This window comes from Pseudoalteromonas sp. MMG010 (assembly GCF_018100905.1).
Taxonomy (GTDB): Bacteria; Pseudomonadota; Gammaproteobacteria; order Enterobacterales; family Alteromonadaceae; genus Pseudoalteromonas.
Genome location: NZ_JAGJEG010000009.1, coordinates 57,672 through 173,014 on the forward strand (window position 1 = coordinate 57,672; position 115,343 = coordinate 173,014).

Annotated in this window: 95 protein-coding genes and 3 pseudogenes (2 of these 98 cut by a window edge); 53 read left to right on the forward strand and 45 right to left on the reverse strand. The window is 38.1% G+C overall.

Features of this window, described 5'->3' with window-relative positions; all coding sequences use genetic code 11:
• Window positions 1-528 carry the start of an arginase family protein gene (locus J8L70_RS10760; protein WP_211055586.1) on the reverse strand. Its footprint begins 582 nt before the window's first position, so only the first 528 of its 1,110 coding nucleotides appear in the window; its start codon is at window positions 526-528; the stop codon falls past the left edge of the window.
• A 412-nt stretch (window positions 529-940) separates the two neighbouring features.
• On the opposite strand from J8L70_RS10760, the gene udp reads away from it, so the two are divergent.
• The 3 genes from udp to J8L70_RS10775 all read left to right on the forward strand — a co-directional run bounded on the left by udp (window position 941) and on the right by J8L70_RS10775 (window position 8,231).
• Window positions 941-1,696, forward strand: coding sequence for a uridine phosphorylase (gene udp, locus J8L70_RS10765; RefSeq protein WP_211055587.1), 756 nt, complete (start codon window positions 941-943; stop codon window positions 1,694-1,696).
• A 432-nt stretch (window positions 1,697-2,128) separates the two neighbouring features.
• Window positions 2,129-4,867, forward strand: coding sequence for a chondroitinase-B domain-containing protein (locus tag J8L70_RS10770; protein WP_211055588.1), 2,739 nt, complete (start codon window positions 2,129-2,131; stop codon window positions 4,865-4,867).
• Window positions 4,868-5,198: 331 nt separating this feature from the next.
• Complete coding sequence (locus tag J8L70_RS10775) at window positions 5,199-8,231, forward strand: TonB-dependent receptor (RefSeq protein WP_211055589.1); 3,033 nt, start codon at window positions 5,199-5,201, stop codon at window positions 8,229-8,231.
• A 107-nt stretch (window positions 8,232-8,338) separates the two neighbouring features.
• On the opposite strand, the gene cdd is transcribed toward J8L70_RS10775, so the two are convergent.
• Window positions 8,339-9,277, reverse strand: a complete 939-nt coding sequence (gene cdd, locus J8L70_RS10780; RefSeq protein WP_211055590.1) for a cytidine deaminase — start codon at window positions 9,275-9,277, stop codon at window positions 8,339-8,341.
• A 285-nt stretch (window positions 9,278-9,562) separates the two neighbouring features.
• Between cdd and J8L70_RS10785 the strand changes: the two genes are divergently transcribed.
• Window positions 9,563-10,576 carry a purine nucleoside permease gene (locus J8L70_RS10785; protein ID WP_211055591.1) on the forward strand — a complete coding sequence of 338 codons (1,014 nt, stop codon included), beginning with the start codon at window positions 9,563-9,565 and terminating at the stop codon, window positions 10,574-10,576.
• Window positions 10,577-10,640: 64 nt separating this feature from the next.
• Here J8L70_RS10785 and ppc read toward each other — a convergent pair whose 3' ends face one another.
• A complete protein-coding gene (gene ppc / locus J8L70_RS10790) occupies window positions 10,641-13,286 on the reverse strand; it encodes a phosphoenolpyruvate carboxylase (RefSeq protein WP_211055592.1) in 2,646 nt (881 codons plus the stop codon).
• Window positions 13,287-13,770: 484 nt separating this feature from the next.
• Here ppc and J8L70_RS10795 point away from each other — a divergent pair, with 484 nt between their 5' ends.
• From J8L70_RS10795 to J8L70_RS16065, 3 genes are all read left to right on the forward strand, one after another.
• Window positions 13,771-14,991 (forward strand): Xaa-Pro peptidase family protein, encoded by a 1,221-nt coding sequence (locus J8L70_RS10795; protein WP_211055593.1) that lies wholly within the window; start codon window positions 13,771-13,773, stop codon window positions 14,989-14,991.
• Window positions 14,992-15,097: 106 nt separating this feature from the next.
• Window positions 15,098-15,757 carry a DsbA family oxidoreductase gene (locus J8L70_RS10800; RefSeq protein ID WP_211055594.1) on the forward strand — a complete coding sequence of 220 codons (660 nt, stop codon included), beginning with the start codon at window positions 15,098-15,100 and terminating at the stop codon, window positions 15,755-15,757.
• Between the two features lie 330 nt (window positions 15,758-16,087).
• Window positions 16,088-16,846, forward strand: coding sequence for a GGDEF domain-containing protein (locus J8L70_RS16065; RefSeq protein ID WP_211055595.1), 759 nt, complete (start codon window positions 16,088-16,090; stop codon window positions 16,844-16,846).
• Window positions 16,847-16,902: 56 nt separating this feature from the next.
• Here J8L70_RS16065 and J8L70_RS10810 read toward each other — a convergent pair whose 3' ends face one another.
• From J8L70_RS10810 to J8L70_RS10825, 4 genes are all read right to left on the reverse strand, one after another.
• Entirely contained in the window at window positions 16,903-17,181 is a 279-nt protein-coding gene (locus J8L70_RS10810; protein ID WP_211055596.1) for a peptidylprolyl isomerase, read from the reverse strand.
• A gap of 68 nt (window positions 17,182-17,249) precedes the next feature.
• The gene (locus tag J8L70_RS10815; protein ID WP_211055597.1) at window positions 17,250-17,774 is read right to left on the reverse strand and encodes a response regulator; all 525 of its coding nucleotides are present in this window, start codon (window positions 17,772-17,774) and stop codon (window positions 17,250-17,252) included.
• Window positions 17,771-19,006 (reverse strand): ATP-binding protein, encoded by a 1,236-nt coding sequence (locus tag J8L70_RS10820; RefSeq protein WP_211055598.1) that lies wholly within the window; start codon window positions 19,004-19,006, stop codon window positions 17,771-17,773. Before J8L70_RS10820 ends, J8L70_RS10815 begins: the two co-directional genes overlap by 4 nt.
• A gap of 32 nt (window positions 19,007-19,038) precedes the next feature.
• Window positions 19,039-19,443, reverse strand: a complete 405-nt coding sequence (locus tag J8L70_RS10825) for a nuclear transport factor 2 family protein (protein WP_211055599.1) — start codon at window positions 19,441-19,443, stop codon at window positions 19,039-19,041.
• Between the two features lie 182 nt (window positions 19,444-19,625).
• Between J8L70_RS10825 and J8L70_RS10830 the strand changes: the two genes are divergently transcribed.
• Together J8L70_RS10830 and J8L70_RS10835 are read left to right on the forward strand one after the other, a co-directional pair.
• On the forward strand, window positions 19,626-20,699 hold the full coding sequence (locus J8L70_RS10830) for a ketoacyl-ACP synthase III (protein ID WP_211055600.1): 1,074 nt from the start codon (window positions 19,626-19,628) through the stop codon (window positions 20,697-20,699).
• 59 nt (window positions 20,700-20,758) lie between these two features.
• On the forward strand, window positions 20,759-21,145 hold the full coding sequence (locus J8L70_RS10835) for a VOC family protein (RefSeq protein WP_211055601.1): 387 nt from the start codon (window positions 20,759-20,761) through the stop codon (window positions 21,143-21,145).
• A gap of 27 nt (window positions 21,146-21,172) precedes the next feature.
• On the opposite strand, the gene J8L70_RS10840 is transcribed toward J8L70_RS10835, so the two are convergent.
• Window positions 21,173-22,534 (reverse strand): leucyl aminopeptidase family protein, encoded by a 1,362-nt coding sequence (locus J8L70_RS10840; protein WP_211055602.1) that lies wholly within the window; start codon window positions 22,532-22,534, stop codon window positions 21,173-21,175.
• A gap of 69 nt (window positions 22,535-22,603) precedes the next feature.
• Window positions 22,604-23,008, reverse strand: a complete 405-nt coding sequence (locus tag J8L70_RS10845) for a hypothetical protein (RefSeq protein ID WP_211055603.1) — start codon at window positions 23,006-23,008, stop codon at window positions 22,604-22,606.
• A gap of 542 nt (window positions 23,009-23,550) precedes the next feature.
• On the opposite strand from J8L70_RS10845, the gene J8L70_RS10850 reads away from it, so the two are divergent.
• The gene (locus J8L70_RS10850) at window positions 23,551-26,169 is read left to right on the forward strand and encodes a TonB-dependent receptor (protein ID WP_211055604.1); all 2,619 of its coding nucleotides are present in this window, start codon (window positions 23,551-23,553) and stop codon (window positions 26,167-26,169) included.
• Window positions 26,170-26,244: 75 nt separating this feature from the next.
• Here J8L70_RS10850 and J8L70_RS10855 read toward each other — a convergent pair whose 3' ends face one another.
• Window positions 26,245-27,174 (reverse strand): alpha/beta fold hydrolase, encoded by a 930-nt coding sequence (locus J8L70_RS10855; protein ID WP_211055605.1) that lies wholly within the window; start codon window positions 27,172-27,174, stop codon window positions 26,245-26,247.
• A 122-nt stretch (window positions 27,175-27,296) separates the two neighbouring features.
• Between J8L70_RS10855 and rlmF the strand changes: the two genes are divergently transcribed.
• Entirely contained in the window at window positions 27,297-28,229 is a 933-nt protein-coding gene (rlmF, locus tag J8L70_RS10860; protein ID WP_211055606.1) for a 23S rRNA (adenine(1618)-N(6))-methyltransferase RlmF, read from the forward strand.
• A gap of 19 nt (window positions 28,230-28,248) precedes the next feature.
• Here the strand turns inward: rlmF and J8L70_RS10865 are convergent, their stop codons facing one another.
• From J8L70_RS10865 to J8L70_RS10895, 7 genes are all read right to left on the reverse strand, one after another.
• The gene (locus tag J8L70_RS10865; RefSeq protein ID WP_211055607.1) at window positions 28,249-28,836 is read right to left on the reverse strand and encodes a thymidine kinase; all 588 of its coding nucleotides are present in this window, start codon (window positions 28,834-28,836) and stop codon (window positions 28,249-28,251) included.
• A 75-nt stretch (window positions 28,837-28,911) separates the two neighbouring features.
• Complete coding sequence (locus tag J8L70_RS10870; protein WP_211055608.1) at window positions 28,912-29,706, reverse strand: amino acid ABC transporter substrate-binding protein; 795 nt, start codon at window positions 29,704-29,706, stop codon at window positions 28,912-28,914.
• Window positions 29,707-29,798: 92 nt separating this feature from the next.
• Entirely contained in the window at window positions 29,799-30,272 is a 474-nt protein-coding gene (locus J8L70_RS10875; protein ID WP_211055609.1) for a methylated-DNA--[protein]-cysteine S-methyltransferase, read from the reverse strand.
• Window positions 30,269-31,621 carry an AlkA N-terminal domain-containing protein gene (locus J8L70_RS10880; RefSeq protein WP_211055610.1) on the reverse strand — a complete coding sequence of 451 codons (1,353 nt, stop codon included), beginning with the start codon at window positions 31,619-31,621 and terminating at the stop codon, window positions 30,269-30,271. The genes J8L70_RS10875 and J8L70_RS10880 overlap by 4 nt, the downstream gene beginning before the upstream one ends.
• Before the next feature lie 73 nt (window positions 31,622-31,694).
• Window positions 31,695-32,306 carry a superoxide dismutase gene (locus J8L70_RS10885; protein WP_211055611.1) on the reverse strand — a complete coding sequence of 204 codons (612 nt, stop codon included), beginning with the start codon at window positions 32,304-32,306 and terminating at the stop codon, window positions 31,695-31,697.
• A gap of 14 nt (window positions 32,307-32,320) precedes the next feature.
• Window positions 32,321-32,830 (reverse strand): hypothetical protein, encoded by a 510-nt coding sequence (locus J8L70_RS10890; RefSeq protein WP_247664783.1) that lies wholly within the window; start codon window positions 32,828-32,830, stop codon window positions 32,321-32,323.
• 87 nt (window positions 32,831-32,917) lie between these two features.
• Window positions 32,918-37,687 carry a PAS domain-containing protein gene (locus J8L70_RS10895; RefSeq protein ID WP_211055612.1) on the reverse strand — a complete coding sequence of 1,590 codons (4,770 nt, stop codon included), beginning with the start codon at window positions 37,685-37,687 and terminating at the stop codon, window positions 32,918-32,920.
• Between the two features lie 208 nt (window positions 37,688-37,895).
• Between J8L70_RS10895 and J8L70_RS10900 the strand changes: the two genes are divergently transcribed.
• The 3 genes from J8L70_RS10900 to bfr (J8L70_RS10910) all read left to right on the forward strand — a co-directional run bounded on the left by J8L70_RS10900 (window position 37,896) and on the right by bfr (J8L70_RS10910) (window position 40,086).
• Window positions 37,896-38,969 carry a PepSY-associated TM helix domain-containing protein gene (locus tag J8L70_RS10900; protein ID WP_211055613.1) on the forward strand — a complete coding sequence of 358 codons (1,074 nt, stop codon included), beginning with the start codon at window positions 37,896-37,898 and terminating at the stop codon, window positions 38,967-38,969.
• Window positions 38,970-39,138: 169 nt separating this feature from the next.
• Window positions 39,139-39,609 (forward strand): bacterioferritin, encoded by a 471-nt coding sequence (bfr, locus tag J8L70_RS10905; RefSeq protein WP_211055614.1) that lies wholly within the window; start codon window positions 39,139-39,141, stop codon window positions 39,607-39,609.
• Window positions 39,610-39,621: 12 nt separating this feature from the next.
• Window positions 39,622-40,086, forward strand: coding sequence for a bacterioferritin (gene bfr / locus J8L70_RS10910; RefSeq protein WP_211055615.1), 465 nt, complete (start codon window positions 39,622-39,624; stop codon window positions 40,084-40,086).
• Between the two features lie 85 nt (window positions 40,087-40,171).
• Here bfr (J8L70_RS10910) and J8L70_RS10915 read toward each other — a convergent pair whose 3' ends face one another.
• Complete coding sequence (locus J8L70_RS10915) at window positions 40,172-40,366, reverse strand: (2Fe-2S)-binding protein (RefSeq protein ID WP_058404608.1); 195 nt, start codon at window positions 40,364-40,366, stop codon at window positions 40,172-40,174.
• Between the two features lie 649 nt (window positions 40,367-41,015).
• Here J8L70_RS10915 and J8L70_RS10920 point away from each other — a divergent pair.
• The 6 genes from J8L70_RS10920 (at window position 41,016) to J8L70_RS10945 (ending at window position 45,678) form a co-directional block, all read left to right on the forward strand.
• Complete coding sequence (locus J8L70_RS10920) at window positions 41,016-41,777, forward strand: hypothetical protein (protein ID WP_211055616.1); 762 nt, start codon at window positions 41,016-41,018, stop codon at window positions 41,775-41,777.
• A gap of 60 nt (window positions 41,778-41,837) precedes the next feature.
• Window positions 41,838-42,866 carry an IS110 family transposase gene (locus tag J8L70_RS10925; RefSeq protein WP_211055617.1) on the forward strand — a complete coding sequence of 343 codons (1,029 nt, stop codon included), beginning with the start codon at window positions 41,838-41,840 and terminating at the stop codon, window positions 42,864-42,866.
• A 648-nt stretch (window positions 42,867-43,514) separates the two neighbouring features.
• Window positions 43,515-43,973 carry a LysR substrate-binding domain-containing protein gene (locus tag J8L70_RS10930; RefSeq protein ID WP_247664784.1) on the forward strand — a complete coding sequence of 153 codons (459 nt, stop codon included), beginning with the start codon at window positions 43,515-43,517 and terminating at the stop codon, window positions 43,971-43,973.
• Between the two features lie 305 nt (window positions 43,974-44,278).
• The gene (locus J8L70_RS10935; RefSeq protein ID WP_211055618.1) at window positions 44,279-44,716 is read left to right on the forward strand and encodes a hypothetical protein; all 438 of its coding nucleotides are present in this window, start codon (window positions 44,279-44,281) and stop codon (window positions 44,714-44,716) included.
• 202 nt (window positions 44,717-44,918) lie between these two features.
• Complete coding sequence (locus J8L70_RS10940) at window positions 44,919-45,146, forward strand: helix-turn-helix transcriptional regulator (protein WP_211055619.1); 228 nt, start codon at window positions 44,919-44,921, stop codon at window positions 45,144-45,146.
• The gene (locus J8L70_RS10945; RefSeq protein WP_211055620.1) at window positions 45,136-45,678 is read left to right on the forward strand and encodes a hypothetical protein; all 543 of its coding nucleotides are present in this window, start codon (window positions 45,136-45,138) and stop codon (window positions 45,676-45,678) included. Before J8L70_RS10940 ends, J8L70_RS10945 begins: the two co-directional genes overlap by 11 nt.
• Here J8L70_RS10945 and J8L70_RS10950 read toward each other — a convergent pair.
• Entirely contained in the window at window positions 45,653-46,573 is a 921-nt protein-coding gene (locus J8L70_RS10950) for a site-specific DNA-methyltransferase (RefSeq protein ID WP_211055621.1), read from the reverse strand. The genes J8L70_RS10945 and J8L70_RS10950 overlap by 26 nt on opposite strands.
• 282 nt (window positions 46,574-46,855) lie before the next feature.
• Here J8L70_RS10950 and J8L70_RS10955 point away from each other — a divergent pair, with 282 nt between their 5' ends.
• A complete protein-coding gene (locus tag J8L70_RS10955; protein ID WP_211055622.1) occupies window positions 46,856-47,281 on the forward strand; it encodes a hypothetical protein in 426 nt (141 codons plus the stop codon).
• Window positions 47,281-47,493, forward strand: a complete 213-nt coding sequence (locus tag J8L70_RS10960) for a helix-turn-helix transcriptional regulator (RefSeq protein WP_211055623.1) — start codon at window positions 47,281-47,283, stop codon at window positions 47,491-47,493. The genes J8L70_RS10955 and J8L70_RS10960 overlap by 1 nt, the downstream gene beginning before the upstream one ends.
• Before the next feature lie 125 nt (window positions 47,494-47,618).
• Here the strand turns inward: J8L70_RS10960 and J8L70_RS10965 are convergent, their stop codons facing one another.
• Together J8L70_RS10965 and J8L70_RS10970 are read right to left on the reverse strand one after the other, a co-directional pair.
• Window positions 47,619-48,476, reverse strand: coding sequence for a copper resistance protein B (locus J8L70_RS10965; RefSeq protein WP_211055624.1), 858 nt, complete (start codon window positions 48,474-48,476; stop codon window positions 47,619-47,621).
• A pseudogene (locus tag J8L70_RS10970) lies at window positions 48,473-48,606 on the reverse strand (multicopper oxidase domain-containing protein); the annotation flags it as partial. The gene J8L70_RS10965 and the pseudogene J8L70_RS10970, both read right to left, overlap by 4 nt.
• On the opposite strand from J8L70_RS10970, the pseudogene J8L70_RS10975 reads away from it, so the two are divergent.
• Window positions 48,602-48,841: pseudogene (locus J8L70_RS10975) on the forward strand (ATP-binding protein); the annotation flags it as partial. The pseudogenes J8L70_RS10970 and J8L70_RS10975 sit on opposite strands and share 5 nt — an antisense overlap.
• Before the next feature lie 166 nt (window positions 48,842-49,007).
• Here J8L70_RS10975 and J8L70_RS10980 read toward each other — a convergent pair.
• Window positions 49,008-49,898, reverse strand: coding sequence for a cation diffusion facilitator family transporter (locus J8L70_RS10980; protein WP_211055625.1), 891 nt, complete (start codon window positions 49,896-49,898; stop codon window positions 49,008-49,010).
• A gap of 300 nt (window positions 49,899-50,198) precedes the next feature.
• Between J8L70_RS10980 and J8L70_RS10985 the strand changes: the two genes are divergently transcribed.
• From J8L70_RS10985 to J8L70_RS11010, 6 genes are all read left to right on the forward strand, one after another.
• Window positions 50,199-51,647, forward strand: a complete 1,449-nt coding sequence (locus J8L70_RS10985) for a sensor domain-containing diguanylate cyclase (RefSeq protein ID WP_211055626.1) — start codon at window positions 50,199-50,201, stop codon at window positions 51,645-51,647.
• Between the two features lie 61 nt (window positions 51,648-51,708).
• Window positions 51,709-52,662, forward strand: coding sequence for an SPFH domain-containing protein (locus tag J8L70_RS10990; protein WP_211055627.1), 954 nt, complete (start codon window positions 51,709-51,711; stop codon window positions 52,660-52,662).
• A 16-nt stretch (window positions 52,663-52,678) separates the two neighbouring features.
• Window positions 52,679-53,140 (forward strand): NfeD family protein, encoded by a 462-nt coding sequence (locus tag J8L70_RS10995; RefSeq protein WP_211055628.1) that lies wholly within the window; start codon window positions 52,679-52,681, stop codon window positions 53,138-53,140.
• A 140-nt stretch (window positions 53,141-53,280) separates the two neighbouring features.
• Entirely contained in the window at window positions 53,281-54,111 is an 831-nt protein-coding gene (locus J8L70_RS11000) for a patatin family protein (protein ID WP_211055629.1), read from the forward strand.
• A gap of 25 nt (window positions 54,112-54,136) precedes the next feature.
• On the forward strand, window positions 54,137-54,355 hold the full coding sequence (locus tag J8L70_RS11005; RefSeq protein ID WP_211055630.1) for a penicillin-binding protein: 219 nt from the start codon (window positions 54,137-54,139) through the stop codon (window positions 54,353-54,355).
• Between the two features lie 135 nt (window positions 54,356-54,490).
• Window positions 54,491-56,512, forward strand: a complete 2,022-nt coding sequence (locus J8L70_RS11010; protein WP_211055631.1) for an ATP-binding protein — start codon at window positions 54,491-54,493, stop codon at window positions 56,510-56,512.
• 113 nt (window positions 56,513-56,625) lie between these two features.
• On the opposite strand, the gene ahpF is transcribed toward J8L70_RS11010, so the two are convergent.
• The gene (gene ahpF / locus J8L70_RS11015; protein ID WP_211055632.1) at window positions 56,626-58,209 is read right to left on the reverse strand and encodes an alkyl hydroperoxide reductase subunit F; all 1,584 of its coding nucleotides are present in this window, start codon (window positions 58,207-58,209) and stop codon (window positions 56,626-56,628) included.
• A gap of 157 nt (window positions 58,210-58,366) precedes the next feature.
• A complete protein-coding gene (ahpC, locus tag J8L70_RS11020) occupies window positions 58,367-58,936 on the reverse strand; it encodes an alkyl hydroperoxide reductase subunit C (RefSeq protein ID WP_211055633.1) in 570 nt (189 codons plus the stop codon).
• 222 nt (window positions 58,937-59,158) lie between these two features.
• Between ahpC and J8L70_RS11025 the strand changes: the two genes are divergently transcribed.
• From J8L70_RS11025 to J8L70_RS11035, 3 genes are all read left to right on the forward strand, one after another.
• Window positions 59,159-59,578 (forward strand): DUF3429 domain-containing protein, encoded by a 420-nt coding sequence (locus J8L70_RS11025; protein WP_211055634.1) that lies wholly within the window; start codon window positions 59,159-59,161, stop codon window positions 59,576-59,578.
• Window positions 59,579-59,645: 67 nt separating this feature from the next.
• Window positions 59,646-60,017: a hypothetical protein gene (locus J8L70_RS11030; RefSeq protein ID WP_211055635.1), complete on the forward strand. Its 372-nt coding sequence runs from the start codon at window positions 59,646-59,648 to the stop codon at window positions 60,015-60,017.
• 13 nt (window positions 60,018-60,030) lie between these two features.
• Window positions 60,031-60,840, forward strand: coding sequence for a class I SAM-dependent methyltransferase (locus tag J8L70_RS11035; RefSeq protein WP_211055636.1), 810 nt, complete (start codon window positions 60,031-60,033; stop codon window positions 60,838-60,840).
• Window positions 60,841-60,853: 13 nt separating this feature from the next.
• On the opposite strand, the gene J8L70_RS11040 is transcribed toward J8L70_RS11035, so the two are convergent.
• From J8L70_RS11040 to J8L70_RS11060, 5 genes are all read right to left on the reverse strand, one after another.
• Window positions 60,854-62,449 carry a GMC family oxidoreductase N-terminal domain-containing protein gene (locus J8L70_RS11040; RefSeq protein ID WP_211055637.1) on the reverse strand — a complete coding sequence of 532 codons (1,596 nt, stop codon included), beginning with the start codon at window positions 62,447-62,449 and terminating at the stop codon, window positions 60,854-60,856.
• Between the two features lie 276 nt (window positions 62,450-62,725).
• Window positions 62,726-63,340 carry a bifunctional 4-hydroxy-2-oxoglutarate aldolase/2-dehydro-3-deoxy-phosphogluconate aldolase gene (gene eda, locus J8L70_RS11045; RefSeq protein ID WP_211055638.1) on the reverse strand — a complete coding sequence of 205 codons (615 nt, stop codon included), beginning with the start codon at window positions 63,338-63,340 and terminating at the stop codon, window positions 62,726-62,728.
• Between the two features lie 72 nt (window positions 63,341-63,412).
• Window positions 63,413-64,339 carry a sugar kinase gene (locus tag J8L70_RS11050; RefSeq protein WP_211055639.1) on the reverse strand — a complete coding sequence of 309 codons (927 nt, stop codon included), beginning with the start codon at window positions 64,337-64,339 and terminating at the stop codon, window positions 63,413-63,415.
• Window positions 64,340-64,403: 64 nt separating this feature from the next.
• Window positions 64,404-65,702 (reverse strand): MFS transporter, encoded by a 1,299-nt coding sequence (locus J8L70_RS11055; RefSeq protein WP_211055640.1) that lies wholly within the window; start codon window positions 65,700-65,702, stop codon window positions 64,404-64,406.
• 178 nt (window positions 65,703-65,880) lie between these two features.
• The gene (locus J8L70_RS11060) at window positions 65,881-68,154 is read right to left on the reverse strand and encodes a chondroitinase-B domain-containing protein (protein WP_211055641.1); all 2,274 of its coding nucleotides are present in this window, start codon (window positions 68,152-68,154) and stop codon (window positions 65,881-65,883) included.
• Window positions 68,155-68,568: 414 nt separating this feature from the next.
• Between J8L70_RS11060 and J8L70_RS11065 the strand changes: the two genes are divergently transcribed.
• Both J8L70_RS11065 and J8L70_RS11070 read left to right on the forward strand, forming a co-directional pair.
• Window positions 68,569-69,312: a FadR/GntR family transcriptional regulator gene (locus J8L70_RS11065; protein ID WP_211055642.1), complete on the forward strand. Its 744-nt coding sequence runs from the start codon at window positions 68,569-68,571 to the stop codon at window positions 69,310-69,312.
• Window positions 69,313-70,045: 733 nt separating this feature from the next.
• Window positions 70,046-70,897 (forward strand): DMT family transporter, encoded by an 852-nt coding sequence (locus tag J8L70_RS11070; protein ID WP_211055643.1) that lies wholly within the window; start codon window positions 70,046-70,048, stop codon window positions 70,895-70,897.
• Window positions 70,898-70,903: 6 nt separating this feature from the next.
• Here the strand turns inward: J8L70_RS11070 and J8L70_RS11075 are convergent, their stop codons facing one another.
• Both J8L70_RS11075 and J8L70_RS11080 read right to left on the reverse strand, forming a co-directional pair.
• Window positions 70,904-71,749: a methyl-accepting chemotaxis protein gene (locus J8L70_RS11075; protein WP_211055644.1), complete on the reverse strand. Its 846-nt coding sequence runs from the start codon at window positions 71,747-71,749 to the stop codon at window positions 70,904-70,906.
• Between the two features lie 69 nt (window positions 71,750-71,818).
• Window positions 71,819-72,697, reverse strand: coding sequence for a cache domain-containing protein (locus tag J8L70_RS11080; RefSeq protein ID WP_211055698.1), 879 nt, complete (start codon window positions 72,695-72,697; stop codon window positions 71,819-71,821).
• A gap of 634 nt (window positions 72,698-73,331) precedes the next feature.
• Here J8L70_RS11080 and J8L70_RS11085 point away from each other — a divergent pair.
• From J8L70_RS11085 to J8L70_RS11095, 3 genes are all read left to right on the forward strand, one after another.
• Window positions 73,332-74,087, forward strand: a complete 756-nt coding sequence (locus J8L70_RS11085; RefSeq protein WP_211055645.1) for an SDR family NAD(P)-dependent oxidoreductase — start codon at window positions 73,332-73,334, stop codon at window positions 74,085-74,087.
• A gap of 468 nt (window positions 74,088-74,555) precedes the next feature.
• Complete coding sequence (locus J8L70_RS11090) at window positions 74,556-76,970, forward strand: TonB-dependent receptor (RefSeq protein ID WP_211055646.1); 2,415 nt, start codon at window positions 74,556-74,558, stop codon at window positions 76,968-76,970.
• A 93-nt stretch (window positions 76,971-77,063) separates the two neighbouring features.
• Window positions 77,064-78,644, forward strand: a complete 1,581-nt coding sequence (locus tag J8L70_RS11095) for a sulfotransferase (RefSeq protein ID WP_211055647.1) — start codon at window positions 77,064-77,066, stop codon at window positions 78,642-78,644.
• A 64-nt stretch (window positions 78,645-78,708) separates the two neighbouring features.
• Here J8L70_RS11095 and J8L70_RS11100 read toward each other — a convergent pair whose 3' ends face one another.
• On the reverse strand, window positions 78,709-78,957 hold the full coding sequence (locus J8L70_RS11100; RefSeq protein ID WP_211055648.1) for a Rho-binding antiterminator: 249 nt from the start codon (window positions 78,955-78,957) through the stop codon (window positions 78,709-78,711).
• Between the two features lie 185 nt (window positions 78,958-79,142).
• Here J8L70_RS11100 and J8L70_RS11105 point away from each other — a divergent pair, with 185 nt between their 5' ends.
• Complete coding sequence (locus J8L70_RS11105; protein WP_211055649.1) at window positions 79,143-79,319, forward strand: DUF6435 family protein; 177 nt, start codon at window positions 79,143-79,145, stop codon at window positions 79,317-79,319.
• Window positions 79,320-79,459: 140 nt separating this feature from the next.
• Here the strand turns inward: J8L70_RS11105 and J8L70_RS11110 are convergent, their stop codons facing one another.
• The 3 genes from J8L70_RS11110 to J8L70_RS11115 form a co-directional block, all read right to left on the reverse strand.
• Window positions 79,460-80,077 (reverse strand): LysE family translocator, encoded by a 618-nt coding sequence (locus J8L70_RS11110; protein ID WP_211055650.1) that lies wholly within the window; start codon window positions 80,075-80,077, stop codon window positions 79,460-79,462.
• A 196-nt stretch (window positions 80,078-80,273) separates the two neighbouring features.
• Window positions 80,274-80,405, reverse strand: a complete 132-nt coding sequence (locus tag J8L70_RS16125; protein WP_282098176.1) for a hypothetical protein — start codon at window positions 80,403-80,405, stop codon at window positions 80,274-80,276.
• A gap of 52 nt (window positions 80,406-80,457) precedes the next feature.
• Window positions 80,458-82,917, reverse strand: coding sequence for a prolyl oligopeptidase family serine peptidase (locus J8L70_RS11115; protein WP_211055651.1), 2,460 nt, complete (start codon window positions 82,915-82,917; stop codon window positions 80,458-80,460).
• Window positions 82,918-83,223: 306 nt separating this feature from the next.
• Here J8L70_RS11115 and J8L70_RS11120 point away from each other — a divergent pair, with 306 nt between their 5' ends.
• The gene (locus tag J8L70_RS11120; RefSeq protein WP_211055652.1) at window positions 83,224-84,447 is read left to right on the forward strand and encodes a glycosyltransferase; all 1,224 of its coding nucleotides are present in this window, start codon (window positions 83,224-83,226) and stop codon (window positions 84,445-84,447) included.
• 120 nt (window positions 84,448-84,567) lie between these two features.
• Window positions 84,568-85,794: a threonine/serine exporter family protein gene (locus J8L70_RS11125; protein WP_211055653.1), complete on the forward strand. Its 1,227-nt coding sequence runs from the start codon at window positions 84,568-84,570 to the stop codon at window positions 85,792-85,794.
• 9 nt (window positions 85,795-85,803) lie between these two features.
• Here J8L70_RS11125 and J8L70_RS11130 read toward each other — a convergent pair whose 3' ends face one another.
• Both J8L70_RS11130 and J8L70_RS11135 read right to left on the reverse strand, forming a co-directional pair.
• On the reverse strand, window positions 85,804-87,888 hold the full coding sequence (locus J8L70_RS11130) for a HAMP domain-containing sensor histidine kinase (protein ID WP_211055654.1): 2,085 nt from the start codon (window positions 87,886-87,888) through the stop codon (window positions 85,804-85,806).
• A gap of 206 nt (window positions 87,889-88,094) precedes the next feature.
• Window positions 88,095-88,505, reverse strand: a complete 411-nt coding sequence (locus tag J8L70_RS11135) for a hypothetical protein (RefSeq protein ID WP_211055655.1) — start codon at window positions 88,503-88,505, stop codon at window positions 88,095-88,097.
• Between the two features lie 262 nt (window positions 88,506-88,767).
• On the opposite strand from J8L70_RS11135, the gene J8L70_RS11140 reads away from it, so the two are divergent.
• The 10 genes from J8L70_RS11140 (at window position 88,768) to J8L70_RS11185 (ending at window position 105,172) form a co-directional block, all read left to right on the forward strand.
• Window positions 88,768-91,128: a TonB-dependent receptor gene (locus J8L70_RS11140; RefSeq protein WP_211055656.1), complete on the forward strand. Its 2,361-nt coding sequence runs from the start codon at window positions 88,768-88,770 to the stop codon at window positions 91,126-91,128.
• A 24-nt stretch (window positions 91,129-91,152) separates the two neighbouring features.
• A complete protein-coding gene (locus J8L70_RS11145) occupies window positions 91,153-93,306 on the forward strand; it encodes a bifunctional TVP38/TMEM64 family protein/FAD-dependent oxidoreductase (RefSeq protein WP_211055657.1) in 2,154 nt (717 codons plus the stop codon).
• 1 nt (window position 93,307) lies between these two features.
• On the forward strand, window positions 93,308-94,120 hold the full coding sequence (locus J8L70_RS11150; RefSeq protein ID WP_247664785.1) for a DUF547 domain-containing protein: 813 nt from the start codon (window positions 93,308-93,310) through the stop codon (window positions 94,118-94,120).
• Window positions 94,121-94,133: 13 nt separating this feature from the next.
• Entirely contained in the window at window positions 94,134-95,372 is a 1,239-nt protein-coding gene (locus J8L70_RS11155) for an ABC transporter substrate-binding protein (protein ID WP_282098178.1), read from the forward strand.
• Window positions 95,369-97,123 carry an ABC transporter permease subunit gene (locus tag J8L70_RS11160; protein WP_211055660.1) on the forward strand — a complete coding sequence of 585 codons (1,755 nt, stop codon included), beginning with the start codon at window positions 95,369-95,371 and terminating at the stop codon, window positions 97,121-97,123. The genes J8L70_RS11155 and J8L70_RS11160 overlap by 4 nt, the downstream gene beginning before the upstream one ends.
• A gap of 18 nt (window positions 97,124-97,141) precedes the next feature.
• On the forward strand, window positions 97,142-97,780 hold the full coding sequence (locus tag J8L70_RS11165; RefSeq protein ID WP_211055661.1) for an ATP-binding cassette domain-containing protein: 639 nt from the start codon (window positions 97,142-97,144) through the stop codon (window positions 97,778-97,780).
• A gap of 15 nt (window positions 97,781-97,795) precedes the next feature.
• Window positions 97,796-98,437 carry a CDP-alcohol phosphatidyltransferase family protein gene (locus J8L70_RS11170; protein WP_211055662.1) on the forward strand — a complete coding sequence of 214 codons (642 nt, stop codon included), beginning with the start codon at window positions 97,796-97,798 and terminating at the stop codon, window positions 98,435-98,437.
• The gene (locus J8L70_RS11175; protein ID WP_211055663.1) at window positions 98,430-99,218 is read left to right on the forward strand and encodes a sterol desaturase family protein; all 789 of its coding nucleotides are present in this window, start codon (window positions 98,430-98,432) and stop codon (window positions 99,216-99,218) included. The genes J8L70_RS11170 and J8L70_RS11175 overlap by 8 nt, the downstream gene beginning before the upstream one ends.
• Before the next feature lie 272 nt (window positions 99,219-99,490).
• The gene (locus J8L70_RS11180; RefSeq protein WP_211055664.1) at window positions 99,491-102,151 is read left to right on the forward strand and encodes a glycoside hydrolase family 16 protein; all 2,661 of its coding nucleotides are present in this window, start codon (window positions 99,491-99,493) and stop codon (window positions 102,149-102,151) included.
• Window positions 102,152-102,226: 75 nt separating this feature from the next.
• Complete coding sequence (locus J8L70_RS11185; protein ID WP_211055665.1) at window positions 102,227-105,172, forward strand: TonB-dependent receptor; 2,946 nt, start codon at window positions 102,227-102,229, stop codon at window positions 105,170-105,172.
• A 481-nt stretch (window positions 105,173-105,653) separates the two neighbouring features.
• Here the strand turns inward: J8L70_RS11185 and J8L70_RS11190 are convergent, their stop codons facing one another.
• From J8L70_RS11190 to J8L70_RS11200, 3 genes are all read right to left on the reverse strand, one after another.
• The gene (locus J8L70_RS11190; protein ID WP_211055666.1) at window positions 105,654-106,505 is read right to left on the reverse strand and encodes a PA4780 family RIO1-like protein kinase; all 852 of its coding nucleotides are present in this window, start codon (window positions 106,503-106,505) and stop codon (window positions 105,654-105,656) included.
• Window positions 106,506-106,714: 209 nt separating this feature from the next.
• Window positions 106,715-107,410 carry a cupin domain-containing protein gene (locus J8L70_RS11195; RefSeq protein ID WP_211055667.1) on the reverse strand — a complete coding sequence of 232 codons (696 nt, stop codon included), beginning with the start codon at window positions 107,408-107,410 and terminating at the stop codon, window positions 106,715-106,717.
• 20 nt (window positions 107,411-107,430) lie between these two features.
• Entirely contained in the window at window positions 107,431-108,051 is a 621-nt protein-coding gene (locus tag J8L70_RS11200; RefSeq protein WP_211055668.1) for a glutathione S-transferase, read from the reverse strand.
• Between the two features lie 224 nt (window positions 108,052-108,275).
• Between J8L70_RS11200 and J8L70_RS11205 the strand changes: the two genes are divergently transcribed.
• On the forward strand, window positions 108,276-108,803 hold the full coding sequence (locus J8L70_RS11205; protein ID WP_211055669.1) for a TetR/AcrR family transcriptional regulator: 528 nt from the start codon (window positions 108,276-108,278) through the stop codon (window positions 108,801-108,803).
• A 230-nt stretch (window positions 108,804-109,033) separates the two neighbouring features.
• On the opposite strand, the gene J8L70_RS16070 is transcribed toward J8L70_RS11205, so the two are convergent.
• Window positions 109,034-109,321, reverse strand: a complete 288-nt coding sequence (locus J8L70_RS16070) for an IS30 family transposase (RefSeq protein WP_348772157.1) — start codon at window positions 109,319-109,321, stop codon at window positions 109,034-109,036.
• A gap of 584 nt (window positions 109,322-109,905) precedes the next feature.
• Window positions 109,906-111,219 (reverse strand): PAS domain-containing methyl-accepting chemotaxis protein, encoded by a 1,314-nt coding sequence (locus J8L70_RS11215; RefSeq protein WP_211055670.1) that lies wholly within the window; start codon window positions 111,217-111,219, stop codon window positions 109,906-109,908.
• A gap of 725 nt (window positions 111,220-111,944) precedes the next feature.
• On the opposite strand from J8L70_RS11215, the pseudogene J8L70_RS16075 reads away from it, so the two are divergent.
• A pseudogene (locus tag J8L70_RS16075) lies at window positions 111,945-112,177 on the forward strand (PAS domain S-box protein); the annotation flags it as partial.
• Window positions 112,178-112,219: 42 nt separating this feature from the next.
• Window positions 112,220-112,468: a PAS domain S-box protein gene (locus J8L70_RS16080; RefSeq protein WP_247664793.1), complete on the forward strand. Its 249-nt coding sequence runs from the start codon at window positions 112,220-112,222 to the stop codon at window positions 112,466-112,468.
• A gap of 136 nt (window positions 112,469-112,604) precedes the next feature.
• On the opposite strand, the gene J8L70_RS11230 is transcribed toward J8L70_RS16080, so the two are convergent.
• The 3 genes from J8L70_RS11230 to J8L70_RS11240 form a co-directional block, all read right to left on the reverse strand.
• Entirely contained in the window at window positions 112,605-114,071 is a 1,467-nt protein-coding gene (locus J8L70_RS11230; RefSeq protein ID WP_211055672.1) for a carbon starvation protein A, read from the reverse strand.
• A 245-nt stretch (window positions 114,072-114,316) separates the two neighbouring features.
• Window positions 114,317-115,234, reverse strand: coding sequence for a carbohydrate kinase (locus J8L70_RS11235; protein ID WP_211055673.1), 918 nt, complete (start codon window positions 115,232-115,234; stop codon window positions 114,317-114,319).
• Window positions 115,235-115,236: 2 nt separating this feature from the next.
• Window positions 115,237-115,343, reverse strand: the 3' end of a protein-coding gene (locus J8L70_RS11240; RefSeq protein WP_211055674.1) for a mannitol dehydrogenase family protein. The gene runs 1,417 nt beyond the window's last position; the window shows 107 of its 1,524 coding nt (coding positions 1,418-1,524); its start codon lies beyond the right edge, outside the window — the gene reads right to left on this strand; its stop codon occupies window positions 115,237-115,239.

Sequence of the window (115,343 nt, forward strand, 5' to 3'; positions counted from 1 at the left end):
GGGATAACTAATAGAATGATCGCCACCGATCCCAAAAATCCCTTTATCAGTAAACGTATCGTAAAAGCTATCGCACACTTCTTCGGTTATAGATAAAGGGCTAACATAATAGTCATTTTTATCATCGTTATATAAGGCTGTTTGGCATCGGCTGATCGTTGCCTCGTTTAAATACTTATCGTGTAATAAGTGCGGTATCACCCGTACATCACCTAAATCAAACGCCATGCAATTTGGGTGTTGATCTATCAGCGTAGAACGTAAAAATAAGGGCCCCCAATTAGCGCCACGTAAAATACCACCGCCGCAGTCAGAGCTTATACCTAAAATAACGGCCTTATGTTCGCTGTTTGCTAAACTGTTCAGCGATTCTCGCCATAAGGCATCTACATTATCAGTTTGACCATATAGTTTATTACGTAATGCGTCTTTTCTTTCTTTTGCTGTATTTACAGTAAATACACCATCACCGGGGACACATAAATAGTGCTCAACTTTATCTTTAAATGCGTTAAATTGTGTGCTCATAAATTGCCTATTAAGATTGATATGATTTCTTCGCTTTTTGATTAGTTATGCAAAATCGCTGTTGTATAAATTTATTCTCTATGTGCTTAAAATTATTTTATCTCGATATAAAAACAATATTTAACGCTGTAAAATAAGGAATAAACCCTGCAAATAAAAACAATAAACCATTGATTGTTAAAAATATTAATTTTCAATGGGGACAATAAACTAACCAAGAACGTGACTTATAATACTGAATATAGAGATATGAAAGACAAGTCAATCTAGTTGTTATTTACGTAAAAATTTAATCTGATTTGTTATTCATAGAGTGTGAATAAAATAATGCGGACAATGGTCCTGTACTTACAAAAGCAATAAAGTAAACATGCTAGATTGATAGTAAATTTTTATAATAAAGGGCTCAGTTATGGAAAAGGTATTTCACTTAGGACTATGTTTAGATGATGTTAAAGGCGCAAAGCTTGCTATTGTACCAGGAGACCCTGATCGTGCCGCGCGTATTTCTGAGTATTTAGATAACCCAACCTGCCTAGCTAAAACCCGCGAATACCATGTTTATTTAGGCCAACTTAATGGTCAATCAGTTGTTATATGTTCTACCGGTATTGGTGGTCCATCAACGTCTATTGCCGTTGAAGAATTAGCACAACTTGGAGTACGCACATTCTTACGAATTGGTACCACGGGCGCAATTCAACCTCATATAAATGAAGGCGATATATTAATAAGCCAAGCATCAGTTCGTTTAGATGGCGCAAGTCAACATTTTGCTCCACTGAGCTTTCCGGCTGTTTCAGATTTTTACACTACACAAGCAATGGTGCAAGCGTGTAAAAACTTAAACACTGAATTTCATATTGGTATTACAGCATCTAGCGATACATTTTATCCAGGCCAAGAACGATATGATACATTTTCGGGCTACGTACCTAAATCGCTTCAAGGAAGCTGTGAAGAATGGCAAAACCTAGGTGTGATGAATTACGAAATGGAATCTGCGACTTTATTTACCATGTGTGCCGCCCTAGGCTTAAAAGCCGCGTGTGTTGCCGGTGTATTAGTCAATCGTACTCGTCAAGAAATTCCAAATGTTGACCACGGTGAGATAGAGAAAAAATCAGTCGCTGTTGTTATTGAAGCTGCTAAAGTACTTTTAGATTAAATATAAATGGGTTGGCATGCTTATTTACTTGCTAACCCTAATTACACCGGCTAAATACCAGTCGTGTGTGTTTAGATATTACCAATTCATTAAAACCCACATTATTTATTATAAGTCGAACCAACGACGACCACTTTGTTCCTAAAACCCACTATATCGTGCGCTAATCATGAAAAACACATCAGCGTAATGATGACCCTTATTTAAAATGTGAATTAAATGTAACTTTTTTGAAGAATAGTGCTAGAAATCGTATTGTTAATATGCTTATATACAAATGGGTTAACAATCAGGTATTAACACACACCTAAAAATCAATACAAATTGGTAATAGACCCATAACTTACAATTTTACACACTGACCATTAAGTAAAATATCAGGCTATACACCTGTAATTTTATTATGCTTTGCTTTTAGGAGAGTTCATCACCATGAAGATTAAAACATTCGCACTATGCGCTATAGCCGCGGCCCTTGCAGGTTGTAATAACAGTTCAGATAATAATTCAAATACTTTAGGCACTATTAGCCTTTCGGGTACCCCTTTATCTGGTGAAACATTAACCGTTGCTGTAAGCGATGAAAATGGCATTACAAATGATATTACTTATATTTGGTATGCCGATGGCACTACAATTGCTGATGCGACCTCTCCTTCTTTTACATTAACTGATGATCAAATCGGAACAGCTATCACAGCACAAGCACTTTACACTGATGATGCAGGCTTTAATGAATCTCACATAACCGATGCCACTTCAGATGTCAGTGCAATTGCATTTGAATCGAGTGTAAGCATAACCGGTGATGCTTTAATAGGCGCAACTTTAACCGCCGCGGTTTCTGATGAAAATGGTATCGAAAACGCCTCTATTACATATACATGGTTTGCTGATGATGTCGCTATAGCTGATGAAGTAACCAGTACATTAACGCTAACAGAAGCACAGTTTGGCGCAGTGATCACTGTCGGTGTTGCTTTCACCGATGACCGAGGCTTTGCAGAATCGGCAACCTCTTTAGGGACTGACCCTGTACAAAGAACAAACTCACAAGGCAGCGTAGCGATTACTGGCACTCCGACTGTAGGCAATACCCTAACAGCAGAAATAGCCGACGAAGATGGGGCCACTGGCGATATTAGCTATCAATGGCTTGCAGATGACGTTGCTATCTCAGGTGCGACTAACAATACTTACCTTGTTGAAGCAGCACTTATTGGTATGGCAATTAGTGTACAAGTAACTTATACCGACGATAACGGCTTTGCTGAAAGTAATACCTCTGAGGCGACTGCACCGGTCACAGCTGAACTTGTTCCTGCTCAAGGCTCGATTGAAATTACAGGCTCTTTCCCATATTTAACATCTGGTGAATTAACGGCTGACATTTCAGATAACAACGGTTTTTCTCAAGAGAACGTGACATTTACATGGTATGCCGATGATGTTGCTATTGCAGATACCAATAACGCCACTTTTACTCCTGCTGACTATGCGGGTGCGATTATCTCTGTAAGTGCTACATATACTGATAATGATGGATTCGATGAATCTCTATCAACAGCATTAGAAAGTGTCATATATACTGAGGTTGTCAATAGCTCTGCTACATTAGCTGACGCTATTGCTGCAGCTGCAAGTGGTGATGTAATCGGTTTAAATACCGCCACTTACGCTGATGTAAGTGAAATATCTCTCGCTGCGGCAGTAACCTTACGTGCAGTAGAAGGTGAAACACCTGAACTAACCGGCGAATTATGTTTACATGTCGCCGATGGTGTAGACGGTGCGACTATCTCTGGTTTAACACTTAAAAGCATTAACACATTACCTGATTCGACGTGTGATGGTGAAGATTCGGTTATTTACTCAGAAGGTGATAATTTTACTTTCTCAAACAACACTATCGACGGGGAAGCAGAAACATTAAACAATACTGAATATCAGTGGGTAATGCTTAAAGGCCAAGGGGCATTAATTGAACGAAATACCTTTACAGGCAGAACACAAGCTGAAGAAGGTTCATTTATTAAAATGTCATCGTCTAGCTCTGATCATGTTATTCAATATAACTTATTCTCAGACAGTGCTAATGCAAACTACAACAATTCAAGCCTATATTTAATGCAAGTAGGTAGCACTACAGGTGTTGATGCCGCGACCAGCTCTAACATTACTATTCAATATAATCGTGTTGAAAATGTAGTCACCGGCCGTCGATTAATGCGTGTACAAACATCAGGTGCAACGATTAAAGGTAATACAATCTTTAATCCAAATGGGGGGATTTCACTCGAAGATGGGGGTTATAACACCGTTTCAGATAACGTTATTATTCGTACTACTGATTTAACTGATGGCGATTCTGATGATAGACCTTCAGGTGTATTAATTACGCCGCTAGGCCATACTATCAGCAACAACTACATCGCAGGTATTCGTTCAGGTAACAAAGAAGCCGGCGGTATCGTATTTACACCCAACCCATTCTCTCAAGGTAGCGGTGATGATAACTATGGCTTACCCAATGCTGGTAACCAAGCAATATTAGATAATGGGACAGCAAGCTTTAAGTTAAATGTGACTAACAACACGGTACTTAACTCACTACAGCCAATTGTTTTTAGTACTGAAATTGGTTCACGTGCAGAGGGGGGAGTGGGAGATTGTGATGAGCTGGCAACTACTTCAACTTTATATTCATTAGTGGTAAATAACTTCAATATAAACTTTGATGGAAACTTAATGGCTAACGGTTTAGGTGCTGATGATACTGCCGCAGCGACCACTGTTGGTTTATACTTCGACTCAGAAGCGATTAGTAGTGACCACTCATTTGAATACGATTGTGACCTTATCGACCAAACTAACTCTAGCTTAACAAATAACTTTGGTTTCATGGACAGCCGTGTTTCTGGAGATAGCGATGAGAACTGGGTTGAGATCAGAAAGTTAAATGGCAATGGTAATTTTGACACGGATGGTGCAATTGACCAAAATCCAGCAGACAACGGTAAAGAAGCACCGGATTTTGTTACTGCCGAAAGTACATTAATAGAAACAAATCCAGATGGTGCGCAATCATTAGCTGGAGCACGTGATTTACATTATATTCAAACAGCTGAAGTTGGTGCCGGTTCAACTTGGACTATGACAAATGAAGACTAATATTTAACATATTTAAAAACCCCGAAAGGGGTTTTTTTATGCCTATAATAATACATAATTTATTTTTAGATATACTCAGACTCCCTTGTACCCCTTATAAACCCTACTCTCTTGCTCGACTGCCCTAGCTAAAAATCCAACTCAAAATTGGTTATACAGATTTGGACTATAGGCCTCACAAATTGGTCTACCTATTTGGTAACATTTATGATTGATAATTGGTTGATATATTGGTTACATTTCAGTATATTGAACTAGAAGCTTTACATACATAACATTAACATAACAAGCGGCACACAATTAGTCACACTACAACTAACGGAGATCACACATGTCGTTGCAATCACAAATAGAGAATACTGCATCACACAATGCCTTTATGCTACGTCCTTTAGCAAAATGGGTAAGAACCGCTGCACTTGCAGGTTTAGCAGGTACCAGTGCCTTTTCAGTCCATGCTCAAGAAGCACAAGAAACAACCGCTGAAGTAGACCCTGATGTAGAAATAATAAGCATTGTCGGAACGCGTAAGACTATCCAAGATCAAATTTCATTAAAGCGTGAAGCAACAACCGTTGTTGACGGTTTATCTGCTGAAGATATTGGTGATCTTCCGGCTTTATCAATTGGTGAAGCGTTAGAATCAATTACGGGTGCAGCCTCACACCGTGAAAATGGCGGTGCGACAGAAATTACCATTCGTGGTTTAGGTCCATTTTTAAGTGCAACACATATCAACGGCCGTGAAGCAACCAATGGTAGTGGTGACCGCTCAGTTAACTTTTCACAATTTCCTTCTGAACTTGTAAAAAAAGTAGCGATTTATAAAACACAAGATGCGTCGATGATTGAAGGTGGTGTTGCAGGTGTTATCGCACTTGAAACAATTACTCCTCTTGATTTTGGCAAGCAACGTGTATCAGGCGAAGTTAAATTAAACTACAACCCTGATGAATCAAACGTTGATAATTCACTGCAAAGTGATTTAGGTTACCGTGGTACCTTTAGTTATGTAGACCAATATGAATTTGCTAATGGTCAAGCTGTTGGTGTTTCATTTGGTGTACAACGTCAAGATATTAGCCAACCAGAAGCTGAATACAGAAGCTCAAGTCCTACAGGTTCATCTTTATGGGCATGTTTAAACGATCCGACTAATACAAATGAAGGTTTTTACCGCAGCAGTGCAGGTGATTGTGAAGATCAAGTCAGTGGAAGCAGCAACCAAGGTTATCAAACTGACATTGACCCAGATACTGGGGTAGCAGAAAGTGATGGCACACCTTACGCTTGGACAGGTAGTAGCCGAAGCTTCCGTCAAAATGAAACCTCTGATGAACGTGATGCTCTTTTCTTTGCATTACAATATCAACCTAATGATGAATGGGATATCAATTTTGATACTCAAATATCAGATCGTACTCAACAAGAAGCACGTCATGATTTAATCTTCTTACAAAAACGTGCAACGCCTGGTGTAACAGGACCAACACTTGTAACAAATAGCGTAGGCGGAATCTTACACTGGGAAGGCGAAGAGCGTATAGAAACATCAGGTGAGCAGTTCTCACGTGAAGAAAACTATCGCGGCTTTGGATTGAATATTGAACATACCGTAACAGATCGTTTAACGGTAGAAGTTGATTTTGGTTACTCGCAAACTAAACGTGAAGAGTTACAAATTTCTAACCGTGCAAGAACATCAGATCGTAACTTCTTCTCTTGGGATATGGGTAGCGAAATCCCACATTTCACTCTTACCGATTTTGACGTAACTGATATTTCAAACTTTACTGATAGCTTAAGAACGCGTATCGATAGAGAAAATGTACGTGAAAATGAAGTTGTATCTGCTCGTATTGACTTCGATTATGAGCTAGACAGTGAAATATTTACTAAATTAGAAGGTGGTATCAGAACGTCTGAATTAACCTTTATTCAATTTGGTGGTAACCAAGGTAATGGTTCACGTACAGAATATAACTTAGACTCTTCGTCAGTTGCTGCATTAGATGTACTTGAAGGATGTCAAATTGATTTCCCTGAATCAGGTTTCTTATCAGGTGTATCTGATGGCAACATCATCACTCAAATAGATAGTGATGGTAATGTAATCGATAGTGGAACAGGTAATTCATGGGCAACATACGATAATGTTTGTTTCTCTAACGCTGTTGCAGCATCAAATGTCGATGGTGAGTTTGCTTATCCTGAAGTTGAATACGAAAATGCCGGGACTATTGATGTTACTGAAAAAACCACCTCTGCATATTTAATGGCAAGCTACGATACTGAAATGTTTGGTAAATTCATTCGTGGTAACTTTGGTCTACGTATTGTTGATACTGAAGTAACGTCTATCGGTTTTAGAAATAATTTTGATGTTATTACCGACCCAGATACAGGTATTGTTTCATTAGTTGAAGGCGATTCTCTAGAGAAAATCCAAGGTGGTGGTGATTACACTAAATACCTACCTAGCTTCAACTTAGTTGTTGATTACAGCGAAGATATTTTAATGCGTGCAGGTATATACCGTGGTATGTCACGCGCAGATCCTTCTGACTTAGGGTACAGCCGTACGTTCTCAACAGATGATGAAGTAGGCGCAACCTCAGTGTCTGATTTATTAGTAGGTGTTAATGGTTCTGGTAACCCAGATACACAACCGTTAATGTCATGGAACTATGATGCAGCGATTGAGTGGTACCCTAATGAAGACTCGATTTTTGCATTTAGCTTATACTACAAACAATTCCAAGGCGGTTTCCAACAGCAAACTGTACTAGAAGAATTTGTTGTTGATGGTGTGTCGGTATCACTACCTATCACAAATTCAGTAACCACTGATGAATCAAGTGAAATATTAGGTTTAGAAACGTCTTTCTCTTACCGTTGGGATAATGGTATTGGTATGAAGATAGGCTACAACTATGCTGATACTAATTTTGAGTTTGAAGATAGTAATTATGGTGATACTTACATTACTGATGTTAATGGCAATACAACGCAATTAACAGCTGGTATTGTTGACCCAGCATCAGTGCCTGGCTTCTCTAAGCATGTACTAAGCAGCCAACTTTATTACCAATTAGGTGACTTTGATACTGCCTTAATTTACAAATACCGTAGCGAATACTTCCAACCTTATACAAGTAACGGAACACGTTTACGCTTTGTTGATGGCGTGGGTGTGTGGGAAATGCGCGCATCATACAAAATCAACAGTAACTTTAAAGTTAAAGCAGAAGCAATTAACTTATTTAGCGCACCTAAATCACAAGATTACTACGTTGAAGGTAACTTAGGTGAAGTGAACGATTACGGTCCTCGTTTATTCTTAGGCTTAAGCTTTAAACTTTAACGTTTAAAGTCACTAAAAACTAAAAAAGCGGTTACTTTAAAAGTAACCGCTTTTTTGTGTTCACAATTTAACATGATTAAATTTATCTAATACCAGGTAACCATTATTTAGCTATTAATAGCAACTATCGGCGCGCTGATCACCTGTAATTTAGCAATAGAGCCAAAGCTTGCTAAGGCCGCGGTAGTAACAGTACGTTGATTTTCAAACCCCTTTGTTTCTAATAAAGTAATTTGTGTCACTGTTTCGCCATCAAAATTTAACCCTGCTAAAAAAAACTGACTAATGGCACTTTGCAGTGGTGACAAACTAGGACTATAAGCGGCATTTTCAGCATAACTCCCATAAAAATCCCCCTGCTCTGCAGTGCTAATTTTTACTGCACTATAATTATTGGTATAAGGGACATAAGCTTTAAGTGCGTACTCCACCAGCTTTTTATCAAGTGTTTCATCAACAAACTGATACTGCTGTGGCGCACTATTAAATAAACTATATTTGTTACCTAAATCGCTAGGACCAAATGAATGAGGCAATAACTCATTAAGTTTAAAAGCTTGTTTAGGAAGTAAAATATCAAATTCGTTAGCATCAGCCAGCTCATTCATAAACTGTCGACAGTAACCACATGGCGCATCACTTATTGCGATTTGGGTTATTTTTTTAGCGCCGTTTAGCCACGCATTATTAATTGCTGATTGCTCTGCATGTACCACTAAGCTCAATGCTTGATGATCAAACTCAACATTAGCGCCAAAATAAAAATGCGTAAGCTCATTTTCATCAAGACCGCTGACAATAGCGCCAACGTAAAATTTAGAGATAGGTGCGACAGCAAATTCCGAAGCGAAAGGGACTAACCCTTGTAATAAGGTTTCTTTACTCACTGATAGTGTGTTACACCATTGATCAATATCCTCAGCACGTAAAATGCCTCTCGCATTTTTAATTTGACTACGGATAGCGTGTGTTTGCTCAAGACTTAAAGAAATGTGCTTATTTTGCAGTGCAGTACTTTGCTGCGAAGAAAAAGTTGTTGATGCCATAACATATTATAATTATTTAATGGCTATGTAGTGTAAAAGGTTAAGTAATAAATTGCCAGAGTATGTTTACTTTAACATTAAATAGCCGCCCTTCTCTTAGCGCTAAACATATCGATTACGCCTTTATTATTTTCGTAACAAACGCCTTTTACATAAAAAACAAAGTAACAGCGTTAAATCATCGATATTGGTATATTGGCTGTAATATAAATGTTAATTTAATATCAATAAAAAACGAAATCCTAAATTTAACCAATTAAATAAGCCGCTTAATAAGGATATATTTTGAGAACACTTCATCTTAGTTTACTGCTACTACTGCTTTTTAGTTTTAATGCTTTTGCCAGTGAAGATAAAATTAAAGTTAAAGTATTCATTGCTGGCATGTTTGAGATAGGCGAAAACCAAGGCGACAAACCGGGTGAGTTTCAGTTTTGGTATTTAAACTATTTTCGCCATGCATCTCCCATTAAAGTGAAAGGCGCAGCAGGTTCTGTATTTTGTAATAACGCTGGGGTTTGTGGTTCTGTATTAGGGATGGGCAAGGTTGCCTCATCGTCTTCTATGCAAGCTATATTACTCAACGATGCATTTGATTTTTCTAACACTTACTTTATTTTAAGTGGTGTTGGCGGTACTCCTCCCGCTAAAGGCACAATTGCTGATGTAAGCTGGGGAAGTTGGTTAATTGATTACGATTTAGGCCATCGTTGGAAGCCTGAAGAGGCACCCATGGGTAAACCAACTTTTATGCCCCGTAGTGGTTATGAAAAAATACGCCGCTATCAATTAAACCCAACGCTTTTAAGCTGGGCTTTATCGTTAAGCCAAAATATACAACTTAAAGATTCAGTGAGTGCACAAAAGTATAGGCAACGTTACACGGAGAAAAATGCAAGACGCTCTCCAGCAGTCACCTATGGTACACATATGACAGGAGATACTTTTTTTCATGGTCCGGGGTTATCTGCAGAAGCTCAATATATTGCTGAACTATATGGTGCAGACGATTATGTAATGACAGAAATGGAAGCTGCGGCCATTACCCAAGTGATCAATAGACTCCACGGGACAGATAAAATACTTAGTTTACGTGGGGCTGTAAATTTTGATCAAGGAAACCCAAACGAAACAACGCTCGAGCATTTAGACCCCGCTCCGGGTCAAACTGCAGGCGGGTTTGCTGAAACAGTCCAGAACATTGTTTTAGTGGGATCTGCTGTGGTTGATCACATTGTTGTAAATTGGTTTACGTGGCAACATGGGGTGCCAAACTTTCCTGATTCTAAAACACGTTAACGCTTTATTTTTGAAAGACAAAAAAAAGGGATCGCATTGCGATCCCTTTTAACTTCTATTTATATTAACCGGTGTTACGCATACCAGCAGCAATTCCTGTCATGGTGATCATAAGGGCGTTATCGATATCCCCTTCGTTATGCTTTTCATTCGAACGAGCACGGCGTAATAATTCAACCTGTAACACATTCAGTGGATCGGTGTACGGGTTACGTAACGCAATCGACTCTTTGATCCAAGGCTGTTCAGCAAGTAAACTTTTTTGTGGGCTCAGCGATTGTACTAAAGTAACGGCTTCGCCTAGCTCTTTACGTAATGCAACACCTAATGGTTGGTACATCGGCTCGACTAACGCATTATCATAATGCTCACTTAACCAGCTATCTGCTTTACTAAATACCATTTCAAGCATTTCTAAACGAGCTCTAAAGAAAGGCCACTTTAAGCTCATTTCGTGCAACGTTTCTAAACCATACTTATCAAGCGCAGCTTGCAAACCGGTTAATGCACCTAACCAAGCTGGTAGCATTAAACGGTTTTGGCTCCATGCAAATATCCAAGGAATTGCACGTAAACTCTCTACCCCACCATTTGGGTTTCGCTTAGCAGGACGAGAGCCCAGTGGTAGCTTAGACAGTTCAAGCTCAGGAGTCGCCATTCTAAAATAAGGCACAAAGTTTTCATCGTGTCGTACTACATTTCGGTAATGCTCACACGACTGTTCACTAATTAAATCCATCACTTCACGCCACTGCAGTTTAGGCTCTGGCGGTGGTAATAAGTTACTTTGCAATACGGCACCAGCATATATATTTAAGCTTTGTAGTGCTACCGCAGGTAAGCCAAATTTAAAGCGGATCATTTCGCCTTGCTCAGTAACACGTAGCCCACCTTTTAATGAACCCGGAGGCTGAGAGTGTAAAGCTTGTGCAGCAGGTGCTCCACCACGGCCAACGGTACCACCACGACCATGGAACAATACCAATTCAATACCACGTTCATCAGCAAGTTGTACTAGCTTATCCATCGCATCATATTGTGCCCAACCAGCGGCCATCATACCGGCATCTTTTGCTGAATCAGAGTAGCCAATCATTACATTTTGCGTATTTTGAATATGCCCGCGATACCATACGTTATCAAGTAACGTTGTAATCACATCACTGCCTGCATTTAAATCGTCTAACGTTTCAAACAGCGGAGCAACAGGTAAATTAAAGCGACAACCGCTTTCTTTTAACAGTAACTGTACCGCTAAAATATCAGACGCAGTTCGTGCCATTGAAATAATATACAAACCAAATGTTTTTTCATCTTGACGTGCAATAACATCAAAAGTATCGAGTACTTCTTGCACTTCAGGGCTTGGTTGCCATTGTTTTGGTATTAACGGACGGCGAGAATTAAGCTCAGCAAGTAAAAATGCTTGTTTATCTTGCTCTTGCCATTGATTGTAATCGCCTAAGCCTAGATGACGTGTTAACTCAGAGAACACATCGCCATGACGTGATGAATCTTGGCGTACGTCGAGTTTAGCTAAACGTAAACCAAAGCTGTTAATTCGATATAATAAATCGAGTAATAATCCTTGTGCAACGACCGTCATATTGCATTTTAATAATGAGCGATAACACACTTCAACTGGGTGCTTAATTTGATTAATATCATTAATTAAATCTTGTGCGTCAGTGCGTTTATTTTTAATTTTAGCGCTTAAATGATTAACGGTTTCAAGTACTTTGCCTTTTAGGTTTTTAAGTACGGCACGGTAAGGTTCAAAGTCTTGTCCAGCCAGCTCAATTAGTTCTTCGCTAGCATGCGACATAGAAAGCTCGGCGCATAACTTATCCAGATCACGATGATACAAGTCAAGTGCCATCCAACGGCCATGATCAAGTACTTCTTGCGTTACTAGAGCGGTGACAAACGGGTTACCATCACGATCTCCCCCCATCCACGATGTAAACTCAATCGGACTATAATCAGTAGGTAACTCTAAATCTAACGTCTCTTTAACCTGCTCTGAAAACTCACGTAAAAATTGCGGAATCGCCTGCCATAAACTGTTTTCAATAACAGCAAAACCCCATTTAGCTTCATCAATAGGTGTTGGGCGCGCACGACGAATTTCATCAGTATGCCAAGCTTGGCTAATTAACTGTGCAACACGCTCAAGTAACGCAGTACGCTCTTGCGGTAAGTTATCTTTACGTTCAAGCGATGCTAAGCAATCGCTTAATTCAATGTGCTTATTGATAATTGTACGGCGTGTTACCTCAGTTGGGTGAGCCGTTAAAACTAAATTTATATGTAGTTTCGAAATAGTGTCCGCAAGGTGGTTATGATCAAGCTCACCTTCTTTTGCTTTAGCCATTAATGTTTTAAGCGTTTTAGTTAAAGGATTTAACTGGCTCAAACCCGCCTCGTTGAAGCGTGATACCGTGTGAAATTGCTCTGCGACATTGGCTAAATTTAAAAAGTGGTTAAATGAACGTGCAACAGGCAGCAATTCTTCATCGCTTAAGGCATGTAATACATCTATTAGTGCTTGTCTGTCTGCTTCATTACCACTGCGTGATGACTTTGATAAAGCTCGAATCTCTTCTACCTTATCTAAAATCGCTTGGCCTTGGGCATCTTTAATTGTTTGTCCTAGCAGTTGCCCTAGTAAATTTACATTACCACGTAAAGCAGCATATTGTTCACTCATTCCTAATTCTCCTGTTTTTCTAGTAATACTATTAATATCATCATGGCGTTACATTTAATAGAACGATTTTCTATGAGATAAGATAAATCAGCATAAATAAGCATTTCAACCAATCAATATAGCTAATTAATTACACAATAATAAATACAACCGACAACAAGCCTACCCATATAAAACATAAAAATGCGCTGTTTAATGCCATAAAACTGTTAAAATGAAAATGTAAGCAATTGTTTTTTAATTAAAAATAATAAACATCAACCTTATCAACTCTATGTATACAAACGCACCAACAGCGGGCCGTATTAATAAAGCATCATTTTATCTGTTTAATTAAACAGGAAATTGAAATTTTTTCGCTTGCCTAAACATTCGCATTTTTGACATAAGTTTTCCTCTTTTTTTCATTAAAGTTATCCAACGCACTTTACTTGAAGTTACAGTTAAAACTGCCCACAATAACAAAAAATAATTGGAGAAATACATGACAACTCAAGGTATTGGCTATCAATCGGCTGAACAAGCTTTAGCGTCACTTAGCGATATGACCTCGCATTTAACGGCCATCCCAGATAACGAATATTTGACGCGTATAGCAAATGCACAAGCCTATATGAAGGCAAACAATATTGATGCCATTTACTTAAATGCAGGCACTAACTTAACTTATTTTACGGGTATGAAGTGGTATGCCAGTGAACGTATGGTTGGTGCAATATTACCCGCACAAGGGCAAGTTCAATACCTAGCTCCTCACTTTGAAATTGGAAGCTTGAACGACTTTAAAGTCATTGACGGGCCTATCCATGGTTGGCAAGAGCATGAAAACCCATATAGTTTATTTTGCAGCATACTCAAACAACTCAATATTGCCGATAAAGCCACCATTGGCATTGATGAAAGTGCCCAGTTTTTTATTTTCGACGGCATTAACAAGGCACAAAAAGGATTAACTTTAATAAACGCCCAACCGGTAACCGCTCACTGTAGAATGCACAAATCGGCAAATGAATTAGCGTTAATGCAAGCGGCCATGAATATGACACTTGCAGTACACAAAGCAACAGCTAGTATGCTACACGAAGGCATTAGTACAACCGCTGTCGAGGCATTTATAAAACAAGCCCATCAAAAAGTAGGGGCTGAAGGTAATTACTTTTGCATCGTATTATTTGGTGTTGCCACATCTTTTCCACATGGAGTAAAAGATCCACAAACCTTAAAAAAAGGCGATATGGTACTTATTGATACGGGCTGTAAGGTACACGACTATATTTCTGATATTACTCGCACTTATGTGTTTGGAGAGCCAAGCGCGCAACAACGAAAGTTTTGGAATATAGAAAAACAAGCCCAGTTGGCTGCATTTAATGCGGCTAAAATTGGCGCTACTTGTGCCGACGTTGATAACGCAGCGCGCAGCTATATTGCAGCTCAAGGCTTAGGTCCGCAGTACCAAACTCCAGGTTGCCCGCATCGTACTGGCCATGGTATTGGTTTAGATATCCACGAATGGCCATATTTAGTGGGGGGCAACACCACCGTTCTCGCTTCGGGAATGTGTTTTAGTAATGAGCCAATGCTTGTGATCCCCAACGAGTTTGGCGTACGTTTAGAGGATCATTTTTATATGACGGATAACGGCCCTCAATGGTTTACTAAGCCCAGTCACAGCATTGATGACCCCTTTGCAATTAATGCGTAATTAAGTGTTTGAGCAGCTATTTGGCTGCTCTTTTTATATCTCGATTGATAAAACAAAAATCATCCCAATATCTGTTTTATACCTTCTAAATCCAAAAAGGATGAAAATGACAAACTTTAAAATTGATATTGTTTCAGATGTAATGTGCCCTTGGTGTGTTGTTGGCTATAAAAACCTAGAAACCGCACTGAGTGATTTACAAAACGAAATGAGCGCCGATATCACCTGGCATCCTTTTGAGCTAAACCCCGATATGCCACTTGAAGGCCAAGATTTAAACGAACACCTCATGGAAAAATATGGCTTAACCGAAGAGCAAGGTGATGAAAACCGCCAACGTATGTTTGAAGCTGGACAGCGTGCAGGGTTTACTTTTAACTTTGATGGTAAGCGGATCATGATTAACAGCTTTGATTTGCATCGCTTATTAACTTGGGCCCGCGAAGAAGGGAAGCAAACTGAGCTAAAATTAGCGATGTTTGAAGCACATTTCACCGATTTGGCATTTTTAAATCAAGAAGAAGCCTTGCTAAATGTAGTAGAAAAAGTTGGCCTCGATAAAGAGCAAGCGCGACAAATTTTGCATAGTAACCGTTATGTGCAAACCGTACGTGAAGAACAGCAGCATTTTAAACAAATGGGTATAAGCTCTGTCCCTACATTTATTATTAACGATAAATACGCTCTCAGTGGTGGCCAGCCACCAGAAGCTTTTATACAAGCACTTAAACAAATTAGTGAAGAAGAAGCGAAACAAAAAGCGTAGTTATTAACTTAACAAATAAACCAACCTGTTAAACGCTAAAATGCCTGTTACCCGATAATGGGCATTTTATTATTTATGCTTTATAACACTATTAATAAAATAATAATCGGCAACTACTCAAGGCTCATCACAACGCCTTAAAACAAAACAGACATAATTTAGAAAATTAATCCGGCCTGTCTTTTCATATAAAAATTGTATTATTAAATATTGATAAATATTCGATACTCTGTACCCTTTATTAATAGCTTGGATAAGTTCCAGCAAGGAATAGTTATCCCCTAATAGGTGATAATTAAAATAAATGGTATTTACATAAGAGGTCGATTTGTGAAAAACCCACTCTATGAAGGCAAACAGCCCATGGATCATGAAACAAGGGCACGTAGCCGCTGGTTAATTATGCTCATTATTACTGCATCAAGCATTATAATGTCATTATTAATTACATTTTTAATTTTACATTTTACTCACAGTCCCATGCTCCCCATTATTTTTATCATTGCTGCGCTTGCTCCAGCAATTATCTCTCCTATGACAACTTGGTCAATCAGTAACTTAATGATAAAAGTACAAAAGCTAGAAGAGGCGCACCGCTATCTTGCGACGTACGACGATTTAACTGGATTAATGTCACGTCGAGCGTTTATCGAACAAAGTGAAGCCCTTTTAAAGTTATGCGAGCGAAATAATGAACCATTAGCTTTAGCTTTTTTGGATTTAGATCATTTTAAACACGTTAATGATGTATACGGACATGGCGGTGGCGATGAGGTGCTTAAAATGTTTGCCACTGTTTTACAGCAACAAAAGCGCTCGAGTGATTTGGTTGGGCGTTTAGGCGGTGAAGAGTTTGCACTACTGCTGCCCTATTCTACCCTTGATGATGCGAGGGCGTTGCTAGAACGAATTCGTAAACAGACGCAAAACACGCAAGTCGGTTATCTCGAACACACGATTAAAGTAACGGTTAGCGGCGGCCTTGCTTGCATTAAAAATAACACTCAAAATAATTTAGCTACACTTATAAAAGTAGCGGATGACGCCTTATACAATGCTAAATCTCAAGGCCGAAATATCATTGTATAATAAAGAGTGTGGTGACCTATTTATTGGTGTCACCACATACCTGTTTAATAGCCTATTTATGTGCGATAAAGCACTTTTATAACATGCCAGCCAAATTTTGTTTTGACTAAAAGAGGTTCAAGAATAGCGCCATTAAACGCCGCTTTATCGAACTGAGGTACCATTTGTCCACGGCGAAACTCCCCTAAATCCCCTCCTTTTTTACCCGAAGGACATGACGAATATTTTTTAGCCAGTGTTTGAAACTTAGCCCCTTTATTTAACTGCTTAATAATATCTTCAGCAATCTCTTTATGCTTTACTAAAATATGAAGTGCGTGCGCTGTACTTGCCATTTTAACCTCTACTAAATTATCTAGCCTATTTTAACACAGCGATTTTGCACGCACTACACCACACTGCTCTATTGTTGTACTGGTTTTTTTTGCAGTTTGCGCTGTAATGTACGCCGATGCATATTTAGTTGCCTAGCCGTGGCCGACACATTGCCATTATTACTTAATAATACTTGTTGAATATGCTCCCATTCAAGACGCTCAGGCGACATCACCTCTGAGCTAACCGGCGTGACTGCGTTGCATTTTTCACTATTAAGGGCCTTAAGCAAAGTGATCATATCGACAGGTTTAGTGAGATAATCATTAGCACCTTGGCGCATAGCTTCAACTGCGGTTGCAATGCTGGCAAATCCGGTGAGCAATACAATATGGCTATGTTGTAATAAGCTGCGTAATGGCTTTATCAACTCTAACCCATTATCCATGCCAAGCTTCATATCCAGTAAAATATACTCTGGTAAATTTTCATGGGCTTTTAATAATGCATCACTTTGATTATGTGCAACACAACAGCTAAACCCTTGTTTAGTTAAACGCCTTGCTAAGGTTGACGCTAAGTTTTCGTCATCTTCAATAATTAATAACTTCATATTTTTTCTGGCACAATCGCTAACTTAATCTGCGCCACAGCTCCGCCATCGATATGGTTATATAACGTTAACGAGCCATTTAAACGCTCAAATGTTACATTTGACAATAATACAGCCAGTCCCATGCCTTGTTCACTCGCCATAAGTTGCCCTCCAAGCGCCGTTAACTGCTCAGCAGAAAATCCTTTACCATAATCTCTAATTAATAAATATAAACCATCCCCTGCTGGCGCTAACTGCCAAGTTAAATCTAATTGCGATTGGGCATTTTTTTGATTAGCAATCGCCGCATTTTGTAATAGATTTAAAATAGCAGGCAATAGCATGGCATCGCCACGTACCCATGTATTACTAGGCGTTGTTAACCACTTTACTTGCTGATGAGGAAATTGCAGCACCATGGTATCGCTAATATCTTGATGTAGTTGTTTAGCACTCATAGGTTGTGCTTGATTGTTTTCGCGCAATTGTGCCGAAAGCTCTCTAAAGTCATGTAATTGGCTGCGACATTGCGCTAAAGGCGTGTGCATTTGTTTAATGATGGGATTATCAGGCTCTTCCTCTAGCAACTCTTCGTATAACAAATGTAAATTGGCTATCGGGGTCGCTAATTGATGTGCTATTTGCGCGGCAGCCCCATCAAGTGTAACGAGTTGCTCGTTGCGCAGTTGTTTTTCACGCACACTTGCAATCGTGCGTTCGCGCTCTTTTAACGAGCGGTTCATTGCGCCTATAACAAAAGCAATCACCGTTGCACTGAGTACAAAGTTAACCCACATACCAATAAAATGATTACTCATATTCATAATATGCATGTTGTGATCGGGCATAATAATTAATAAAAAGCTATAAGCGGCAATCGCTAACACGCCAATAAAGGCCAATCCTTTTTCGCTTAATGTAACCGCGGCGATCATAATCGGTAACAATAATAGCGAAACAAATGCATTGGTAGCCCCACCACTTAATGACAGTAAAAGGGTTAAAAATAACACATCGGCACTGAGCTGCATCACCATACCAATCGATTTAGCTTGGCTTACATTACGATAAGCAAAAACACTTAATAGCTGAAAAACAGCCTCTGCTGTAATAACCGATAAAAGAGGTAATAAAGGGATTTGGTGCTCTAATAAAAAATACACACTTAAAACAGCGACTAACTGCAAAGCGATAGCCCCGCTTCTTAGCGCAAGTAATCGACTAATAGCCGGATCGGTTTTAATTAACACGTCATATTTCCTTGGCAATAGTAAAGTAGCCGTTATTCATCATCCATTAAAATAGTAAACTGAGGACAAGGAGTCCCTTGGTGAAATACCATTTTCCATTTTTCGCCCTGTTTACGCCACAACGACATACGTAAAGAGTATTGAAATTCGGCGCGAGCAGAGCGCCTGTACGCTGCTTGATAACTAAGCTGAGCGACATCATCACTTAACATCCGCCCTTTAAATCCTTGATTATAAAATTGCGGGACTATTTCATTTGGTAAACGCGTGATCACCTGATGCTTATTAAATACCGTTCCATTACCTGCAATTTCAATAAACTCGTCGTCTAATAAAGCGTCTAATAACGCAACGGATTGCCTAACTTCAGGCTCAAGTAGCTGCCTTTCAGCATCAATTAGATGGGTAAATAAAGAAACCTTTATTTTGCTACTCATAAAATTCCCAAAATATAATAAGTTACATGTGCTTATATTTGATAGTATCGGCTAAGGCGCTTTATCTCAAGGTCCAATATCCGCTAAAAGAACCTTAAAAGCACAATAAACTAGCCAAAAAACATGGTTTTTGATATAACCGCGTTTATTCGAATATGCCTTACCTCACTAAGAGAATTTATATGACCTACGCACATATCACAGGCTGGGGGAAATGTATTCCGCCTGCAAGTATTAGCAATGACGAAATCAGTACAATAGTAGATACCAACGATGAGTGGATAACAACACGCACAGGCATTAAATCTCGCAGAGTTAGCCATGTCAGCACCGCTGAATTAGCGACGGTGGCCGCTAAACACGCCATCGCTTGTGCTGGCATAGACCCGCAAGAAATTGATTTAGTTATTGTCGCAACGTGTACACCCTCTACTTTAGTTGCAAATACAGCGTCATTAGTACAAAAAGATATCGGCGCCAAAGGGGCTGCAGCAATGGATACCAATGCTGCATGTTCTGGGTTTTTATATGCGCTACAAGCTGCTACCGCACAAATACAAGCGGGCATGATAAAAAAAGCCGTCGTTATTGCCGCCGAACGCATGACATGGTGCATCAATTGGGCCCTAAGAGATAGCGCTGTATTATTTGGTGATGGTGCCGGGGCTGTCGTGCTTGAAGCCAAAGAAACTCCTGCAGGGCTACTGGCCACTAAAACAGGGTGTGATAGCGAAGACCGTGACATATTGCACATCAGTAATTTTGGTACTGATTTAGATAAATACCACGCATTTGGCCCATCTAATTTATTATTTGAAGGGCGCGAAATATTTAAACGTGCCGTAAAAGGCATGAGCGAAGCGTGTGATGATGTACTAAATCAAGCTAATTTGAGCTTAGACGATATCAATGTGCTAGTACCGCATCAAGCAAATTTACGTATTATTCAAGCCATTCAAAACCGATTAAATGTACCCGATAACAAAGTAATGGTTAATATAGGGCAATACGGCAATACCTCTGCAGCCACTATAGCCATTGCATTGTGCGAAGCAGTCGAGCAAGGGTTAATTAAACCAAACGATAATATAATGTCGGCGGCATTTGGAGCGGGATTAACCTGGGCTGCAAGTTATATAAAATGGGGTGAACGCGTTACACCAATAACAATCAGTGATGCCACTCTACCCGATTGCGATAAAACCGGATTAGAGTTAGTTGAGCCCTCTGTTAAAGCGTGTTTAACTAAAGACTAAAGTGTAATAAAAGCATGTTATTGAAAGCGCACTTAGTGTGCTTTCAATTTTGAGGTTTTATGAAATTATTAGGTATTCACCATGCTGCAATTATTTGTAGTGACTATGAAAAATCTAAGCGTTTTTATAGTGAAGTTTTAAAACTGACCATCATAAATGAGCATTTTAGAGCAGAGCGAAATTCATATAAACTTGACTTAGCCTTGCCTGATGGCACTCAAGTAGAGTTATTTTCTTTTGCTGGTGCACCGCCTCGCCCAAGTTATCCCGAAGCTCAAGGACTGCGCCATTTAGCGTTTAAAGTTAATGATATTGATACTGCAAAAGCATATTTAATATCGCAGGGGATTAAAGTAGAAGAGATTAGACTTGATGAAATAACCGGCAAAAAATTTACATTTTTTGCCGATCCAGATAACTTACCACTTGAGCTATATGAGGTGTAACCGACTATAACTTGTGATTAAGCCATTTTAATTAAAACGTGCTGCTAAATAGCTAAACACAGCGCGAATACCTAAAGCTTCACCGCCCGCAGGACGCCCTGGTAAACTGCGTAAATTCCATGCCATCACATCAAAATGTACCCAAGGCGTTGTCGGCTCAACAAACTCTTTTAAATAAAGCGCTGCGGTAATCGCACCACCAAATGGGGTATTTGCACAGTTTGCCATATCGGCAACATTACTTTTTAAATACGATTTGTATTGCTCAAATAAAGGCAGCTGCCATACCGGATCGCTCACATTAAAACCGGCATCCATAATACCATTGGCAATATCTTTATCAGTAGAGAAAAAACCTGGTAATTCTGTTCCTAAAGCAACTCTACATGCCCCTGTTAAGGTAGCAAAATCAACAATTAGCTCTGGCTTGTCGGCTTGTGCTTCGGTTAATGCATCACATAAAACTAAGCGCCCTTCAGCGTCGGTATTATCAATTTCAACCATAATACCTTTACGAGTTTTAATAACATCACCTGGGCGAAATGCATTACGCGAAACCGCATTTTCGACTGCCGGTACTAACACGCGAAGCCTAACAGGAAGGTTAGCCGCCATTATAAGCTGTGCTAAACCGATAACATGCGCAGCCCCGCCCATGTCTTTTTTCATATTACGCATACCCGCGCTAGGCTTTAAATCTAACCCGCCCGAATCAAAACACACCCCTTTACCAACTAAAGTAATACGTGGCGATGATTCGTCTCCCCATTGCAGGTCCAGTAATCGCGGTTTATTTTCACTCGCTCTACCGACCATATGAATAGTTGGGTAATTTTGCTCTAATAATTCATCGCCAATCCACTGCGAAAACTCACCTTTGTAAGTATCTGCTAAATCGGCCATAACTTGCGATAAATGTTGCGGCATCATGTCGGCAGCAGGTGTATTAACTAAATCACGTACAAGGTTAATGGCATCGCTTTGTTGCTTAATTCGAATATACAACTGTTCATCTGCAATTCCGAGCTGCGCTTTTAACGATGCTTTTTCTTTATACTCGCTAAATTCATAACCGCCAAGTACAAAGCCTAAAGCCACTTGTTCAATCAGTTTTGCATCACCATTTATTTGATAACACTTTGCGGGTAATTTGTTTGCCAGTTCTCCGGCGGCCCAAAAATCGTCGCGATGATCCATCAAACAAAATACTTGAGCTAATTCCCCTGTTTGTGGGTCAGGAATTAATGCTAAGCCTTGTTTATCGAAGCCGGTGTTTTCAAGCCAGTTTTGAATAAACAAAGATTGCTGGGCTTGCCATTGAGTTAAGTCACTTTTTAAAATAAAAGATAAAGGAATACCTGAAGATGTATGAAGAATTAATGCACTCATTAAATAGCTCACAGAAAAAATACAGGGCTTAAGCATACCAACAAGCGATATTAAAAGGTACAGATAATTTTATGGCTGTTTGTGGTCGTTTTGCTTGGCTATTTCTTGATCGAGTTGCTTACTCGTTTTTTGGATGCTAAACGAACTTGGTAACACATCAACTCCAACCATACTGCCTAGTTTGACGACTAAAGGAATAGTAATAGGGGCAAATGGTAATACCGCGAAAACCCCCAGACCGAGTCCCTTTAAAATATCAACAAATTGTTCGTTCGCTCTTTTTAGTTCTGCTTTAGATATTTCACCTTGCGTGTAGCGTCGATATATCGACAACATTTCTATCGTTTCTTGTTTTTCTTGAGACAACGCAATTTTAAGCGCTACCATCGCTCGTCTAAATTTGAGTTGTTGGCGCTTCTTACTTATTTTAGCTACCCGTATAGGTGCTCTGTGAATAACTTTATATAGTCGCATTTGTTTATTCTCACACAGCTCAAGGCGTTAACAAAGTTAATTTGTACAATTTTGTTGCCACTCTATTTTTTTTTGCATTAAAACAAGCACTATTTTAGTGCATTTTATAGGTACTTTTATTTAATTAAGCCGTGAGATAAAAGCTCAAATAAACTCATGATTTTTCATTAGCAAGCTAATCTATAAAGAGCGACTCCCCTACACTAAATGGCTAGATAACCGGATTAAACACAAAAAAAACATTAAACATAATAAAATCAAACAAACTGCTAAAAATCACCAATTAAGTGCAACACCATCCAAACAAGCACCAAAAACAGAAAATATTATGCAAAGAAGCACCTTCACACCTCTGTTAAAAAACAGTTAACCATGGGTTGCCGATAATGAATTTTATGTATAACCTGTTGCCAACAGCTTGTAAAACCGTGCTGAAATATTTGGTATTAAGTGAGGGGAAACCCTTATATAAAATCATAATTTAATAAACTTTGATGTATTTACATCATTATAAGAATAAATTCTATCTGGGGATATTTAGAATGAAGTTAAAAACCAATTTATTAAACCAAGCCGTTAAGTTTGCCTTAGCAACGACGACTGCCGGGGTATTTATATCGGGTTCTGTAGTTGCAGCTGAAGCTGAAGCTGAAGCTGAACAAGTTAAAGTGTCTGAGAATGTTGAAAAAATAGCAGTTGTCGGCTCACGTGCTGCACCTCGCTCAATTAGCGACTCACCAGTACCTATCGATATTGTTAGCGCAGATGAACTAAGTAAAAATGGCTCAACGGATATGCTTGATATGTTACAAGCTGCCGTGCCTTCATTTAATGTACGTCAACAACCTATTTCTGATGCAGCCTCATTTATCCGTCCAGTTAACTTACGTGGCTTATCTTCAGACTCGACACTAATATTACTTAACGGCAAACGACGTCATCGTGCCTCAGTCATTGCATTTCAAGGCGGTGGTGTAAACGATGGTGCTCAAGGTCCTGATATTTCAGTGATCCCTAGTGTTGCTTTAAAACAAGTAGAAGTATTACGTGATGGTGCTGCCGCGCAATATGGTTCAGATGCTATTGCTGGGGTTATGAACTTTGTACTTAAAGATGCTGCCGAAGGCGGTTCTATTTCAATACGTAAAGGTCAATATTACGAAGGTGACGGCGATCAAACTGTGATTGATGCCAATATTGGTTTACCTTTTACTGACGATGGCTTTGTGAACTTATCGGCACAATATAAAACCGCAGATGCGACGAGCCGCACATTACAACGCCCTGATGCACAAGCTCTAATCGACGCAGGAAATAGCGCAGTCAATGATCCAGCACAAACGTGGGGTAACCCAGAGCTAGAAGACGATTTAACTTTATTTGCCAATGTCGGTCTCGATTTAGGTAATAACAGCGAATTCTACATGTTTGGTAACTACTCAGACAGAACCGCCACTTCAGGTTATTACTACCGTAACCCACAAAACCGTGGGGGTGTTTTTACCGATGGAAATGGTGATTTATTAGTTGGTGCAATGGATGGCAATGCAGACGCTTGTCCAAATATTGCGATTACTAGCGATAATGTACTCACTCAAGATGATTACATTAATAACGTTGCCAACAACGAAAATTGTTTTGCCTTTAATGAAATTTTACCTGGCGGTTACACACCTTTATTTACTGGTGAGATCAACGATACGTCACTGACCATGGGAACGAAAGGCGAAATTAATGACGGCTTTTTAGCGGGTGCATTTTATGATTTAAGCGGTTCATTTGGTCGCAATAAATCAACGTATACTCTAAACAATACCGTTAACCCTTCATTAGGGGCTAATCAACCGAGTGACTTATCATTTGAAACCGGTTCGTATATTCAACTAGAAAAATCATTCAATGGCGATATTTCGAAGCAATTTGATATTGGTCTATACGATGCACTTAACGTTGCCTCGGGTGTTGAATGGCGCCAAGAAAGCTTTGAAATTGTATCGGGTGAGCAAGCTTCATGGGAGCAAGGTCCACTTGCATCGCAAGGCTTTAGTGTTGGCTCACATGGTTTTGCAGGATTTTCTCCTGAATCACAAGGTGTATACACACGTCAAAGTATCGCAGCCTACCTTGATGTAGAATCGTACGTTACCGAAGATCTACTATTAGGTGCCGCGTTACGTTATGAAGACTTTTCATCGTTTGGTAATACAACAAATTATAAGTTATCAGGTCAGTATACATTTAACGACGAGTTTTCGATGCGTGCATCGCATTCAACCGGCTTTAGAGCACCAACGGTAGGTCAAGCGAATGTCGTTAACACTCAAACATCATTGGTCAATGGCGAATTAATCCAATCGGCAACGTACTCACCGACTCACCCAGTTTCGGTACAAAAAGGCGGGATTGAGCTTACTCCAGAAGAGTCTGAAAGCTATGCAATAGGCGCCGTGTACGAAAATGGTGATTTCTTTTTAACGGTTGATTTATACCACATTGAAGTGACTGACCGTGTTGCACAAACAGACAAACTATTTATTACCCAAGAAGATGTTGATGCATTAGAAGGTCTTTACGCTAACCCAGAGTTATTGTTAGGTGGTTCAATTACGTTCTTCGCGAATGACTTTGATACGACTACTCAAGGTGCCGATGTGGTTGCCAATTACTCGACAGAATTATTTAGCGGTGATACTACATTTAGCTTAGCGTATAACTACAACACAACTGAGGTAAGTAATGCGGGTAGTTACACTTCTGAATTTAAAGTAAAGCGTTTAGAAGAAGGTATTCCTGAGCACCGTGCTACATTTACCATTGCACAGCAATGGGACGATGTAAGTATGTTTGTACGTACAAATTACTTTGGCGAATACTTTGCAACACATGCTGATGAGCCAGATATTGGTGATACTTACGGCTGGTCTAAAACAGCTAGCTCTGCTGTTACCTTTGACGTAGAAGTTAGTTACTTTGTAACCGAAGATATTACGTTATCATTAGGTGCAAATAACATTTTCGATACCGAAGCTGAAGAGCTACAAGAAGTATCGGCCGATGGTTCATATGGCTCACAAGGCGTAGTGGGTGGTAAGTACTACGAAAGTGGTCCTTTTGATTACAATGGCGGTTTTTACTACGCTAAAGCAACTTACCGTTTCTAAGTTTAAACTCAACTAAATTAATTAAGGCGAAATGATTCATCATTTCGCCTTTTTTGTTATGTCAGTTAGAATAATTTAAGCGCTATGATTACTTTTGTTATCGCCATAATAGTTAAACCATTGCAACACGTCACAAAATTGCTCTTTTCTCGCCTGAGGATGAGTTAACATTGTAATATGATCGTAATCATGACTATGCCCAAATTTACGCCCATATATTTGCATTTTTTGCACTCCAACACCGGATTCCTCTATAAACTTTTTAATATCGATCGGCTGCGCCAACGCTTTATCGTTTACTGCTGCAATATGTAAAATAGGCGCTAAGGATACCTTGGTTAATGCTTGGCCATAGTTAAATCCGTCATCACTATCAATCCATGCATTTTGTTTAGCCCACTGCATACTTTGCCAATGTGACTTTGTGCTTTCATTATCACTGCCCCATCTAAGCTTTTTGGCAGGTAAATAACCACACACTTTTGCAATAACCGGGGCTAAGGTGTACCAAATTACATTCGCTTGTAAAAACTTATAAGGGTGGTTGTTATACAAAGCGCGTTTACTACCAAAATAAGCACATGCTTTTACTGTATTTATATACTCAGGAAAACGAGCCAATACACTATTCATCAGAACACCTCCCCAAGAATGGGCGACCCAATAATCAGGAAACTTTCCTTCTAATGCATTAATTTTGTGAATAAATGCGGGTATATCGTGAGTAATTGCTTCACTTTGGCCGTGTAAATCACCTTTCGTAATTGCCGGCTTGCTTTCGCCTCGCCCTCGTAAATCAGCAACATAACAACGATATCCTTGTTCAGCTAAAAATGGGGCTAATCCTTTGTTGCTATGCGTATAAAAAATTTTTCCATTTTCTACAGCACCATGTAATAAAAATACTACGCCTAACGTTGATTTTTTCCTCGATGTTATACAGCGCAAATGCAGCGTTTCACCCGATGTAAGCTCAATAAAATGTGAGTGTTGATTAATTGTCATGGCTATTCCTTTATTGTCACCTTAACTCATCCTACCAGTAGTTTATTGAAAAAGTAAAAGAATACGCATTCTTTACAGCTTTTGTTACAATAGCGCTAAATTGTTATTGTTAATTAAATACTATGAAACCCACTGGTAGCAAAAAACTTCATCCTCGCAATCAACATAATCAAGGCTATCACTTCGAGCAGTTAATTGCTGCAGAGCCTACATTAAGTGCTTTTATAGTTAAAACCCCTGCGGGAACTGATAGCATAGACTTTAGCAATAACAAGGCGGTTAAAACCCTTAATCAGGCGCTATTAAAAGCACACTATAATATTTCATTTTGGGATATACCTGATCACAATTTGTGCCCACCAATCCCCGGGCGTGTTGATTATATTCACTACTTAGCAGATTTACTTAGTGAAGATAATAATGCTGTAATCCCTACCGGCGGCCAGGTAAAAGTACTCGACATTGGTACAGGTGCAAACTTAGTTTACCCATTAACAGGCTCATTTGAATATCAATGGCACTTTACAGGAAGCGATATTGATATTGCTTCGGTAAAAATAGCTAAACAAATTGCGCAATTTAATCGTTTAAACGTAGCCGTAAAGCATCAACCTAATTCAGCGCAACTTTTTAATTCAATTATCAAACCCCGTGACTTTTTTCATTTAACCTTATGTAATCCGCCATTTCATGCCAGTGCAAACGATGCACAAAAAGGAACGGCCAGAAAATGGAAAAATCTAGCAAAAGGCCAGTCAGCCACAACGCTTAACTTTTCGGGCAAAAGTAACGAGCTATGGTGCGAAGGGGGAGAAGTGAAGTTTATTACAAACATGATACAAGAAAGTGAAGCATTTGCTGAGCAAGCATTGTGGTTTACATCGTTGGTATCAAAGAAAGATTCGCTAGATGTATTAATTAAACAGTTAAAAAAAGCACCGATAGCTGAATATAAAATAATAGATATGGCACAAGGGCAAAAAATAAGTCGCTTTATTGCTTGGAGTTATTTTGATAAAACAACAAGAGAGGAAGTGTGTAGAGCCTTCACCTAGCCATACACACCCATATCGATTACATTCTTGTAATATTTAATGCTTCTTTATAATGCTTGCGGCAAACCGACACATAACGATCGTTGCCGCCAATTTCAACTTGATTACCATCAGCAATGGCATTGCCTTCGCTATCGGTACGAAGCACATGATTAGCTTTACGGCCACAATGGCATACTGTTTTAAGCTCTATAAGCTTATCTGCCCAGGCTAATAAATATTGCGAACCGGTAAATAGTTCACCTCTAAAGTCATTACGCAAGCCATAACACAGTACCGGTATACCCAATTCATCCACGACATCAGTTAACTGCATCACTTGATCTTTTGATAAAAATTGACATTCATCAACTAAAACACAATGGCGTTTTTGCTCGTTATTTAACGATTCAATAAGTGAATATACATTTTCGTTGGCATCAAAAATATGTGCATCGGCTTGTAAGCCAATACGAGATGACACTTTTCCTACCCCTGCTCTGTCATCAATTGCTGCCGTTAAAATAACCGGCTCCATGCCTCTTTCTCTATAATTAAATGCCGATTGCAGCAAGGTGGTAGATTTACCCGCATTCATTGCAGAGTAATAAAAATATAATTGTGCCATTATTATTGTGCCTTCACTTTATTAGAGCGCTTATGCTACCGTAAAGTGAGTAGAATACCAATTTGATAGCACTATTTAATACGTTAAATTAGCCATGTATTTTAAATACGTCGGTACAGTGTCATTATGTTCAAACCATTGCCAAATTTTATTTGTTAACGTTTCATTTTGCTTATAAAAGGCGAGCGAAAAAACTACATATCCATCATTTATGTGTAAGGGGGGGTATATCTGCGACACCTTGCTATGAAATGGGTAGCCCGCTACATTTTCTCCATTAATTTGGCAAATATCTAAACTGGCATCAACAACCCCTTTTTCTAGTAAAGTATATGAGTGCTTATTTGAAAGCGTGTTGTAGATTGTAAACTGGGTTTTATCAATGCGATGATTTACCCCATAAGCAAAAGGAATCGCCACACTAAACTTTTTGTTATTCGGTTTTGAGTTAACAAATGCGTTACGAAAAGAGCTCTCTCCAACTAAACACATACCAAATCGACTAATAGCCCCCCGCTCATTGATGCGATTATTAAGTGTAGGGTAAACGGCAAAATCTTTTCGTGCAGCCCGATATGTAGCAATAATACTGTGTACTTTATTATTTTTTAAATCGGCTAAGCAGCGCCGCCAAGGGGCGCGAATATATTCAATGGTCATATCGTTAAAACTAGCATCTAATTTACGTAGTATCTCAATTGACGCACCGGGATTTTGAGTAGGAATAACAAGCCCTTCGCCGGCATACATTGGGGGAACATGTTTATCTTCATAACAAAATTTAATTACCGTAGGCTTTGCATAACTTGGCACTATATATAAAAACAAGATACTGACTAACATAATGTATTTAAAACTAAAATATCGCATAGTTACTTTACTTTAATAAACCATTGTTACAGCATAGTTGTAGTTTTAATAATTGAACAGTATTTGTACTTCCTTGTTATTAAGCCCCCTATTTAAAGAGTCATTCCTTCATGCCTTAGTAACCATTTTTTTCTATCAAGTCCACCAGCGTACCCCGTTAATGTTTTATTCATGCCGATTATACGATGACAAGGCACGATGATACTGATTGGGTTTTTACCATTTGCCGCCCCAACCGCCCTAACCGCTTTTGGGTTATTAAGTTGTTGGGCGATATAACTATAACTTTGTGTGGTCCCATAAGGTAATTGGCTCAATGTTTGCCAAACACGCTGCTGAAATTCAGTCCCTTGTACATCTAATACCACATTAAACTCTCGTCGTTGATGATCAAAATACTCATTAAGCTGCTGTGCACAATTAATAATATGCTCATTTTTAGTGGATGCTAATGCGATTTCGGTTGTAATTATAGTAGGGTAAAAGCCAACGTAAGTTACCCCGTTTTCACTTGCCTGAATAACAATATCGCCAATGGGTGATGCTATTTTTGTTTGTATAATCATAATTGTTGCCAAAGTTGAAAAGTTAAATACGAACGAAACGGGGCACATTTTTTCTCATTAAAATGACCCACTAAGGCTTGTGCTTTTTTTACACCTAAATCACCTGCTAATAAAATATCAGGATCACTTTGTCCTCTAAGTTTGGCATAATTAATGGTCCACGGACCTATTCCTTTAAGCGCAAGCCAATTATCTAAATCAGTACACATTGGATTATTAGCGCAATACTCAGCTAAGTTATGTAAAGCGTTTTTACGGGATTGAGGCATTTTAAAAAATGAAAGATCACTATTTGCTACATTTTCTGCGCTAGGAAAATACACATTATCACCATGTATTTCGCCTAACTCATTAACCAATTGGGTTACTAATTTATGCGCTGCTGTCACACTCACTTGCTGGCCAAGTATGGCCCGTATTCCGGCTTCAAAATGACTCCAAATACCTGGCAAGCGCAGCCCATTTGTAAGCTTAAACGCACCGTTAATATTCTTTTCTAAATGCTGCTCAATACTGCTAATATCGGCATCTAAATCAAGTACCCTTCTTATCTGAGCAATAACGGGCTGTAAATATTGCGTATTATCAATCGTTAGATTCACTTTAAACTGGTTTTTTTCCTTAATGTAAACGGCATTAAATGCCCCTTTGCAAGAAAGATAAGTAAATGTACGGCCATAATGATTATCCCCTAGCCACTCAATAGGTTCTACTAATCGCTTTGCTAAAAAACGCTGTAAAGCATGCCAATTATACGGAGGTCTAAAACCTAGACTAAGCGTTAATGTTTCTTGGGCTTTGTTATTGTTTTTTCTCAATTTAGAAGGAGACATATTTAAGTGCTGGCTAAAAGCATCATTAAAACGACGAATGCTATTAAAGCCTGCAGCAAAGGCAATGTGTGATAAAGGTAAGTGGGTTTCTTGAATGAGTTTTTTAGCAAAATGGCATTGATTAAAAACTCTATATTGTGTCACCGACACACCAAAATGCTGCAAAAACAAACGTCTTAAATAACGGCTACTAATCCCCAACCGAGTCGCTAATTGTTCACAATCAGAAATCTGCTCTACATCAATAAGCTGTTTAGCTCGCAATGCTGTCGTTTTTGTTCCTTGCCAAGCAGCGCTGCCGGGTGCGCTATCAGGTCGACACCGGATACATGGCCGATAACCTTGCTGAGCAGCACTATGTGCAAATTGAAAGTAACTAACGTTTTTTTCAAGTGCCGTCGGTGCAGGGCAAATGGGGCGACAATAAATTCCCGTTGTTTTTACAGCAATAAAAAATAACCCATCAAATCGTGGGTCTCGACTTTGTCGCGCCGCCTGCCATAGTGCTAAGTTCATACTTATACTAAATTAATTAATATGTAGCTGTAGCTTAACCTAAATTACAATGTATGCTAGCCAAATTCGGCACTTAACCTATGGCGGTTAAATATCTCTTTTCTACTTCAGGCCAATTAATTACATTGTAAAAGGCGGCTATATATTCGGGTCGACGATTTTGGTACTTTAAATAATATGCATGCTCCCAAACATCTAACGCTAAAATAGGGGTATTAGCATTCATCAGTGGACTATCTTGATTTAAACTACTTTCTACTACTAATTGCTTTTCTGGTGTCACACAAAGCCAAGCCCAGCCACTCCCAAAGCGACTCACCGCAGCTTGAGTAAATAATTCTTTAAAAGTATCAAATCCTCCCAATTGTTGCTCTATGGCTTGGGCTAATACACCCGAAGGTTTACCTCCACCATTTGGACTCATCACTTGCCAAAACAACGAGTGATTTGCATGCCCTCCTACACATTCTTGTACTACAGGCTGTAAACTTTGCGGTAAGGATTTAATACAGCGTAATAATTTTTCAGCATCTTGCTCGTTATATTCGCTTGATTCTAATCCTGCATTAGCCTTATTTATATATGTTTGGTGATGCAAGCTATGATGAATTTCCATCGTTTTTGCATCGATATGCGGCTCAAGGGCATCGTAATTATAATTAAGTTTGGGTAGCGTAAATGCCATCGTATTTCCTCTATTTAATGAAGTAAACCAGAAGGTGTGCTTTGTGCTCCTAAACAATTGTTTATCTTATCAATTATTTCAGGTAGCACCGCATAGCGCTTTGCAAATAACATCAGCTCCGACGATGTTTTTACATTATGATACTGACTAATTTGACGCACATAAAAATGCTCGTTTTGCATTAAAGACAAAACAGTATTATGTATTTCACATAAACAATGGCAGGCTTTTTCGACTTGCTGAAGTGCAATATATGTATCAGCTAAGTTATGACTGGCGACCACTAAAGCAGGAATGCAATGCTCTATCGCACGCGTTACATCATCATTTAAAGGAGAATGTAAAAACTGCTGTAATAAATGGGCGGCAAGGTTTTTTGCAATAAAATAACTATCGCGAGCGGGTAAAAGTTTACCTTGTTCAAATGCACTATTACCTTGCATGATACTTGTTTGCCAAGGCGCTAGTGCATTTTCTAAATAATCTAATTGCAAGGAAGTATGGTGTTCAATTGTATTCATCATTGTTCTGCATATGTACAAAAGATAAATCAACTTAACCTACATAAAATCTAAATGCAAATAAATTTCATTTAGATTTGCATTTAAAGTTTACACATGTTTGCTTAACATCATTTTTAGCATATCTAATTGCAGCGGCTTACTTAAATAATCATCCATGCCTGCGTTAATACAGCGCTCTCTGTCCTCTTGCATTGCATTCGCTGTTAAAGCAATTATTTTTATCGTTTTATGTACCTCTCCTGCAACACCGCTACGAATAGCTGAAGTGGCATCAAATCCATCCATAACCGGCATTTGACAATCCATTAATACCACATCAAAAAAGCCTTCGGGTTGTGTTAATAAAATGTCTATCGCTTTTTGACCATTTTCAGCTAATGTAATATTAAAATTAAGTTTTTTAAGCATTAAAGTAGACACTTGTTGGTTAATCAGATTATCTTCAACCAATAATATTTGTTGCGTAGTTTTCACTGTTTCGTACGGATTTTTCAATGACGATATAAAACTTGATGTCACTAAAGGAAGTGTTTGTGCATCATCTTTATTTGTTATCACTGATAAGGCTGATATTAAATCGGCGGTGGTCACCGGTTTTGGAAAATAAGCTTGAAAGCCAATATTAGAAAAACGTTGTGCTCCTTCCATTCCGGCAATGCTGGTCATCATAACTAAAGGGATCTGCTTATAATGATCGTGTGTTTTTAAAATACGGCATAGTTCAATCCCATCCATATCTGGCATCTGCATATCTAATACGGCTATATCGTAAAGCCGTTCGTGGTTTGCTACTTTGTTAGCACACATCAATAAAGCTTGCTCTGCATTTTCGGCAAGTTCTACTTTTGCTCCCCAGTGCCCTAATTGCTGTGATATAACAATGCGATTTGTTTCATTATCATCAACCACCAAAACACATAAATTGGTTATATCTATTTTGCTTACCGAATGCGTAATAGCCTCCCCTTTAGAGACTATCATAGTGGCTGTAAACTCACTGCCAACATGGGGTTCACTTGTTAATTTAATACTGCCATTCATTAACTCACATAATTGCTTACAAATCGCTAAACCTAAACCTGTTCCTCCGTATTCTCTGGTCGTTGAAGCATCCACCTGCGAAAAAGGGGTAAATAACTGTTCTTGTTTTTCTTTACTAATACCAATGCCTGAATCCTTCACAGCAATCGTTAATTCCAGTCCATGTGGGTGTGTTGATATTGAAGCCGTGATCAATACTTCACCTGAGCTGGTAAACTTAACGGCGTTACTTAATAAATTAGTCAGGACTTGTCTAATTCTACCGGGATCGCCTTTTAACCAAAAAGGCTCTAAAGCCACCACATCTAAAATAATTTCTACTCCTTTACCTTGAGCAGATAACGCTTGTGCTGCGGCTACTTCACCAATTAAATCTTTAGCATTAAAGCTTATAACTTCGAGTTCAACTTTACCTGCTTCCGCCTTTGAAAAGTCAAGAATATCGTTTATCACCCCCAATAAAGAATGGGCACTACTTTTAGCAATGGCAACTTTAGTTTCGATTGGTTTGGCTAACTCTTCTAATTCGATAAGCTCTAGCATCCCCAGTACACCATTCATTGGAGTTCGGATCTCATGGCTCATCGTCGCTAAAAACTGACTTTTTGCTACAGCCGCTTGATTTGATTGCACTAACGCTATTTTAAGTTCTTCAGCTGTTTGTTTGCGTAACTGAGAGGCCAACGAGCTACCAATTAATATTGCAAGTGAGCGTAAATAGTTTTCTTCATTAACCGACCAATATCGGTAATCCCCGACAACTTCAGCACACAATAAACCTAAGTTGCCATCCCCGGTGGTGATGACCGCTTCAAGCATCGATTTAATGTTTAAGGGAGTGGTGTAATTTTGAATAAAATCAACCGCAGTAGGATCGGTATTGACATCATTAATAGCTAATAGATTGCGCTTTAGTAAAGCTTCATAGTAAGTTGGGTAATCTGTTTTGGCTAACTGCGCATCATTGGACACAAAACCTTGCCCTTTTAAATACAAAAACTCACAGTGTAAAACATCTTTAGTTTCGTTAAACATCCATAGCGAACATCGCTCACAATTAAGAACCTTAGACATAGATTCAACTGCAAGTTGTTTTAATTCGACCGTGTTTGTCCCTTGTGCCGCCGGTGATACCGTTAAACTAGCTAAACTTTTATTATATTGATTTGCCTTTTCACTTTCCAGCTCTAGGCGTTTTCGTGTATCTATGCTTTGAAATGAACCAAAAACTCTAATGCATTTACCCTGTTTAAACTGTGCTTCACCTAATGATTTAACCCAACGCTCTTTGCCCTTTGCAGTAATAATTATGAGTTCGGTACTCCAAGTTCCGCCACTTGTCACCGCATTACCAAATATTTCGGTAATACGTTCTCTGTGTTCTCCTTCTTTATAAAAATTAATGGCTGTATTTAAATCAGGTTCATAATCGTTGGGTACCTCGTGAATCGCTTTCACTACATCTGACCAATAAAGGGTATTGGTTTCAAGATCAATTTCCCAGGCTCCTATTTGACCTTGTTTACTCATAGATTCGAGTAAATTTTGTTGGCGAATGATTTGCAACTGATTTTGATAATGCTCTGTGATGTCCAACATAAAGCCATCTAAATATAAAACTTCACCATTGTCATCGTATGTTGCTTGGCCTCTTTCGTTTATCCAGTGTGTTTTGCCATCTTTAGATACCAACCTATAGTCACAAGACCACGCACTTCGATTACCTATTGCTTGATGGACTTGTTGCGCATACACCTTGGCATCTTCAGGGTGTAATAACTTTGTAAAGCTAATAACGTTACTATCAAAGAAATCGCCAACACTATAGCCGGTCATCACTTTCACTTGTTCACTAATATAAAGCGTGGTCCAGTTTTCATCGTATTTGCAGCGATAAATAACACCTGGAATATTGTCTACTAACGATGCGAAGCGATCATGACTACTTTTTAGCTTTGCTTCAATTTCCTTGCGTTCGGTAATATCTAAATGCGTGCCAATCATGCGGCTTGGTTTACCGCCTTTATTCCATTTTACAACCTTAGCAGTGTCTAATATCCATACCCAGTGCCCATCTTTGTGCTTCATTCTAACTTCGCACACGTAGTAAGTTGTTTCACCAGCAAAGTGCGCTTGTAAACGTTCTTCAGAAACCGCTAAATCATTTGGATGGACAAGATTGTACCAAGTGTCTATCGAGGTAGGCTCCAGCTCTTGCAGGGTATAACCGACTATTTCGGCCCAACGGTTATTATATACCACCCTTCCAGAGTCAATATGCCAATCCCAAATACCAACCGCGGTACTATCTATGACAAGCTGTAAATGCGTTTTATGTTGTTCAAGATCAAATTCTTGTATTTTATGTAGCGTAATATCCGTTCTAATCGCAATATAACTTTGTACTTTACCTTGTTGATTAGTAAAAGGAGCAATTGTGGTGTCTACCCAATAACTTCCCCCGTGTTTTGCTTTATTGCATATTTGACCTCGCCACACCTCACCCTTTGCTAAAGTGGCATACATTTTTTCAAAAAACGCGCGTGAGTGCGTACCTGAATTTAAAAGTCGATGATTTTTACCTAATAACTCATTTGCATCATAACCACTAATTTCACAAAACTTACTATTTACATACGTAATAATACCGTCTAGGTCGGTGATAGTGACAATGGCATGTTCATCTAATACACTTTTTTGTTCAGAGAGTTGATTAAGGGCTGTCTGTAATGCTTGTTGCTGCGATTTATTCTCAAGTTTTTGTTCAGTATTAATCGCGATTAATTGCTGTAAACCACCCGATAAACTTGTTAACTCCTGACTTTCATTAAGTACTGGAATAGTAATATTTTGGCCTTTATTTAATCCCTCAATTGCTGATGACAACCGAATTAATGGGCGTGATAAACGCCGACCAAACCACCATGACGCACATAATATAAGCAATAAAACAGCAGCATCGGTATATATTGCAATTTGTTTAAATAGGGCATTTTGTTGCCATAAAGTTTTACTTGGCTTAGCAACGATTAGTTGCCACCCAGTTTGGCCAAAAAAAGTTAATTCATCTGCAAATAAAACTCGGCTTAAACCCTCACCTTCGCTTATTTCAACGCTTTTTCTAATGTTTACTAAATCATTAATGGCCGCAGCTATTGCGGTATCATCTTGTGAGTTTTGTAATTTATTATGATGGCTAATATAAAAGGAGGTTTCAGCATTAGTGCTGTTTATATTTGATAATGTGTTTAAAAGCACATTTAAGTTAAGTTTAGCGATTAAAACCTGTTGGGTCGCCCCATTGACCTGTTCATTTTTTAATAAAGGTAACGCAATAAAGTGGTATTCTTTTGCATCAAAACCATGGGCGCAAAAAAGAGTTAACTCACTATGTGTATTTCCCTGCAGCACGTTATCAAATTGAGCACCGAATTGAGTATAAAACGCCGACTTAAACTTAATAGCCGAATGAGCGTCAATCGTTAAAATTTCTAGGTTGTCTACAAAGTGATATGTTTCTTCGAAATGTGTTAATAGCGGTTCAGGTTCGTAACCTTGAGATAACTGTTTGATTAAAAAATCTAAATTATTAACAGAGTCGTGTACCCAATTTTCAGTAAAATGCTTTCCAAGTAAGTTTAACTCTTTTAGATCATTGTTTTGTTGTTGCGCTAATGAGTTATTAAGCTGTAAAAAACTAAACCAAGTTAAAAAACAAAGGGGAACTAACGCAACCAATAAAAATGTTACAATAAACTTGCTACGAATTGATAAACGACTATTAAATCGTTGCCATTTATGCACTGCTTTAATCATATTATTGCCTGGAAAGCGTTAAATTGTAATAGCCTATAACAACACTATAAATGTAAAATCAAAGTAAATAAACAAATTAAATCTTAACAAACCCATTAACTTAACAAACATTAAGTATTAAATTTACAGCGACATTTATATTTAATTGAAAAAAACACTTATTATCATTTACTATAAGGTTAAACATTATAATTAAACTGGATTGATTTTGCTAAAACTGTGGTTACGTAGAGCGCATTTATTTTTAACATTAATAAGTGGCTTATTTTTACTTATTTTAAGTTTATCTGGTTCATTTTTAATATACGCAAAAGATATTCAGCACTTTATACAACCTGAAAAATGGCTTGTGTCTGCACAAGGTCAAGTACTCGATCATGGTCAGTTAATTAATCATGTAGAGCAACAAACACAACAAAAAATTGTGCGTTACATGCCCGAAGAAGACACTTCTTTAGCATGGCAGTTTAGCTTAGCGAATAAGCGATATGTAAATGTTGACCCCTACACAGGAAATATTATCCATAATTATGAATACTATAAAACACTGTATGGCTTTACTTTAGGCTTACATCGTTGGTTATTATATGAAAATAGTGAGGGTAAAAAGATACTTCGAAACTGGGTTTCAACGTGTGCCTTATTATTAATAATAAACGTGCTAGTAGGTTTTTATATTTGGGTAAAACCCAAAAATCGTATTAAACGTCTGGCAATAAAACCTAAAGCTAAAATACGGGTATTATTGTATCAATTACATACCGTACTGGGCGTGTACTTTTTTATCCCTCTATTATTAATCGCTTTTACAGGTATGACATTTAATTGGAAAGGCCCCACTCAATCGGTTGTTGAGTTTGTCACTTTTAACAAAGTCGAGTCACGACCAAAAGATCCAAAGATAAATAGAGGCAACAATGTAACACCTCAATTGAGCTTAGCTATAGCCAATGGATTAAATGCATTTACTGATGCACAGTTATATCGAGTATATATGCCTAAAACAGATCAAGACCCACTGCGTTTAAGAGTAAAAAACCCTGGAGAAGTAATGGCGTATAGTTGGGTGTCGGTCAATCCTTATACAGCAGAAGTCATCAGCACGTACGATGCCAGTAAAGCAAACTTTAGTACTCAGGTTTGGAACTTTAAATACAAATTTCATACAGGTTCATTCGCCGGTCCAGTGGTACAGTTTTTATGGTTATTAATCGTTTTATCGTTAAGCTTTTTTGTTATTAGTGGTTTTTACTTTTGGTTTAAACGCCATAAATGGATTTAGCTTATATAAATATGCTAATACAAATAAAAAACAGTTTAAAAACCAACCATTAATGCAAACTTAAATGAGAATCAAAACCAATTGTAACACAATGATTTATAAAGATTTTATTGCAAAATACTGCAATTAGACTAAACTAGACGCAATTCAAATTTGTAAGGTGATTTTCATGAAAGGTAATCAAAAAGTAATTGATGCATTTAATACTTTATTAGCCAATGAGTTAGCAGCTATAGATCAGTATTTTATCCACTCACGCATGTACGATGACTGGGGCTTAAATAAACTTTACGAGCGCCTAAATCATGAAATGGAAGAAGAAAAAGATCACGCAGACTGGTTAATCAAACGTATTCTATTTTTAGAAGGCGTACCAAACATGACTAAACGCCGTGATTTATTAATCGGTGACGACGTAAAAAGCATGATGCAAAACGACTTAACCCTAGAGCTAGAAGTTGTTGCTTGCGTAAAAGACGTGATTGCTATTTGTGAAGAACAACAAGATTATCAGTCGCGCGAGATTCTTGAAAAGCTACTATTTGATACCGAAGAAGATCACGTTTATTGGTTAGAGCAACAACTTGGGTTAATTGAAAAAATTGGCAGCCAAAACTATCACCAAGCACAAATGGCGTAAGGGATATTTAATATGAAAGGCGATAAAGACGTTATTGCAGCACTAAATACAGTGCTAGCTAATGAGTTAGTAGGTATAAACCAATACTTTTTACATGCGCGTATGTTTAAAGATTTCGGTTTTAGTCAACTAGATAAAGCAGATTATAAAGTATCAATTCAAAAAATGAAAAATGCTGATCGTTTAATCGAACGTATTTTATTTTTAGAAGGTTTACCAAACTTACAAGATTTAGGACGTTTACGTATTGGCGAAAACAGCGAAGAAATGATCGCTGCCAATATGAGTTTTGAGCTAGATACCATCGACGACTTACGTACAGCCGTTAAATTAGCCGAAGCTAAAAAAGACTATATAAGCCGTGAAGCGCTCGATAACATATTAAACGAGCAAGAAGAGCAAATTGATTGGTTAGAAACGCAACAGCTACTGATTAAAAATACCGGTTTAGAAAACTACCTACAATCACAACTGTAACCATTTAAGTTAGCCGATTACAGGTATAAAGGTAATAGATACAAAAAAAGCAGCGAAAGCTGCTTTTTTTATGCTTAAAATAAACTTAAGCAACCTGATCGGTAATATCTGCAATTTCGATAAGTTTACGATTAAGGATCTTTTTAGTACAGCCACAACACTTACCGCATTGGCTGCCCACTTTAAGCTCTTTCGTTAATTCACGCATGGTAGTTGCACCATCGTCAATTGTTTGCTCAATTTTTTTATCAGTCACCCCGTGACATAGACAAATATACATGAATACAAACCACTCTCAATTACATTTAATAAATGCATAGTAATCTAAACGAAAATAGTTATCAATAAAATTCATGGTATTTCGTAGTATTTTTCATCAAATTTGGGCAGGGCCACTTAAGTCGAGAATTCGCGGCAGCTTGAGAATAGTTTTAATTTTAAGCAAGGTGTGGCACTCAGGTTGAGAATTATTAATTAGAGTCCACCTTAAATCTAAGTAAGATTAGGGTTAGGCAAATATCTAAATGGTTGAGAATTAATTACTTTAGGCTTTAAAAAACTTAATGTATAAATACGGAATTTGTGGATGGGTGATTTCCTGTTTGTGCCAATTGAGGACATTAAGATGTAACTCGTTTTTGCTCCAAAATGAGTTAACGTAAATACTCTAAGGTCGCCTTTGAGCGATAACCGGACATTAAAAAGTTAAAATTATTTCTGCTTCTTTGAGTAGGAGCTTAATTTTGTCCGATAACATTATTAAACGCCATTTTGGGGTAAAATAACATGCTTAATTCCTAGCTTTTTAATTACTTGTTTACAAAGGTAATTATTGGTGAAATTATCAGGGTATGTAATATAGGCCGTTTTAGTATGTTATAAACCACCAAAATGGTGTTCAATAAGCTGTTATATGAATCGGAGGTTTTGTGTCAGAGGAGAGAAAAGCACGATATAGGGATATATCAGATGGCTTATTGCGGCAGAGAAGAAATTTCCTTCTTATTTCTTTATTGATGCCTTTGTTTTTTTTGAGTGGGGCTACTTTTGAAAAGATAAACCTGTTAGGAACATTAATTGTAGTTAAAAATCCCGATGTAGTTAAGTATTCCCTTGTATTGCTCTTTTCATACTTTAGCCTTCGATATTGGCAGTATTATCAAGAGGAAACATATGTAAAAGATATGCACGACAGGATTCATGAACATTTATATTATAAAGAAGCAGTATACTTAAATAAGAAAGCACGTGAAAAGTCAAAATTCTTAAACTCAGATTTTGTTCGTATCTGCCTTACTGATCCTCGGTATTCACGTAGAAGTGGGCGTTTCACTGCAATTCCAAATAAAAAAGATCAAGTTACGTTCCCTTTCATGAGAAAATGTGAGTTTTATATCTATCCTGCAGATAATGGGCAAGGCCATAGTGAATCAGATATTGCAAGTTTTCACTCAACATTAGCATTACCTGAAAATTCTCATTGGGAGCCTATAAGTGCTTCAGGAACTGCTGATAAACCAGCTCACTTTTATCGACAGTATTTAACTTACAGTATTTTTAGGTTCAATATGCTCAGGGTTCAGGGTTGGTTTAGGTACATGTTAAAAGAATCATATTTTACAGATTATCAGTTGCCTTTTATTATTGGAGCAATATCAGTCGTCGCTACTATTAGTACTAAATTCATATAACAAGATAATTGGACTCCCAACTTCTATACTGAAGTAGAAATTATTTTTCGGAGTTCAATTATGAATAAGTTAAGAATTGGTGTCGATTTAGCTCATAAATTAATACAAGTTTGTAGTTCTACAAATAATAAAGTGCACTCAAATAATGAGATGACACTGCAACAATTTAGTGAGTACTTGATATCGCTTAGTCCTTCAACGATTATTTTTGAGGCCTGTGCGAGTGCTAATTATTGGCATCAATTTGCAACTTCACTTGGTCATAATTCTTTACTAATATCTGCGCGATTAGTTATGTCTGTTCGTCAAAGTCAAAAAACAGATAAAAATGATGCTTTGGCTGTCTTACAAGCATCGCTGTTACCAGATGTTCACTTTATTACTGCAAAATCAATTAATGAACAGCAAGCGCAATCAATGCTCAAATTGAGAGAGCACAGTGTTAAACAAAAAGTAGCGCTTAAAAATCAACTCACTGGTTTACTGCGTGAATTTAATATAAGCAGTGGGCGCTCGGTAAGTCAGTTTGTAGGTACTATCCAAGATACATTGGAAGATGCCGAAAATGGTTTTTGTGATGCATTTAGAAAAATGCTTAAAGTATCACTGGATTTATATTTAACGTTAACTGAAGCAATCGCTGCCTATGATTTAGCATTGGCTAAATGGATTGACGACACACCAAGCTGTAAAAAACTAATGCGACTAGAAGGGGTTGGGATTTTAAATGCCATTCATCTTTTTATTAATTTGTCGTCAGGTGAATTAGCCAGGTTTAAAGCCGGCAAAGATGCCGCTGCTTGTATAGGTTTGACACCAACTCAACATAGCTCAGGTGGTAAAGTAAGTTTAGGAAAAATATGCCGACGTCGAAATACAACATTACGTAGTTTACTCATTACAGGTGCGATGGCTGTCATCCAACAAGTTGTTAAGCGAGAGCCAAAAACAAGTAAAGAGCGCTGGCTTAAAGCGTTAATAGAACGACGAGGAAAAAAGTGTGCAGCAGTCGCATTAGCCAATAAAACGGTTAGAACCGCTTTTTCTTTAATTAATAATAAAACAGAATATAAAGTTGTTTTATTATAAAAAATCAAACATCAATATTAGCTAAATTAATAACATGTTAGATGACACAGTATAGTCAAAAGAGCGAAAAGCTCGTTAACAAGAAGAGTGCTCTAACACGCGAAATTATCTTGGAGTCGAGGTAGCGCCTCATTTAGAACTCGTACATAAGAAAGCGAATTTATTTAGTTAAAATAGTTGTTGATAAATGGGAGTCCACATAAGTGACTATGGTTACGAACGACCGCAATTGGCACAAAGCCGTCCTTCGGCTCTAACTCGTTTCTGTCCAAAAACGAGTTTACTCGACCGTCGGCTTCTCGCTCCAAGCCGAACTGCCTCAAAGTGCCATTTGTGGGCGGTGGCAACGCCGCCATGAGCGCAAAATAATAGTTGGTTGAAAAAGAGGAATGAGCACAGTCAATGTTATGTATCGATGCTTTATGGCCCAGTTAGAGGCCTAAGGCTGATGTATCAAGCTACATATGAAATGTTTTTGCGCCTAAGTAGTATTCTTTTTCAGGTATTTAGATATAGGACCTGCTTCTGCTCATAAGCATCAGTTAAATAGTGAAGTTAGTCGCTCTGTGCGAATAGGTTTGGCATACAATAGCTCGTTAAACTTTAATTAGTGACGAAATAATTAATAAAAGAATCGCTAAGTTATTCTTGATAGCCTACTTACTAAAATTCAATTGTAAGTTTTGCGCTATAGTTTGCTTATGCAAAAGCCCGCTTTTTATTGTCGCCTCCCCGGAATATATTGCTCAAAATGGTTTACCAAAAACGCCTACTGAACTTAAAGGTCATAAATTAATCGGCTTTTCAAATATAAAATCTTTAAACCAATGGCCTATAAAGGGGCTTAATGAAGTCAATCTAACCATGACAGCTAGCAATGGAGAAACCATTCGTCAATTAGCGTTATCAGGAAGCGGTATCACGTGTTTATCGGGGTTTATGGTTAATACTGATATTAAATCTGGCCGATTAATATCGCTGCTTGAGCCATACAGACTAATCGGTACAGATCGTGAATTGATAAACGCTGTCTACTATAAATCCTCTTCAGTTGCAGAAAGAATTAAAGCGTTTATTGATTTTATTAAACCAAGATTAACGTTGTAATAAAGCGCTTCTTAGCTGCCTTAGCGAAAACGGCCATAAATAAACGAACTTTGAAGGCCCCCAACTAGCCGCACTTCGCTAAAGTTACAATTGCTTGCCTAAGCAAAGTAATTAACTTAGTGTCACTTTTTATGTTTTTTAGTTTTTGTATAGGATGCTCCTTTTTGCATACTGAGCTTTCCTACTTTCACTACATAGTTTTTTATAATAAACGTTTAAAAATAATTACTTAACATACTGAGCAGTTTATACGAAGTGTTATACTGCTATAAAAAGTACGGTGTATTTTTAGCGTTGAGGTATTAATGAATAAAACACTTACGGATATATTTGAAGTTGGCTCAGTACTAAAAACCCTCGTGCTTTGTGTGCTAACAATAGGTTTATATTTAATATATAAACTGTACCGCTTTTCTAAGCAAATCAATAAGCATACAACGCTTAAAATACCGAATTATTTTATTGTTATAACCGTCAGTTTGTTTAGTATTTCGTTAGGCAGTTTGATAAATGGTGTGGTTAATATTCACGATTTACCAATTTCACAAAGCTCAATCTGTATTCATGTGGTTTCAAGCGTGTTTGATGTAATGTGGATAATTATGGTCCGCAATCGTATAAACAAAATTTCAGCTTCAAATAAAGGTGATATACTTTGGTTGAATCCATTTCTTACCTCAATTTTTCATGTAATCTATATACAATATAAAATTAATCAAAGTGCGGTTAAAGCCACACTATAACAATACAATCAACAGGCCGTGCTACCCTTGCTAGGTTCTGCTCCGTTCTTTTTATAAGTGTTATTGAATGCGTTATCTAAAGTAAACTTCCCAATTTTCATTAGGGCGGCATTTAAATTAATGATTAAAGTACTTAACCACCCTTCGCTTATGCTACTTATAGTCTGTCGACTTATAGTCTGCATTTTATAATTATAGCACTATGAATATATCGCAAATTTTTGGCCTACGCGTCAGGCACTTCAGAAAACTCAAAGCGCTTTCTCAAGATGAGCTGGCTGATTTATGTGGTTTACATAGAACATACATTGGCTCAGTTGAACGTGGTGAACGAAATATTACTTTGCTAAATGCAGAGAAAATAGCCGTGTCACTCAATGAGCCTTTGATTTATTTTTTTATGGATAATAGAGATAACAATGGAAAATAAACTCAATGAAATACTAGGACGATACAACGCCTCTTTTATTGAAAAGGTTTATTCTGATGAAAATGATGACCATGATTTACTCATGGATGCATTTGGGATCACGCCACAGCTTAAAAGAGAAAATCGACAATACTGGGGCAGAGAGCTAGGAAAATGCTGGGAATCATTGGTTATTGAAGCATGTCGTCAAAAAGAGTCATTTCAACCCGCATTAAGAATTGGTGATGATGAACCTTGCGATCTTCGGATTGGAAATTATGCCATAGACACTAAGTACCGTGTTGGCTCGGGCGACTCTGGTACTTTAAAAAAGTTTAAACAATACGGTCCATTACTTAGAGAAAAGGGTTACATTCCTGTCTTTTTATTTCTTCGAGAAGATAACCTTGGCGCTGCTATGAACGCCTGTAAAAAGGGGGGATGGGAGATTTATACAGGGCAAGACTCATTTGATTTTATTCAAAGAGTCTCTGGTTTTGACATGAAAGATTATCTAACTAGAAAGGCTAAGGCGTTTCTTGTGAAGCGCTAACATCGTTTAACCTTTGCTTTATTATATCGATGTAAGCAGGCTCTATCTCTATCCCTATATAATCTAAACCGGCTTGTTTTGCGGCGACTAACGTTGTACCTGAGCCTGAGAAAGGGTCTAATACAATAGATCCTTTTGTTCTTGGAACAAAAATATCGACCAATTTTTTCATTAAATCTAATGGTTTAACTGTACAGTGTATATTGTAATCGGTTGCTTTATCTCGTTTGATATTTTCAAGAATATTTGACTGAAACCCACCACCGTCCATTTTTGTATAAAATAAACCGGTACCATACTCTAATAATGTTTCGGTATAATTATTAGATAATGGCTTTTGAAGTACACACACCGCTTCCCATTCACTACGTAAACAACTATGCCACCCTTGCATTTCTTCAGGGTTTTCGAAACCTTTTTGTTCTAATTTCTTTTGCATATTAATCCCTTTAGGGATCCCACTCGACCTACGATAGACAACAATATCACGCGCGTAAAAACCAACCTTTTCAAGGGCGACCTGAACATGAGCAATTGTTCTTGTGCTATTGAAAACTAAAACGGTAGCTCCGGGTTTACAGACGCGATAAAGCTCTGTCGCCCATTCAACGCACCAATCTTCATATTCTAATATATTATTTCGGTTTTTCTCATACCAGCGCTTATTTCTAACGCCTCCAGCTAAACCCGAGCCATAAGGTATATTTTTGACCAATGTTTTACTATCTTGAACACGATCTTTACGGCGCTGGATCTCAGTATCATCCCATTTATGCCCTATAAATTCATAATTATAAGGGGGATCGGTGATACAGGCTGAAATGTAATTTTCGGGAAGTTTTTTTAACATTTCTCGGCAATCACCATTCAAGATGGTGTTTAAATAGTCAGTCATATTTACCTCATTAAATATGATACTTATAGTATTCACAATAATAGATGATTACAAGATTAATTTAAGTTCCGCTCAACAACGATACCCAAAGAACTATCAAATGTTATGAACTTTATATTACGCAAGATAAACCAGACTGCGCTGATAGTTAACGGCCTATAAAAATACAATAAGCATTTGAGTATTTTACTACGTGTTTATCTTTTTTAATGTTAAAAATATTTGACATAACATATGAGCTAGGCTAATTTTAATGTTAATTATTTTTAACATCGAGCTAGTATGTCACTTCAAGAAAGATCTGCATGGATAATGCTAATTGCCCTGTTATTTTCGGGGGTTATTTATATGTTTACACTATTAAGCCTAACTGACGAACTTGGCTCTCTACCTTCGCCAAGTAGTCCCACTTTATTGGGTTTTACATTTATTACAATTGCCATAGCGATAATTGGGCATGCTATTATTGCGATGATGAACCCTAAAGATACAAACGCACCAACAGATGAACGAGGGCGTTTAATATCTCAAAAAGCAGGGAGTATTTCGTCTTACATTTTGGCGGCAGGCATTGTATGTTCACTTTCACTTTTTTTACTCATACAAAATGGCAGCATGTTATTCTATGCGTGTTTTGCAAGCCTCATTATAAGTCAAATAAGCGACTATATTTTGCAAATTTATTTTAATAGAAGACGCTTTTATTAATGCCTAAAAACTTTCCAATATCGAACAACGTAAAAGCATTACGTGAAAAACACGGCCTCACTCAGTCAGAACTTGGCGAGGCCATTGGGGTAACGAGGCAAACCGTTGCTGCGATTGAACAGCGTCGTTATTCCCCTTCTCTTGAAACAGCATTTCGCTTAGCCAAGTTATTTGACACTGATATTAATGCTGTATTTTATTGGTCTAATTAATTCCAAATGATTATATTTTACTAAAGCATGTACTCGCTCATAAAACATATAACTAGCTAAAAATAAGGGTTAGTTCTCAAACCAATGTAATATTAAGTATCAAATAACGTGGGTTACACACGCAGTTAAAACCAAAATTTAACTCCAGCAATAAACTCGGTATTGTTGCGCCCTTTGCCATTTGCTTGGGCGTATTCTGCTGTACGACCATAGGTATTATGCCATTCAACGCCAATGTAAGGTGCAAATTGGCGTGTAAACTCGTAACGAAGCCTAAAACCGATTGCGCTACTTGATAAACCATTTCCGAGCTCGTTTTGCTTATCTTCTTTAGCATAAAGTGCAATTTCTGCTCTAGATTGTATTATTAACCTTTGTGTAAGTAATAATTCATATTCTGTTTCTAATGTAAGTGCGGTATTGCCGCCCTCTTCAAGGTAGGCTGTCATATCAACCTCAAACCAATACGGCGCTAAACCTTGTAATCCAATAGCTAACCACTGTTTATTTTCAGCGTTTTTATTATGATCAAAGCGAATACCTACTTGTGTATTCCAATAGGCAGATATGCCATGGCCCCATAAAATATCGGTTTGATTTTCTTCAATACTGCCTTCACTAAAGTCGCCTTCTGTTTTTATAACTAAGCGATTAAAAGTTGTGCCGTGCCAAGCTTGTAAATCAAATACAGCCGCATTATCTTGTGCGTTGTATTCAAATCGGTCGCCTATTAACGTATAAAATGCATGCTCATCAGCTAAGGTTAATCGCTTATCACCCTCAAATGCATACGGGCCTTGTGTTAAAGTTGTCCCTGCAGAATAAGCATGAGGGTCTCTTGCTCCTTCAGGCGCGTTTCCTCCTTGGGGCTGACTCATCTCCATTTGGGAAGAACTTGATTGCGCTAATATAGGTAAACTAACCGAGAGAACACCTATTAATAATATAAAATTCAATAGCTTATTATGTTTTAGATTAATCATGATACAACAACCTCTCTAAACATGCCGGCATCCATATGAAATAATAAATGGCAATGCCAAGCCCATCGCCCTACATCATGGGGATCGTTAAAAAGCTAATCCTTTGAGCAGGCTGCACAGCAATAGTATGTATTTCAGTCATTAATTATGGTGAAAAAATACCTAGCGAGCATATCCCCTATTTATTTGACCGCTTTTATCGCCCAGATAAATCGCGCCAACGACATAGCGACGGCGCAGGTTTAGGTCTTGCTATTGTAAAAGCGTTAGCGCAAGCAAATGGTGGAACCATTGAGGTTCACTCAACTAACCAATCAACCCGCTTTAACGTTTATTTAAATCAGACACAGCCAATGCAGCCTTAACACTTAAGGTTACTTATGATCTCAATGAAACTAAAATGGGGTAGATTCACTTATATAGGCAAGCTATTTAAAGCACGGTGCACACAGGTAAGTGGGGCATGGTATAACGCAATAACCCCATAAATTATATAAACAATGATAGCCGTAACTAATTTAGCACTTAGCGTTAATGACTATGATGTTCTTGGCTTTCAATTTGTAACACGCTTTGTAAAACATTAAATTGTTGTTTAAGCGTTTTTTCGACTTTTAATCGACACGCTTCGTCGTGTTTTTCTCTGGTGCAATGTTTGTTTAATACGACATGTGCACCGACAACAATCTGCTTACCTTGTCGTTCAACTGTAATATTGTGCACATTGTTTACATGCTCAATGGCACATAATGAGTGTTCGATATCATCGACATTAGGCAATTTTTTATTACTTAAAAGTAATCCTTTAATGCAGGTGGTAATCACTTTTGAACCAGTAAATAGAACAAATAAAGCGATTAGCATACTTGATAAAATGTCGATAACTTCCCAGTGTGTGAAATAAATTAAAACACCAGCAATAAAGGTTGAAATAGTTGAAAGTAGGTCAAAAAATGAATGTAAAAATACCGCGTACACATTGACGCTTGCTTTGCGTCCTTTATACAAAACCCACGCTGCGGCACCATGGAATAAAAAACCGATGGCAGCGATCATCGACATCATAAAGCTATTAATAGCCAAATGGTGCCCATTGTCGTGATAAAAATACCGCTGTGAGCCTTCATATAAAATAATGATACTAATCGTTATATATAATAAGCCATTAATCAGGCCACCAATTAATTCTGCACGTTGATAGCCATCGTTATAGGTTTTAGCTAAATGAATCGCAAAGCTAGAGGCGACAAGCGCAATAAATAACGAGCTGTTATGAACAAACAAGTGTCCAGCATCAGCCAATACTGCTAAAGAATTAGAAAAATAGGCACCGATGATTTGAATAACCATAAATGAGCAAGTAATTGCTAACGCAATTAATAACCTGCGTCGTGAAGCTTGGTGTGTCGTTATTTCAGTCATGAATAACTATTTATACCTTTATTAACTTAGAGAAAGCGGCTTTCAATTATGCTGGGCTTTAAAGCGATAAAATAAGGCGGCAATTATAATACGAAGCCTTATTTAACGCACTTAAAAACTTAGATATTTAGCAAGATAGATATTAAAAATTATAAAGGGTGGCTATTTAATTCACTTAATTTATTATTTTAAGCAATAAATAAGCTTTTTATACTGTTTCATTTGTGCTTTTATTAAACATGTCGATTATTAACCTGTGAACTTAATTAATGAGTCATTAATGTATGAAAGGAAAAGTCATTGAGTGAGCTAACAATAAATAATGCATGGGAGAGCCTAAAAACACTGCCCTGCGCAATCATTTTGTACGATAAAAAAACAAAAAACTGTAAAATCAATGCCAAAGGGCAACAGTTATTACACACTCAATCTAGCGAGAACTTAAGCACTCAACAACTCTCGCACCTTAGGCTTTTATCTTCGCAAGAACAACAGCCTATTAGTATTGATGACTTTTTTAACAACCTTATTGAAGCCCAATCCAATTTATCATTGTTATTACACACCCCTGCCGCAATTAAATCACTCCAGGTGACAATAAGTCATTTCAATGCTCAATTTACCCTTATTAGTTTTGAGCTGGGCAATAAAATAAACAACGAGTATAACTTTGACCAGGTTATTTCTAAGATTTCGACCCGCTTAATCGATATTCAAGCGAATGATTATAATGATCAAATAGATTACGCATTAAAAGCCATTGGTATGGTGTGTAACGCAGACCGCAGTTACTTATTTAAATATAGCCCCGATGGTTTAGCTTTAAAAAATACCAATGAATGGGTTAATGATGGCGTTACCTCGTACATTGACGAGTTAACACATCTGCCCATCGAGCATATCCCTTACTTTCAGAAGGTGATTACAAAAACCCATTTGTTTAAAGTTAATCACCTTGACGAATTACCAAAAGAAGCACAAGCAGAGAAGACTATTTTTAGTGATCAACAAATCAAATCATTGATGTGTATAGGCTTAAGTGATGAAAAAAAATTAGTCGGGTTCATTGGATGTGATTTCGTAGCACAAAGCCATCGCTGGACAGAAACAGATTTATTAAGGTTAAAGCTGGTAGGCGAAATGATCGTAAGTGCTTTTAAAAAAATAACTTATCAAACCAAGTTAGAACAAACACAACAACAATTAATTACTGCCAACCAAAACTTAAGTCAATTAGTAAATACTGATGGGCTAACCAATATCGCAAACCGAAGAGGCTTAGACCAAGCCCTAAATAGTGAAATACAACGATGTATTCGCGCCAAAAAACCTATTAGTTTAATAATGTGTGACATCGATTTTTTTAAAGACTATAACGATCACTTTGGTCATCAACAAGGTGATAAAGCACTTATCAAAGTAGCTAAAGCACTAAAAAACCTCTGTAAGCGTGAAGGCGATCTTGCAGCTCGTTATGGTGGAGAAGAATTCGCTATTATTTTACCCGATACCAATAGCACACAGTGTTATCAATTTTGTGAAATGGTGCGAAAAGCGATTATACAACTCAATATTGCTCACCCTAATTCCAGTGTAATGAATAGTTTAACCTTAAGTTTAGGCTTTTGCAGTACATTAGCCAGCAAGGGCTTATCAAGTAAAACCTTACTTCAAAATGCAGATAAAGCTTTATACCAAGCCAAAAACAACGGCAGAAATACTATTAGCGAGTTTGTAGCTAAGAAATAGATACTGGTAGTTATACCTAACTATTGGTAATCTATATGAAAATACTTAAAGGAATATCAAAATGGATCCCATTTCGCAAATTTTTAATTTAGTGTTTACAGTTGAAGCATTTTTACTTGTGTTTGTTATTGTATTACTTAAAAGCAGCATAAAATTTGTACCACAAAACAGAGCGTGGCTTATTGAACGCTTTGGTAAATACCAGTCAACTAAAGAAGCCGGACTTAACTTTATTGTTCCGTTTATTGATCAAATTGCCGCAGATCGCAGCTTAAAAGAACAAGCGCAAGACGTCCCTTCTCAATCAGCTATTACCAAAGATAACATTTCGTTGATAGTAGACGGCGTTTTATATTTTCGTGTGCTTGACCCATATAAAGCAACGTATGGTGTAGACGATTACGTATTTGCGGTAACGCAATTGTCGCAAACCACAATGCGCTCAGAACTTGGTAAAATGGAATTAGATAAAACCTTTGAAGAGCGAGATTTGCTCAATACCAATATCGTTGCAGCAATAAACCAAGCTGCAGAGCCTTGGGGCATACAGGTTTTACGTTATGAAATAAAAGACATTGTTCCGCCAAACTCGGTAATGGAAGCAATGGAAGCACAAATGAAAGCTGAACGTGTAAAACGCGCACAAATATTAGAGTCAGAGGGTGACAGACAAGCAAATATCAATGTTGCCGAAGGTAAAAAGCAAGCTCAAGTATTAGCAGCCGAAGCTGAAAAAGCAGAGCAAATATTACGCGCCGAAGGTGAAGCTAAAGCCATAATAGCAGTAGCAGAAGCCCAAGCCCAAGCATTAAAAGAAGTCGGTGAAGCTGCTGATACACAGCAAGGTCAAAAGGCAATTCAACTTGATTTAGCAACCAAGGCCATTGCTGCAAAAGAAGCGATTGCTCGAGAGTCTTCTGTCGTGTTGTTACCTGATAATGCAACCGATGCAAGTTCATTAGTTGCACAAGGTATGTCGATAATAAACACGTTAAATAAAAGCCAAAAATCCTAATTTATAAAGGTTAGCTATGGATATATTAATAAATAATTTACCTCAAACATTAATGATTTTAGGTGTACTGGCATTAATTATAGAAGTAGCAGTGCTAGGCCTTAGTACCTTTATTTTATTGTTTTTTGGTATTTCGCTTATTGCTACCGGTGCGCTTATGAGCTTAGGTATATTAAATGATGCCTTAAGTACTGCATTGTGGAGTAATACGGTGATAACGGCTGCACTTGCCGTTTTACTTTGGCGTCCGCTCAAAAAGATGCAAAATAAAGTAGATAATAAGCCTATACAAAGTGACTTTGCCGAACTGAGCTTTGTACTTAATGAAGATGTTTCAATTGCAGGGTTAAGTACCCATCACTACTCAGGAATTAGCTGGCAGTTAAAAAGTGAATATCCAATTGCCAGCGGTACGCCTGTTATTGTTGTAAAAAAAGAAGTGGGCGTTATGTGGGTCTCCCCTGCTAATGAGTCATAAAAATACATTAATAAAGCGCAGTGATATCACTGCGCTTTATTTATTTTCGTCACGCTTATGACTTTCGTTATATTTATCTTCATTTCACCTTATTTTAATGCTTTATTAAAAGGAATAATTTAAATTAAGGCCGTAACTTTATGCAATTAGCACAGCACTCTTTGGTTGTAGAAGGTGGCGCAATGCGCGGCATTTTTGCAGCGGGTGTACTTGATGAATTTTTAAATCAACAGTTCAAACCTTTTAATAATTACTTTGGCGTATCGGCTGGCGCAACAAATATTGCTGCATTTTTATGTAACCAACCAAAACGTAACTACAAAGTAATAACAGACTACTCATGCCGTACAGAGTTTATTAATTTGGCTCGCTTTATTAAAGGCGGTCATTTATTTGATTTAGATTGGCTATGGCAAACAACATTACAAGAAATTAGGCTCGAAACTGAATACTTTGAGCAAAACCCCTGTAATTTTTATATTACAACCACCGCGATACATACGGGAAAAGCACATTATTTAAAAGCAACCAGTGACGAAATGGCTGACCAATTAAAAGCATCATGTGCCATTCCTATCGCTTATAGAAATTATCCTGTCATAAACAATATTGCAATGACCGATGGGGGCGTTGCTGATTCAATCCCTGTAATTAAAGCTTACGAAATGGGCGCTAAAGAAATTACTGTTATTTTATCGCAGCCATTAGGTTATAAGAAAAAACCGACGAAGACACCGTGGTTTACAAAGTGTATATACAAAGATTACCCCGCGTTAGTTAAAGCATCACTCAATAGATTTGAAGCGTATAATCAAAGTATTGATTTTATTACTCAGCCCCCGAGTGATTGTAAAATTAATATTATTGCTCCACCCGCTAATTTTAAAGTAGGTAGAACAACAAAGCAGTTATCTAAATTAGAATCTGGCTATCAAATGGGTAAGCAAGCCGGTATAGAACATTTAACATAACGATTATTTTTTATTGTGAGGAAACATGAGCAACTTAAATAAAGACGAACTACTAGCATTAAAAATAGCTTTTACCTACATGCCAAAAGCAATAGAAGTCACGAAATATGAATACGGCGAACGCTATCAAACCGTTTTAGATCATATACAGCATGTTCGTGAGATTTTGCTTATAAACGATGTTGACCCTGAAGAGGTCGATGGGGATATTAATCCACAATACACACCAAATTCGACCTATTAATATTGCCTCGTTTAGTAACGAGGCAATAGATCGCTTGAGAAAATAACGAATACTACCTATTATGTTTGCTAACTATATAAAATCAAAAAATATAAATAAATTTCATTAAAAAATGAAACTTATGGGATATAAATATTGAAATTTCTTCGACGCTTTCACGATATCGTTTCAGATCAAAATCTGGATTTTGATGAAAAAATTGACCAACTGTTATATTTTGGTCTCGAAGTTTTCAAACTTGACTTAGCCATCATCAGTAAAGTGGTAGAAAATACCTACACTGTTTTACATGCCATTACCCCAGATGATTCATTAGTTGCAGGCACTCAATTTGATCTCACTGGCACCTATTGCATACATACTCTAAAAGCAAACAAAGCATTAGCATTTTATCACGCCGGTAATAGCACCATAGCCGAACACCCATGCTATAAAAACTTTCAATTAGAGTCATATATTGGCGCACCGATAAAAGTGGGCGACACCATATTTGGCACGGTTAACTTTTCATCGGCGAAAATTTCATCGCCCTTTAAAGAAGATACCTATGATTACATTGAATTATTTGCGCAGTGGTTAGGCAATGAATTTGCTCGCTCTCATGCAAAGAAAAAGCTAGTACTTCATAGTAAAACGCTTAAAAAGCTCGAAAATATGGCTAACATTGGTACTTGGGAAGCCGATTTAATTAACAGTAAAATATACTGGAGTGAACAAACTCGCAGAATTCATCAAGCCTCTGAGGATTTCTCCCCGACGATAGAACAAGCTATTGAGTTTTATAAAGAAGGTCACAGCAGAGACTGCATTAATCAAGCGGTAACAGCAGCAACTGAACACGGTGAAAAATGGCATTTAGAGCTTGAAGTGGTTACGGCAAAAAATAATCATATTTGGGTTTCTAGTTTTGGTGAGGCTGAGTTTAAAAATGGGCAATGCATTAGGCTTTTTGGCACCTTTCAAAATATAACTGAGTCGGTAGAACTGCGCCAAGCACTTACCAAGAAAAAACTTGAAGCAGAAAGAATGCTTGAAGATAGAAGTATGTTGCTAGCAAAAATAAGCCATGAATTGAGGACCCCTCTTAATGGTATAACAGGCATGCTAACAACTTTAATTGATGAACGTAGTGAAGAAAAGCGTACCGATAAAATAAAAATTGCATTACGAAGTGCAGATATATTGCTCAATACGATTAATGAGGTTCTTGATTTTTCTAAGATAAATCATGGTGAATTTAAATTAGAGCCAAATAATTTTTTATTAAAGACGATATTTACCGATCTTGCTTCGCTGTACACCCCTCTATTTAAAGATACCGATATATCCTTTAATGTTCATAACTTTATTGACGATGATTGCTGGGTTATATGCGACAACACTCGATTAAGCCAAATCGTATCAAACTTATTAAGTAACGCCCTTAAATTTACTGAGCAAGGCCATGTTATGTTCAGTACATCAGTAACCACACACCAAGCAGGCTTATTATTAAATATTACGGTAAGTGATACTGGCAGAGGGATGAGTGATGCTTTTCTTCAGTCTTTATTTGCGCCTTTTACACAAGAAGTCGACGCTAAAAACAATAAAGGCGGTACAGGGTTAGGTTTAGCGATTGTAAAAGAGCTTATCGATTACATGCAAGGGACGATAAAAGTAACCAGTAAACCAAACAAAGGCAGTCAATTTGAGGTCTCTTTACCGATAAAAATAGGTAAGGCCGAAGCAATCATATCAACCAATAGAGCAACTATTGATGGAAGTAATTTAAAAGTACTGGTGGTTGATGATAATCAAATAAATCGTTTAGTATTACACGCTTCTTTGGAAAAATTAAAAATAAGCGCTGACTTTGCTGTTGATGGAGAAGATGCTATTTTAAAATGCCAGCAAAAGCATTATGACCTTATTTTTATGGATTGTGTAATGCCAATTCTTGATGGATTTTCAGCAACCAAACAACTGCGTGAAAAAAACATTTGTCCTTTTAAAAGTACTTATATTGTTGCCCTTACAGCAAATACCTCTGCGCAAGATAAATTAGCGAGTGTTGAAGCCGGGATGGATATGTTTATCGCTAAACCGTTTAAATTACCGACAATAGAAAAAGCAGTTCATAGCACGCAACAAAGATTAAAAGCGATGACGGTATAATACTGATACTTTTTTAACGAAATAGACAGTATTAAACAAAAAAGCCGCCTTTGGAGAAGGGCGGCTTGGGTCAACAAACAACTAATGGGTGTTAGCTGTTATATCAAGAGAGATTACGCTGCGCTTTCTTCGCTAATATCCTCTTCGCTATGGCGAATTAAATAATCAAACGAACCTAAACTAGCCGTTGCACCACTGCCCATAGCAATGATTATTTGTTTAAATGGGGTGTTGGTTGCATCCCCTGCTGCAAATACACCTGGAGCTGACGTAGCCCCTTTGCTATCTACAAGTATTTCGCCAAACTGACTTAACGCAACATCGCTATCTTTAAGCCATTCAGTGTTCGGAACCAAACCAATTTGTACGAAAATACCGGCAAGGTTAAGTGATTTACCTTCCCCAGAGACTCTATCGGTATAAGTAAGCCCGGTCACTTTATTACCATCGCCGACAACTTCGGTTGTTTGCGCATTTTTAATAATCGTAATATTGGCCAAACTATTTGCTTTACGGATCAGTACTTCATCGGCACGTAATGTATCTGAAAACTCAAGTACGGTTACATGCTCTACGATATTGGCTAAATCTATCGCCGCCTCGATACCTGAGTTACCACCGCCAATCACTGCCACAGATTTGCCTTTAAATAAAGGACCATCACAGTGCGGGCAATACGCAACACCATGGCCGCGGTATTCTTGCTCGCCTGGCACATTCATTTCGCGCCAACGAGCCCCAGTGGCAAGTACTAACGATTTACTTTGCAATACAGCTCCGTTTTCTAGGGTAATATCGTAACCATTACTCCCTTTACTCACATTGGCTGCGCGCTGGTTATTCATTATATCTACATCGTATTCTTTAACGTGTTCTTCTAATTGCGCCACTAATTGTGGCCCTTGTGTTGCTTTAACCGAAATAAAGTTTTCAATTGCAAGAGTATCAGATACTTGCCCACCAAAACGCTCAGCAACAACCCCTGTATTTAACCCTTTACGTGCCGAATATATCGCCGCAGAAGCGCCCGCAGGTCCTCCGCCAATCACTAACACATCAAATTTTTGCTTTTCATTTAAGCTAGCTGCTTGGCGAGCCGCTCCTTTTGAATCTACCTTATTTAAAATATCGCTTAAACTTAATGCACCTTGGCTAAATGGTTCGCCATTTAAGTAAACCGCTGGCACTGCCAAAATGTTGCGCTGCTCTACTTCATCTTGAAAAAGCGCGCCATCAATCATAGTTGCTTTAATTTTACTGTTTGTTGCTGCCATGGTATTTAATGCTTGTACCACTTGCGGACACGTTTGGCAGCTAAGGCTGATATATACTTCAAAGTTTAATTCTTGATCTAAAGATTGAATTTGTTCAATGTCATCTTTATTTGCTTTACTCGTGTGCCCACCTGTATGTAAAAGGGCTAATACTAGGCTAGTAAACTCATGCCCCATCGGCACACCAGCAAAAGTGATATGGGTATCATTTATTGGTGAATGCACAACCATAGAAGGACGTCGAGCATTCATATCTGAATTATTTGTTACGGTAATTTTGTCGCTTAATGAAGCAAGATCGTTCGCTAAGCTTTCTACTTCTTTTGATTTATTGCTGTCATCCAAGGCGATAAGCAGCTCAACAGATTGAGTAAGCGATTCAAAATGGCTTTTTAATTGATTTTTAATGTTGTTGTCTAACATGGCTTAACCCTTATAGGAAAATTAAAAACAGCAAGCCTCTCATGCTTAAATAATACATGTGCTTAATCATCAATTTTAAGCAAAGAGGCTACAACAAACTGAATGTTTGTTGGCATAAGCGCAGCTAACTGCGCTTAATAAGGTTGGTAATTTTAAATTAAATTTTACCAACTAAGTCTAGTGAAGGAGCAAGTGTCTCTTCACCTGGCTGCCATGATGCTGGGCATACTTCGCCGTCGTGAGTTGCAATGTATTGTGCAGCTTGCACTTTACGTACTAATTCTTTCGCGCTACGGCCGATACCTAAATCGTGTGTTTCAATTATTTTGATTTCGCCCTCAGGGTTCATAACAAAAGTACCACGAAGTGCTAGGCCTTCTTCTTCAATCATTACACCAAAGCTGCGAGTAATACGACCAGTTGGGTCACCAATCATTGGGAATTGAATTTTACCAATGGTGTCTGAAGTATCGTGCCATGCTTTATGAGTGAAGTGAGTATCGGTAGATACAGAGTAAACCTCTACACCCATTTCTTGTAATTGTGCGTAGTAATCAGCAACATCGCCAAGCTCTGTTGGACATACAAATGTAAAATCTGCAGGGTAAAAGAAGAAGATTGACCACTTACCTAGAACGTCTTTTTCAGACACTTCTACGAAATCACCGTTGTGGTATGCTGTTGCGTTAAAAGGTTGAAGCTTAGTATTAATTAAAGAAGTGCTCATAGTATTCCTCATTGATATTTAATGTATAAAATTTAAGTTATTCAACGCTGACGAAGTTAGTACACCTTCTGCGTTGGCTTGATTAATACAATAAGGCCTACGATAAAATAAATAAAATTGATTGTTTAGATTAAAACAATCGATTTTTTAGCTTAAACAATTTTAGTTCATTATAACTGCTATAATACCCGCGCAAAAAACTCATACGATAAGGCAATAATAATGGAAAGATTTATCAACCATATTCAATTAGGTTACTTAGGCTTAATCCCTTTTTTAGGCTGTGTTGGTTGGCCCCTTATGTTTGGTAGTAATAGTGTTAATGTTGAGTTCTTTAATTATTATAGTATTGCTATTCTCGCGTTTATGGCGGGGAATTTATGGTATGCAGGCGCACAAAGTTACAGCGATGCTATAAAAGCAGTATTACCTATCATCCCTATCCCATTTCTTACTTTTTTACCTGAGCACTGGGCATTAGCCTACTTAGCCGCTAGTTTTTGGTTAGTGCTTATATTTGAAAAAACCAGCCCACAATGGCAAAACTATCATCGTGATTATCAAAAAATGCGCTTTGTACTGACTTCTGTTGTATTTGTTTGCCATATTTTAATTATTGGAATGAGTATTTACCCTAAATAGCCTGACTTTGCTTAACCAATACACCGTATTAAGGTACCATCCGAGCTCTTTAATTTTAGGACAGGTTATGATCGACACATTACGCCAACAACTCGATGAATTAGGTGAAAATTACGTAGAAAAAAATGCCTCATTCAAAATTAAAGTGATCCCATTTTTTTGCGCCATCAGCATTAAAAAAGATCATAAAAACGAAAACCGACTTAACTTTTACTCAAATCAACTTATTGAAATCTTATTAGTCGTTTTATTCATATTATTTGGTTTAACATTAATGAGCCCAACCTCGGGTTTTACCGAAGGGCCGATTCATATTGTTTTTGCCATATTAATTACGTTTAATTTAATTTTAAAACAAATAGCAATCGAAGGTTTAAAAACCCGTTTAGCGTTGTTGCGCGCTCAACAGTCTTACTTTGGCACTGAAAACGATAAATAAAGTAGTAAACGTTATGTATTTAAATCCCCAATGGCGAATTTTAACGGTAGGAGATGGTGATTTATCATTTTCTGATGCCGTCCATAACCATTTTTCGATTCAAAAACTGGTTGCTTCTACATTTGATAGTAAAGAAACAATCCAGCAAAAATATCAACACAATGCATTAAATGCGTTAGAGCAGAAAAAAATAACGGTTTTAAATGACTTTGATGTCACCAATAAGCAATGTTGGCAACGCTTATCAAGTCATTTGCATCGCTTTGATTTAGTCATCTTTCAATTCCCTTTAATCCCTGCTTTTGTAGGAAAAGAAGCCTTTGAATTAAACACACGCCAAACAAGTATGAATGTGCTTAACAGAGCATTACTTCACCAATTTTTAAAGTACGCCCGTGAATATGCCTTAGATCCTTTGGGCGAAATGCTATGCTACATCACCTCTAAAGATGTAAAACCTTATCGCGAATGGAATATAGAAGGCAGTTTAAATACACATTTAAACATGCAATATAAAGGGCAAATGCCATTTGAGATAAGTCAATTTTCGGGTTACAAAATACGCAATGTCGATCGCGACAAGCATGTTAAAGACACCAGCGGTATTACTTATGTATTTAGCGAAAAAGAGCCAGCATTATTAAAGCAAAAGCTCACTATGCCTGAGTATTTAAATCACAATCACTGCACACTATGTCGTGTCGGCCCTTTTGTTGGTGAAGAAGATAAAGCAAAGCATTTTAATGCCAAAAAGCACCTTAAGATGTCAGCGTTAGAGCAAGACTGGGAGCAATGGCTAACCCATTTTTATACGCCATCGTAAGCATTACATAAGTTTATGTATTGATGATTAAGTCTGCCGCTTTCTCAGCAATTGCAATAACCGGGGCATTCGTGTTTCCGGTAATAATTGTGGGCATAATAGAGGCATCAACAACACGTAAATTGTGTAAGCCATGTACACGTAAGTGAGTATCTACTACGGCCATAGTGTCTTGTCCCATTTTACATGTTCCAACCGGGTGATATTCAGTATCTGCGGTACGTTTTATAAACGCAATTAACTGCTCATCGTTATTAATATCAAGGGGATAAACCATCGATGATCTGACTGGCTCAAATCCCTTACTTTGCATTACTTTTAACGTTTTCTTTAAACCCGCTAATAACACGTTTAAATCATCTGGGTGCTCTAAAAAATTAGGGTCGATAAGTGGTGCTGTACGAGGGTTGTTATCAGCAAGGCTAACTGTACCACGGCTTTTAGGGCGCATTAAACTACAGTGAATACTGTAGCCATGGCCCGTGTGTAGTTTTCGGTTATGATCATCAACTAAACCAATTACAAATTCAAGCTGTATATCTGGTGCAGGCGAGTTTGGAAAAAGATTTATAAATGCATGAGATTCAGCAAAATTACTGGTAAGTAAGCCTTCGCGTTTGCTAAACCACTTAATGCACCCCGATAAAATACGCCCAACTCCTGCCATGCTTATACCAAATGAGCCAAGTGAATATTTCGCTTTATAAAGTGGCACTACAGTTAAATGATCTTGTAAGTTTTTACCCACTCCAGGCAAATGTATAACGGGTTTAATTCCTTTATTTAGTAAATCTTGTTTATCTGCGACCCCAGACAACATTAGTATTTGTGGCGAATTAATCGCGCCAGCACTTAAAATAATTTCTTTTTTAGCAAAAAGCTGGACGACCTTATTATTATTAACCACTTCTACCGCTGTTGCAGTATGGCCTTCAAAAAGAATTTTATTAACGTGGGTATCGGTTAAAACGGTTAAGTTTTTGCGCTGTAAAAAAGGCGTTATATAAGCTTTAGCAGCACTACAGCGCTCTCCTTGATGCTGTGTCACTTGCACCAAACGCGCACCATGTTGTGACGCACCATTAATATCTAAACTTCTGGCGATACCTTGTTCATGACATGCTTGTAGAAAATATTGATTAAGGTGGCTTGCCGAACTGAGTTCTTGTACGTGCAAAGGGCCATCATTTCCATGCAAGGGGTTGTTATAAAATAGTGCGTTATTTTCTGATTTAATGAAATAAGGCAATAAACTATTAAAATCCCATCCATCATTCCCCATCGCAGCCCATTGATCGTAATCGTATTTATTACCACGGATATACACCATCGCATTTATCGAACTTGAGCCACCCAGTACTTTACCCCGTGGCATAAAGCCTTGTCGGTTATTAAGTGCTTTTTGTGCAACCGTATTGTAATGCCAACTATTGACTCCATATGGGACACTGACGGCTAACCCGGCCGGCATTTGCACACAAACATTATTATCACTTTTACCTGCTTCGATTAAACACACATGGCAATTTGGATCCTCAGACAATCGTGATGCTAAAACACAGCCCGCACTCCCAGCCCCAATAACAATAAAATCGAATTTAGTTTTCATCGCTGACCCTTACACCCCCATATTTCAATAAAAACACGAAAAAGGGACATTGTTTATGGTTTAACACGGTATAAATATAATTTAATGAGGTAACTATATTCTATAAGTCATTAAGCGCTTTAATTATTTATAATAAAGCTTAAGTAAGGTGTAAAGGTGATAGTGAAATGATGATATGAAGGTTTAATGAGATTACGGGTGCCGAGCAGAAAATTAGGTGCTAACGACAACAATTAACACCTAAGAAAGAGCAGTTACCTGCTCGTACAACACACTTTAAAGTACAACTTTACAAGCGTCAGTAATCGCTTGCCAGTTTTTACTTTCTACCTGCTTTTGGTCCACAACCCATGTGCCACCAACCGCAAATACGTTTTGTAGTGCTAAAAAGTCAGTAAAGTTATCGCCGTTTATGCCACCTGTTGGGCAAAATTGACACTCTCTGAATACGCTTTTAACACCATTTAAAAAATTAATACCACCGGCTAAATTTGCAGGGAATAATTTCATTTCTCTAAAGCCAGCTTGGTAAGCTAGTGCAATATCTGAAGTGTTAGACACGCCCGGTAACACCGGTACACCGCTTTGTACTAGCGCATCCAGTAATTTAGGCGTTACCGCAGGTGTTACTATATAATCAGCACCTGCATTTAACGCATCTTTTAAAATAGGAGTATCAATGATAGTACCCGCACCAACTTTTAAATTTGGCATAGCCGATTTAATGGCCTCTAGTACTGCGATAGAGCTATCATGGCGAAGTACTACCTCAACCAAATCAATGCCAGCTGCATGCATAGCTTGAGTAATAGCTACTCCAGTTTCTGGACAACCAGTTTGGATGATCGGTAATAATTTTTGCCCATTCATGTACTCAGAAAAGCGAACCATTTTATTCTCCGTTATTGTTCAAGGTTAAACATTTTTATAGTCACGGTATAAAAATGTTTTTAACTATTAATACTATGCGTTAGCCATTGCTTGGCAAAAAACATCTTTTGGTGCAATTGCACCAGGCTGTTGAATCACTGTACCTGCTGCTTTTGCAGCCATTTGTACTGCATCAGAAACACTGCGACCCGCTAAACGTGCGCCTAAATAAACACCGTTAAACGCATCACCTGCAGATGTTGTATCAACAACATTAGTGACAGGTATGATGGTGTGGCTTTGCAGTTCCTCACCCTCTTTTGTGATCACAGACTCTGGCCCGTTCTTAACAATAATCTCTTGGATATTGTAAGGTTTTAAATATTCGACAACCGCTTCAACCGAATGAATATCGTAAAGTGTTGTTAAATCTTCAACGCCCGGCAAAGTGACATCAGATAAGCTAAATGCAATGTCGTATTGCGCTTTAGTTTGCTCAACACTTTGCCATAAACGTGCACGATAATTTGGGTCAAAAACAATCTTAACTCCAGCATCTTTAAGCTGTTTGATCGCTTGCCAAAATTGCTCTCGGCTATCATTGTCAATAATGGCTAATGAAATACCCGAAAAGAAAAACATGTCACCTTTAGATAAACTATCAAGTACTGAAGGGGTTAAAAACGACACGACTTTTTTTGCTGCAGCATCGCTGCGCCAATAAGTAAAACTACGCTCGCCATGCTCATCTGTTTCAATGTAATACATACCCGGCACTTTTTCGTCGTGAGCAAATACATATTGTGTATCTAGCTGTTCGCTCTCAAATCGAGCCAGCATTTGAGCACTTAAGCTATCTTTACCAATTGCAGTGACTACCGATGTCGTTACTTCGTTAAAACAACGCTTAAGATATACCGCTGAATTATAAATATCGCCCGCAAATGACTGATGTAACATGTCGTCATTTTTAGCTCTTAGTTCGACCATACATTCGCCGAAAAAGTAAATGTTTTTCATTTAGAAAATTACCTATGTAATGTACCGCTCAATCGTAAAATACGAATGAGCGGTGGGTATTTTATTATTCAGGTTTTAGTGGTTCAATTTTTGGAATTAAAATCCATACCGCTGCCATAGCAATAATCGCAAGCGATGCACCAATGATAAACGCAGGTGTGTAGTTACCATCGGCTGTTAAAATTGGCACTAAAGAAGTAAGACCTACAGCACCTAGTTTGGCCGCCATACCTGAAAATCCAGATAATGTACCAACCGCTTTTTTACCTAATAAGTCACTTGGTAATGTTTGTACATTACCAATGGCTGTTTGGAAGCCAAATAAAATAACCGCCATAATTAATACTGCAATGACTGGTGCACCAGGGTTTGCCATAGCAAGTAATGCTGGCAACATGATCAAACAACCTAAAGTAATTGTTAGTTTTCTTGTTTTATCAGTCGTCCAACCGGCTTTAAGGCGGTTTTGTGCTAATAAGCCACCAAACCAAGCACCAAACATAGCGCCAACATAAGGTACCCAACCGTATATACCAATAGATTTAACATCCATACCGTATACTTCGTTTAAGTAAATTGGGATCCAAAATACGAATAACCACCAAATAGGGTCAATCGCAGCAGAGGCAATAATTACACCCCAGCTTTGCTTGCGTGATAATAACTCAGCAGTCGATGGGTTGTATTCTTCTTCGTTAGATATCGCGCCTGATGCATCAGTACGCTTTTGGCCTGTAAGAATATATTCGCGTTCTTCTTCAGTGATCCACGGGTGAGAACCTGGTGGAGCTTTAACAAGTACAAGCCAAGGAACAAGCCATAAAAAGCCCATTACACCCACTACAACAAACACCATTTGCCAGCTGAAATAGATGGTTAGGTAAGCAATTAACGGGATAGCAATGATGCCACCGATAGCAGCGCCTGAGTTAAAAATACCTTGTGCTAAAGCACGTTCTTTTGTTGGAAACCATTCTGCGTTACCTTTAGCAGCACCTGGCCAGTTACCCGCTTCAGCAACCCCTAAAATAGTACGGAAAATACTAAATGTAAGTAAACCTTGAGCAAATGCATGGGCAATAGTCGCTAAAGACCAAACACCAATTGATAATACGAAACCAAAGCGAGTCCCTACCCAGTCAAATATCTTACCGAAAATAGCTTGACCAAATGCATAAGCAAAAACAAACACAATAGAAATATTTGCGTAAATTTGTTTACGCTCAAGTGCAGATTCGTCAGGGAACAACTCTTCTACGATATCAGGCCAAAGCACACTAAGTGCTTGACGATCGATATAGTTAATAATGGTTGCAAGCGCTATTAGTGCTATTACCCACCATCTTAAACCGTTAAGCTTCATAATGCTGTCCCTCTAATGTATGTAAAATTTTGCATAATAAACTCCAAATTATAATTTTTGTGTTGCTAATAAATAAACTTAAAAATGCTGTTACTTACGTGTGTATGTATATTGGTTTTAATTTCCACTGCTCAATTTAACATTCATTGTATTCAGTGTTATTAAAACTGTCATTACATTATTCAGCGCTATTAAACTCATTGTTAGCGACTGATTGTGTTTGTGGTGCATTTAACTCTTTTACCTCAGGTGCTGATGAAGCAATAAAGCGATTATCTTTAATTCGAGTTTTGGGCTCACCTACTGTGTGTTCCACTTTAATCGCAGCACTTTTATTAAAGGTATTATGTTCAATTGCACTTACTTGCGCGCCATGCAACCAAAATGATGCACTGTGTTTATTACGTTTACCTAAACCAACATTTTCAAAGCTGTTGTCTAACACAATAACATGAGGGCCAAATGTACTTTCATCCGTACCACCTCGGTATACCTTAGCTACAGCGCCTTGTATATCTTTAAAAGTGTTGTTTTTTAGTGTTAAATATTCGGCATTATAAATACCTAAATCATCACGCTCTTTGTTTAGTCGGACAATATCACCCGTTACATTTAAAAATTCGCTGTTGGTTATTGAAAGCACATCAGCAAACGCACCGCTACCCGAATCAAATACGTGAAATGAATGGTTAATATCTAAGTCAGTTACTTTTACATTATCTAATATTAAACGATAGTTTTTATACATGCCCCATTTAGCCGTTCTTATTAGTGAATTACCTGATGAATCAGGACTGTTCTTTCCACTAAATGCTAAGTTTTCAAGTTTTAAACTACCATCATTATTTATTTCAAATAAGGCCGTACGCTCGAAAGTAATTGTAGGTTTTGTATTTTTTGCACCGCGTAAAGTAAGCGTCTTATCTATGGCAATCATTTTAGCCACATTATAATTGCCTGCTGCAAGCTCAATAACATCGCCATCATTTGCCGCTTTAATTGCATTAAATAAAGCACCTTCAGTGTTATCTACGGTGTGTGTTTTAGCTGAGTCGAATGCGGTTTGAATAGGACTTTTAGCATACCAACGAGGGCCTGTTTCACTTTTTAATGTTGGCTTTAATGATTTAGTCGCCCCTACCTTGCTATATTTTTTATTGGCGATATACAGTAAGCCATTATCACCGCGTTTAAGTGTTAATGTATCACTTTCAAAACCATTGCTAATACTTGGCTTTGCAACTTGGTTTAATATGTTATTGCTAAATTTAATACCACTAATGTCATCAAATGCAGTAAATACATCTTTTTTATTCTCATTATAAATAACATTGTTACGCATAATACTATTGACGGGTGTTGCTGAACGCTCAGCGTCACTGCCTGCAGCTAATTGAATATGCGACACATTAATCAGTGTATTATTTTCTATTAAGGCATTATTTACTTGGTGGTAACGATTAATTTTTGAATTTGGAACACCATTCATTACCGTCAAAGCGCTACCAAAACGATAGCCTGTTAAACCTTCTAAGTAATTATTGCGCACTACTTGGTCTTTATTAATTACACGAATGCCACCTGTATGATCGACACCATTACCAAAAAACACATTTTCCTCAACAACGTTACCGTTACCGTGGCGCAAAGTTAGCGTGCCCTTTGATTCAAAGAAGGTATTATTTTTAATCGTATTTTTACCAGATTTAACCGAGATAATTTCTACTTCACCATCACAATGATCAAAGTAATTATTCGTTACTTGAGTTAATGAGTCGGTTAAAGAGTAGTGACTTGTACCAATACGTAAGGTTTCGCCACCATTTGAACCAAAAACAGGACGAGGGCCAAAGTAGTTGTGATCTATTTTGTGAGAATTCTGTTGGCTTTGTTCGGTATTTAACCGCACCGCTACGGTAACACCTTTGTTACGCTTACCGGCTAAGTAGTTATGATCAAAACGGTTATTTTGACCATATAAACCCACCCAGTAGTCAGACTCGCGTTTATCAGGATTACTGTAATTATCAATAACAACTTCTGTAACACGCGAATTATAAGCTAGCTCATCTTTATTTTTACGAAACGAAATAACTTCACTACTTGGAGTAAAACCATTTTTAAACACTAACCCTTTAACCACTAAATGCTCACCTGCCAATCTTAAGTTTGATTGACCAGATAAAATCACAGCGCCAGGGGTTTGGGCTTGTAAAATAATAGGCTTTTCTTGTGTGCCTTTAGCACTGAATACAATTTCAAAATCTTGCCAAGTACCATTTTTAAGATTAACGATATCGCCTGGAGCTAAATTCTGAGCAATCTTTTTATATTCGTTAGGTGATGCGACGGTATAACTTTCAGCAAGGGCAAAATGACTAAATAAAGTGGTGCTACTTAACCCTAAAAATAATAAAGGCGTATTTAGCTTAAGATTAAACTCTTTTTTCATGCTATTTCCTTAACAAATAAATATTTTATGCACGAATGCTTATAACACGACTGCAAATTAAATGGCTAATAGTGACGATTTTCTTGGGCAGTGTAAGCATGTGTGTGCTCCTAACTATGACAATGTGAGTATTTAAAAAATAGGTGTTACAACTAAAGTGTGTAGGTTTAGAGTTAACTATTTTGTAAACAAGCTATTAATATAAGTAACTCACTAAAACTAACACAGTAAAATTTACCAATCAAGGTGACCAATTGCAGAAACATAAATAAAAATTGGTATTACATATTGAATTACCAATTTTTGCTGCTATTTTTTAATAATGATTAATATGATTTTTGACATAATATATGTGTTTAAGGTACTCTAACGCATTACATTTTGTTTACTCATCTAAGGGCTATAAGGTAAATTATGGGAAATCGTCGCTTATTCTGGCGTATTGTTGATAAAGTCGAAGCTTTGATTAATCAGGGCGAATTTTCTGCTGGTAGCCGTTTACCGCCGGAGCGAGAGCTTGCAGAAATGTTTGACGTTAGCCGTCCCACAATTAGAGAAGCCATTATTGCTTTAGAAGTACGTGGTCGTGTTGAGGTTAAAACAGGATCAGGGGTATATGTTGTTGAACGCCAAGATCATCCGATAAAATCACAAGAAATAAGTGCCTTTGAACTCACACAAGCCCGTGCACTCATCGAAGGTGAAATTGCCGCTTTAGCAGCGCATAGTATTACAGATGATGAACTAGCAAGATTATACAAAACATTAGAGGCAATGGAAGAAGGCTTGTATGTAGAACAAGCTGACCGAGAGTTTCATGAGATCATTGCCAACGCAACACGTAATAAAGCCCTTTCATATGCTGTCTCTAGTTTATGGGATTTACGCCTAACTAATACCCAAATTGTTGCTGATTATGGCAGTGTCTGTAAGAACAATGAAGATTGCGTTATGGATGAACATACGGCAATTTATAATGCATTAGCAAATCATGACGCGAATGCGGCTCGTGCGGCCATGCACCAGCATTTCAACCGTTTAATTAACGCTTTATTTGATGCTGTAGAGTCTCGTGCTCTAGAAGAAATAAAACGTAAAAATAGTGAAAAGCGTGGCTTGTATTCTCTTGATGGGTTAGTTAAAAAAGCGCAATCATAATATTTAAAGTGCTACTTAAATTATAAAGTAGCACTTTGCACTTCTGCTCATAAAATTTAGCATAGCCTTTAAGCAATACGCTAAAACACATCGTAAAATCACACCAAATTTAAAATTAATTTAATGATTAAATAAGCCGATGTTTAAATTAAAACGAGTTCTTAATTTTTAAGTAAAAAAAACCCCCTTACGGGGGTTTTTGTTTCCTCTCACTGCGAGACTAGCTTTAGAGTTTAAAGTGAGAGGAACTCTTTAACTATATGCAGTGTGTGCAAGAAGCTGTTCAGTCTTTAGTCGTATGCATTAATAGCAAAAACTAAAGTTGTGAATTATTTTATAAACATATGTTTAACATAGTGTATTTTAACGCTTTGATATCAGTTCGATAAAAGTCACGATTGATATTTTGTTGAATTTACCAATAATCGCAACTGGTAAACCAAACTGTATGACAGAGAATAATAAACACCATAAACATTGTCAACCAATAATAACCCACCTACATTACCAAGAACTCTATTTAGTAATAATAAAAAGCGTTAGTACAGCCGTTAGTTTACTGTTTTTTATAAAAAACTAATTAAATCGATATCTTAGTAACAGTTGTTAATTATGTTAATATTAAACATAATCAAAACTGGGGTTTGGATGAAGTATTTTTTGCTTACTTCAAATCATTAAAAAGTTAACATTACAGTGACTGCAAACTACGACTACTAATTCAGAGATATCGATGCGCTTTAAACTTCCTCCTTTTTTAACTGCCATTTTATGTGTTTTATTTGCCATGATGACCATACAATCAGGCGCATCATTTGCTAAACAGCTATTTCCTCTTATTGGTCCAGAAGGCACAACAGCAATGAGGCTCGGCTTTTCAGCTTTAATATTGTGTTTTATTTTCAAACCATGGCGTTCGTTACCAGCCCAAGGTAAACGTATGAATATTATAATATATGGTCTCTCTTTGGGCGGTATGAATATTCTTTTTTATTATGCTATCGAACGAATACCTTTAGGGATTGGTGTTGCTTTAGAATTTACGGGCCCATTAGCCGTTGCTTTGTTATCTTCTCGTTCAAAGCGGGATCTCTTGTGGGTTGTGTTTGCCATTTTAGGCATTATTTTGTTACTACCGGATATGAAAAGCGACCAAAGTTTAGACCCGCTCGGTGTTATTTTAGCGTTGGCTGCAGGCGCATGTTGGGCTGGTTATATATTATTTGGAAAAAAAACAGGAATGCAAGGTTCTGGCGGGCAAACGGTTGCTCTAGGTATGACTGTAGCAGCTGTTGTAATTGTCCCTTTTGGTGTTATTTCACAAGCCAGCTCATTCACTTTGGCGATTATTCCTTTGGGGATCGTTATTGCGGTGCTATCAAGCGCGCTACCCTATACTTTAGAAATGGTTGCACTGCGTAATATGCCATCACAAAGCTTTAGTATAATGATGAGCTTAGAGCCTGCAATTGCAGCACTTGCAGGCTATATTATTTTGGCTGAGCTACTTACATTTTGGCAGTGGCTTGCTATTTTGCTAGTGATTTTTGCTTCTATAGGAAGTAGTCTTTCTCCTAAAAAATAAGCACTTTTATTGTAATTTAAACTGCCCAACAATCGCGCTGAGTTGGGTATTTAAATCGGCAATATCATCAATCTCACCATGAACCGTTTTACCATTTACAGTTAAATCGGCCACCATGGTGTGAATACAATTCATATTTTGAATAATACTTTGGATCACTTGGTTTTGCTCGTTAGCTGAGGTTGATATTTGTGTACTTAAATCGTTGATTCTCTCAACAAAGTGATTCATTTGCACTAAATTCTCTGAAATCCCAACCGCTTCAGTCACTGTTTTACTACTGGTGCTTTTTGTTGTTGAAATAGAATGCACAACGGTATCAGCCCCCGCTTGTAATGTTTCTAATGCAGCTTCTATTTCACTGGTGCTCGTTTGTGTTCTTGCAGCCAGCGCTCTAACTTCCTCGGCAACGACAGCAAAACCTCGGCCTTGCTCTCCTGCTCTTGCAGCTTCAATAGCGGCATTGAGTGCTAATAAATTGGTTTGATCGGCAATAGAGCCGATAACACAAAGGATAGAACTGATTTCTTTTGTTTCTTCACTCATACAAATAACATTATTTGCTGCAGTATCGACTTCTTCTGCTAGTTGATTCAAGCTAGTTTGTGCGCTATCAATAGTGTGCCTCGACACCTCACCTGCGTTATTTGCTTCTTGCGTATATTGCGCGGCATCAGCGGCATTTTTCGCAACAAGTTCAGCAGTGCTGCCTAGCTCATCCATTGCAATAACCACTTGATTCGTTTCTAGTTGATGCTGATCTAAAATCTGCGTGTTAGTGTGTGAGTGAGTCCGCAAATTTGTCACCCCACCAGAGAGCTTAGTGGTCACAGCTTGTACATTTAACATCATGGCATTTAAGTTACCAATAAAGTGATTAACACCCGATGCGATTTCACCTAAATCATCATTACTTTTTACCTAAAGAGTTTGCGACAAGTCACCGCTACCTTGCGATAAATTAAGTATTAAGTGTTTTAATGCGATTACGGGTTTATACACTTGATTTAATACAACGATAATTATTAAAATAAACACAATCGCTATACCTAATGCCCAGCAATACTGCTCTATGGTGATTCGATCGACTTTGTTCAGTGCTATATCTCTATCAACAACATTAATTAAAAACCAGTGACTGCCACCAATTAAATTTATTTTATTAGAAAAGATTAATTGCGACACCCCTTCTACTGTTTGTTCGTTATAAGATGTACTTGCATTTAATAAAGTGGATGATAAGGATGAAAAATAAGGGTGTGTTTGAATTTGTTGTTGTATTTTAATATTTTTATCGGTGGAAGCTAATACCATCCCCTTTGCATCAACAATATAAGATGTTGCACCTGAAATCACATTCACGCCTTCAAGTAATTCATGTAAATTATTTAGCCGTATATCAGCTAACAATATGCCATTTTTAATGCTCTGCACGGCACCAAGTAATAAGCTTCCTTGTTTAGTAACAAATACATCACTTAAGGCAAAACCATTTACTTTTTTACCTAATTTATACCAAGGTCGACTACGTGGATCATATTTCTCTTTTATCCCAACCCCACCTGGAAACGTCTTCTTTGAAGGAATAGAAACATAAAATCGCCCATCATCAAAGCCCAAAGTAATCTTATAAACCCCTGAGACTTTAGCTGCAAATGCCACTTGTTTTTCATGGGCCAAATCATTTTGATTTGTTGCATATAACTCAGCTAAGTCAATAATTGGCTTAGCATTATTTTTAATATATTGCGCTATATTATTGGTTTCATATTTAGATGACGTTTTAATATTGAGTATCAGATCATCGGTTTTTTATTTTTGATAATTGATATGTGGATATAAAACTTGTCATACCAAGCGCTAAAACCAAACAGCTAATAACCGCTAAAATCAGCGTATTTTTAAAGCCGAATTTTCCCATCATGTGCCTACCTACAATGTCAGTGTGTTAAAAATAAAAACAATGTTGTTAATGTGTGTGTTTTTATTTACATAATACTAAACCATAAAGTAGGGACATGCTTACGTCTAAACAAAAATAGTAACTTAAAAAATATTACCAATACTTATGTACTACAAATGATTTATAGGTTGTTATTTTTTACATCTAGTTGAGTAAAAATTTTTATAAAGCTTATAATTTTTTATCTCTATAGAAACAGAAGCATAAAAAAAAATACCATTTAAAATTAGTTAGTTAAATTAAATATTATCTATGTCTTAGTCAAAACCGCCACCTTATTACCAATAAGCTTTACCAATAATTAAAAATAAACTTACCAATCACTTTACTTTACATTTAAAACCACTAATATTTGCTTTACAAGATTTGCGTCAAAGATGCTTTATTTTTTAATTTTAGCAAGTCGGCGATACTTTCCTAATAACAATATTAGGTTAATTTTTTAGTTAACTAATCAATGAGAATTATAATATGTCTAAGAAAATTGCATTAATCACAGGTGCTACGGGTGGAATTGGTTTCCAAGTAGCGAAGCGTCTTGGTCAAGATGGTTACACTGTTGTTCTTAACGGAATTGAAGATGAAGTTGGTGCACAACGTGTTGCTGAATTAGAAGCAGAAGGTATCGAAGCACAATACTACGGTTTTGACGTAACTAACGATGAAGCTGTGACTGAAAATGTAACGGCCATTGGTAATAAATATGGTCAAATTGACGTTGTAATTAATAATGCAGGTGGCTTAGGTGGCCGTAGTCCAATTGAAGAAATGACGACTGAGTTCTTCCGTTTTGTAATGGCTCTTAACCTAGACAGCGCATTCTTTGTATCACGAGCTGCTATTCCTTTTATGAAAAAAACAGAAGGTGGTTCAATCATTAACTACACTTCTAATGCAGCATGGAATGCAGGTGGCCCAGGAGCGGGTATCTACGGTACATCTAAAGCGGCTGTACATACTTTCACTCGTGCACTTGCTAAAGAGCTTGCTCCTGCAGGTATTCGTGTTAACGCAGTATCACCTGGTACTATCGATACACCTTTCCACAAGCAAATTAAAGAAACTAAGCCTGAAGTATTTGCATCTTGGAAAGATAGCATCATGCTTGGTCGTTTAGGCCAGCCTGAAGATGTATCTGGCGTTATCTCTTTCTTAGTAAGTAAAGATGCAGCATTCATCACCGCAGAAACAATTCAAATCGGCGGCGGACAAGCACTGGGTATCTAGTATATAAGCTAATCTAAATGTAGTTTATTTAAGTACCTAAATAAAAAGCCATATAATTATTTATATGGCTTTTTTCGTTATCTTCGGTAATAACTGACTACTTTTTCAACATGATTTTTTTTCAACATCATAATAATTAGCCGCTTAAAAATGCATAGTTATTTACAAAAAACAAAACCACTTTATTTTTTAACAAAACAAAATAAACTGCTTATAAAACCCTCTATATCGTTAAATTATTTAAACAAACTACTAAAAAACAAATAATCCACCTAAAACCTCCGTACTTATTAAATTAACTTTACAATTTAATAACTTTGAACACTTTATAATCACAACCCCGAGTGAATATAGATAAACTTAAAATGAATTTTAATTCAGGGCGCATTTAAGCTATTTAATTTTTTAATTTATGGTTAGACTAAAGTCTCAAACAAATTTTATAAAAATATCTGGGGATAAATTTTTATGCTTAAACCAAGCTTACTTGCTTTAGCAGTAACAAGTGTGTGCTCTACGGCACTTATGCTACCAACTTTTGCTGTCGCTCAAGAAGAAACAGCCAAAACAGAAAAGTCACTCGAAATTATTGAAATAACTGCAACACGACGCAGTGGTTCGGTTCAAGATGCACCGCTAAATATTACAGCGCTTGATGCAGACATTATGAAAAACCAAAATGTAAGTGAGTTGGCTGATGTAGCACGTTGGGTGCCTGGTTTAACTATTACAGATCAAGGTGGCCGCGCAGGCTCACCAATCATTGTTCGTGGTTTAAATACCAATTCATCTGGCCCGTCTTCTGATGGTGGTACTGTTGCTACTTATATTAATGAAATTCCTGTTTCTATCGATATGCGCCTTGTTGATGTAGACCGCGTTGAAGTATTAATTGGCCCGCAAGGTACATTATATGGCGCAGGCACTTTAGGTGGCGCCATTCGCTACATTCTAAAAGAGCCAGAACTAGATTTTACGTCGGTTGAAGTATACGGCGATATGTTTCAAACCCAACAAAGTGACTCGATTGGTGGCGAAGGTGGTTTTATCGTCAATATTCCACTTATTGAAGATGAGTTAGCTGTACGTGCAAGTTTAAATTTATATGAAGACCCAGGCTTTATTGATTATGCATACACCGTTGAAGAACCCGGCGTATCATTACCCGATCCTGATTGGAGCGACAGTGGGGCAATTGACGATAACTTAAAAAATGTAAAAGATGCCAATGGTGAAAGCACCCAAACAGGTCGTATTTCAGTACGTTGGAAGCCCAACAATGACTTTGAAGGTACCTTAAATTACTTCTATCAGAAGCAAGAAAGTGAAGGCCGTTCAATTGTGCATTACAATAGCTTAAACGATGAGAACGGTTTAAGTGATGTTATTGGTAAGTATGAGTCAGCTTATCGCTACGAAGAGCCACGTGAAAAAGAAGACCAACTTTTAAGCCTAGAATTAAAAGCCGACTTAGGCTTTGCTGAGCTAGTTTCAGCTACAGGTATTTCACATTTTGAAGCTGATGGTCAGCGTGATCAAACCGATTTATTAATACGTTTAGATTATGGATACGAAGAGTTTCCGTCATTTTCTGCATTCACTCGTGAAATAGAAGAAGTAGATACCTTTACGCAAGAGCTAAGATTAGTATCTCAAAGTGACAGTCGTATCAATTGGATTGTCGGTGCGTTTTATAACAAGTACGAATCAGATGCTTCAAGTGAAGAGTTTACACCTGGATTTGGTGACTGGGCGGTAGATAACTTTGGTGCTGATCAGTCTCGTCCTGATGAATTAGAATACTATTCAGTAGATCGTACAACAATTACCGAATCAGCTATATTTGGTGAAGTAGGTTACCAAGTAACTGAAAAGCTTGATATAACAGTTGGTGCACGACTATACCAATACGATGTAGAGTCTGAATCTGCAGTCGATTTTCCATTGTTTAATACATTGTTTGGCGGCGCAGGACCTGAGGATATCACCCTTGCTTTTGAACAAAACGAAGCAGACGATAACGGTAACTTATTTAAGTTTAATGCTAAATACCAATTTACAGACTCAGTAATGGGTTATGCCACTATCAGTGAAGGCTTTAGAATAGGTGGTTCAAATGGCTTAGCACCGTGTCCAGATCCATTACCAGCAAACCAAGCCGGTTGTGGTCAACCTGAAGAGATGCTTTACGATGCTGATACCACAACGAACTACGAGCTTGGCTTTAAAAGCACATGGTTAAGAAGTCGTTTACACTTTAACGCCGCTATCTTTAATGTAGATTGGGATAATGCACAAGTTGCAGGAGCAACAGAAGTAGGACAACTTCCTTATATCTCAAATGCGGGCACGGCAAATGCCAAAGGGTTAGAGTTATCAAGTCGTGCGGTATTATCAGACTCGTTTTCAGCTTATGCGACGTATGCTTACACTAAAGCTGAGCTAACATCAGATGCACCATTCTTATTTAACTCAGATGGCACAGATGGCGCTGTATCAGGCGATAGATTACCAGGCTCTCCCGAGCATCAGTTCTCGTTAGGGCTAAACTATCAAACGGATGTATTTAACGATAAAACCCTTGATATTAACTACGGTTTAACAGCTCAAAGCGATATTATTTCGACTGTTGGCTTACATGATGATGGCGAATCAATTCCAGGCTATAGCTTAAGCAATATATCTGCAAAACTAACTGCTGACGAATGGTCTACAACATTGTATGTTAATAACTTATTTAACAAATATGCGGTCACTTCAGTACGCCGCTCAGATGCAGACATTACAACGGCTAACGGCGCAGAAATACAGCGTAACTATGGTCATTACATAAATAAACCTCTCACTGTCGGTGTTAAATTTAACTATAAATTTGAAATATAACGACCGTTATATTTTATTTAAAAGGCTCAAATTAATTTGAGCCTTTTTATTATCAGGTTAAAATACACTCCTAACATAATCATTATAAATAATATGCAGCCAGATCTTACACAACTCCATCAAAGTGCGATTAAATTTTTAAACCAAGGTAAAATAGAGCAAGCCCATAGTGCTCTAGTGAACTTAGTGACAAACAAACCTGACTTTGCTGATGGTTACTTTTTACTGGCGATGGTTAATTTACGAGTTGGGCAAATATTTAAAGCCATTAAACTCATAGAAAAAGCACTTATGCTTGGCCAAAGTATTGAATACAGTGCACAATTGGCAAAGTGTTATGCCTTAACGGGAGAACTGACTAAAGCAAAAAATACCGCCCTTGCTATCAATGTTAAATCTATAAAAAAACCGCTTGATGCGGATACTTTAGGCGTAGCACTCACTCAAGCAGGCCTACACAAAGAGGCTCTTAGTTATTTTAATTGTGCTATCACATTGGCTAAATCTATTAATAAACCGCAACCACAGTTTTATTATAACTATGGAGTTAGTGCAAAGTTTTTAGGCTTATTTGATAACGCACAAGATGCATTTGAAAGTGCAATAACACTTAACCCACTTCATCATCAAAGTCACTTTGCGTTGAGTGATTTAACCAAAGTAACAAAACATAATAATCATATCCCGCGGTTAAAATACGTATTTGAGCAAGTAACACACCCCGATGAAAAACTTCATATCGGCCATGCCCTCGCAAAAGAGTATCAAGATATTGGGGAATTTGGGCATGCATTTAACAGCCTACAACAAGGCAAAGCAGCAAAAAAAGCAAGTAAGCCATTTGATCATCACAGTTCAACCGAATTATTTGCGCATATTACTCAATTAAGTAATCAAAACACGAACGTAACCGTAGAAGGGAATTTAACAAAAGAACCCATCTTTGTTTTAGGTATGCCTCGCTCTGGCACCACTCTTATTGAACGTATTTTATCAAGCCATAGCGATGTACAATCGGCCGGAGAACTCCAAGATTTTGGCCTAAGTGTTAAAAAGTTAAGCCAAACACACACACCTCACGTGCTCGATACACAAACACTCACTAAAGCATATGACATTGATTTTAAAGAACTTGGTACCACATATTTAAATGCAACTCGGGTAACAACCGGCAGTCATAAACACTTTATTGATAAACTACCGTTTAACTTTTTTTATATCGACTTAATTACTAAAGCACTCCCAAACGCTAAAATAATTTGTATGTTACGCGACCCAATGGATACCTGTATTGGTAACTATCGTCAGTTATTTACTATAAATAACCCCTACTATGCCTACTCACTCGATTTACTCGACACGGCTAAATTTTACAATCGTTTTTATAAGCTAATGCAACACTTTAGTGCGATACATACCCATATAAAAATAATGCATTACGAAGAGTTAGTGAACAACCCAGAGCAAAAAATCAAAGAGCTAGTGAGTTTTTGTGATTTACAGTGGCAACCGCAATGTATTGATTTTCATTTAAATACCGCACCCGTATCAACTGCAAGTAAAGTACAGGTGCGCCAACCTCTTAATAATAAAGCGATTGGTCGCTGGAAAGCATTTAAACCGTACACCGACGAAGCACATGCTTACTTATGCTCTAAAGGGGTATATAAATAGTACGATAAAATGGTTGGTTTTTAGAAGTAACCGATTAAATATGATCATTCGGTTATAAAATAAGCTAGGTAAAACGCACTTCACTCATATATGTATTTTTAGTATTTACTTTTATTAAGCTAATGTCGGTTAACACTATCAACTCAGTATTATCATCGGGTAAACTTATTTTAAGACACTCAATGCGCTGTGAGTTTCGTGCTGTATCTAAAGCTATCCCTGTTATACAGCGTCCATTTAATAAATACACCGATACACAAAAGTGCTTCATGCAAAGTAATTCAATACTATCGTAAAGCTGACACGTAATCATAAAACCCCTTTATTTATAATTAAACACCTTATTTAATCTACATAGTATCAAAGCATGTAATTGTTAGGTTAAATCAACCTTAGAAACCGAAAATTAGTCATTGTGTAAAATATATTTAATGAGCGATAAAACTAAACACCGAGCAACTACGTATTACTAGCATTAACTCACAAGGGTAAATTTACATGTTCTCACTATTTAAAAAAGATCCAATTAAGAAATTAGATAAACAATATTTTGCTAAATTAGAGCAAGCAATGCAGGCACAACGAAAAGGCGATATGAAATTGTTTGCAATGATCACCGCCGAAGCAGAAAAAATTAAAGATAAAATTACCGAGCTACAAAATAAGCAAAGCTAATAATGCTGTGTACTTTTTTACTCCTGCCAATTAAAGCTAAATAAAAGAAATATGTCGGTATTAACCCACCTATATTAGTTTTTAGATCTGATTTATTGCTAGTAATTGTCAGGTGTAAGCATAATTTGGCTAATGCGAAGCTAGGTTGTTGCTAACCAGATACCGACAACCATCATTAAACTGCCAGCAATTCGATTCATCCAAATAATATTATTGCCCCGGCTCAAAAAATGCTTTAGCGTTTTTCCGCCGCTGGCATAAACCAACATACATAAAAATTCGCTCAACATGATAACAACCACCAGCATAGACAGCTGCGGTGCAACGGCATAATTAATATTGATAAACGGCGGTAGTAGAGAGATCATAAACGCCCACCCTTTTGGATTTGCAATGGCAGTAACAAAGCCTTGAGATAATAGTGAATACTTGCTTACATTTTTTGAATCTTGGTTTTCAACCGCTAAACTTCCTTTATCACGGTACATATTAATGCCAATATAAATTAAATAGGCACCACCCAAATATTTTAAAATAGTAAAAATATCTGGATAATTAAGCATAACACTCGCCACACCTAAAACAGCAGCAAACGCCACGCAAGCAACACCACATACTTCACCTAGCATCATCCATAAAGTACGACGCACACCAATACTCATCCCTAATGTCATGGCCAACGTCATACACATGCCGGGTGTGATCGACACAATAAAAAAGGTAGGAATAAAAACGGCTAGTGCTGTTACATCTATCATTAACTCACTCTTAAATTAAAATTAGCAGTACAGATCCTGTAAGCGCAGCATACATACGCTCACTTTGCACGGGTAAAGTGCGGTGAGATTAAGCGTGGTCTTCTGCTTTCACAGTCCTGTACTGACGTTATGGTGTCGAGACCACCGCCTCAGTTTGAGCTGGATTACCAGTATTTAATAAATACTTATCTAGCCATTACTCTTGCTCCCAAAGCACATGTAATAAACTCTTACGAGCTCGGTAACCATGCGCCTCATAAGGTAGCATTACTAATCGTGCTTCTTTACCTAGCCCTTTTAATGCGGCGTACATACGCTCACTTTGCATGGGGAAAGTGCTGTGAGATTAAGAGTGGGTCTTGTTCCCTCCTTAAAATGCCTTAGTTCACAGGGGTTTCTGCCTCTATAACTTTCGTTCCAGCTTGCACTTCATCAGTCAACAAGTACTTATTTAACCACTGCTCTTGTTCCCAAAGCACATGTAATAAGCTCTTACGAGCTCGGTAACCATGCGCCTCATAAGGTAGCATCACTAATCGTGCTTCTTTACCTAGCCCTTTTAATGCAGCATACATACGCTCACTTTGCATGGGGAAAGTACCTGAATTAGGGTCTTCTTGACCATGGATCATTAACATCGGTTCGTTAATTTTCTCGGCATGAAAAAATGGTGACATATTGGCATATACATCTTGCGCTTGCCAAAAATCACGTTCTTCCCCCTGAAACCCGAACGGAGTTAAAGTACGATTATAAGCTCCACTTCGAGCAATACCGGTTTTAAATAAATCACTATGAGCCAATAAATTAGCGACCATAAAGGCGCCGTATGAATGCCCTGCAATAGCAATTTTATTTTTATCAGCAATGCCTTTGTTAACTAACACATCAACCGCCGCTTGTGCACTGGCAACCAATTGTGTTCTAAAGTTATCATTTGGCTGCGCTTCATCAATGCCTACAATTGGCATTTTAGGATCGTCAAACACGGCAATCCCTTTAGCTAAGTATGGCATTGGCCCCCAGTAACCAATATACGTAAATTCATAAGGCGACTCTCGTACCTGAGAGGCAACCGCTTTATCTTTATATTCAAGTGGATAAGCCCACATTAAAACCGGTAAAGGCCCTTGTGTTTTATCATAACCGGGTGGCAAATAAAGCGTACCCGAAAGCTCAACATCGTCGTTGCGTTTATAACGTAACAACTCTTTTTTAACTCCTTTGAAAGCAGGATAAGGATGCTCAAAGTTAGTTAACTGAGTAAGGTTGTCATCATCTAAATCTCGTATAAAGAAGTTAGGTTGCTCTGTTTTAGACTCTCGAATAGTAATAAAACGCTCACCATCATCATCTAATAAAGCGCGCACACGCTCATAATATGGAGCCTGTGATTGCCATACTCGTTTAGTACTATTTGTTTTAACATCGTAGCGGTCTAAAAATGGGATATTCCCCTTTTCAGAAGCACCGTTTCCACGTAAGTAAATATAACGGTCACCAACAATTTTTATTACATTGGCACCTAAATCATTGCGCTCATATATCACATCACCAGGGTTGTTATAGGCATCATTATAACTACGCTCAGAAAATAGAATGCGGTTTTTATCGGCATAACGAGGATTAATAATAAAAGTGCGAACTTGCCTATCGCTAAAGCGCCAATCAGTTAACATCGCAACTTGATCATTGCCCCACTCTATACCTGCATAACGGCGCTCTACTTTAGCAAATAATTTGGGTTCACGCTTAAAAGGAGCACGTAAGCTATATAAGTAATCGTGATATGGCACATCGGTTTTCATATCACCGTTATCTTGTGCTTGTGCCCAAATAACTTCAGCCCCTTTATCTGCTCGCCATTCAAATTTTCGCGCTCCAGTGCGAACACTGTCATAACCTTGTGGGATATTATCGCCAAGGGGTTGTTTAGCTAGTTGCGCTAATACATGTCCACGCATCCCAAGCACTTGCCATGTTGTGGCAAAACGTGAGTACGGTACTTGATAAGAAAAAGGCTCATTAATAGTCGCGACTAATATATTGTTTGAATCAGGAGAAATCGAGAACGATTTATATAACCCTGCCCGACCAATTTGTTGGGTATTACCATCTAAAGTAATAAAGGCCAGTTGACCTTGCCCATAAAACTTAAATTGTGCTTCATCAAATGGACTGGTTAACAAGTTTTGATAAGTCCGTGCAGGTGCTTTTTCACCGGTGCTTTGTTGAATGACTGGAACAACATTTTGGCTATTATTGATTAGTTTTGGCTTATTTATATTAACCGCTAAATTAGCAATAATCGCGCTACTATCAGGTAACCACTTATAAGGATTTGCACTTAACACCGAGTTTAATGGTGTTGGGCTTAATTGCTGCGCTTGTTTGGTATTTACATTATAAAGCCACAAATTAGCAGACTTTTTTTGCTCAACAACAAACGCTAAATACTGGCTATCGGGTGAAAAACGCGGTGAACGGATAATCCCATCTGGTAAATTATTTATATTAAACACGGTACCAGTTTCTACGTGTTTTATTTGAATTGCACTGTATTTTGCACTTACGCGAGAGCGAGAAAAGTTAACTGGATTTAGCTTAATTCCCGCTAATTTTAATTCACTTTTTGCTAATTCATCTAACGACACAACACGCTTGCGCTCAAAAAGTGCGAGCCATTGCCCATTACTCGACAAAGCGCTTCTAGGTGCTAATTTTGCATCAACTAATGCTGCTAATTCAGCAGATGGGGTTTGATAGCCTTGTTCGGCATAACTACTAGGTAACAATATAAAAGTACATAGCAAGGCAATACATAGCCGAAAAGCGTTCATATTTTATCCTTTTTTAATTATGTTTGGTTAACCTGTGTATATAACCATGTTTTACACAAGCGATAAAGTTTTTAGGGTGTATTACCTTATTTTTTAAGCTAAAATATGGCCACAATAAAATAGGTTATATATCGTTTTTTAAAACATACAGCCGATTGCAGTTGGGCAGTAATATTGCAAAACATTAATTTAGTTATGATATTAATGAGCATATAATTATTTTATCGGTACACGGTACAACTAACCGACTGGCCACATCTGAAACAACACCGACTAATGTCACCTTACAATCAAAAGAGTTTTATAATGAAAAAAGTTCTGGTCATTGGCTATGTTTGGCCTGAGCCAAATTCTTCTGCTGCCGGCACACATATGTTGTCGTTGCTCAACGCCTTTAAAGCACAAGATTGGCAAGTAGAGTTTGCCACACCAGCTCAACGTACTGAGCATATGGTAAACCTTGATGACTATGGCATTACGAGCCAAAGTATTGCGCTAAATTGCGAAACCTTCGATAGTTATGTGCAAGCATACAACCCCGATATCGTTATGTTTGACCGTTTTATGATGGAAGAGCAATTTGGCTGGCGCGTTGATAAATACTGCCCCAATGCAATAAAGATACTCGATACTGAAGACTTACAATGTTTGCGTAATGCGCGCCACGAGGCACATAAAGCAAACCGTAGTTTTAATCACAGCGACTTACATTCAGATATCGCAAAGCGCGAAATAGCGGCCATACTGCGTTGCGATTTAAGCTTAATTATTTCAAGCTTTGAAATGAACTTACTCAGCGAAGTATTTAACGTTGATGCTGGTATTTTGCACCACTTACCTTTTATGGTCGATTTAGCAGCTCTACCCAGTTGTACTCACCAGTACGAACAACGCCAACATTTTATGACTATTGGTAATTTTAGGCATGCTCCAAACTGGGATGCGGTACTTTATTTACAAAAAATTTGGCCATTGATTCGTAAACAATTACCTAAGGCTGAGTTACATATTTATGGCTCGTACCCGCCTCCAAAAGCCACGGCGCTTAACAATCCCAAAACCGGTTTTTTAATTAAAGGCTGGGCTGATGACGCTTATACGGTGATGCAAAATGCACGTGTGTGTTTAGCTCCACTGCGTTTTGGTGCGGGTATTAAAGGCAAACTTCTCGATGCTATGATCATGCAAACCCCCAGTGTGACAACCGCTATTGGTAGCGAAGGCATGCACAACTCATTACCATGGCCGGGGGTAATCGCAAACAATGAGCAAGCAATTGCTGATGCCGCTGTTGCACTTTATAACAATAAAGAGCAATTTAATACGGCACAAAATAACGCAACTCAAATATTAAATTCGCAATACGACAAAGCAAAATTAAGCGCTGCACTGATTGAAAAAATCACCGCCATTGACACGAATTTAACCGCGCATAGAGAGTCTAATTTCACAGGACAAATGCTCAAACATCATACGATGCGCAGTACGCAATATATGGCGCAATGGATTGCAGAAAAAAATAAGAATTAAACCGAAAATAATCCTAGACAAGTATGAAATTGTGTTTAAAATCCCGCCACAAAGCGGGTAGTTTAATCTGTATTGCCTACATTATTAGTTATTTTATTTTAGACTTGGTTTATAAACGATTTGAAAAGTGCAACGTTTACAGAAAAGCGAAAATTTATTGTTAAATTAGGCAAGATGCTTCATAAATATGGCACGCCAGCCTATCGCTTAGAAGCTCACTTAGACGAAGTGGCCACTTATTTGGGACTGAAATCCTCATTTGTGATGTCTCCAACATCGATGACTTTTGTTATTTGGACTGATGGCCATGAAGATGAATATACCCATGTAGCTCGTGTAGACCCTGGCGAGCACGATCTTGGCGCTTTATCCGATACCGATGCATTAGTTAATAGTATGCTGCTTGACGATTTAAGCGTGCAAGAAGTAGATGAGCAATTAGATGCCATTTATAATATGCCAAACCCTTATAATAAAGTAATAACAGGTATTGCTTTTGCCACCTCGGGGGGAGCATTTGCCATGCTTATGGGGACCAGTTGGCACGATGTAATTTGGTCGGCTTTACTGACATTTATTGTGTACCTATTTGTAATGTGGTCTGCTCGCTCAAAACGAGTTGCTCATATGTTAGAACCCTTAGTAGCAATAGTTTCAGCCGTACTCGCTTGTGCAATCAGCATTTATATCAGCCCCGAAATAAATATTAGATTAGTGGTGCTGTCGGCCATTATTGTATTTATACCCGGACTTGCTCTAGCGCTTGGCTTAGCCGAATTATCTGCACGACATTTGGTATCGGGAACGGCACGCGTAATGGACTCACTGATGTTGTTGTTTAAATTATACTTCGGTGCATTTATAGGGATAGGTATTGGACTTGCAATGTTTGGTCAAGCCGATTTTATACAGCCCGAACCCCTGCCCAAATGGACTGCTTGGTTAGCTATATTTATGTTATGTAGTAGTCTTGTTGTCATTTTTAGAACCAAATTTAAACATGCGGGTTGGTCTATTGCGTCTGGATTTATCGCTTACGGTACCAGTATTGGTTCGGCTATGTATTTAGATTATACCTTAGGTACCTTTGTTGGTGCGCTCTCGGTAGGTATATTTAGTAATTTATTTAATCGTATTGTTAATGCTCCTGCATCCATTGTTGCTATGCAAGGGTTAATTGTATTAGTACCTGGAAGCAAAACTTATATAGGGCTCAATTCGCTTATAGAAGGCCAAGACTTTGTGCACGCTGAACATATTGGTCAACAAACATTTTTAATTTTTATGTCGTTAGTCGCAGGTCTTATTTTTGCCAATGTGGCTTTACCGCCGAAAAAAAGCTTATAAGCGTGCCTTTTAATCGTTAGTAAACTCCCCCTGTTTAATCGGTGTTTTTTTATTCACATTATCAGGGGCATCAATAGGAATACTAATATGGACAAGTGTTCCTTTGCTTTTCTCGCTAGTGAGCTTAATGCTGCCTCCTAATAAGTTAGTGACTATGTTATGCACAATATGAAGGCCTAAACCACAGCCCCCTCCAGCGCCGGGGGTGGTCGTAAAAAAAGGGTCAAATATTTTATTTAAATGGCCTTTATCAATCCCTTCACCATTATCTTGAAAAACAATATCAGCGTGATTACCATCGGCTGTAACACTGACTCTGATAACCCCTGATTGTGTTTTGGCAAAACCGTGATGTACGGCATTGTGATACAGATGATTCACTACTTGAATGAGCTCTTGCGGGTATGATTCAACTAAAAGGGTGTTGTCGCTGTTAAATTCATATTTAATATCCCTTCGCTCTGACTTTTGATTTAGCACTAAGATTTTGGCACCTACTACTTTAACAATATCAAATTTCTCACGTTTGGCTGATATATGATCAACGGCTACTTGTTTAAACTCTTCAACTAATGTGATTGCTCTTTGAGTGGCTGATAATAATAACACCATTGATTCATCAAAATGCTTCTCGAATTTAAATACATCAGATTTACTTAAGGTATTTTTCAATAAGTTTTCAAAAAACGTTGTAATCCCTTCATGCATCGATGTTGTTATTGTGATGCACACTCCTAATGGCGTATTTACTTCATGGGCAACCCCTGCAACTAATGCATTAAGCGACGTTACTTTTTCTGTTAATGCCTGCTTCTCTTGATTAATTAATTTCTCTTGGGTAAGTTGTAAATCAGCCAGAGCTTTATTTGCTTTATCTCTTTGTTTAATTAATTCTTTTTCCCTTTTAAAATCTAATTTGCGTAATTCATCAAGCTCTATTAATTCTCGCTGAAAACCAAGAATATGCTCTACGATACTGCCTAACTCATCATCTTTATTATAACTATCAAGCGTTTTTATATTTCTCTGACCTGCTCGAAGAGAAGCAATTGCTGTGGTCACAAATTTTATAGGGGTAAAAACACGTTGATGCGCATACGCAAAAGTAAGCAGTAATAATGAACAAATGATTAAAGATAATAAAATAATGATTAGTAAGGTCATAATCGCTTTATTATTTAATGTATTCACAGAGTTTTTTACTGTTTCTCTTCCCTCATAAGCCAATGCATCTAATAATGTATCGGTGTAATAAAACGTAGTTTGCTCTAATTCGTTAACGGCCTTTAATGCCATCGCTTTGCTGCGAGGGTCGTATTGTAAAAATATACTTTCACCTTGCTGTATTAACTTTTTAAACAAGGTTTCAATTTCCGCTACCTTATTGATGTTATATTCTTTTCCACTAATATCTTTTAATTGATTTAAATATAGTTGAAAGTCTTTATTGTGACTTTCAAAGCTTGCCTTGGCTTGGGTATCTCCTAATACAAAACGATTTAAGTCATTGGTTATATCGCCCGCTATATCAACCAATTTTAAATAATACCTGATAACCGATAAATGAGTTTTCAACATGTCATTATTTAAGCTTGTTTGTGCGACTTCGATTTCCTGAGCAGTAAATTCATCTAAACTATGCTCTAAAGGCTGAGCGACACTGGTAATTAAAGATGTAATATCATTAATTGCTTGCTGCTCATCTACAGGGGAATATATGTTAAATACTGAGTTTTTAGCGGTGCTATGAAATTTTTCAACTAATGTATCTATTTCAGTCAGCGCTTTATGATGCTGTGTTTGGTGTGGTATTTTATCGCGATAAAGACCAAGCTCATTATAGTTTGTATTATAACGCTCAGTGACTTCACTTTCACCAAGCAAATACTCTAATAAGTTCCCATTCATGTGTACTAATTCTTCAAACATCAATAAAGCGTTTATTGAAAATGGTAAATCGTTTTCTACGATTCTTTCAGAGGTGCTTTTTATTTGATAACTTAAAAAACCGATAATAAGTGTAAATACAATGACCATGAATCCACTTAGCATTAATACTAAACGTAGTCTGTTCGCTAAAGAATTTGTTTGCATTTGCAACTCTAAAAATGTGTACCTATTTTAGAATGTAGTCGATTTTTATGAAAACAAAATACAAATGACGTATTTTATTTAACTACTTTGTCAGTGAAGTGCATCACGTATGCAAAAGTTATGATGAAGAGAATGATGAAAAACTAAAGCAGAATAATAATATAGGTAAACACACAAAGGTGCATTTACCTACAATGTTAATGTCGTTACACAGTATATTTAACGTCTTGATCACGTAAAATGTAAAGTGCAAAACACGCAGCCCACATAGGCCATGCAGTAAAGAATAATAAGTTATTAAAACCATCGATATACTGGTTGTATGACGAAAGTGTAGATAAACCATGCATAACAAAGATAATGCCGTAAGTAATACGCTTTTTAATACCCGCAACAAATGCTAATACTAAAATTAATTGCAGCGCACCTAATACATAAGCCACGATATCTGTAGAACCACTGATCCCATAAAAATGCTCAAAAATACGCGCACTATGACCTGGGTTTACAAACTTATCGAATGTCCACATTACCATTACAATAAATACACTGATACGTAGAGATAATAGTGACCACTGAAGGCGGTTTTGTACATCTGAGCTAATCGGGGTTGTCATTAACATTCCTTAAAATAAAAATAAATAAACTTTCATAGTAGCTAGACCGTATAAATAAATATTTATTTCATCTAAATTTTTATTTTTGTTAAACACGCTTTTTTATTGCCCGTTTTAAACTAAAGTCTATTAATTAGTGATATTAAATAAGTAAAAACAATAATCGCGATATTTAAGTACAATAAGTTAATTAAACGTGAAATAAATATACAAGCACTTCGGTCTACCTAGCCGATTTAATTAAAACTGCAGTGAGAAACTTTTGAAACAAACATATTTGGCAATTGCATTAGCAACGACTTTAAGCACACCGACCATCACGAGCGCAGCTCAAGCACCAAACAACAATAAAAATAATAATATTGAACGAATTGAGGTTGCTGGCCAAGTCGTTACATCACAAGGACTCTCTGTTAAAGATGCCACAGTAAGTGGACCATTTGGCGATAATTTAGCACTACAAGATATTGCCCGCTCTGTCACACCAATTTCTAGCGAATTAATAGAACAACTTAATATTACAACCTTACAAGATGTCCTTGCTGTGAGCCCTAACACCTATTCAGCAAGTGGCTTTGGAGCGCCCAGCTTACCGACTATTCGTGGACAGTTGGGGGAATTATTTCAAGATGGTACACGCCGCCAAGCAGGTAACAATGGCTTTGGTGTGCCTTTATCGTTTAACTCAATAGAACAAATAGATGTGGTAAAAGGTGCTCCTCCGGTATTATTTGGTTCGAGCCAGCGTAATGGCGGCTTTGTAAATTTACATTCAAAGCAGGCTTCGACAACACAAAATAAAGGCAAAGTAAGTGCCTCAGCTGGCAGCTGGGATAATTACACTGTACTGGCAGATTACAATAACGTAATACAAAAAGATAAAGCGGGTTTACGTGTAAGCTTAGAGCATGTAGATAATGGAAGTTTTTATGATTATTCGGCCACTAAAAGCGATAGTTTATATGCAGCACTGCGTATTTTACCTGATGATAAAAGTAGCTGGGATATAAATTTTGAGCTGTATCAAGTTGAATTTACAGATAATGCGGGTATTAACCGCCCAACGCAAGCACTCATAGACGATGGCCTTTATATTACGGGCCAAGGTGTACAAGCTAATGGCAGTACGGTACCAGCTGCAGGCTCTATTGTCTCACCAACCGGTTTAGTCGAAATCGACCGTAGTACCGTATTAACCGATCCAGATAACATAAACGAAGCAACAACGTACTTATTGCACAGTATTTATAAACGCGAGTTAAGTGATAAAGCGTCGCTTAAAAACATTACGTATTTTCAACATTTACAACGAGAAGAAATAGCACAAAACAGTTTTGTAGAAATTATAGATGGTGCCGATACTGCGCAAAATCGTACCGAATTGAGCTATCAATATAACAACAATCAACACACCATTTTTGCTTTTGATGTTCGCTACAACAAAGTGCTTGGGTACAGCCAATTTACAACAGAAGCTGATTTACCTATCGACTTAACGGGTCCAATTAGTAATCGTCGTATTGCCCTTACTGATGCACAAAAAGCACGCTTAGTTGAGTTAACACCAGGTGTATTTGTATCTCCTGGCGCACAATACGACTTAGATAATGACGGCAACGGCGATTTCAACTTATCAGATACCACCGACTCTCGTTCGTGGCAAACTGGGTTTGCAATTCAGCATGATTCAGATTGGAGTGATGCATTACACACAAGTATCGGGTACCGATTAGATTACTATGATGTCGAAGCACGCGATCCACTTGCCCCACAAGGTATAGAAGCAGCAAGCGACAGTATTAACGATACTCTTCACTCAGGTCAGTTAAGCTTCAATTATCAAGTTAACACTGATTTTACCGCTTATGGCGCAGCCAGCTATAACGAAGCCACTTCAAATAGCATGGCAGGAGGTACGGCTTTAAGTAGTGACAACACCATTAGCGAACAAAATTTCGCCACCGAAAATACGTTAGTTGAATTTGGTGTTAAATACGCCCCCAGTGATAATGACTGGTATGCCGATGGCGCTATTTTTAGCCAACGTCGTAGCTTACGCAACCGTGATGGAAGTAATACAGGTATTCGTACAACAGGATTTGAAAGCCAAGTTTTTTATGATGCTTATCCATATTGGCTATCACTTGGCTATAGTTATATAGATGCTCGTTACGATAACTCTGCAAGTAGCCAAGATTCAGCGCAAGTAATTGATGCATTTGATGACTCTCGTGCGGACATTGTCGTTGGTACGAGTATCGGTGCACCAAGTTTTACTGCTTTTGCACCATCGAACCGTCAAGTACAAGGTATTCCAGAGCAATCTTTTAGTATTAATGGCAATTATTCAATTAATACGAAATGGCAAGCGGGTTTCTCAGGTCTATATACCAAGAGCTACCCATTAGATTTTTTGGCAACCGTTAAAATACGTGATCAATATACTTTAAACGTAAATACAAGTTACGCATTTACTAATGCAACAAAACTACGCTTAGATATAAATAATGTCACCAATCAAGAAAACTGGCGCCCTGTATTTGAAGGCGGTTACTTTGGCGCAACACTGGCATTTCCTGAGTTGCCAATAAACGCAAAGTTAACCCTTTCGCATAAATTTTAAGATAAGACATAAAAGAGAGAGAACATGATAAAAAAACTTTTACTGGTATTGATTGCAGCAGTGGCTATTGGATTGTTCTTTCACTTTAATTTGCACCAACTCCTCACCCTTGATGGCTTAAAAGGCTCGATGGATCAATTTAGCGAATATAAAGCGCAATCGCCTTTCCTCGTTATTGGCGGGTTCTTTTTGTTATATGTGTTGGTGACTGCTTTATCACTTCCCGGAGCCGCTATTTTAACGCTAGCTGCTGGCGCACTATTTGGTTTAATTGAAGGCTTATTAGTGGCCTCTTTTGCCTCAACCGTTGGTGCAACACTGGCCTTTTTGGTGTCTCGTTATTTACTACGCGACTCTATTAAACAGCGTTTTCCAGAGCGTTTAGCTGCCATTGATGCGGGTGTAGAAAAAGAAGGCGGATTTTACTTATTCACGCTGCGATTAGTGCCTGTATTTCCCTTCTTTTTAATTAACTTATTAATGGGCGTAACCGCCATTAAGTCGTGGACTTTTTATTGGGTAAGCCAAGTCGGTATGATCGCAGGCACTTTTGTGTTTGTTAATGCAGGAACTCAATTGGCTCAAATAGAGAGCTTGTCGGGTATATTATCATTTAATCTAATTTTATCATTTGCTTTATTAGGGGTATTCCCATTAATAGCAAAAGGAATACTAAACATGTTAAAAAAACGTCGTGTATATAAAAATTATACCAAACCTAAAAAATTCGACCGTAATATGATTGTGATCGGCGCGGGTGCTGGTGGGCTTGTAACAAGCTATATTGCAGCAGCTGTAAAAGCAAAAGTAACATTAATCGAAGCCGGTGAAATGGGTGGTGATTGCTTAAATTATGGTTGTGTTCCAAGTAAAGCAGTCATTAAAAGTGCAAAAATTGCAGAGCAAATTCGCCATGGTGAACATTACGGTTTAGAAAATGCAACACCACAGTTTTCATTTAAAAAAGTAATGGCTCGTGTACATCAAGTTATTGCCGATGTTGCACCGCACGACAGTGTTGAGCGTTACACTGATTTAGGCGTTGATGTTGTTAAAGGCTACGGTAAATTAATAGACCCTTGGACAGTTGAAATAAAATTAAACGACGGGGGCACGCAAACCCTTACCGCGCGTACAATTGTTATTGCCACTGGCGCACGTCCATTTGTTCCACCACTACCAGGAATAGAAGAAACAGGTTACGTGACCAGCGACACATTATGGAGTAAATTTGCTGAGCTAGATGAAGCGCCAAAGAAATTAGTTGTCCTAGGTGGCGGCCCTATTGGTAGCGAACTTGCACAAAGTTTTTCACGTTTAGGCTCAAGTGTGACGCAAATTGAAATGAGCGAACGCATTATGATCAAAGAAGACCTCGAAGTGTCTAAATTTGCACATGAGGCGTTAGTTGAAAGTGGCGTAAACATTTTAACTTCTCACCAAGCGCTTCGTTGTGAATCTCGCGACGGTAAAAAATATATTGTTGTAAAACATAACGATACCGAAATAGATATTGAATACGATGAGTTATTATGTGCAGTAGGTAGAAGTGCTCGCTTAAAAGGCTATGGCCTTGAAGAGCTTGGAATTGAAACTAACCGTACAGTTGTGACCAACGAATACCTTGAGACGCTTTACCCTAACATATACGCCGCGGGTGATATTGTTGGCCCATACCAATTTACTCATGTGGCAGCACATCAGGGATGGTACGCCGCGGTTAATGGTTTATTTGGGCATCTTAAAAAGTTTAAAGTAGATTACCGTGTGATCCCGTGGACGACCTTTATTGACCCTGAAGTTGCACGAGTCGGTTTAAATGAACAAGATGCGATTGATAAAGGCATCGATTACGAAATAACCCGCTTTGAGTTTGAAGAGTTAGACCGAGCTATTACCGATAGCGCAACCAAAGGCTTTATTAAAGTAATTACACCTAAAGGCAAAGATAAAATCTTGGGAGTCACGGTGGTCTCTGAGCACGCTGGCGATTTAATTGCTGAGTTTGTACTGGCTATGAAGCATGGTTTAGGCCTTAATAAAATACTAGGTACTATTCATAGTTACCCTACATGGGCCGAAGGTAATAAATATGCTGCCGGCGAGTGGAAACGTGCACACGCACCAGAAACAGTATTAAATTGGTTAGAAAAATACCATGCATGGCGCAGAGGTTAATATGATAAAGCAAATAAAAACAGCCGCTTTGTCGTTAGTTTTGAGTACGATGTTATTAACATCATACTCAAGCTACGCGCGAAGTATTCATACAGCTTGGGATACTTTACTTAAAAATAATGTAGTGAGCATTAACCGTGGCCACAGCACCGAAGTAGATTACGCTGCAATGGGAGACGATCATAAAGCGCTTACTCGTTATTTAAATTCGCTCAGCGCTATTTCAGAAGCTGAATTTAATGATTGGAGCAAACCTAAGCAACTGGCATTTTTAATTAATGCTTACAATGCGTGGACCGTAGAGCTCATTTTGACAAAATATCCAGATCTTGAGTCGATTAAAGATTTAGGCAGCTTTTTTAGTTCACCGTGGAGCAAAGAGTTTATTCCTCTGTTAGGTAAAACACGTAGTTTAGATGAAATTGAGCACGAGCTAATTCGTGGCAGTGGCAAGTACAACGATCCACGCATTCACTTTGCTGTAAATTGTGCCAGTATTGGTTGCCCAGCATTAAGAGAAGAAGCCTATACTGGTGAAAAGCTTGAAGCACAGCTTGATGAACAAACAAAACGTTTTTTATCTGACATGACACGTAATGTAGTGCAGCAAAACGAGTTACAATTATCGTCTATTTTTAAATGGTATGGTGATGACTTTAAAATGGGTTTTAGAGGGGCTAAAAGCCTTAATGAATTTATTTTACAATACCCTAATGCCATTAAATTAATACCCGCACAACAAAAAGCATTAAAAATAGATAAAATGAAAATTAAGTTTTTAGATTATGATTGGAAATTGAATGCCGCAATGTAACGGCAATAAAAAAATGGTGCAATATTGTTTATTTTATATTGCACTGTCTTTTTTTTCGCATTTAACATTTGCCAATATGGCCAATACACAAAAAAGTACTGAGCGCTGGCAACAAATAGAGCATCATGCTCGTCTGCAAACTGTTTATTTTCATGCTTGGGGAGGCGATCCTCAAATAAACTCTTATATTCAATGGGTTGCAAAGCAAGTAAACGAAAAATATCAAATAAATTTAGTCCATGTAAAACTAGCCGATACCAGTGAAGCCGTCAGCCGCGTGCTCGCTGAAAAGGCTGCTGATAATAACACCCAAGGTAGCGTAGATTTAATTTGGATAAATGGAGCTAACTTTGCCACTATGAGTGAGCATTCGCTGCTGCTATCGCAATGGGCTAATTATTTACCAAACTTTAAATACACCGACCCAAACAATAACCCCGCAGTTACTTATGATTTTGGTATCGCTACCAATGGTATGGAATCACCTTGGGGTCAGTCTTCACTGACTTTTTATTACGATAGTGCAACCATTAAAACACCACCGGAAACATTAAACGCTTTATTAAAATGGAGTGAAAATAATCCAGGTAGATTTAGTTACCCTAAGCCTTCGGATTATTTAGGCATGAGCTTTTTAAAATATGCGCTAACCGTATTACATCAGCACAGTAGCGACGAAATAAAAAATCAATTAAACCAGGTTGTTAATGCTAAAACTAAAGATAAAATATTAGCACCTCTTTGGCAGTTTTTAGATACTCTGCACCCTACTCTTTGGCGAAAAGGCAGTCACTTTATGCAAAGTAGTGCACAAATGCGCCGCTTAATAGATGACACTGAATTGAGCTTAGCGTTTACTTTTTCATCGGCAGAAATTCCAGCGGCGGTAGCACGTTATGATTTAATACCCAGTATACGAAGTTATGCCATGGCCGATGGCAGTTTAAGTAACACACATTTTGTGGCGATTCCTTATAATGCAAGCCATGCACCGGGAGCTCAAGTGGTGGCTAACTTTTTATTAAGCCCTGCGGCACAAGCTTACAAGCAACGCCCTGAAGTGTGGGGAGATAAAACGGTATTAATACAACATACATTAGCACCAAAACAACAAGCTTTATTTACTCATCATAATACACACCCCAGTGCACTACCTATTGATGCGATAAAACGAACACTCAATGAACCTCATCCAAGTTGGGTTAAAGCAATACAAATGGGCTGGCAAGCACGCTATGGAGTGAGTCAATGACCGTCGCATCTAAAATAGAGCCATTAGTTTATAAAAGCATTCCACCTTCTCGTTATTCGTGGTTTGCCCGTATTGTGAAACTCAGTCCACAATTATTATTAACGCTATTAATTATTCCAGTACTAGCTGGCTTGGTATTTGTGTTGTTACCGGCTTTTGGTTGGGCTCCGGCACTTGATCAAACACAATTAAGTTTTGACGGCTTTATCGCTATTAGTAATACGCCAGGCATAACACACATGATTGCTTTGAGTATGTTTAGTGGACTGGTTAGTACGTTTATTGCCTTTTTAATTACCATTATGATTTTAGCGGTATTTTTTACCAGTTCATGGTTACACACGATTGAACGTTTACTAAGTCCAATTTTGGTCATTCCCCACGCAGCTGCTGCAATTGCGGTTGGTTTTTTAATTGCGCCATCAGGTATGATTTCGCGCTTAATCTCACCGTGGTTAAGTCAGTGGGAAATGGCGCCCAATGGAATATTTCCTTATGATCCGTACGGTATTAGCATTATTATTGGCTTAACATTAAAAGAGTTACCTTTTTTATTACTAATGGCGCTAGGGGTCTTAGCACAACCTGAATTAGGTAAAAAACTACGCAGCCAACACAAAGTGGCACTTAATTTAGGCTATTGCCCACTGACAGCGTTTTTTAAAGTGGTGTTACCTAGTTTATATCCGTTAATGCGTTTACCTATTCTTGCGGTACTTGCTTATGCCAGCGCAAGCGTAGAAATGCCGCTAATTTTAGGCCCAAACACACCCGCTACGTTAGCCGTTACTATCATGCAATGGTTTAACGATGTTGATTTAAATCTACGAATACAAGCCTCAGCTGGCGCAATATTACAGTTAATAATAACCTGTATATTATTACTTATTTGGCTTGGCGGAGAAAAACTATGCCATGTGTTTTTTCGTGATTCGTTAACCAATGGTGTGCGCGATCATGGGGGCGCTTTTTGGCAAAAAATAACCGTTGTAATCACCACTTTTGTTATTAGCTTTATTTTACTCTCACTGGTGGGGTTAATTTTATGGTCATTTGCAGGGTTTTGGCGTTTTCCAAATGCTTTACCTGAGCAATTTGTATTACTGCATTACACTCAGGCTTTAATGCAAATGGGAGATGCACTTTTTAACACGGTATTTATCGGTATTAGCGCCACGTTTTTAGCAATCGCTATTACGTTACTATGTTTAGAAGCAGAGCAACTTGATAATAAACCTCTTTCTCGCATAACCAGTTTAATCATATACCTTCCTTTACTGGTGCCAAGCATTGCGTTTTTATTTGGTTTAGTGTGGCTACAACAATTAATTGCTCACCAAGCCGCATTTTTTAGTGTGGTATTTAGCCATTTATTATTTGTGCTACCGTATGTATTTCTCTCGCTTGCCAGTAGTTATAGGCGTTTAGACCCACGTTTTTCTCAAGTTGCAGCCAGTTTGGGAGCGCCACCAAGTAAAGTGTTTTTTCAGATAAAACTACCGCAATTATTTGCGCCTATTTTAATTGCGGCAGCACTTGGCTTAGCAATTAGTTTTGGCCAGTATTTGCCTACACTACTCGCTTCTGGTGGCCGTGTTAGTACCATTACGACCGAAGCGGTTGCGTTAGCAAATGGAGCAAGCAGGCGTACCAGTGCAGTTTATGCCATTATACAAATGGTATTGCCATTTATTGGATTTATTATTGCTTGGGTTCTTCCTAAATATTTTTTTAAAAGTGCGCGAGCATAATACAAAGCAGGTTAATGTATGCAGTCTTCTTTACAAATTAAAAACTTACAATTGTTTCGCCAAAAAGAGGAATTACTCAGTTTAAACGAACACGTTAATGGCGGCGATATTTTAACTATTATGGGCCCCTCTGGGAGTGGTAAGTCAAGCTTATTGAATTGGTTAATTGGTACCTTACCCACCGGGTTTAGTGCACGTGGCGAAGTCTTTCTTAATAATAATAATATTAGTGAATTACCTGCCCACCTACGTCACATTGGGGTGTTATACCAAGACCCTTTATTGTTTTCGCACCTCAGTGTTGCTGGCAATATTGCCTTTGCGATGCCAAAGGGAAATAAAAAATTACGGTTAGAGAAAATTGACAACGCGTTAGCCCAAATTGGCTTAGCGGGAATGGCAAACCGTCATCCTGATAACCTCTCTGGTGGTCAGCAAGCTCGCGTTGCGTTACTGCGTATGTTGTTAAGCGAGCCTAAAGCCATTTTACTTGATGAGCCCTTTAGTAAACTCGATGCACAACTAAGAGAAGATACTCGCGAGCTGGTATTCAGTCAGATCCGCACTTATAAACTCCCTGCCATTATGGTAACCCATGATAACAGCGACGCACACGCAGCCAATGGTAAGCTCGTTACTTTAAAAACAGCAGTATAATTTAGAGAAAATAATATGTTAGATAAGTTCATCACCCCCGTCATAAAGCCACTGTTAACGCCTGCGGTTATGTTTTGCCATAAGCGCAATATAACCGCCGACAAAGTCACGCTGGTTGGGTTTTTAGTGGGCGTTTTGGCAGTCCCCTTACTAGCGTTTGAACTTTATCATGCTGCGCTTTTAGTCATTATTTTAAACCGTATTTTAGACGGCTTAGATGGCGCACTTGCCCGCTATGCGAACCAAAGTTCGAGCGCCGGTGGGTTTTTAGACATTACGTTAGATTTTTTATTTTACGCAGCAATTCCGTTAGGATTTATTTTAGCCAACCCGCAGCATAATGCGATTGCAGGCGCCATTTTATTAGCCACATTTATTGGCACAGGTTCAAGCTTTTTAGCATTTGCGATTGCCGCCGAAAAATTTAAACTGGATAAACCACAATTTAATTACAAAAGTTTTTACTATTTAAATGGCCTAGCCGAAGGCACCGAAACCATTGCATTATTTATTGCATTTTGTATATGGCCAGAACATTTTGTTTTACTTGCAAGTATCTTTTCAGTGATATGCGCCTTAACCATATTTACTCGTATTTATGGCGGATATCATACTTTAAAACAACAAGAGCTAAGCATTAAGGATAATAATGAATAACGAGCTGTGGTGGCGACTTGGCTTTTTTGTGGGGATTTTAGCGCTCATGATGATAAGTGAGTATTTAAAACCTGCACGACAATCCCCCGTTAAAGCATCAAAACGTTGGACTGCTAATTTTGGTTTAGTTATTTTAGCTTCGATTACAGCAAGATTAAGTATTCCCATTGGCTTAACCGCCGTCGCCGTTTTTAACCAGCAACACAACATTGGGCTGTTTAATCAAGTAGCGTTACCACCTGTTGCGGTCGTCATTTTAAGCTTATTACTGTTAGATGTATTAATTTATTGGCAGCACAGATTGTTTCATCGCTTACCCATATTATGGCGTTTGCATAAAGTACATCATGGTGATGCTCATGTAGATACCAGTACCGGTTTACGCTTTCACCCAATAGAAATCGTTATTAGCATATTAGTAAAATTAATTGCGATTAGTGCATTAGGGATCCCAGCCATCGCCGTGCTGATTTTTGAAATTGCGTTAAACGGGTTGGCTTTATTTAACCATGCTAATATACGTTTACCCTCGGTAATAGAAAAACCATTACGATTAATCCTCATGACCCAAATTTTACATCGTATACATCACAGCCAAGTGGTTAACGAAACAAACTCTAATTATGGTTTTAGTGTGATTTGGTGGGATAGGTTATTTGGTAGCTACAAAGCCCAAGCCACTAAAAGTGATGAAGATCTAGATATAGGCTTAAAACAGTACCCCGATGAACATGTCAATGCACGCTTACTTGCTTTGTTATTAATGCCTTTTAAAAAGTAATACCTGCGCTTTATTGGTTTATCTAAACTTAATTACAGCTCATTTACACCCCCCCTGTGATGTCAAAACCACGTACATTAGTAAACAGAATGTAATAAAGCGTAATAAATTAGTTGACCAATCCCCTTCCAGACAATATCATTTGTAAGCGCTTACATAACTCACCGAAATATAATGCTGTGTGTTTTTCTTACACTCAACATGTAAGCGCTTACAAAATATATGTTTACAACCACTAAAACTGACAACACTCTTAATTCTGGGGTTCAATTATGAACATAGAAACTAAATACATGACACGACTAATAGCTGCCATTTCGTTAGCTTCGTTAGCGGGTTGTGGTGGCGATTCGGCAACCACATCAAACTTCGAAAACGTAGATGTTAGTGAACCAGTCTCTGACTGGCAATTAGTTTGGAGCGACGAGTTTGACGACGCTAAAATTGACACAAACAAATGGAACTACGAAGTAAACTGTGACGGCGGCGGTAATAACGAAAAACAATGCTATACCGCAAACGAAGAAAATGCATACACTCAAGACGGCGTTTTAAATATTGTCGCGCTTCCTGCACAAGAAGGTGCTGAAAAACCCTATACGTCTGCCCGTATTACCACACGTTACAAAGCCGATTTTACCTATGGTCGTTTTGAAGTACGTGCAAAACTACCTTCAGGACAAGGCAGCTGGCCTGCATTTTGGATGCTACCGACTAACGAAGAATATGGCGGTTGGCCCCGTTCTGGCGAAATTGACATTTTAGAATCAGTGAACTTAAAAGTGACCGATGAGCAAGGGAACGTAGAGTCTGGTGTTTACGGCACACTACATTACGGAAGAGCGTGGCCTGATAATGCGCATACGGGGACTTCCTACGAATTACCCGATGGCATTAACCCAGCCGATGACTTTCACACATATGCCGTTGAATGGCAAGAAGGCGAAATTCGCTGGTACATCGATAATTACCTGTACGCCACTCAACGACAATCTCAGGTTCGTTATAACTCTAAAGACGAAGCTGTTGGCTTAGCGCACCGTGGTTGGTTTGCTGAGTATTATGAGCAAAGCACCGGTGAGTTAGTAACTCATTGGGACAGTGCCCCATTTGATAAAGATTTTTTCTTAATCTTAAACCTCGCTGTTGGTGGTGATTGGCCAGAGAATGTAAATGATTTAGGTGTAGATGCAAGTGCATTTGAAAATGGCCAAGCATTTGAAGTTGATTATGTACGTGCGTACCAATGTGCTTCAAACCCAGATACTGGTAAAGGCTGTGAAACTGTGCGCCCAGGTTACGACAGCTTAGATGATGCATTATTAGAAGGTGAAGCCCCAATACCAAGCGCACCGTCTTCAGGTATCGCAACCCCTTTAACTATTTTTTCTGACGCATTTAATGCAAATTGGCCTGCATGGGATTGCTGTGCAGGTACTACACCTGAAGTGGTTAACGATGATGTTCAAGGCAACGTAGTACAATTTGAACTCAATGATTCACCCACCGTTGTTGGTTTTATTAGCCGTGAAGAATTTATTACCGATGAAAATGGTGCTGCAACGCCATTTGACGCCTCTCCTATGCTAGAAGAAGGCTACGTACGCTTTAAAATGAAAATAACAAGTGCACCTAGCACGCCTGATACTCCATGGTTTATTAAACTAGAAAGCACTGAGGCGTCTTCAGCAGCAGATATGCAACTTTCACAAAGTGTTGAAGGCTTAGTCCCCACTGTCGGTGAATGGCAAACATATACATTTATGCTAGCTGACCTAGAAGAAGCGGGTTTAGATATTAGTGCCATTGATGTATTAATGGTGTTTCCTGAGTGGGGCACTGGTGAAGGCGCTGTATTTTTGTTAGATGATGTTGAGATTACTCAAGATAATCTAACAGCTTCTCCAGAGCTTGTTATTTTTACCGATCAACAAAGTACCGCATGGCCTATGTGGGATTGTTGTGGTGGTTCAACGCCTGTTGAAGCAATGGATGATGAAGAACACGGCATCACTGCTGAGTTCTCAATTGGTGCAACCCCGACCGTTATGGGCTTTATTAGTCGTAGCGATGCCGGTGGTAGTGGTGAAGCTTTTGATGCCAGCGCTATTTTAGACGAAGGCGTTATTCAATTTGATTTAAAACTAACGTCAAGCCCAAGCACGCCTGATGCGATATGGTTATTTAAAGTTGAATCTGACGGTGGCGATACTGCGGTTGAGCTTTCACTTACCGATAGCCAAGAAGGTATTGCACCGAGTGTTGATCAATGGCAAACATATACTTTTACTTTGGCCGATTTAGCAGCTAAAGGCCTTGATGTAAGCGCACTAGATGTCGTTATGATTTTTCCTACATGGGGAACTGGCGAAGGCGCTGTATACCGTGTAGATAATGTAAAAATTTATAACCCCAATGCCACACCGGTTAATAGTGGCGAGCTTAGCGTATTTGCCGATACGTCAGCCGAACAATGGAGCATATGGGATTGCTGCGGTGGTTCTACTCCAACCGAAGAAACCGATGATGATGAGCATGGCACTGTTGCGCAATTTAGTATTGGTGCAACCGCTACTGTTATGGGGTTCTTAGCTGATGAAGACACCTCGTTTGCCGCTTCATCACTATTAACCAATGGTGTAGTACAGTTTGATATGAAATTAGTAAGTGCGCCATCGGATATAGACGCACAATGGTTATTTAAAATTGAATCAATTGATGCTTCAACTGCCGTAGAGCTTACTTTTGATGCAAGTACACAAGGTCAATTACCTACTGTAGGGCAATGGCAAACTTATACCTTCCCACTACAAACATTGTACGACGCTGGCCTAGATATTTCAGCGATTAACGTGATTATGATGTTCCCAACATGGGGGTTAGGAGACGGTGCACTATACCGTATAGATAACGTAGTTATCGCTAACCCATAAGTTAAGTATAAGTTGATTTAAGTGATAGATACTTTATGTATCTATCAGCCTAGAATTTAATAAAGCAGAGCTATTATGAACACATTCAATTTTAAAAAAAGCCCAGTAGCGGCTTGCGTTTCGCTTATTATTACAGCCAGCTCATTAAATGTTGCTTATGCAGCACAAGAGCAAAACACAATTACACAAGATGTAGAAGTAATTCAAGTAAAGGGTATTCGTGGTTCTTTAATCCGTTCAATGGATGTTAAACGTGATGCCGATGGTGTTGTTGATGCCATTTCAGCAGAAGAAATGGGGAAATTTCCAGATACTAACTTAGCCGAATCATTACAGCGCATTACCGGTGTGACTATTAGTCGCTCAAACGGTGAAGGTAGCCAAATAACGGTACGTGGTTTTGGCCCAGAGTTTAACCAAGTAACGTTAAACGGCCGCCAAATGCCTGGCACAGGTAATACGCGTGCTTATAATTTAGAAAATATAGCCTCCGACGGCGTTAGCGAACTAACTGTAATGAAAACAGCGCGTGCCGATGTTTCTAGCGGTGGACTAGGTGCAACAGTCAATATTGCCACGGCAAAGCCTTTAAATAGACCAGGACAACAATTTGTTGTATCGGCAAAAGCCAATCACGATTCATCAAACGAAACCGGCGATAACATAACACCAGAGATCTCTGCTTTGTATTCAAATACATTTGCCGATGATACATTTGGTATTGGCTTTTCATTTTCTCACCAAGAACGTGACTTTCAAAAACAAAGTGCGAGCATTCAAGGTTGGCAAGCTAATGTAGACTTACCAGATCTAGACGAAAGTGCGTACATAGATAATCGTCCGCTTGATAGTGACGGCAACCCTTCTGGTAATTATTATCTACCAAAAGACATGAACTACTCAATTGAAGATGTAGAGCGTGAACGTACCAACGGACAACTTACCTTACAATATGCACCTACCGACAACTTTGTCGCAACCGTAGATTACACGGTTAGTAAAGCGATAACAGGTTCGCAAAGCATCGGTTGGGGTATTTGGAACGATTTTGGTAGCAATATTAATGGCTACGAACTAGATGAAAACGGCACCGCTGTTTACTTAGATTTAAGTGGTAACGATGCATCATTTACTGCCAATAAAAGCACAACCGAAATAAAAGCAGAGTCTATCGGTGTAAACTTAGAGTGGGAAGTAAACGATACCTGGACTGTAGAGCTTGACTATCACGACTCAAGCAACAAAACAGACAACGGTGCAGACAGTGGCTTAGGCAGTGAAGGTCAAGTCATTTTAGGCTCTGATCAGCTTGTAAATAAAATTTACGATTACCGCACTGGCGAAGTACCTCATGCCACTGTAAATTGGCTAAACGGGACCAGTGAATTAAGCCCAGGTGAAATTGATGCAAACTTTAGTCAGTTTATCCATTCACCGGGTGAATCTAACGTTGAGCAATTACAATTACACACCACATGGTACAACGAAAGCTTTGATATTGGCTTAATCGACGTTAAATTTGGTGGCTCACATACTAAGCAAAACACGGGTGGCTACACTGCGTGGAGTGGTTTAGTGGGTGGCGCAGGTTTTAGTCCTTCGTACACAGAAATATTTCCAGATAGCATGTTTACTCGCCATGACACCTCCGGTTTATTAGATCAATTTGCCGGTGGTGGTAGCGATTTACAACCTAGTTATTACTACACTTTTGACTTTGATGAAGCCGTTGCCAGACAAATGGCGTATTTAACGTCTGATGTAACCGGTAACGATGCATTTGCAGCCGACGCTGGTGACATCACATCTGAAAGTTATGTAGAAGAGATAACGAACAGCATTTATGTACAGTCGCGCTGGGAATTTGAAGTACAAGATTACTACATTAAAGTTAATGCGGGTTTACGTTATGAGCAAACCGATGTAACCAGTACTGTTCGTCAAAGTGTAGAGCAACAAGTTAACTGGGTAAGCGCCGGTGAATGGGTGATGCAATATGAAGATGGCGGAGATGACAACTTCTTAGTACAAGAAGCCGACTACGGTGTGTTTTTGCCGTCTATCGATGTCAGTGTTGATTTGACCGACGACGTTGTTGCTCGTGCCTCATGGGGTAAAACCATGGCGCGTTCAACGTTAGGAAATTTAGCGGGTGGTCGTTCACTAACAGGCAGTCCAAAACCAGGTTCGCGTACGGGTAGCCAAGGTAATACTGGATTGTTACCGTTCGAGTCTACAAACTTTGATTTATCGCTTGAATATTATTACGCTGAAGGAAGCTATGCCTCGGTAGGGTATTTCCATAAAAACGTTGATAACTTCATTACCAATGTTATCACCGAAACCACTATCGACGGCTTACACGATATTCTAAACGGACCACGATATTTGCAAGCGGTTAGCGATATTGAAGCGCGAGGCGAGCAAGCAACATCGGATGCTATTTTTGCACAAATGGTCGCCAATGGTGATGCAAATGCAAATGGCTACATTGAGCCAAACAGTGATGATCCCCTCATTACTTGGAATATTACTCAGCCTCAAAACTCAGATACAAAATCAGTTTACGGTCTAGAGCTGGCTTTTCAGCACTTAATTGGTGATACCGGTTTTGGTATTGGCATAAATGGCACAATTGTACGCGGTGATATTGATTTTGATATAGACAGCCTTACGCAACAATCGCCATTAGTCGGCGTAAGTGATTCAGCTAACTTTCAAGGTTTTTACGAGAAAAATGGTTTATCAGTTAAGTTAACGTACGCATGGCGTAGCGATTACCTCATTGGCGTTGGCCAAGCGCAAGGCTCTGCTGATGCGCCACCACAATTTGCTAAAGCCTTTGGCCAATGGGATATGAGCGTAAATTACGATGTAAACGATAATGTCACTGTATTCTTTGAAGGTATAAACCTTAATAACGAAACAGAAGAACATTATGGCCGTTACGAAGAGCAGTTTTTACAAGCTAATCAATATGGTCCGCGCTACGCTATTGGTGCGCGTTACAGCTTTAATTAAACTTATCTTAAGTTAAAAAACCCAGCCGCTCAGCGATTACGAGCGGCTTTTTCATGCCTAGTTTATTCTCATACCTTTTAAACGCGCAATAATGGCCACCTGAGCGTCTATTGGTAATCCTCCCGAAAAATAATAGAAACCACCCTATTAGAGGTATTACTATCTCTTAGTCATAAAATAGATAAAGTAAAACAATTAGTTAAGTCAAAATTGTTTTTTATTGTAAAAGTACACCAAAGCGATGGCGCTCAATACTATTAAAGATAAGCAAAACTCTCCCTTAAGCTAATTAAATCTAATGCCCACTGGTTTTTAACAACAGAAATGGGATTAGTCATATCACTTAATATTTTTAAAGTAAGGTTTGGCTTATCCTTGTTTGTCCAAGTTACATATACGCTGCATGTATTGAATGAAATGATTACCGGTAAGTAGGTTGCTTAATGGCTTTAAGCAACACAAGCTACACTACAATAACATTTTAATCGGTGTCGTCGCTCATACGCTCTTTTCGTTCAAATTCTTCTAGCTCTGCTGCATATATTTCATCTAAAACAGAATCTACATTTGCTTCTTTTTCAACATCATTAAATTGCCCGGTTAATTGGCTATGAGGGGTTAAATTTGCTTCTTCAAACAACGCCCATATTTCTTTGGCGTACTGTGTTTGCTTTAACTGCGGGGCATATTCGCTGTAATAACGGCGCATATTATTAACATCGCGTGCAAACATGGCCTGAGCGCTATTGTTTGCAGCAGCATTAACGGCCTGTGGCAAATCGATAACGACGGGGCCGTTTTCATCCACTAATACGTTAAACTCTGATAAATCACCGTGAATAAGCCCAGCACATAGCATGAGCTTAATATTTTCAATCATCATTGCATGTTGTTTTACTGCTTGTTCAGCACTCATACTGACTTCGCCAAGTTGCGGGGCTACATCACCCTCACTGTCGCATACCAGCTCCATCAACAATACACCATCGATACACCAGTAGGTTTGAGGAACTCTTACACCCACTTTCGCTAAGCGAGATAACGCATCAACTTCGGCATTCTGCCAAATTTCTTCTTCTAATTGTCGGCCATAACTGGAGCGTTTACCCATTGCTCTTGCTTGTCGACCACCGCGCACTTTACGGCCTTCTTGGTATTGCGCAGCTTTTTTAAAGCTACGTTTAACAGCATCTTTGTATACTTTTGCACAGCGCACTTCGCCAGCACAACCAACAACAAAAACATCAGCTTCTTTACCACTCATTAAGCGGCTATATACGGCATCAATTAGTCCATCATCTACAAGGGGTTGTAGGCGTTTAGGTATTTTCATAGTGTTTTGTAAGCATTATTTATAAAGCATTAATAAAAACGTTATACCAATCGTATAAAATAGATATATTGCTAAATTTACGTACTTAATAACACAATAAACGTTGCAAAAAATCGATTTAAAAAATCAGTACTATACATATCAATAACTAGCATAACAGCTTTATAGTTTTAGACCAGCTAAGCTTATATTTCACGATATAAAAACACTTATAAACTGCCCATAACTCGGTTTATTTGTGCATCTACATCGCTCAAATGCCCTTCTTTTAGCCATATAGTTGCGCCTGCTTTACCTGCAATTAAATTGAGCTTGCTATTAATAGGTGTACGCAACCAACTGTGTTCGACAAGTTGATCATTTTGTTCGCTCACTTGGCCATTGAGTACCAGCAATTCAGCACCGCCTTTTGCGGATATTGTCATGGTTGTATCCGCATTAAAGTGCAGTAAGCTTACCGTTTCATAATCATCGTTATATAAGGGCGTCACATAGACACCTTTAAATACACTGTGTTCGGTTTTATCCATCGTGTATGTTTGTAGTTTTACCTCAGTTCTATCATGGGGTTGAAACTGCCATAATTTTACAAATATGGTGCAGCCCAACTTCGATCCAGGCGTGTGTTTTGATTCTGGCGGATTACGTATATAGGAGCCTTTTGCAAAGTCGCCGTGCTCATCTTGAAAGACACCATCGAGTACTAAAAACTCTTCGCCGCCGCTATGGACATGCGCAGAAAAGTGACTACCTGGCGCGTAGCGAACAATACTTGTAGCACGAGCGACTTCAGCGCCGACTCTATCGAGTGCTCGTCTATCTACACCAACCATAGGTGAAGCGACCCACTGTAATTCATTACTATGAACGACAATACGCTGAGTAAAATCGGCGGCTATTTTCATAAAGACTCCTAAATTATTAATTACGCGCTTATGCTATCTCGTTTAGCCATTTTCTCTTGCCATGCCAGTAAATGTGTTAACTGTGAAGGAATCGTAATTTGTGCAAAGCCGGCAAATACTAAACCTGCAAACAAGGTAATATCGGCAATACTAAACTCATTCCCGGCAACAAATTCAGAGCCAGCAAGTACCTCATTAAAGTAAATTAATCCCGCATTCGCTTTATCTTTTTGTGCTTGGCCCCATGTTGCATTTTGATTTGTTTCAAGTTCAGGGCCTAAACCAGCGGTAGCATGATGAAAATATGTGGCAACGGCATCAAGCACCATCGATTCTGCACGCTTTTGCATCATATTGATCACTGCGCGCGATTTAGCACCGACGCCCATTAATGATATACCATCAAACGCAGTATCTATATATTCGGTGATCGCAGTACATTCTGCAATAAAAGTACCGTCATCTAACTCTAAAACAGGCACACCCGCCAGTGGATTTTTTGCTAAAAAAGCCTCTTCTCGGTGCTCACCATTTAATAAATCCACCGCGACAAACTCGACCTTATCAATCGCATTTTTTTCTGCTAACGCAATACGAACTCTTAGTGGATTTGGAAAGTTCTCAACATCATAAATTTTCATAACAGCCTCTTTTTATCATTGTTTAAAATAAACCAGCGCAGACAACCTACCTACTGATAGGTAAGTTATATTATTCTTTAGATATTAAGTCAAATTAAACGTTAGGAAAATTTTTAGTATTTTATATTTGTCAATTAATTCAATGTATTAAAAGTAGGTTTAAAAGGGCTTGTAAATAACTATTGAGTGTCCGATAATTTGTCGGTGTCGTAAGGAAGTAGTCAATGAGCAAAAAAGAAGCATTATTAAAAGCCGCCGAAAGTAAAGTACGCATAGGCGGTTATGGAAACTTTAGTTTTAGAGAACTTGCTAACGAAGTTGGTATTAAAAGCGCAAGTGTGCATTATCACTTCCCAACTAAAGCTGATTTAGGTGCTGCGCTTGCTCATCAATATACAAATTCATTTTTAGCCGCTTTAGGCGATCCTGTTGCAATTAAAGCAAGTGGCAAAAACCCAATCGAGGTTTACAGTCAATTATTTAGAAGTGCACTGATCACCGACAACAAAATGTGTTTATGTGGGTTATTAGGCGCAGAAAGCGATAGTCTTCCTGAACAAGTACGCACTGAAGTGAAGCGATTTTTTAATCAAAATTTAGCATGGTTATGCTCTGCACATGCTGAAAATGGCGATAAAAATCCAGCACAATCAGCTATTGCTACTGTAAGTATTTTAGAAGGGGCGATGATGATCAGTAAATCGCTCGATGATAACAGCTACTTTGAGCAAGTCACTCAAACCCTAAAATAGCTTATGTATGCTTAAAAACTGTCGCGGATTCAAATCTGAAGTGCATAACGTTTAGGCGGCTTTAGCCACCAAGTGATCCTGCATCAATTTTGCAGGCGTTTAAAGTCCAAGTGTCTTCCTCGGACGATTATTAAGTTGCTCAAGTACAGGCATTACTTGCGCTGGTGTTACCACCTTAAAATCAGTGCTCTTCGGCCAATACTGGCGTAGTAATCCATTCGTGTTTTAATTCAATCCGCGCTCCCATGAGTGATAAGGGTGAGTAAAATAAGCAAGAACTCTTTTCCATTGTCAGCCGTGATACTATGAAGCGCTGACCTATATGACCTTAATAGTTCTATCGTCACCGCTGTGACGGCTTCCGCTGTTTTGCCTGCCACCTGAGTTGATACAGTGAATTGGGTGACCCGCTCTATAATGGTAACAAGGGCGCCTCTATGAACTTTACCTATGACGGTATCTATTTCCCAATCTCCTATAAGTCCTTTTTCATCAACTCTTTGTGGACGTTCTTCAATGCTAACACGAGTTTTATTTGCCCTCGGTTTGTTTTACCATGACTGCGCTTGTGATATTTCTTACCGTGTCGGCGTAGATGTAGGTATAACTCAACACCTGCTTTTTTATCTTCCCAGATATACAGATAAATGGATTCATGGCTGACAGACCGTTCACTTTCTTTACGCAACCATCCCTATATTTGTTCAGGACTCCACTTCTCATTAAGCTTCTGGGTAATTAAAGCCATCATTTCAGGTGTCATCTTAAGCGGTTTTCTTACACTTCTTCGGCGAAACAAAGCCCGCTCATGAGCTTGTTTATGTCTGTAACCTCGCTTACCTGTATTTCTAGAAAGCTCTCTTGAAATCGTAGATTGCGATAAATTAGTTAACTTAGCAATAATATATTGCTTAAACCGCTTTTCTTTAGAACGGCGATCTGGGATCTTTGCGCATAGGTCAGTTGTTTGTAATGTCTCATTGTAAAATCTCTTGCCGGAGAAAAAGCCGTTAGCTTATAAGCAACTGACCACTTAATCTAATCAAAACAAGTTATGTACTTACAATTTGTTGTCTAGGTTGTTTAATATCTCCAAGTTAATTTATAAATGATCGCTAAATTTTTCTACAGCTTCTACAACCTGCTGCGCTCCTGTTTGTATTTCATTCATAACTCCCCCAGCATTATTAGAAAGGTCTAAAGCGCTTTGTGCTTGCTCTAGGCTTTGTTCTATAAGTGATACAGCATTAGTTGTAAGGTGTTTATTTTCACTTACAACTTTAACAATCTCATCTGTGGTTGTACTTGTTCGTAAAGCCAGTTGTCGAACTTCATCTGCAACGACTGCGAAACCACGCCCTTGGTCTCCAGCTCGTGCCGCTTCAATTGCTGCATTTAATGCTAATAAATTAGTTTGATCCGCAATGCCACTTATATTATTGACTAAGTCAGTGACTTTGTTTGATTGAGTATCTAAATCATAAATACCTTGACTAGCTTCACGCATTTGACCAGAAAGTTTTTCCATTGTGCCAATTGTCGATTCGAGTACTGAAATCCCAGTATTAGCATCAGCGTCAGTTTTCTTGGATATATCATATGCAATTTTAGCTGAATTAGATATTTCAAGCTCTCTATTCATTTGATCTGTAATAACTGTCGCGAATTTAATTACTTTATAAAGAACATTATCATCATTATGTATAGGGTTATAAGATGCCTCTAACCAAACCTCATCCCCATATCTATCTATTCTTTTAAAGCGATTTGATACAAATTCACCATTATTTAATTTTTTCCAAAAATTATGATAAGACTCTGATTCAGCTTCTTCTGGAGTACAGAATATCTTATGATGCTTGCCTAAAATATCTTCTTTTGCGTAATGCATTCCATTAAGAAAGTTATCATTGGCATCCAGTATTACACCATCTAAACTAAATTCTATCGTTGCTGAAGAACGGTTTAATGCAGCTAACATATCTTGTGATTCTCTTGATTGCGCAATTGTTTTTGTTAGCTCAGTTGAATATACAGCTAATCTTGTATTATTATTTTCACAATCAGCGATTGGCTGGATAATACTGCGATACCATGATTCTTGCCCCAGCTTAGTTCTTATTTGCATTGCTCCATGCCAATGCTTTCCTTTAGAAATTGCATCTAACATTTTTTTGCAGTGGGGTTTAATGCGAGATGTATCCAAAATAATATCTTTGATATTTTTATTTAAAAGCTCAAGTTCTGAGAAACCAATTGAATGAATAAAATGCGTATTAGCTTCTTTAATGTCACCTTTTTTATCAATACAGATATAGAGCATTTCTGTCCTCAAATCATTTTGAATATGATGAAATTCAGCTAGTTGACCTTCCAAATCTTCAATTTTCATCTGAGCTTTTTTATTAAATAACATGTAATGAATAATTCCTAGATTAATTATTAAGCCTAGTTTTGGCTTATCGCTTTTAAAAAATGAATAATTTTATGCAATATTATAGATTTAATATTGCACTTCCCTTTATATCTCTTACTGCCTTAATATTTAAGGATTTTACTTAGCTGTAATGTAATACCATTCAAATAATACTTCATCGTTCACCTCCATCAGTTTAAAGACATGGTGAGCTTAAGTTTTTAAATGAAACATTTTATAAATAGCTTAGACAATCAAAGCCATCCATTGAAGACTATTGGACGATGAATTAGCTGAATTGGTAGGAATATTCAATCCTTCTATTATCCACGATCAACAAATTTATTTAGGGTTTTGAAAGCAATATTGAGCAACTACTTTAATGATAAAGTATATATATTATATTTTATGTAAATATTCCCCACCTTTTTGTGGGTAGAAATATATTTTAAATAATATAAAAAGATTAAACAAGAGTATATTTATAGAACAGTCCTCTTTATGTAATCGCTATCATTGTTATTTACTATTTTCTATGGGCTGCTCTATAAGTTTTAATTGTGCTATTAAAACCAGTTATATATCACTAGAAATGTATATAATACAACCATTCTATATGGAAGAAGCCATCAATGATGACGGAACTATTATCAGATATTTTTGTTGAAACGCTCGATTAAGCGATTGATAGCGTCGTTGTTATTAATTCAGATAATAATGTCATCCTGTATAATAAAGCAGCAGAAAAGCTGTGGGGTTATTCGAAAGATGAGGCATTGGTGAAAATGTAAAGCTGCTTGTTCCCGCTGAGATAAAACCTAACCATGACATGCTAGTTAGTCGTAACCGTGATACGGGTAACAATAAAATTGTTGGCGCCAGTCGTGAAGTAGTGATTGAATGTAAAGATGGCAGCCAAAAATGGGGATCGATGTCGATCTCTAAAGTACATTCTCAGGGACAAATATTATATACCGCTTTTATTAAAGATGTCACAGAGATGATATTTGCTAGACGGCACTTAAAGTTACTCTCTTTGGTAACAGATAAAACTGATAACGCGATTATTATTATTGATAATAAATGGCAAGCAACTTATGTTAATCAAGGCTTTTCTACACTGTTTGGTTTTACGCAGGATGATATTTTAGGCGCCTCACCTATTTCTATTATTGCACCACATTTAATACCCTCTCATATCGATTTTATAAGAACCTGGACTTCCCAGCTTTCACTAGACAGTTTTTAATGCTTAGCAATCGCTAATTTAGTTCGAAATTATTTGACTATTACTTATAAAAAACCCGAGATTGACACAACTTCAACCTCGGGTTTCAGCGCCAAACCACCTAAAATAGGTGATTTGAGTTATTAATTATCGCTGTTTATACCGTTTGTTTACGTGCATGCTTTGCGTTAACAATAACAAGTGCAATAAAACACAATACAAACGTAGCGGCACCAATTGGTTTACCGAGTTCATGCGATAAACTAAATCCTATTGGGGCCGTCATAATAAACGCCATGGTTACACCGCTGGCAATACACGCTGGTACACTCGCAATCCAATGGCAGGTCCCTCTATCAAATAAGTACTTAGTTGCAAGCCACAATACACTGGTAGAAAGTAACATATTAGAAAACGCGAAATAGCGCCAAATCACTGTAAAATCAAGTTTTGTCATAAAGTATGCAATGGTTAAAATAGGTAGTGCTAGTAATAAACGATTACGTAAACTTTGTGGAATATTAAAGGCATCAACAACCGTTAAGCGCAGTGAACGAAACGCAGTGTCACCCGAGGTTATAGGGAATACAGCAACTGCAATAATAGCCATAATACCGCCAAATACGCCTAAGTAACTATTAGCAACATGGTTGACGACTAAGCCTGGACCACCTTGATCTAACAATGCTTTTAAACCTTCGTACCCATCTGGGAACGCAGCAATACCAGCCAGCGCCCATACACAACCAACAATACCTTCACATACCATGGCACCATAGTACACTGGGCGGACGTATTTTTCGTTCGTTAAACAACGCGCAATAATAGGCGCCTGAGTTGAATGAAATCCACTGATAGCACCACAGGTGATCGTAATAAATAACAATGGCCAAATAGGCTTCCCATCAGGGTTAGGCTCTAGGAAGTCATGAGCATGATCGCCTTGAAAATACGCTAAAAAGTCGCCTGCAACAGGAAGATGTGGGGCATCCATTAATAATGACACAGCTATTAAAGTGGTCATCACAATCATTAATAAACCAAATAATGGATAAAATTTTGTAATAATTTTATCTATCGGTAATAACGTAGCTAAAAAGTAATAAGCTAATATCGTAAGTACCCAAAATGTATTACTAGCAAAAAAAGTGCCTTCAAAAAAGTCTAAATTACTTAATAATCCAGCGGGGCTCATAATAAATACAACCCCAACAAAGAATAACAGCATTGCAGTAAATACAAGCATAAAGCCTTTAAAGACAATGTTGTAGTAATGACCTGCTATTTCTGGAAGGCTCTTCCCGTCTTCTTTTATACTCATCACTCCCGAGAAGAAGTCATGAACCGCGCCACCGAGAATATTACCCAGTACAATCCAAACTAATGCGACGGGGCCATAAATTGCACCTAAGATAGGTCCAAATATAGGGCCGACACCCGCAATATTTAAAAACTGAATTAAAAATGCTCTAACCGGATGAATAGCAACGTAATCGACGCCTTCACTAAAACGAGTTTGAGGTGTTTTTGCGGTTGCGTCCATTCCCGCTTGTTTTTCTACAAATGGGCTATAAAACTTATAGCCTAGTATCAAAATAGTGATACAGATAAAAAAGATGATCATAAAGCACGCTTCTCTTTTAATAGTTTATGAGTGTAAATAAGGTGTTGTCGTATTTATATAGTTATGTGTTGTGACTACATAAACCCTTTAAAATAACCGAAGGAGTGTATCAAAGCATTTATAACGATACAATTAGACGTTTAGCTAATACATTTATTGGTTTAAACCGCATATTTCTAATAATTTATCTTAAGGCACAAAAAAGCGGCCATAATAGCCGCTAAAACACACAACAGGTTGGAAAACTATTGTCCGGTCATAAAGTCGGTAATTTGTTTATGTTCGATCACAGGTGTAGCACCAGAACGCTCAGCAACCATTGCGCCTACAGCACACGCAAAGTCAACAGCATACTGTGCATCATCGTTACTACATAGTTGATAAATTAACGACCCTAAAAATGAATCTCCAGCCCCTACCGTGTCTACAACACTAATAAGGTAACCTGAGTTATAAAAGTTTTTACCTTTAATGGTAAGTAGTGCACCATGGCTGCCTTTAGTAACACACAAATACTCTGTATTTGTTTGTTCGGCAATAAAGGCTAAGTTTTGCTCTAGAGAATGAAATTTACATCCCATTGCTTTCGCTATTTCGTATAACTCATCATCATTTAACTTAATAAAATCGGCTGTGTTCATTAATTCAATTAGCGTCTCTAATGTGTAATGTGGTGCACGTAGGTTTACATCAAACACTTTAAAGTTAGCCACATTTAATAATGCTTGTAATGTTGCTTTAGACACGTCACTACGCGCTATTAGGCTACCAAAAACAAACACATCACTACTTTTAACTTTATTAATTAAATCTGGCGTTAAAGCAATATTATCCCAAGCCGTATTGGCCACTATTTCGTAGCTGGCTGAGCCACCTGAATCTAATGTCACTTCAACGGTGCTGGTACTTTTTTCACTGTTAACCGTTATAAAGTCACAGCTTACACCTTTACTATCAATCTCTTTAAGTAACTCACTGCCTAATGCATCATTACCTACGCCACTTATTATATCGGCTTTAATACCTAGAGAGTTTATTCGTACGCACATATTAAGCGGCGCACCACCTAAGCGTTTACCCGAATCAAAACAGTCCCATAATACTTCACCAAAGCAGCTTACACTGACATCTTGTGTCGATTTTTGCTTAATTAAAATACTCATAATTAGTTACTCTTTTGCGTTAAAACAGCCTGCATAATGGCTTTAATATTACTTTTCGGTGCGTATAACTCGGTAATAATGTTTTTATATACGTTGGTAAACTCAGTAT

Coding starts and splice junctions, on each gene's coding strand:
- udp (WP_211055587.1), top strand. CDS start 941: ATGGAAAAGGTATTTCACTTAGGACTATGTTTAGATGATGTTAAAGGC.
- J8L70_RS10770 (WP_211055588.1), top strand. CDS start 2,129: ATGAAGATTAAAACATTCGCACTATGCGCTATAGCCGCGGCCCTTGCA.
- J8L70_RS10775 (WP_211055589.1), top strand. CDS start 5,199: ATGTCGTTGCAATCACAAATAGAGAATACTGCATCACACAATGCCTTT.
- cdd (WP_211055590.1), bottom strand. CDS start 9,277: ATGGCATCAACAACTTTTTCTTCGCAGCAAAGTACTGCACTGCAAAAT.
- ppc (WP_211055592.1), bottom strand. CDS start 13,286: ATGAGTGAACAATATGCTGCTTTACGTGGTAATGTAAATTTACTAGGG.
- J8L70_RS10795 (WP_211055593.1), top strand. CDS start 13,771: ATGACAACTCAAGGTATTGGCTATCAATCGGCTGAACAAGCTTTAGCG.
- J8L70_RS10800 (WP_211055594.1), top strand. CDS start 15,098: ATGACAAACTTTAAAATTGATATTGTTTCAGATGTAATGTGCCCTTGG.
- J8L70_RS10810 (WP_211055596.1), bottom strand. CDS start 17,181: ATGGCAAGTACAGCGCACGCACTTCATATTTTAGTAAAGCATAAAGAG.
- J8L70_RS10815 (WP_211055597.1), bottom strand. CDS start 17,774: ATGAAGTTATTAATTATTGAAGATGACGAAAACTTAGCGTCAACCTTA.
- J8L70_RS10825 (WP_211055599.1), bottom strand. CDS start 19,443: ATGAGTAGCAAAATAAAGGTTTCTTTATTTACCCATCTAATTGATGCT.
- J8L70_RS10830 (WP_211055600.1), top strand. CDS start 19,626: ATGACCTACGCACATATCACAGGCTGGGGGAAATGTATTCCGCCTGCA.
- J8L70_RS10835 (WP_211055601.1), top strand. CDS start 20,759: ATGAAATTATTAGGTATTCACCATGCTGCAATTATTTGTAGTGACTAT.
- J8L70_RS10840 (WP_211055602.1), bottom strand. CDS start 22,534: ATGAGTGCATTAATTCTTCATACATCTTCAGGTATTCCTTTATCTTTT.
- J8L70_RS10845 (WP_211055603.1), bottom strand. CDS start 23,008: ATGCGACTATATAAAGTTATTCACAGAGCACCTATACGGGTAGCTAAA.
- J8L70_RS10850 (WP_211055604.1), top strand. CDS start 23,551: ATGAAGTTAAAAACCAATTTATTAAACCAAGCCGTTAAGTTTGCCTTA.
- J8L70_RS10855 (WP_211055605.1), bottom strand. CDS start 27,174: ATGACAATTAATCAACACTCACATTTTATTGAGCTTACATCGGGTGAA.
- rlmF (WP_211055606.1), top strand. CDS start 27,297: ATGAAACCCACTGGTAGCAAAAAACTTCATCCTCGCAATCAACATAAT.
- J8L70_RS10865 (WP_211055607.1), bottom strand. CDS start 28,836: ATGGCACAATTATATTTTTATTACTCTGCAATGAATGCGGGTAAATCT.
- J8L70_RS10870 (WP_211055608.1), bottom strand. CDS start 29,706: ATGCGATATTTTAGTTTTAAATACATTATGTTAGTCAGTATCTTGTTT.
- J8L70_RS10875 (WP_211055609.1), bottom strand. CDS start 30,272: ATGATTATACAAACAAAAATAGCATCACCCATTGGCGATATTGTTATT.
- J8L70_RS10880 (WP_211055610.1), bottom strand. CDS start 31,621: ATGAACTTAGCACTATGGCAGGCGGCGCGACAAAGTCGAGACCCACGA.
- J8L70_RS10885 (WP_211055611.1), bottom strand. CDS start 32,306: ATGGCATTTACGCTACCCAAACTTAATTATAATTACGATGCCCTTGAG.
- J8L70_RS10890 (WP_247664783.1), bottom strand. CDS start 32,830: ATGATGAATACAATTGAACACCATACTTCCTTGCAATTAGATTATTTA.
- J8L70_RS10895 (WP_211055612.1), bottom strand. CDS start 37,687: ATGATTAAAGCAGTGCATAAATGGCAACGATTTAATAGTCGTTTATCA.
- bfr (WP_211055614.1), top strand. CDS start 39,139: ATGAAAGGTAATCAAAAAGTAATTGATGCATTTAATACTTTATTAGCC.
- bfr (WP_211055615.1), top strand. CDS start 39,622: ATGAAAGGCGATAAAGACGTTATTGCAGCACTAAATACAGTGCTAGCT.
- J8L70_RS10915 (WP_058404608.1), bottom strand. CDS start 40,366: ATGTATATTTGTCTATGTCACGGGGTGACTGATAAAAAAATTGAGCAA.
- J8L70_RS10925 (WP_211055617.1), top strand. CDS start 41,838: ATGAATAAGTTAAGAATTGGTGTCGATTTAGCTCATAAATTAATACAA.
- J8L70_RS10935 (WP_211055618.1), top strand. CDS start 44,279: ATGAATAAAACACTTACGGATATATTTGAAGTTGGCTCAGTACTAAAA.
- J8L70_RS10940 (WP_211055619.1), top strand. CDS start 44,919: ATGAATATATCGCAAATTTTTGGCCTACGCGTCAGGCACTTCAGAAAA.
- J8L70_RS10945 (WP_211055620.1), top strand. CDS start 45,136: ATGGAAAATAAACTCAATGAAATACTAGGACGATACAACGCCTCTTTT.
- J8L70_RS10950 (WP_211055621.1), bottom strand. CDS start 46,573: ATGACTGACTATTTAAACACCATCTTGAATGGTGATTGCCGAGAAATG.
- J8L70_RS10955 (WP_211055622.1), top strand. CDS start 46,856: ATGTCACTTCAAGAAAGATCTGCATGGATAATGCTAATTGCCCTGTTA.
- J8L70_RS10960 (WP_211055623.1), top strand. CDS start 47,281: ATGCCTAAAAACTTTCCAATATCGAACAACGTAAAAGCATTACGTGAA.
- J8L70_RS10965 (WP_211055624.1), bottom strand. CDS start 48,476: ATGATTAATCTAAAACATAATAAGCTATTGAATTTTATATTATTAATA.
- J8L70_RS10980 (WP_211055625.1), bottom strand. CDS start 49,898: ATGACTGAAATAACGACACACCAAGCTTCACGACGCAGGTTATTAATT.
- J8L70_RS10990 (WP_211055627.1), top strand. CDS start 51,709: ATGGATCCCATTTCGCAAATTTTTAATTTAGTGTTTACAGTTGAAGCA.
- J8L70_RS10995 (WP_211055628.1), top strand. CDS start 52,679: ATGGATATATTAATAAATAATTTACCTCAAACATTAATGATTTTAGGT.
- J8L70_RS11000 (WP_211055629.1), top strand. CDS start 53,281: ATGCAATTAGCACAGCACTCTTTGGTTGTAGAAGGTGGCGCAATGCGC.
- J8L70_RS11005 (WP_211055630.1), top strand. CDS start 54,137: ATGAGCAACTTAAATAAAGACGAACTACTAGCATTAAAAATAGCTTTT.
- ahpF (WP_211055632.1), bottom strand. CDS start 58,209: ATGTTAGACAACAACATTAAAAATCAATTAAAAAGCCATTTTGAATCG.
- ahpC (WP_211055633.1), bottom strand. CDS start 58,936: ATGAGCACTTCTTTAATTAATACTAAGCTTCAACCTTTTAACGCAACA.
- J8L70_RS11025 (WP_211055634.1), top strand. CDS start 59,159: ATGGAAAGATTTATCAACCATATTCAATTAGGTTACTTAGGCTTAATC.
- J8L70_RS11030 (WP_211055635.1), top strand. CDS start 59,646: ATGATCGACACATTACGCCAACAACTCGATGAATTAGGTGAAAATTAC.
- J8L70_RS11035 (WP_211055636.1), top strand. CDS start 60,031: ATGTATTTAAATCCCCAATGGCGAATTTTAACGGTAGGAGATGGTGAT.
- J8L70_RS11040 (WP_211055637.1), bottom strand. CDS start 62,449: ATGAAAACTAAATTCGATTTTATTGTTATTGGGGCTGGGAGTGCGGGC.
- eda (WP_211055638.1), bottom strand. CDS start 63,340: ATGGTTCGCTTTTCTGAGTACATGAATGGGCAAAAATTATTACCGATC.
- J8L70_RS11050 (WP_211055639.1), bottom strand. CDS start 64,339: ATGAAAAACATTTACTTTTTCGGCGAATGTATGGTCGAACTAAGAGCT.
- J8L70_RS11055 (WP_211055640.1), bottom strand. CDS start 65,702: ATGAAGCTTAACGGTTTAAGATGGTGGGTAATAGCACTAATAGCGCTT.
- J8L70_RS11060 (WP_211055641.1), bottom strand. CDS start 68,154: ATGAAAAAAGAGTTTAATCTTAAGCTAAATACGCCTTTATTATTTTTA.
- J8L70_RS11065 (WP_211055642.1), top strand. CDS start 68,569: ATGGGAAATCGTCGCTTATTCTGGCGTATTGTTGATAAAGTCGAAGCT.
- J8L70_RS11070 (WP_211055643.1), top strand. CDS start 70,046: ATGCGCTTTAAACTTCCTCCTTTTTTAACTGCCATTTTATGTGTTTTA.
- J8L70_RS11075 (WP_211055644.1), bottom strand. CDS start 71,749: ATGATGTTAAATGTACAAGCTGTGACCACTAAGCTCTCTGGTGGGGTG.
- J8L70_RS11085 (WP_211055645.1), top strand. CDS start 73,332: ATGTCTAAGAAAATTGCATTAATCACAGGTGCTACGGGTGGAATTGGT.
- J8L70_RS11090 (WP_211055646.1), top strand. CDS start 74,556: ATGCTTAAACCAAGCTTACTTGCTTTAGCAGTAACAAGTGTGTGCTCT.
- J8L70_RS11095 (WP_211055647.1), top strand. CDS start 77,064: ATGCAGCCAGATCTTACACAACTCCATCAAAGTGCGATTAAATTTTTA.
- J8L70_RS11100 (WP_211055648.1), bottom strand. CDS start 78,957: ATGATTACGTGTCAGCTTTACGATAGTATTGAATTACTTTGCATGAAG.
- J8L70_RS11105 (WP_211055649.1), top strand. CDS start 79,143: ATGTTCTCACTATTTAAAAAAGATCCAATTAAGAAATTAGATAAACAA.
- J8L70_RS11110 (WP_211055650.1), bottom strand. CDS start 80,077: ATGATAGATGTAACAGCACTAGCCGTTTTTATTCCTACCTTTTTTATT.
- J8L70_RS16125 (WP_282098176.1), bottom strand. CDS start 80,405: ATGCAAAGTGAGCGTATGTACGCCGCATTAAAAGGGCTAGGTAAAGAA.
- J8L70_RS11115 (WP_211055651.1), bottom strand. CDS start 82,917: ATGAACGCTTTTCGGCTATGTATTGCCTTGCTATGTACTTTTATATTG.
- J8L70_RS11120 (WP_211055652.1), top strand. CDS start 83,224: ATGAAAAAAGTTCTGGTCATTGGCTATGTTTGGCCTGAGCCAAATTCT.
- J8L70_RS11130 (WP_211055654.1), bottom strand. CDS start 87,888: ATGCAAACAAATTCTTTAGCGAACAGACTACGTTTAGTATTAATGCTA.
- J8L70_RS11135 (WP_211055655.1), bottom strand. CDS start 88,505: ATGACAACCCCGATTAGCTCAGATGTACAAAACCGCCTTCAGTGGTCA.
- J8L70_RS11145 (WP_211055657.1), top strand. CDS start 91,153: ATGATAAAAAAACTTTTACTGGTATTGATTGCAGCAGTGGCTATTGGA.
- J8L70_RS11150 (WP_247664785.1), top strand. CDS start 93,308: ATGATAAAGCAAATAAAAACAGCCGCTTTGTCGTTAGTTTTGAGTACG.
- J8L70_RS11155 (WP_282098178.1), top strand. CDS start 94,134: ATGGTGCAATATTGTTTATTTTATATTGCACTGTCTTTTTTTTCGCAT.
- J8L70_RS11160 (WP_211055660.1), top strand. CDS start 95,369: ATGACCGTCGCATCTAAAATAGAGCCATTAGTTTATAAAAGCATTCCA.
- J8L70_RS11165 (WP_211055661.1), top strand. CDS start 97,142: ATGCAGTCTTCTTTACAAATTAAAAACTTACAATTGTTTCGCCAAAAA.
- J8L70_RS11170 (WP_211055662.1), top strand. CDS start 97,796: ATGTTAGATAAGTTCATCACCCCCGTCATAAAGCCACTGTTAACGCCT.
- J8L70_RS11175 (WP_211055663.1), top strand. CDS start 98,430: ATGAATAACGAGCTGTGGTGGCGACTTGGCTTTTTTGTGGGGATTTTA.
- J8L70_RS11180 (WP_211055664.1), top strand. CDS start 99,491: ATGAACATAGAAACTAAATACATGACACGACTAATAGCTGCCATTTCG.
- J8L70_RS11185 (WP_211055665.1), top strand. CDS start 102,227: ATGAACACATTCAATTTTAAAAAAAGCCCAGTAGCGGCTTGCGTTTCG.
- J8L70_RS11190 (WP_211055666.1), bottom strand. CDS start 106,505: ATGAAAATACCTAAACGCCTACAACCCCTTGTAGATGATGGACTAATT.
- J8L70_RS11195 (WP_211055667.1), bottom strand. CDS start 107,410: ATGAAAATAGCCGCCGATTTTACTCAGCGTATTGTCGTTCATAGTAAT.
- J8L70_RS11200 (WP_211055668.1), bottom strand. CDS start 108,051: ATGAAAATTTATGATGTTGAGAACTTTCCAAATCCACTAAGAGTTCGT.
- J8L70_RS11205 (WP_211055669.1), top strand. CDS start 108,276: ATGAGCAAAAAAGAAGCATTATTAAAAGCCGCCGAAAGTAAAGTACGC.
- J8L70_RS11215 (WP_211055670.1), bottom strand. CDS start 111,219: ATGTTATTTAATAAAAAAGCTCAGATGAAAATTGAAGATTTGGAAGGT.
- J8L70_RS16080 (WP_247664793.1), top strand. CDS start 112,220: ATGATATTTGCTAGACGGCACTTAAAGTTACTCTCTTTGGTAACAGAT.
- J8L70_RS11230 (WP_211055672.1), bottom strand. CDS start 114,071: ATGATCATCTTTTTTATCTGTATCACTATTTTGATACTAGGCTATAAG.
- J8L70_RS11235 (WP_211055673.1), bottom strand. CDS start 115,234: ATGAGTATTTTAATTAAGCAAAAATCGACACAAGATGTCAGTGTAAGC.